This window comes from Streptococcus sp. 20925_1_44 (assembly GCF_041432435.1).
Taxonomy (GTDB): domain Bacteria; phylum Bacillota; class Bacilli; order Lactobacillales; family Streptococcaceae; genus Streptococcus; species Streptococcus infantis.
Genome location: NZ_JAPVZQ010000003.1, coordinates 1 through 115343 on the forward strand (window position 1 = coordinate 1; position 115343 = coordinate 115343).

General features: G+C 40.8%; 102 protein-coding genes, 1 tRNA gene, 1 other RNA gene, 3 pseudogenes and 1 riboswitch (1 of these 108 running past the window's edge). Of the genes and pseudogenes, 89 read left to right on the forward strand and 18 right to left on the reverse strand.

What is annotated here, in order from left to right; translation table 11 throughout:
• Window positions 1-3: 3 nt before the first annotated feature.
• From O3643_RS04345 to O3643_RS04415, 15 genes and pseudogenes are all read left to right on the forward strand, one after another.
• Window positions 4-77 (forward strand) — tRNA-Asn (locus O3643_RS04345).
• A gap of 199 nt (window positions 78-276) precedes the next feature.
• A complete protein-coding gene (gene comW / locus O3643_RS04350) occupies window positions 277-510 on the forward strand; it encodes a sigma(X)-activator ComW (protein ID WP_025170381.1) in 234 nt (77 codons plus the stop codon).
• 243 nt (window positions 511-753) lie between these two features.
• Window positions 754-2040 carry an adenylosuccinate synthase gene (locus O3643_RS04355; RefSeq protein WP_004250345.1) on the forward strand — a complete coding sequence of 429 codons (1287 nt, stop codon included), beginning with the start codon at window positions 754-756 and terminating at the stop codon, window positions 2038-2040.
• A gap of 199 nt (window positions 2041-2239) precedes the next feature.
• Window positions 2240-2707, forward strand: a complete 468-nt coding sequence (gene tadA / locus O3643_RS04360) for a tRNA adenosine(34) deaminase TadA (protein ID WP_371500102.1) — start codon at window positions 2240-2242, stop codon at window positions 2705-2707.
• Between the two features lie 32 nt (window positions 2708-2739).
• Window positions 2740-2838: signal recognition particle sRNA small type (ffs, locus tag O3643_RS04365), an RNA gene on the forward strand.
• Window positions 2839-2890: 52 nt separating this feature from the next.
• Window positions 2891-3334 carry a dUTP diphosphatase gene (locus O3643_RS04370; protein WP_371500104.1) on the forward strand — a complete coding sequence of 148 codons (444 nt, stop codon included), beginning with the start codon at window positions 2891-2893 and terminating at the stop codon, window positions 3332-3334.
• Window position 3335: 1 nt separating this feature from the next.
• Window positions 3336-3875 carry a histidine phosphatase family protein gene (locus tag O3643_RS04375; RefSeq protein WP_269798407.1) on the forward strand — a complete coding sequence of 180 codons (540 nt, stop codon included), beginning with the start codon at window positions 3336-3338 and terminating at the stop codon, window positions 3873-3875.
• 10 nt (window positions 3876-3885) lie between these two features.
• A pseudogene (locus O3643_RS04380) lies at window positions 3886-4047 on the forward strand (DNA repair protein RadA); the annotation flags it as partial.
• Window positions 4043-4243 (forward strand): annotated as a pseudogene (locus O3643_RS04385) (isochorismatase family protein); the annotation flags it as partial. The pseudogenes O3643_RS04380 and O3643_RS04385, both read left to right, overlap by 5 nt.
• Window positions 4244-4267: 24 nt before the next feature.
• Window positions 4268-4783: a histidine phosphatase family protein gene (locus tag O3643_RS04390; protein ID WP_371500106.1), complete on the forward strand. Its 516-nt coding sequence runs from the start codon at window positions 4268-4270 to the stop codon at window positions 4781-4783.
• 10 nt (window positions 4784-4793) lie between these two features.
• A complete protein-coding gene (radA, locus tag O3643_RS04395) occupies window positions 4794-6158 on the forward strand; it encodes a DNA repair protein RadA (RefSeq protein WP_080555149.1) in 1365 nt (454 codons plus the stop codon).
• Between the two features lie 71 nt (window positions 6159-6229).
• Window positions 6230-6925, forward strand: a complete 696-nt coding sequence (locus O3643_RS04400; RefSeq protein WP_214262543.1) for a TIGR00266 family protein — start codon at window positions 6230-6232, stop codon at window positions 6923-6925.
• Window positions 6926-7087: 162 nt separating this feature from the next.
• Window positions 7088-7582 carry a carbonic anhydrase gene (locus O3643_RS04405; protein WP_004250355.1) on the forward strand — a complete coding sequence of 165 codons (495 nt, stop codon included), beginning with the start codon at window positions 7088-7090 and terminating at the stop codon, window positions 7580-7582.
• Window positions 7583-7797: 215 nt separating this feature from the next.
• Window positions 7798-8766, forward strand: a complete 969-nt coding sequence (locus O3643_RS04410; RefSeq protein WP_371500108.1) for a ribose-phosphate diphosphokinase — start codon at window positions 7798-7800, stop codon at window positions 8764-8766.
• A gap of 117 nt (window positions 8767-8883) precedes the next feature.
• Window positions 8884-9321, forward strand: coding sequence for a CoA-binding protein (locus O3643_RS04415; RefSeq protein WP_371500110.1), 438 nt, complete (start codon window positions 8884-8886; stop codon window positions 9319-9321).
• Window positions 9322-9493: 172 nt separating this feature from the next.
• Here the strand turns inward: O3643_RS04415 and O3643_RS04420 are convergent, their stop codons facing one another.
• A complete protein-coding gene (locus tag O3643_RS04420; protein WP_314849712.1) occupies window positions 9494-10504 on the reverse strand; it encodes a YeiH family protein in 1011 nt (336 codons plus the stop codon).
• A gap of 154 nt (window positions 10505-10658) precedes the next feature.
• Here O3643_RS04420 and O3643_RS04425 point away from each other — a divergent pair, with 154 nt between their 5' ends.
• The 19 genes from O3643_RS04425 to purB all read left to right on the forward strand — a co-directional run bounded on the left by O3643_RS04425 (window position 10659) and on the right by purB (window position 36129).
• Complete coding sequence (locus O3643_RS04425; protein WP_371500112.1) at window positions 10659-11828, forward strand: pyridoxal phosphate-dependent aminotransferase; 1170 nt, start codon at window positions 10659-10661, stop codon at window positions 11826-11828.
• Entirely contained in the window at window positions 11825-12595 is a 771-nt protein-coding gene (gene recO / locus O3643_RS04430; RefSeq protein WP_006150509.1) for a DNA repair protein RecO, read from the forward strand. The genes O3643_RS04425 and recO overlap by 4 nt, the downstream gene beginning before the upstream one ends.
• Window positions 12592-13584, forward strand: a complete 993-nt coding sequence (gene plsX, locus O3643_RS04435) for a phosphate acyltransferase PlsX (RefSeq protein WP_371500114.1) — start codon at window positions 12592-12594, stop codon at window positions 13582-13584. Before recO ends, plsX begins: the two co-directional genes overlap by 4 nt.
• A 10-nt stretch (window positions 13585-13594) precedes the next feature.
• A complete protein-coding gene (locus tag O3643_RS04440) occupies window positions 13595-13831 on the forward strand; it encodes an acyl carrier protein (RefSeq protein WP_006153141.1) in 237 nt (78 codons plus the stop codon).
• Window positions 13832-14043: 212 nt separating this feature from the next.
• Entirely contained in the window at window positions 14044-16197 is a 2154-nt protein-coding gene (gene comA, locus O3643_RS04445) for a peptide cleavage/export ABC transporter ComA (protein ID WP_371500117.1), read from the forward strand.
• A 12-nt stretch (window positions 16198-16209) separates the two neighbouring features.
• A complete protein-coding gene (locus O3643_RS04450; protein WP_371500119.1) occupies window positions 16210-17127 on the forward strand; it encodes an HlyD family efflux transporter periplasmic adaptor subunit in 918 nt (305 codons plus the stop codon).
• 162 nt (window positions 17128-17289) lie between these two features.
• A complete protein-coding gene (gene purC, locus O3643_RS04455; RefSeq protein ID WP_371500121.1) occupies window positions 17290-17997 on the forward strand; it encodes a phosphoribosylaminoimidazolesuccinocarboxamide synthase in 708 nt (235 codons plus the stop codon).
• Window positions 17998-18197: 200 nt separating this feature from the next.
• Complete coding sequence (locus O3643_RS04460; protein ID WP_371500123.1) at window positions 18198-21923, forward strand: phosphoribosylformylglycinamidine synthase; 3726 nt, start codon at window positions 18198-18200, stop codon at window positions 21921-21923.
• A gap of 168 nt (window positions 21924-22091) precedes the next feature.
• The gene (gene purF / locus O3643_RS04465; protein WP_371500125.1) at window positions 22092-23534 is read left to right on the forward strand and encodes an amidophosphoribosyltransferase; all 1443 of its coding nucleotides are present in this window, start codon (window positions 22092-22094) and stop codon (window positions 23532-23534) included.
• A gap of 38 nt (window positions 23535-23572) precedes the next feature.
• A complete protein-coding gene (purM, locus tag O3643_RS04470) occupies window positions 23573-24595 on the forward strand; it encodes a phosphoribosylformylglycinamidine cyclo-ligase (RefSeq protein WP_371500127.1) in 1023 nt (340 codons plus the stop codon).
• Window positions 24595-25149 carry a phosphoribosylglycinamide formyltransferase gene (purN, locus tag O3643_RS04475; RefSeq protein WP_061863738.1) on the forward strand — a complete coding sequence of 185 codons (555 nt, stop codon included), beginning with the start codon at window positions 24595-24597 and terminating at the stop codon, window positions 25147-25149. Before purM ends, purN begins: the two co-directional genes overlap by 1 nt.
• 75 nt (window positions 25150-25224) lie before the next feature.
• Window positions 25225-26772 carry a bifunctional phosphoribosylaminoimidazolecarboxamide formyltransferase/IMP cyclohydrolase gene (gene purH, locus O3643_RS04480; RefSeq protein ID WP_371500129.1) on the forward strand — a complete coding sequence of 516 codons (1548 nt, stop codon included), beginning with the start codon at window positions 25225-25227 and terminating at the stop codon, window positions 26770-26772.
• A 186-nt stretch (window positions 26773-26958) separates the two neighbouring features.
• On the forward strand, window positions 26959-28770 hold the full coding sequence (locus tag O3643_RS04485) for an AIPR family protein (protein WP_371500131.1): 1812 nt from the start codon (window positions 26959-26961) through the stop codon (window positions 28768-28770).
• Between the two features lie 284 nt (window positions 28771-29054).
• Complete coding sequence (gene purD, locus O3643_RS04490) at window positions 29055-30317, forward strand: phosphoribosylamine--glycine ligase (protein WP_371500132.1); 1263 nt, start codon at window positions 29055-29057, stop codon at window positions 30315-30317.
• 225 nt (window positions 30318-30542) lie between these two features.
• Window positions 30543-31031, forward strand: a complete 489-nt coding sequence (gene purE / locus O3643_RS04495; RefSeq protein ID WP_371500134.1) for a 5-(carboxyamino)imidazole ribonucleotide mutase — start codon at window positions 30543-30545, stop codon at window positions 31029-31031.
• Complete coding sequence (gene purK, locus O3643_RS04500) at window positions 31018-32091, forward strand: 5-(carboxyamino)imidazole ribonucleotide synthase (RefSeq protein ID WP_371500135.1); 1074 nt, start codon at window positions 31018-31020, stop codon at window positions 32089-32091. Before purE ends, purK begins: the two co-directional genes overlap by 14 nt.
• Window positions 32091-33959 (forward strand): RNA-directed DNA polymerase, encoded by a 1869-nt coding sequence (locus tag O3643_RS04505; protein WP_371500137.1) that lies wholly within the window; start codon window positions 32091-32093, stop codon window positions 33957-33959. Before purK ends, O3643_RS04505 begins: the two co-directional genes overlap by 1 nt.
• A 24-nt stretch (window positions 33960-33983) precedes the next feature.
• Window positions 33984-34712 (forward strand): hypothetical protein, encoded by a 729-nt coding sequence (locus O3643_RS04510; RefSeq protein ID WP_371500139.1) that lies wholly within the window; start codon window positions 33984-33986, stop codon window positions 34710-34712.
• Window positions 34713-34830: 118 nt separating this feature from the next.
• A complete protein-coding gene (gene purB, locus O3643_RS04515; RefSeq protein ID WP_371500141.1) occupies window positions 34831-36129 on the forward strand; it encodes an adenylosuccinate lyase in 1299 nt (432 codons plus the stop codon).
• A 60-nt stretch (window positions 36130-36189) separates the two neighbouring features.
• On the opposite strand, the gene strH is transcribed toward purB, so the two are convergent.
• Together strH and O3643_RS04525 are read right to left on the reverse strand one after the other, a co-directional pair.
• Window positions 36190-40065: an LPXTG-anchored beta-N-acetylhexosaminidase StrH gene (strH, locus tag O3643_RS04520; protein ID WP_371500143.1), complete on the reverse strand. Its 3876-nt coding sequence runs from the start codon at window positions 40063-40065 to the stop codon at window positions 36190-36192.
• Between the two features lie 268 nt (window positions 40066-40333).
• The gene (locus tag O3643_RS04525) at window positions 40334-41050 is read right to left on the reverse strand and encodes a GntR family transcriptional regulator (RefSeq protein ID WP_247922097.1); all 717 of its coding nucleotides are present in this window, start codon (window positions 41048-41050) and stop codon (window positions 40334-40336) included.
• Between the two features lie 322 nt (window positions 41051-41372).
• On the opposite strand from O3643_RS04525, the gene O3643_RS04530 reads away from it, so the two are divergent.
• The 7 genes from O3643_RS04530 (at window position 41373) to O3643_RS04560 (ending at window position 48272) form a co-directional block, all read left to right on the forward strand.
• Entirely contained in the window at window positions 41373-43160 is a 1788-nt protein-coding gene (locus tag O3643_RS04530; protein ID WP_371500146.1) for a beta-galactosidase family protein, read from the forward strand.
• Complete coding sequence (locus O3643_RS04535) at window positions 43157-43633, forward strand: PTS system mannose/fructose/N-acetylgalactosamine-transporter subunit IIB (protein WP_004250394.1); 477 nt, start codon at window positions 43157-43159, stop codon at window positions 43631-43633. Before O3643_RS04530 ends, O3643_RS04535 begins: the two co-directional genes overlap by 4 nt.
• A 26-nt stretch (window positions 43634-43659) precedes the next feature.
• The gene (locus tag O3643_RS04540) at window positions 43660-44565 is read left to right on the forward strand and encodes a PTS mannose/fructose/sorbose/N-acetylgalactosamine transporter subunit IIC (RefSeq protein ID WP_371500148.1); all 906 of its coding nucleotides are present in this window, start codon (window positions 43660-43662) and stop codon (window positions 44563-44565) included.
• Window positions 44552-45373, forward strand: coding sequence for a PTS system mannose/fructose/sorbose family transporter subunit IID (locus O3643_RS04545; RefSeq protein ID WP_000185293.1), 822 nt, complete (start codon window positions 44552-44554; stop codon window positions 45371-45373). The genes O3643_RS04540 and O3643_RS04545 overlap by 14 nt, the downstream gene beginning before the upstream one ends.
• A 3-nt stretch (window positions 45374-45376) precedes the next feature.
• The gene (locus O3643_RS04550; protein WP_000167445.1) at window positions 45377-45781 is read left to right on the forward strand and encodes a PTS sugar transporter subunit IIA; all 405 of its coding nucleotides are present in this window, start codon (window positions 45377-45379) and stop codon (window positions 45779-45781) included.
• A gap of 276 nt (window positions 45782-46057) precedes the next feature.
• Window positions 46058-47221, forward strand: coding sequence for an SIS domain-containing protein (locus O3643_RS04555; protein ID WP_371500151.1), 1164 nt, complete (start codon window positions 46058-46060; stop codon window positions 47219-47221).
• Between the two features lie 13 nt (window positions 47222-47234).
• Window positions 47235-48272: an aldose epimerase family protein gene (locus O3643_RS04560; RefSeq protein ID WP_371500153.1), complete on the forward strand. Its 1038-nt coding sequence runs from the start codon at window positions 47235-47237 to the stop codon at window positions 48270-48272.
• 40 nt (window positions 48273-48312) lie between these two features.
• Here O3643_RS04560 and rnjA read toward each other — a convergent pair whose 3' ends face one another.
• Both rnjA and O3643_RS04570 read right to left on the reverse strand, forming a co-directional pair.
• Complete coding sequence (gene rnjA / locus O3643_RS04565) at window positions 48313-49992, reverse strand: ribonuclease J1 (RefSeq protein ID WP_004250408.1); 1680 nt, start codon at window positions 49990-49992, stop codon at window positions 48313-48315.
• A 1-nt stretch (window position 49993) separates the two neighbouring features.
• A complete protein-coding gene (locus tag O3643_RS04570; protein ID WP_006149161.1) occupies window positions 49994-50227 on the reverse strand; it encodes a DNA-dependent RNA polymerase subunit epsilon in 234 nt (77 codons plus the stop codon).
• A 272-nt stretch (window positions 50228-50499) separates the two neighbouring features.
• On the opposite strand from O3643_RS04570, the gene O3643_RS04575 reads away from it, so the two are divergent.
• The 13 genes from O3643_RS04575 to O3643_RS04635 all read left to right on the forward strand — a co-directional run bounded on the left by O3643_RS04575 (window position 50500) and on the right by O3643_RS04635 (window position 62388).
• Window positions 50500-50706, forward strand: a complete 207-nt coding sequence (locus O3643_RS04575; RefSeq protein WP_371500156.1) for a hypothetical protein — start codon at window positions 50500-50502, stop codon at window positions 50704-50706.
• Window positions 50707-50816: 110 nt separating this feature from the next.
• The gene (gene tsaB / locus O3643_RS04580) at window positions 50817-51500 is read left to right on the forward strand and encodes a tRNA (adenosine(37)-N6)-threonylcarbamoyltransferase complex dimerization subunit type 1 TsaB (protein WP_371500158.1); all 684 of its coding nucleotides are present in this window, start codon (window positions 50817-50819) and stop codon (window positions 51498-51500) included.
• A complete protein-coding gene (gene rimI, locus O3643_RS04585) occupies window positions 51497-51934 on the forward strand; it encodes a ribosomal protein S18-alanine N-acetyltransferase (protein ID WP_371500160.1) in 438 nt (145 codons plus the stop codon). Before tsaB ends, rimI begins: the two co-directional genes overlap by 4 nt.
• Window positions 51924-52934, forward strand: coding sequence for a tRNA (adenosine(37)-N6)-threonylcarbamoyltransferase complex transferase subunit TsaD (tsaD, locus tag O3643_RS04590; RefSeq protein ID WP_371500162.1), 1011 nt, complete (start codon window positions 51924-51926; stop codon window positions 52932-52934). Before rimI ends, tsaD begins: the two co-directional genes overlap by 11 nt.
• Before the next feature lie 66 nt (window positions 52935-53000).
• Complete coding sequence (locus O3643_RS04595) at window positions 53001-53603, forward strand: hypothetical protein (RefSeq protein ID WP_371500164.1); 603 nt, start codon at window positions 53001-53003, stop codon at window positions 53601-53603.
• 67 nt (window positions 53604-53670) lie between these two features.
• Entirely contained in the window at window positions 53671-54366 is a 696-nt protein-coding gene (locus tag O3643_RS04600) for an AzlC family ABC transporter permease (RefSeq protein WP_006153005.1), read from the forward strand.
• Window positions 54356-54679, forward strand: coding sequence for an AzlD domain-containing protein (locus O3643_RS04605; RefSeq protein ID WP_006152935.1), 324 nt, complete (start codon window positions 54356-54358; stop codon window positions 54677-54679). The genes O3643_RS04600 and O3643_RS04605 overlap by 11 nt, the downstream gene beginning before the upstream one ends.
• A gap of 102 nt (window positions 54680-54781) precedes the next feature.
• Window positions 54782-55624 (forward strand): amino acid ABC transporter substrate-binding protein, encoded by an 843-nt coding sequence (locus O3643_RS04610; protein ID WP_006149171.1) that lies wholly within the window; start codon window positions 54782-54784, stop codon window positions 55622-55624.
• A 138-nt stretch (window positions 55625-55762) separates the two neighbouring features.
• Window positions 55763-58105 (forward strand): hypothetical protein, encoded by a 2343-nt coding sequence (locus O3643_RS04615; protein WP_371500167.1) that lies wholly within the window; start codon window positions 55763-55765, stop codon window positions 58103-58105.
• A gap of 185 nt (window positions 58106-58290) precedes the next feature.
• Complete coding sequence (locus O3643_RS04620; protein WP_006152924.1) at window positions 58291-59145, forward strand: MetQ/NlpA family ABC transporter substrate-binding protein; 855 nt, start codon at window positions 58291-58293, stop codon at window positions 59143-59145.
• Between the two features lie 121 nt (window positions 59146-59266).
• The gene (locus O3643_RS04625) at window positions 59267-60640 is read left to right on the forward strand and encodes a M20/M25/M40 family metallo-hydrolase (RefSeq protein WP_371500169.1); all 1374 of its coding nucleotides are present in this window, start codon (window positions 59267-59269) and stop codon (window positions 60638-60640) included.
• Window positions 60633-61694 (forward strand): methionine ABC transporter ATP-binding protein, encoded by a 1062-nt coding sequence (locus tag O3643_RS04630; protein WP_320693699.1) that lies wholly within the window; start codon window positions 60633-60635, stop codon window positions 61692-61694. Before O3643_RS04625 ends, O3643_RS04630 begins: the two co-directional genes overlap by 8 nt.
• Before the next feature lies 1 nt (window position 61695).
• Window positions 61696-62388, forward strand: coding sequence for a methionine ABC transporter permease (locus O3643_RS04635; protein ID WP_006153060.1), 693 nt, complete (start codon window positions 61696-61698; stop codon window positions 62386-62388).
• Window positions 62389-62411: 23 nt separating this feature from the next.
• Here the strand turns inward: O3643_RS04635 and O3643_RS04640 are convergent, their stop codons facing one another.
• The gene (locus O3643_RS04640; RefSeq protein ID WP_371500172.1) at window positions 62412-62984 is read right to left on the reverse strand and encodes an MptD family putative ECF transporter S component; all 573 of its coding nucleotides are present in this window, start codon (window positions 62982-62984) and stop codon (window positions 62412-62414) included.
• A 196-nt stretch (window positions 62985-63180) separates the two neighbouring features.
• Between O3643_RS04640 and hisS the strand changes: the two genes are divergently transcribed.
• From hisS to O3643_RS04705, 13 genes are all read left to right on the forward strand, one after another.
• Complete coding sequence (hisS, locus tag O3643_RS04645; RefSeq protein ID WP_371500174.1) at window positions 63181-64461, forward strand: histidine--tRNA ligase; 1281 nt, start codon at window positions 63181-63183, stop codon at window positions 64459-64461.
• 200 nt (window positions 64462-64661) lie between these two features.
• A complete protein-coding gene (locus O3643_RS04650; RefSeq protein WP_371500176.1) occupies window positions 64662-66215 on the forward strand; it encodes an Ig-like domain-containing protein in 1554 nt (517 codons plus the stop codon).
• Window positions 66216-66998: 783 nt separating this feature from the next.
• Window positions 66999-68723 carry an Ig-like domain-containing protein gene (locus O3643_RS04655; protein WP_371500178.1) on the forward strand — a complete coding sequence of 575 codons (1725 nt, stop codon included), beginning with the start codon at window positions 66999-67001 and terminating at the stop codon, window positions 68721-68723.
• 75 nt (window positions 68724-68798) lie between these two features.
• A complete protein-coding gene (locus tag O3643_RS04660; RefSeq protein ID WP_371500180.1) occupies window positions 68799-69758 on the forward strand; it encodes a glycosyltransferase family 2 protein in 960 nt (319 codons plus the stop codon).
• Window positions 69759-69780: 22 nt separating this feature from the next.
• A complete protein-coding gene (locus tag O3643_RS04665) occupies window positions 69781-72744 on the forward strand; it encodes a YfhO family protein (RefSeq protein WP_371500182.1) in 2964 nt (987 codons plus the stop codon).
• Between the two features lie 163 nt (window positions 72745-72907).
• The gene (locus O3643_RS04670) at window positions 72908-73111 is read left to right on the forward strand and encodes a helix-turn-helix transcriptional regulator (RefSeq protein WP_000916944.1); all 204 of its coding nucleotides are present in this window, start codon (window positions 72908-72910) and stop codon (window positions 73109-73111) included.
• Window positions 73111-73314, forward strand: coding sequence for a hypothetical protein (locus O3643_RS04675; RefSeq protein WP_036758187.1), 204 nt, complete (start codon window positions 73111-73113; stop codon window positions 73312-73314). Before O3643_RS04670 ends, O3643_RS04675 begins: the two co-directional genes overlap by 1 nt.
• On the forward strand, window positions 73311-73661 hold the full coding sequence (locus O3643_RS04680) for a PspC domain-containing protein (protein WP_371500185.1): 351 nt from the start codon (window positions 73311-73313) through the stop codon (window positions 73659-73661). The genes O3643_RS04675 and O3643_RS04680 overlap by 4 nt, the downstream gene beginning before the upstream one ends.
• Before the next feature lie 14 nt (window positions 73662-73675).
• Window positions 73676-74377, forward strand: a complete 702-nt coding sequence (locus tag O3643_RS04685) for a DUF3169 family protein (protein WP_371500187.1) — start codon at window positions 73676-73678, stop codon at window positions 74375-74377.
• A gap of 9 nt (window positions 74378-74386) precedes the next feature.
• Complete coding sequence (locus tag O3643_RS04690; RefSeq protein WP_371500189.1) at window positions 74387-75028, forward strand: CPBP family intramembrane glutamic endopeptidase; 642 nt, start codon at window positions 74387-74389, stop codon at window positions 75026-75028.
• Window positions 75029-75046: 18 nt separating this feature from the next.
• Entirely contained in the window at window positions 75047-75262 is a 216-nt protein-coding gene (locus tag O3643_RS04695; protein WP_006149190.1) for a hypothetical protein, read from the forward strand.
• A 137-nt stretch (window positions 75263-75399) separates the two neighbouring features.
• On the forward strand, window positions 75400-77163 hold the full coding sequence (aspS, locus tag O3643_RS04700) for an aspartate--tRNA ligase (protein WP_371500191.1): 1764 nt from the start codon (window positions 75400-75402) through the stop codon (window positions 77161-77163).
• Window positions 77141-78082: a YitT family protein gene (locus O3643_RS04705; protein WP_371500193.1), complete on the forward strand. Its 942-nt coding sequence runs from the start codon at window positions 77141-77143 to the stop codon at window positions 78080-78082. The genes aspS and O3643_RS04705 overlap by 23 nt, the downstream gene beginning before the upstream one ends.
• 53 nt (window positions 78083-78135) lie before the next feature.
• Here the strand turns inward: O3643_RS04705 and O3643_RS04710 are convergent, their stop codons facing one another.
• The 5 genes and pseudogenes from O3643_RS04710 to O3643_RS04730 all read right to left on the reverse strand — a co-directional run bounded on the left by O3643_RS04710 (window position 78136) and on the right by O3643_RS04730 (window position 83668).
• Window positions 78136-79122 carry a LacI family DNA-binding transcriptional regulator gene (locus tag O3643_RS04710; RefSeq protein ID WP_371500195.1) on the reverse strand — a complete coding sequence of 329 codons (987 nt, stop codon included), beginning with the start codon at window positions 79120-79122 and terminating at the stop codon, window positions 78136-78138.
• A 9-nt stretch (window positions 79123-79131) separates the two neighbouring features.
• Window positions 79132-79932 carry a DUF1189 domain-containing protein gene (locus O3643_RS04715; protein ID WP_371500197.1) on the reverse strand — a complete coding sequence of 267 codons (801 nt, stop codon included), beginning with the start codon at window positions 79930-79932 and terminating at the stop codon, window positions 79132-79134.
• A gap of 205 nt (window positions 79933-80137) precedes the next feature.
• Window positions 80138-80980 carry a sugar ABC transporter permease gene (locus O3643_RS04720; protein ID WP_006149195.1) on the reverse strand — a complete coding sequence of 281 codons (843 nt, stop codon included), beginning with the start codon at window positions 80978-80980 and terminating at the stop codon, window positions 80138-80140.
• A 1-nt stretch (window position 80981) separates the two neighbouring features.
• Window positions 80982-82276: pseudogene (locus tag O3643_RS04725) on the reverse strand (ABC transporter permease subunit).
• A 123-nt stretch (window positions 82277-82399) separates the two neighbouring features.
• Window positions 82400-83668, reverse strand: coding sequence for an extracellular solute-binding protein (locus tag O3643_RS04730; RefSeq protein ID WP_070678334.1), 1269 nt, complete (start codon window positions 83666-83668; stop codon window positions 82400-82402).
• Between the two features lie 417 nt (window positions 83669-84085).
• On the opposite strand from O3643_RS04730, the gene malQ reads away from it, so the two are divergent.
• Both malQ and glgP read left to right on the forward strand, forming a co-directional pair.
• Window positions 84086-85603 (forward strand): 4-alpha-glucanotransferase, encoded by a 1518-nt coding sequence (gene malQ / locus O3643_RS04735; protein WP_247913176.1) that lies wholly within the window; start codon window positions 84086-84088, stop codon window positions 85601-85603.
• Between the two features lie 23 nt (window positions 85604-85626).
• Window positions 85627-87885, forward strand: coding sequence for a glycogen/starch/alpha-glucan family phosphorylase (gene glgP, locus O3643_RS04740; protein WP_371500200.1), 2259 nt, complete (start codon window positions 85627-85629; stop codon window positions 87883-87885).
• A gap of 53 nt (window positions 87886-87938) precedes the next feature.
• Here the strand turns inward: glgP and O3643_RS04745 are convergent, their stop codons facing one another.
• Window positions 87939-88787, reverse strand: a complete 849-nt coding sequence (locus O3643_RS04745) for a putative RNA methyltransferase (RefSeq protein WP_371500202.1) — start codon at window positions 88785-88787, stop codon at window positions 87939-87941.
• Between the two features lie 53 nt (window positions 88788-88840).
• Window positions 88841-90097: a tyrosine--tRNA ligase gene (gene tyrS / locus O3643_RS04750; protein WP_036758166.1), complete on the reverse strand. Its 1257-nt coding sequence runs from the start codon at window positions 90095-90097 to the stop codon at window positions 88841-88843.
• A 183-nt stretch (window positions 90098-90280) separates the two neighbouring features.
• Here tyrS and mutL point away from each other — a divergent pair, with 183 nt between their 5' ends.
• From mutL to O3643_RS04770, 4 genes are all read left to right on the forward strand, one after another.
• On the forward strand, window positions 90281-92230 hold the full coding sequence (mutL, locus tag O3643_RS04755) for a DNA mismatch repair endonuclease MutL (RefSeq protein WP_371500204.1): 1950 nt from the start codon (window positions 90281-90283) through the stop codon (window positions 92228-92230).
• 119 nt (window positions 92231-92349) lie between these two features.
• A complete protein-coding gene (gene ruvA, locus O3643_RS04760; RefSeq protein WP_371500206.1) occupies window positions 92350-92943 on the forward strand; it encodes a Holliday junction branch migration protein RuvA in 594 nt (197 codons plus the stop codon).
• Window positions 92943-93512: a hypothetical protein gene (locus tag O3643_RS04765; protein WP_371500208.1), complete on the forward strand. Its 570-nt coding sequence runs from the start codon at window positions 92943-92945 to the stop codon at window positions 93510-93512. Before ruvA ends, O3643_RS04765 begins: the two co-directional genes overlap by 1 nt.
• 1 nt (window position 93513) lies before the next feature.
• Complete coding sequence (locus O3643_RS04770) at window positions 93514-94080, forward strand: DNA-3-methyladenine glycosylase I (protein WP_371500210.1); 567 nt, start codon at window positions 93514-93516, stop codon at window positions 94078-94080.
• A 51-nt stretch (window positions 94081-94131) separates the two neighbouring features.
• On the opposite strand, the gene O3643_RS04775 is transcribed toward O3643_RS04770, so the two are convergent.
• From O3643_RS04775 to O3643_RS04790, 4 genes are all read right to left on the reverse strand, one after another.
• Entirely contained in the window at window positions 94132-95169 is a 1038-nt protein-coding gene (locus O3643_RS04775; protein WP_371500212.1) for a S66 peptidase family protein, read from the reverse strand.
• A gap of 151 nt (window positions 95170-95320) precedes the next feature.
• Entirely contained in the window at window positions 95321-95584 is a 264-nt protein-coding gene (locus O3643_RS04780) for a SemiSWEET family transporter (protein WP_004250486.1), read from the reverse strand.
• Window positions 95585-95782: 198 nt separating this feature from the next.
• Window positions 95783-96457 (reverse strand): DUF1129 domain-containing protein, encoded by a 675-nt coding sequence (locus tag O3643_RS04785; RefSeq protein ID WP_016466360.1) that lies wholly within the window; start codon window positions 96455-96457, stop codon window positions 95783-95785.
• A gap of 12 nt (window positions 96458-96469) precedes the next feature.
• Window positions 96470-97414, reverse strand: coding sequence for a magnesium transporter CorA family protein (locus O3643_RS04790; RefSeq protein ID WP_049508953.1), 945 nt, complete (start codon window positions 97412-97414; stop codon window positions 96470-96472).
• Window positions 97415-97556: 142 nt separating this feature from the next.
• On the opposite strand from O3643_RS04790, the gene uvrA reads away from it, so the two are divergent.
• The 10 genes from uvrA (at window position 97557) to O3643_RS04840 (ending at window position 109106) form a co-directional block, all read left to right on the forward strand.
• Entirely contained in the window at window positions 97557-100388 is a 2832-nt protein-coding gene (gene uvrA / locus O3643_RS04795; RefSeq protein WP_371500215.1) for an excinuclease ABC subunit UvrA, read from the forward strand.
• On the forward strand, window positions 100381-101442 hold the full coding sequence (locus tag O3643_RS04800; protein ID WP_371500217.1) for a M24 family metallopeptidase: 1062 nt from the start codon (window positions 100381-100383) through the stop codon (window positions 101440-101442). Before uvrA ends, O3643_RS04800 begins: the two co-directional genes overlap by 8 nt.
• A 53-nt stretch (window positions 101443-101495) precedes the next feature.
• A riboswitch (M-box (ykoK) riboswitch) is annotated at window positions 101496-101649 on the forward strand.
• 299 nt (window positions 101650-101948) lie between these two features.
• Window positions 101949-104609, forward strand: coding sequence for a magnesium-translocating P-type ATPase (gene mgtA, locus O3643_RS04805; protein WP_281137557.1), 2661 nt, complete (start codon window positions 101949-101951; stop codon window positions 104607-104609).
• A 135-nt stretch (window positions 104610-104744) separates the two neighbouring features.
• Window positions 104745-105143 carry a transcriptional regulator Spx gene (gene spx / locus O3643_RS04810; RefSeq protein WP_000591164.1) on the forward strand — a complete coding sequence of 133 codons (399 nt, stop codon included), beginning with the start codon at window positions 104745-104747 and terminating at the stop codon, window positions 105141-105143.
• A 60-nt stretch (window positions 105144-105203) separates the two neighbouring features.
• Window positions 105204-105776 (forward strand): SP0191 family lipoprotein, encoded by a 573-nt coding sequence (locus tag O3643_RS04815; protein WP_006149217.1) that lies wholly within the window; start codon window positions 105204-105206, stop codon window positions 105774-105776.
• 97 nt (window positions 105777-105873) lie between these two features.
• Window positions 105874-106140, forward strand: coding sequence for an IreB family regulatory phosphoprotein (locus O3643_RS04820; protein WP_004250500.1), 267 nt, complete (start codon window positions 105874-105876; stop codon window positions 106138-106140).
• A 3-nt stretch (window positions 106141-106143) separates the two neighbouring features.
• The gene (ruvX, locus tag O3643_RS04825) at window positions 106144-106563 is read left to right on the forward strand and encodes a Holliday junction resolvase RuvX (protein ID WP_006152930.1); all 420 of its coding nucleotides are present in this window, start codon (window positions 106144-106146) and stop codon (window positions 106561-106563) included.
• A 15-nt stretch (window positions 106564-106578) separates the two neighbouring features.
• A complete protein-coding gene (locus O3643_RS04830) occupies window positions 106579-106884 on the forward strand; it encodes a DUF1292 domain-containing protein (protein WP_000017624.1) in 306 nt (101 codons plus the stop codon).
• Between the two features lie 459 nt (window positions 106885-107343).
• Window positions 107344-108594 carry a folylpolyglutamate synthase/dihydrofolate synthase family protein gene (locus tag O3643_RS04835; protein ID WP_371500221.1) on the forward strand — a complete coding sequence of 417 codons (1251 nt, stop codon included), beginning with the start codon at window positions 107344-107346 and terminating at the stop codon, window positions 108592-108594.
• Between the two features lie 86 nt (window positions 108595-108680).
• Window positions 108681-109106, forward strand: coding sequence for an SP_0198 family lipoprotein (locus tag O3643_RS04840; RefSeq protein WP_371500223.1), 426 nt, complete (start codon window positions 108681-108683; stop codon window positions 109104-109106).
• A 137-nt stretch (window positions 109107-109243) separates the two neighbouring features.
• On the opposite strand, the gene O3643_RS04845 is transcribed toward O3643_RS04840, so the two are convergent.
• Window positions 109244-110056, reverse strand: coding sequence for a Cof-type HAD-IIB family hydrolase (locus O3643_RS04845; RefSeq protein ID WP_371500225.1), 813 nt, complete (start codon window positions 110054-110056; stop codon window positions 109244-109246).
• Between the two features lie 196 nt (window positions 110057-110252).
• Between O3643_RS04845 and O3643_RS04850 the strand changes: the two genes are divergently transcribed.
• The 6 genes from O3643_RS04850 to recA all read left to right on the forward strand — a co-directional run.
• Window positions 110253-111674: an NCS2 family permease gene (locus tag O3643_RS04850; RefSeq protein ID WP_371500227.1), complete on the forward strand. Its 1422-nt coding sequence runs from the start codon at window positions 110253-110255 to the stop codon at window positions 111672-111674.
• Between the two features lie 89 nt (window positions 111675-111763).
• Window positions 111764-112207: a tRNA (adenosine(37)-N6)-threonylcarbamoyltransferase complex ATPase subunit type 1 TsaE gene (gene tsaE / locus O3643_RS04855; RefSeq protein WP_371500229.1), complete on the forward strand. Its 444-nt coding sequence runs from the start codon at window positions 111764-111766 to the stop codon at window positions 112205-112207.
• Entirely contained in the window at window positions 112197-112718 is a 522-nt protein-coding gene (locus O3643_RS04860; protein ID WP_371500231.1) for an N-acetyltransferase family protein, read from the forward strand. Before tsaE ends, O3643_RS04860 begins: the two co-directional genes overlap by 11 nt.
• Before the next feature lie 4 nt (window positions 112719-112722).
• Window positions 112723-113781: an LCP family protein gene (locus tag O3643_RS04865; protein ID WP_371500233.1), complete on the forward strand. Its 1059-nt coding sequence runs from the start codon at window positions 112723-112725 to the stop codon at window positions 113779-113781.
• Window positions 113782-113857: 76 nt separating this feature from the next.
• Entirely contained in the window at window positions 113858-115114 is a 1257-nt protein-coding gene (locus O3643_RS04870; RefSeq protein ID WP_371500235.1) for a competence/damage-inducible protein A, read from the forward strand.
• A 54-nt stretch (window positions 115115-115168) separates the two neighbouring features.
• Window positions 115169-115343 carry the beginning of a recombinase RecA gene (recA, locus tag O3643_RS04875; RefSeq protein WP_006149228.1) on the forward strand. The gene runs 974 nt beyond the window's last position, so only the first 175 of its 1149 coding nucleotides appear in the window; its start codon is at window positions 115169-115171; the stop codon falls past the right edge of the window.

Below are 115343 nucleotides of genomic sequence, written 5' to 3' on the forward strand. Positions count from 1 at the left end.
TTATCCGCCATAGCTCAGTTGGTAGTAGCGCATGACTGTTAATCATGATGTCGTAGGTTCGAGTCCTACTGGCGGAGTAGTTAAACGTTCTAAGGAACGTTTTTTTGTTTTCTTGGCTTTATTTTTCTGGATTTTTCAGAGCTTTTTTCCATCTATTTTTACTTCTTTTCTTTGTTTTAAGTTTGTTCAGCTTAAAATTTTTGTTTTATAGAAATATTTATCTATTTATTTTGCCTTTTTGATAAACTTGTTTTATCAATAAGAAAGGTTTTTTATATGCTTCAAAAATATTATGATCGATCTTTGGTTTTTCTAAAGCAAATCGAAAATGAATATTCAATTTTATTTCAAAGTACTGATGAATGGGAATTACTTCATCTTAAATTTTTACTTTATTATTTAATTCGTTTTAAGATTAAGAATGAGAAGGATTTTCTTCTCTATCATTTTAGGGCTGCTTATCGTATCTATCTTAATCATTTACTTGGACAAACATTCAATTATTGTTAGTAGATACAGTTATTTTCATTTATTACGAACAATAATAAGTAATTTATAAAAAATATTTAGATTATGCTAAATTTTTATATTTTTTTAAATCAAAAGTGAAAGAATTCCCTAATCTTTTCTAGTGTTAATTCTTGATAAAATAGGCTTTTTTTCTTATAATAAATTGTAAGATATTATTGTGGGTGAGAGTCCCACCATGTATATGAGAAAGGACGAGCCTTTTGGCTCAGACGAAAAATTATTATGACTTCAGTTGTTGTTGTAGGTACCCAATGGGGTGATGAAGGTAAAGGGAAAATTACAGATTTTCTTTCAGCTAATGCGGAAGTGATTGCTCGTTACCAAGGCGGAGATAATGCAGGTCACACAATTGTTATTGATGGAAAGAAATTTAAATTGCACTTGATTCCTTCAGGTATTTTCTTCCCTGAAAAAATCTCTGTAATTGGTAATGGGATGGTAGTAAACCCTAAATCTCTTGTCAAAGAATTGTCTTATTTGCATGAAGAAGGTGTTACAACAGATAATCTAAGGATTTCTGATCGTGCGCATGTTATTTTGCCTTATCACATTGAGTTAGACCGTCTTCAAGAAGAAGCTAAGGGTGATAACAAGATTGGGACGACAATTAAAGGAATTGGTCCAGCCTATATGGACAAGGCAGCTCGTGTTGGAATTCGTATTGCGGATCTTTTGGATAAAGAAATCTTCCGTGAACGTTTAGAACGTAATCTTGCTGAGAAAAATCGTCAATTTGTAAAATTGTATGATAGTGAACCTATTTCAATTGATGATATTTTTGAAGAATACTATGAGTATGGCCAACAAATCAAGCAATATGTGACTGATACTTCAGTTATCTTGAACGACGCGCTTGATAATGGTAAACGTGTTCTCTTTGAGGGTGCACAAGGTGTTATGTTAGATATCGACCAAGGTACCTATCCATTTGTTACTTCATCAAACCCAGTGGCTGGTGGTGTGACAATTGGTTCTGGAGTAGGTCCAAGCAAGATTGACAAAGTTGTCGGTGTATGTAAGGCTTATACAAGTCGTGTAGGTGATGGTCCTTTCCCAACTGAGCTATTTGATGAAGTTGGTGATCGTATTCGTGAAGTGGGGCATGAGTATGGGACAACTACTGGGCGTCCTCGCCGTGTAGGTTGGTTCGACTCAGTTGTTATGCGTCATAGCCGTCGTGTTTCTGGCATCACAAATCTCTCTTTGAACTCTATCGATGTTTTGAGTGGCTTGGATACAGTAAAAATCTGTGTGGCTTATGATCTTGATGGTCAACGAATTGATTACTACCCAGCTAGTCTCGAACAATTGAAACGTTGTAAACCAATCTACGAAGAATTGCCTGGTTGGTCTGAAGATATCACTGGAGTACGTAATTTGGAAGACCTTCCTGAAAATGCACGCAACTATGTTCGCCGTGTTAGCGAATTGGTGGGTGTTCGTATTTCAACATTCTCAGTAGGTCCTGGTCGTGAACAGACAAATATTTTAGAAAGTGTTTGGTCATAGGAGATTTTTTAAGATTTGTTTAAGACAGGTTGGATATACTATAGACAGTTACAAGAAGACCTCCTAACTTGTTGTAACAAATTTCCTAAACTTTTCTTTTTCATAATAATCTCCCTATAAAGTCACCGCATTCGGTGGCTTTTTTTGTGTTGAGAAACATGGTATAATGATAGAATTGATAGCTAGGAAGAGAGAAGAGATGAATTACACGCTTGAAGAAAAAGAAGCTTTTATGAGAGAGGCCTTAAAAGAGGCAGAGATTGCTTTAGAGCATGATGAAATCCCGATTGGTTGTGTAATTGTCAAGGACGGAAAAGTCATTGGGAGAGGACACAATGCGCGAGAGGAGTTGCAACGGGCAGTCATGCATGCGGAAATTATGGCCATAGAGAATGCTAATTTGAGCGAAGAGAGTTGGCGTTTGCTCGATTGTACGCTTTTTGTGACCATTGAGCCTTGTGTTATGTGTAGTGGGGCAATTGGTCTTGCACGGATTCCAAACGTGGTCTACGGGGCTAAAAACCAGAAATTTGGCGCTGCTGGGAGCTTGTACGATATTTTAACAGATGAGAGGCTCAATCACCGTGTGGACGTTGAAACAGGTGTTTTAGAGAATAAGTGCGCAGAGATTATGCAAGACTTTTTCCGAAATCGACGTAAAAAATAATTTCTCTTTAAAAATAGAGGAGAATGTGGTATAATAACTAGTGGAGCAACAGTTCTGCGTGAAGCGGGTCAGGGGAGGAATCCAGCAGCCCTAAGCGAGTGTGAATTGTGTGCTCTTTTTTCGTGCTTTTTTCGAATAAATAAGATAAAATAGCCTAGAATAAAAGATTAAAAAGAGGGAAATATGAAAATTCGTGGTTTTGAATTAGTTTCTAGTTTTACAGATGAAACTTTGTTACCTAAACGTGAGACAGCGCATGCAGCTGGCTACGACTTAAAGGTTGCGGTGCGTACGGTTCTCGCTCCAGGAGAGATTGTTCTCGTCCCAACGGGTGTTAAGGCTTATATGCAGCCGACTGAAGTGCTCTATCTTTATGACCGTTCATCAAATCCTCGTAAAAAAGGTTTGGTCTTGATTAACTCTGTCGGTGTCATTGACGGGGACTATTATGGCAATCCAGGGAATGAGGGACATATCTTTGCACAGATGAAGAATATCACAGACCAAGAAGTTGTTCTTGAAGTTGGGGAACGTGTAGTTCAGGCTGTCTTTGCACCATTTTTAATCGCAGATGGAGATGAGGCAGAGGGGGTGCGGACTGGTGGATTTGGATCGACAGGGCACTAAGATGAAGATTATCTTTGTACGTCATGGAGAGCCAGATTATAGTATGCTTGATAAACTTGAAAATCCGCAACTCTATAGTGGTTTTGGTCGTGATTTAGCACCATTGACAGGAAAAGGTCGCAGTCTGGCAAAAGAAGTTGCTAAAACCGCATGTTTTGGAAAGGCAGAGATTATTATTTCATCGTCTGTGACGAGGGCTTTAGAAACAGCACATTATATAGCAGTTGAAACAGGATTGGACTTATTTGTAGAGCCGTTTTTTCATGAGTGGCGTCCAGACTTAGATGGCACTAACTCTGATTTAACTAGTGTATTGGTAGCTCATGAATATTATCTAAAACATCAAGGAGTTTTATCTGAAGATTCTCCTTATCGCTATGAAACTGATCTAGAGATGCGTCATCGTTTTTTAAGAGCTTTGGAAAAATATAAAAATTATAAAACTATTATCATTGTAACTCACGGAATGCTCATGCGCCAATTTGTACCAGACAAGAAGATTGATTTTTGCCAAGTGATTGAATGTGAGATAGAGATATAGAAAGAGGTTTATTATCGCAAAGAAAAAGGCGACATTTGTGTGTCAAAATTGTGAATATAATTCCCCCAAGTATTTAGGGCGCTGTCCAAACTGTGGGTATTGGTCTTCTTTTGTTGAAGAGGTTGAGGTTGCAGAGGTCAAGAATACGCGTGTGTCCTTGACGGGGGAGAAAAGACAGAAAGAAGAAATTTGCGACCGGCTTGCTGCTTGTATCTTCTCGTATCTTTGAGAAGCGTTGGGCTTCTTGCTTTACTAATCCAGATTTAAAAGATTTTTTAGAGGAAAACGGTGCTAAAAGCATAGAGTTTATAGGGGTAGATGGCAATGGCTGTGTTAAGGCTTCCGTTTTGGCAGCTACCAAGGAGAATTAATAGTTTTATGGGGATCTTAATATGAAAATTATTTTTATCCGTCACGGGGAGCCAAATTACCGTGAGTTAGAGGAGCGTTCTTATACGGGATTTGGGATAGACTTGGCCCCTTTATCGGTGAAAGGAAGACAACAAGTTCAGGAACTTTGCAAAAATCCTTTGTTTGGCTCAGCTGATATCCTGGTGTCTTCTGCAGTGACGCGAGCTTTAGAAACGGCTTTTTATGTATCCTGTGCTACTGGCCTTCCTTTGAGGGTAGAGCCATTATTGCATGAATGGCAAGTTTATGAAACAGGTATAGAGAACTTTGAAACAGCTAGATGTCTGTTTTTAGAAAACAAGGGGGAGTTGCTCCCAAATTCTCCTGTTCAATATGAGACAGCTGTAGAGATGAAGTCTCGTTTTCTAGAATGCATGGCTAAGTATCGGGAACATCAAACTGTGGTAGTTGTAGCCCATCGCATGCTCATGCGCCAGTTTGTACCGAATGAAACTATTGATTTTTGCCAAGTGATTGAGTGTGAGATAGAGATTTAGAAAGAGGTTTATTATCGCAAAGAAAAAGGCGACATTTGTGTGTCAAAATTGTGAATATAATTCACCTAAGTATTTAGGGCGCTGTCCAAACTGTGGAGCTTGGTCTTCTTTTGTGGAGGAAGTTGAGGTTGCAGAGGTCAAGAATGCTCGTGTGTCCTTGACAGGTGAGAAAACCAAGCCTATGAAATTGGCTGAAGTAACTTCTATTAATGTCAATCGAACCAAGACTGAGATGGAGGAATTCAACCGTGTACTCGGTGGGGGTGTGGTACCAGGGAGTCTCGTCCTAATTGGTGGAGATCCAGGTATTGGAAAATCAACCCTTCTCTTACAAGTTTCAACCCAGTTGTCTCAAGTAGGAACGGTCCTCTATGTCAGTGGTGAGGAGTCTGCCCAGCAGATCAAACTCCGTGCAGAGCGCTTGGGGGATATTGATAGTGAGTTTTATCTCTATGCAGAGACCAATATGCAGAGCGTGAGAGCTGAGGTGGAGCGAATCCAACCAGACTTTCTTATCATCGATTCGATCCAGACCATTATGTCTCCTGAGATTTCTGGAGTGCAAGGATCGGTTTCTCAAGTACGCGAGGTGACAGCTGAACTCATGCAGCTGGCCAAGACCAATAACATCGCCATCTTTATCGTCGGCCATGTGACCAAGGAAGGAACCTTGGCGGGACCTCGAATGTTGGAACATATGGTGGATACGGTGCTTTACTTTGAAGGGGAACGTCACCATACCTTCCGAATCCTGAGAGCAGTCAAAAACCGTTTTGGCTCGACCAATGAGATTGGCATTTTTGAGATGCAGTCAGGTGGTTTGGTTGAGGTTCTCAATCCAAGTGAGGTATTTCTGGAAGAGCGCTTGGATGGAGCGACTGGTTCGTCCATCGTTGTGACAATGGAAGGAACACGTCCAATTCTTGCGGAAGTGCAGGCCTTGGTGACGCCGACCATGTTTGGAAATGCTAAGCGTACGACGACAGGGCTTGATTTCAATCGCGCTAGCTTGATTATGGCTGTTTTGGAAAAACGGGCTGGTCTCTTGCTTCAAAATCAGGATGCCTATCTCAAATCAGCTGGTGGTGTCAAATTAGATGAGCCTGCTATTGACCTGGCTGTTGCAGTTGCTATTGCTTCTAGCTACAAGGACAAACCAACCAATCCTCAGGAATGTTTTGTAGGAGAGTTGGGTTTGACGGGAGAGATTCGGCGCGTAAATCGTATCGAACAACGGATCAATGAAGCTGCTAAACTTGGATTTACAAAAATCTATGTACCAAAAAATTCCCTAACAGGTATAAAGCCACCTAAGGAAATTCAGGTGATTGGGGTGACGACTATTCAGGAAGTCTTGAAAAAAGTATTCTCCTAATCGTTTTACTCAGGTTTAGATTACTAATTATTTTATTGCTAACATTTATTAAAAGTAAGGAGGAATTTCTGATGAAATTTTCTATGGATAGTCACATGCAGTTTCCTTTGGTAGAGTTGTCGCTCAATCAGGGGGAAACGGTCTTTATTCAGCGCGGTAGCATGGTCTACCACACACCTAATGTAAGTCTCAATACCCAGCTCAATGCAAGCGGTTCTGGTTTGGGACGTTTTGTCAAAGCTGTAGGGCGTTCAATGGTTTCTGGTGAAAGCACCTTTATCACTCAAGCTGTTGCAGAGTCTGACAACGGCAACCTTGCTTTAGCACCAGACACTCCTGGTCAAGTGATTGCTCTTGAGCTAGGCGAAAAGCAATATCGATTGAATGATGGAGCCTTTTTAGCTCTTGATGGTACAGCTTTCTATACAATGGAGCGCCAGTCTATTGGGAAAGCTCTGTTCGGAGGGCAAGGCGGTCTCTTTGTGATGACAACCCAAGGTCAGGGAACTCTTTTGGCCAATGCTTTTGGATCTATTAAGAAAATTGAGTTGCAAAACCAAGAAATAACCATTGACAATGCCCATGTGGTGGCTTGGAGTCAATCTCTGGACTATGATATCCACTTAGAAAATGGCTTCTGGCAGTCTATTGGTACAGGCGAAGGAGTGGTGAATACCTTCCGAGGGACTGGTGAGGTCTATGTACAAAGTCTCAATCTTCAGAGCTTTGCAGGCTCTCTTAATAAGTATATCCAAAAAGGTTCATAATATTAAAAAAACTAGGACAGAAACCCAAGCTAGTTACTGGATGTCTCTGTCCCAGTTTTTTTATATGAAAGTTAACAGCTGACAAGACAAAGAAAAGATGGTAAGATAGGAGATAAATAATTTGGTGTTCAAATTATCTGGCAGACTAGAAAGTGAGTTGTCATGTCCTATTTTGAAAATTTTTTAAAAGCCAATCAAGCTTATGTAGAACTACATGGAGATTTGCATTTATCCATTAAACCCAAGACCAAGGTTGCAATCGTAACTTGTATGGATTCGCGTCTACACGTTGCGCCAGCTCTGGGGTTAGCTCTGGGAGATGCCCATATTTTACGGAATGCGGGTGGTCGAGTGACTGAGGATATGATTCGTTCACTTGTAATTTCCCAACAACAAATGGGGACAAGAGAAATTGTGGTTCTTCATCATACAGACTGCGGGGCTCAAACCTTCAATAACGAGGATTTTCAAGAGCACCTAAAATGTGAATTGGGAGTTGATGTATCTGGACAGGACTTTTTACCGTTTCAAGACATCGATGAGAGTGTTCGAGAGGATATGAAATTGCTGCGAGAATGCCCCTTAATTCCAGATGATGTTATTATTTCAGGAGCTGTTTATGATGTGGATACAGGTAGTATGAGGGAGATATACTAACTTTCTAATTAAAAGCTTCTGGAGTAGCATGAAGTAGGATGAGAAGGTTGACAAGTTTTACCTTTGATATCACTAATATAAGATAGTATAAGATAAGAGTATAAAAGTCTACTCTTGTCTTATTTTTTATTGAAAAATCGAGAAAAAAGCGCTACAATGGTAGATGGAAAAATGTTGTGAAAAACACAAGTGATACATAAATACCGGAGGAAATCATGTCTTTTTCTGATTTAAAGCTGTTTGCCCTTTCTTCAAATAGAGAATTGGCAGAGCGTGTGGCGCAAGAGATTGGGATAGAGTTGGGAAAATCGACTGTTCGTCAATTTTCAGACGGAGAAATTCAAGTTAATATCGAAGAATCGATCCGTGGAAAACACGTCTTTATTCTACAATCAACTAGCTCACCAGTAAATGATAATCTACTTGAGATTTTGATTATGGTTGACGCTTTGAAGCGCGCCAGTGCAGAATCTGTCAACGTTGTTATGCCTTACTATGGTTATGCACGTCAGGATAGAAAGGCAAGAGCGCGTGAGCCAATCACTTCAAAACTCGTTGCAAATATGCTTGAAGTAGCTGGAGTTGATCGTTTGTTGACGATTGATTTGCACGCTGCACAGATTCAAGGGTTCTTTGATATTCCGGTGGATCACTTGATGGGGGCTCCATTGATTGCGGATTACTTTGAGCGTCGTGGCATGGTTGGTTCCGACTATGTCGTTGTCAGCCCGGACCACGGTGGGGTGACTCGTGCTCGTAAATTAGCAGAATTTTTGAAAACACCAATTGCCATTATCGACAAGCGTCGTAGTGTAGACAAGATGAATACTAGTGAAGTTATGAATATCATTGGTAAGGTAGAAGGTAAGACTTGTATCTTGATTGACGATATGATTGATACAGCTGGAACCATTTGTCATGCGGCTGATGCTCTAGCAGAAGCAGGAGCTGTTGAAATTTACGCAAGTTGTACGCACCCAGTTCTTTCAGGACCAGCTATGGATAACATCCAAAAATCAGCCATTAAAAAATTGGTTGTTTTGGACACTATCTATCTTCCAGAAGAACGTTTGATTGATAAGATTGAACAAATTTCTATCGCTCATCTCCTAGGTGATGCTATTGTACGTATCCATGAAAAACGTCCTCTTTCTCCATTATTTAGTATCGAGAAAAAAATCTAAACTTTCACTTGAATAAACGAATTTCCTAGCAGACTTTTCTCTTGCTAGGAAATTTTTTATATCCAATAACTGCAAGCCTTTTCAAAATGTGCTATACTGATGAAAAGGAGGGTTTCTATGACTCAAAAATTTATCAATCCAAGTGATGGAGTGGTCCGTCAGTATCTAGCAACCAGTAAAACTCTAGCTGTAGTAGGCTTATCCGATCGTGAGGAAACAACTAGCAATCGAGTGACTAAAGAAATGCAGGCTCGTGGCTATAAAATTATTCCAGTTAACCCTAAAGCTGCAGGTGGCGAGATTTTGGGAGAAAAGGTTTATGCCAGTCTAGCTAAAATTCCTTTCCCTGTAGATATCGTCAATATCTATCGTCGAAGTGAATTTTTACCTGATGTAGCACGAGACTTTCTCAAGGCGGATGCCAAGATTTTTTGGGCACAACTAGGACTTGAAAGTTTGGAAGCAGAAAAACTCTTGCGTGCTGGGGGATGCGATGACATCGTGATGAATCGTTGCATCAAGAGAGAACATACACGTTTAATTCTTGAACAATAAAAAGGTAGCCTTTAGGCTACCTTTTGTGTTGTACTCAATGAAAATCAAAGAGCAAACTAGCCGCAGATTGCTCAAAACACTGTTTTGAGGTTGCAGATAGAACTGACGAAGTCAGTAACCATACCTACGGCAAGACGACGTTGACGTGGTTTGAAGAGATTTTCGAAGAGTATTAGAAAATACCGATGAGTAATTGCATGCCAAGGCTAGTCAGGATGATAGCGATCCAGCAAAGGGCTCCAAGAAGAATGGATTTTCCACTGGATTTGATCATAGCAATGAGGTTGGTTTTGAGACCAATAGCACTCATAGCCATGATGATGAGGAATTTGGAGAGTTGTTTGAGAGGTGAAAAGAAGCTATTGCTGACACCGAAAGATGTGAGAAGAGTAGTTAGCAGAGAAGCTAGGATGAAGTAGAGAATGAAAACGGGGAAGATTTTTTTAAGCTTTACTCCTTGGTTGTTGCCTTGTTGACGGCTCTGCCAGTAGGAGAGGAAGAGAGTAATAGGGATAATAGCCAGGGTGCGTGTCAGTTTGACAATAGTAGCAGATTCGAGAGTATTGCTTTGGTAAAGACTATCCCAGGCGCTAGCTGTGGCTGTTACAGAGGATGTATCGTTGACTGCAGTACCCGCAAAGAGAGCAAAACCTTCGTTGGAAAGATGGAGCCAAGAACCTAGAGTTGGAAAGATAAGAGCTGCCAAGACATTGAAGAAAAAGATAACAGAAATGGCTTGGGCTACTTCTTTTTCCTTGGCGTGAATAACAGGAGCAGTCGCTGCAATGGCAGAACCGCCACAGATAGAAGATCCAACTCCAATCAAGGTAGCTAGCTTTGTATCAAGGTTAAAAAATCGTTGGAAAAAGAAAGCTATAATCAAAGCGATAGAAATAGTCGAAAGGATAACAGGGAGGGAAGATTTTCCAACTGCGAAAACTTGTGAGATATTGAGTCCAAACCCAAGCAAGATAACAGCATATTGAAGCAGTTTTTTGGAGCTATAAGTCAAGCCGGCATCCAGTTGTTTATAAGAAGTGAGAAAGGGATGGAGAATCATTCCGATAAAAATGGCGAAAACAGGTGCTCCCACAACAGGCAGAAAGCCTCCTAAAACCCAAGAGATGATAGAAATGATTAGACAGACTAGCAGTCCTGCCCAATTTTTTGATAGAAATGACATAAAAACCTCCGAAAATAAATACTACTTATTATAATCTTATCTGTCAGAAAAGTAAAATAGAAAGTAGGAATAAGGTTGTAAATTAACGGAATTTTGCGGTCAGAGAGCTTTTGTAGTATAATAGATATATGTTCTTTGATCAAGGAGGATATATATGGACTTAACCAAACGCTTTAATAAACAATTAGATAAGATACAAGTATCCTTGATTCGTCAATTTGACCAGGCTATTTCAGAGATTCCTGGTGTCCTGCGATTGACCTTGGGAGAACCAGATTTTACAACGCCAGATCATATCAAGGAAGCTGCAAAGCGAGCTATTGACCAAGATCAATCCTACTATACAGGGATGAGTGGTTTGTTGACATTGCGTCAGGCGGCGAGTGATTTTGTAAAAGAGAAATATCAGCTAGACTACAATCCAGAGAATGAAATCTTGGTCACAATTGGTGCGACAGAGGCTCTATCAGCTACTCTGACAGCTATTTTGGAGGAAGGAGACAAGGTTCTCTTGCCAGCTCCTGCCTATCCTGGCTATGAGCCAATAGTTAATCTAGTCGGTGCAGAGATTGTCGAGATTGATACGACTGAAAATGGTTTTGTCTTAACTCCTGAAATGCTAGAAAAGGCAATTTTGGAGCAGGGGGACAAGCTCAAGGCAGTTATTCTCAACTATCCAGCCAACCCTACAGGAATTACTTATAGTCGCGAGCAATTAGAAGCTTTAGCAGCTGTTTTACGTAAGTATGAGATTTTCGTAGTCTGTGATGAAGTCTACTCAGAATTGACCTATACAGGGGAAAATCATGTATCTTTGGGAACTATGTTGAGAGATCAGGCAATTATCATTAACGGTCTTTCTAAATCCCATGCCATGACAGGTTGGCGTTTAGGTTTTATCTTTGCACCAGCAAACTTCACAGCTCAACTCATCAAGAGTCATCAGTATTTGGTAACTGCTGCAAACACCATGGCGCAACATGCTGCGGTGGAAGCATTGACAGCTGGTAAGAACGATGCAGAACCGATGAAGAAGGAATATATCCAACGTCGGGACTACATTATCGACAAGATGACTGACCTTGGCTTCGAGATTATCAAACCAGATGGGGCTTTTTATATCTTTGCTAAGATTCCAGCAGGCTATAATCAAGATTCCTTTGCTTTTCTGAAGGATTTTGCCCAGAAGAAGGCTGTTGCTTTTATCCCTGGTGCTGCCTTTGGACAGTATGGAGAAGGCTATGTTCGCCTATCTTATGCAGCTAGCATGGGAACCATTAGAGAAGCTATGAAACGACTTGAGGAGTACATGAGAGAAGCATGATTCAATCGATTACGAGTCAGGGTTTAGTACTTTACAATCGAAATTTTCGAGAGGATGATAAGCTTGTTAAAATCTTTACAGAACAGGCAGGGAAGCGCATGTTTTTTGTCAAACACGCCGGCCAATCCAAACTAGCTCCTGTCATTCAACCTTTAGTCTTAGCCCATTTTCTCCTAAAAGTTAATGACGATGGACTTAGTTATATAGAAGATTATCATGAGGTGAAGACTTTTCCGAAAATCAATAGTGACCTCTTTGTTATGGCTTATGCGACTTACGTTGCAGCCTTGGCAGATGCGAGTTTGCAGGATAACCAAGAAGATGCTCCCTTATTTGCTTTTTTGCAAAAGACTTTAGAGCTGATGGAAGAGGGTCTGGATTATCAAGTTTTGACCAATATTTTTGAAATTCAAATATTGACACGTTTTGGAATCAGTCTCAACTTTAATGAGTGTACCTTTTGTCATCGTGTGGGGCAAGCCTTTGACTTCTCCTTCAAATACGGGGGTTGTCTTTGTCCCGATCATTACCATGAAGATGAGAAACGATGTCATTTAAATCCCAATATTCCTTATCTGCTCAATCAATTTCAAGCCATTGATTTTGAGACCTTGGAGACTATCTCACTTAAGGCCGAAATCAAGCAGGACTTGCGCAAGTTTATGGACCAAATCTACGAGGAATATGTCGGCATTCATCTGAAATCAAAGAAATTTATTGATTCCCTAGCCGACTGGGGACAACTACTGAAAGAGGAAGACAAATGAAAAAAATCGCAGTTGATGCAATGGGTGGCGATTTCGCACCACAAGCTATTGTAGAGGGAGTTAATCAAGCCCTTGCTGACTTTTCAGATATTGAAGTCCAACTTTATGGAGATGAAAGTAAAATCAAGCAATATCTAACAGCTACAGAGCGCGTCAGCATTATCCATACAGATGAAAAAATAAATTCTGATGATGAGCCTACAAAAGCTATCCGTAAGAAGAAAAATGCCAGTATGGTATTGGCAGCCAAGGCTGTCAAAGATGGAGAGGCAGATGCAGTTCTTTCTGCAGGTAATACAGGTGCCTTGTTGGCAGCGGGATTCTTCATCGTTGGTCGTATCAAAAATATCGATCGACCAGGTCTTATGTCAACCTTGCCAACTATTGATGGGAGAGGCTTTGATATGCTTGACCTTGGTGCCAATGCAGAAAATACAGCCCATCACCTGCATCAATATGCAGTCCTAGGTTCCTTCTATGCTAGAAATGTTCGTGGTATTGAAAAACCTCGTGTAGGTTTGCTTAATAACGGGACAGAGAGCAGCAAGGGAGATCCACTCCGCAAGGAAGCCTATGACCTATTAGTGGCTGACGAGAGTTTGAATTTCGTCGGGAACGTGGAAGCGCGTGATTTGATGGATGGTGTTGCTGATGTAGTCGTAACAGATGGTTTCACGGGAAACGCTGTGCTCAAAGCTATTGAAGGGACTGCTATGGGTATCATGGGCTTGCTCAAAAATGCTATTGTAGGTGGTGGTCTTAGAGCCAAGCTAGGTGCTTTCCTTCTTAAGGATAACCTCAGAGGTTTGAAAAAACAGCTCAACTATTCAGATGTTGGAGGCGCGGTTCTGTTTGGTGTTAAGGCACCAGTAGTTAAGACTCATGGCTCAAGTGATGCCAAGGCTGTCTATAGCACAATACGCCAGATTCGTACCATGCTTGAGACAGATGTAGTTGCTCAAACTGCGCGTGAATTTTCAGAGGAATAAGGAGAACAATATGACAGAACAACAAATTTTTGACCGTATCGTAACCATCATTCAAGAGCGTCAAGGAGAAGACTTTGTCGTAACCGAAAACTTGAGCTTAAAGGATGATTTGGATGCTGATTCAGTAGATTTGATGGAATTTGTCCTAACCATTGAGGATGAATTTGGAATCGAAATCGATGATGAAGAAATTGACAACCTCCAAAGTGTCGCAGACGTATTAGCAATCATTAAAAATAGAATATAAGAAAAAGCAACATGCTGGTCATGTTGCTTTTTTGATTGTGTGGAATATTTATTTTAACGGATTTATCAATCCATATGTTTGCTTAAACTTCTAAAAGTGCTATTTGGGTGTAGATTTTGTTTTTTTAGAAAGAGTTACCTATTTCTTACTTTGTTTGGCTAAAATAATCTTACAGAACTTTTAATTAGATTGTTAAGAAAAAGGATAAGAATATGAAATTTAGGAAAAAACACTACCGCTCACAGATGGATCAGAAGGACTGCGGAGTGGCTTCGTTAGCCATGGTGTTTGGCTATTTTGGAAGCTATTATTCATTAGCACGTCTTCGTGAATTAGCCAAAACGACTACAAATGGGACGACAGCTTTGGGTCTGGTGAAGGCTGCGGAAACATTAGGTTTTGAGCCACAAGCTATTCAAGCAGACATGACTTTATTTGATTCTCCAAATTTAATCTTTCCTTTTGTGGTTCACGTGCTTAAGGACAAAGAATTATTTCATTATTACGTAGTGACAGGAAAGGATAAGCAGAATATCCATATAGCTGATCCAGATCCAGAGGTTAGATTGACAAAACTATCGCGCGAAAGATTTGAAGAAGAATGGACAGGAACAACTATCTTTGTGGCTCCCTCACCAAATTATCAGCCATATAAGGACAAGAATCAGGGTTGGACTTCTTTTCTACCTATTTTGATAAATCAGAAAGGTTTAATCATCAATATCATTTTAGCGACTGCTCTAGTAACCTTGATTAATATCGTTGGTTCGTACTATCTACAATCTATTATTGATACCTATGTACCAAATCAGACATCTTCGACCCTAAGTATTATTTCTATATGTCTTGTTATCGTGTATGCCCTCCAACAGATTTTATCTTTTGCTCAAGATTACCTATTAATTGTCCTTGGACAACGTCTATCGATTGATGTTATTTTATCTTATATCAAACATGTTTTTCATCTACCTGTGTCTTTTTTTGCGACTCGACGGACGGGAGAAATCGTGTCTCGATTTACAGATGCCAATAGTATCATAGATGCCTTAGCTTCAACCATTATTTCAATTTTTTTGGATATATCTACGGTATTGATTATTTCTATAATCTTGTTTTTGCAAAATAGTAGTCTTTTTTTCATAAGTTTATTGGGTCTCCCTATTTATGCTGCAATCATTTTTGCTTTTATGAAACCTTTTGAAAAGATGAACCGGGATACTATGGAAGCAAATGCAACCCTATCATCATCCGTTATAGAGGATATCAATGGGATTGAAACGATTAAATCCTTGGCTAGCGAAAAAACACGCTACCAAAAGATTGATAGGGAATTTGTGGATTATCTGAAAAGATCCTTTACTTATAGTAAAGCAGAAAGTCAGCAAAAAGCTCTTAAAAAACTTGCTCAACTGTCGCTAAATGTCTGCGTATTATGGATAGGGGCTAATTTTGTTATGACTGGGGAAATGAGTTTGGGCCAGTTGATTACGTATAATACACTTCTTTATTATTTTACTAATTCTCTAGAAAACATCATCAACCTTCAGAGTAAGCTTCAAACAGCTCAAGTTGCTAATAGTCGTCTCAACGAGGTGTATCTGGTCAAATCCGAGTTTGAAGAACAGAAAATGGTAGAGGATTTGAGTATGGTTCAAGGAGATATGACTTTCAAGGGAATTCACTACAAGTATGAATATGGTCAAGATATCTTATCAGATATCAATTTGACAATCAAACAGGGCTCTAAAATAGCTCTTGTAGGGATTTCAGGATCAGGAAAGTCGACCCTAGCTAAGATGATGGTTAATTTTTACAGCCCAAATCAGGGAGAAATCAGACTGGGGGATATGAATTTAAATCAGATTGATAAAAAGTCTCTGCGCCAATATATCAACTATTTACCTCAACAACCCTATGTATTCAATGGAACAATTTTAGAAAATCTCCTTCTCGGAGCTAAGGAGGGTACGACTCGGGAGGATATACTGCGTGCAGTTGAGCTAGCAGAAATTCGTGAAGATATTGAGCGTATGCCCTTGAATTACCAGACAGAATTGACTTCTGATGGGACAGGAATTTCTGGTGGCCAACGCCAGAGGATTGCTTTAGCGCGTGCTCTCTTGACAGATGCCCCTATCTTGATTCTGGACGAGGCGACGAGCAGCCTAGATATCTTAACAGAGAAACGGATAGTAGACAATCTCATGAATCTAGATAAGACCTTGATTTTCATTGCTCACCGCTTGACTATTGCTGAACGAGTGGAGAAAGTTGTCGTTTTGGATCGGGGTAAGATTGTAGAGGAGGGGAATCATGCTGACTTACTTGCTCAAAATAGTTTTTATACTCATTTAGTTAACTGTTAGAAAGGAGAAATAATGCACCTTGAATTTTTAGAAAGTGCGGAATTTTATAATCGACGTTATCATAATTTTTCCAGCCGAGTGATTTTTCCTATGTCACTTTTGGTGGTGTTTACGTTTGGATTTGCAATGTTTGCAGAAAAGGAAATTAGTTTATCTTCGAAAGCTACAGTTGAACCTAGTCGTATCATTGCTAATATCCAATCAACTAGTAATAGGCGGATGGTAGTCAATTATCTGGAAGAGAACAAACAAGTGCAACGAGGAGATTTACTTGTTCAGTATCAGGAGGTTGGAGATGTGATCCAGGATGAAGCCAATGTTAATCAGTTGGAGAGTTTTAGAAATCATCAAAGTAAAACAAGTAACCTTAAGAACAGTACTACACAGCCCAATATAGGTCTCTTTTCTCAGAATTCTTCGACTGTACAAGAGCAGATTGCTTTAGAGCAGGATGATTTAGAAAGAGAAATAGGCAAAAAAAATCAAACTAGCTTACTCGAAAAAGGAACAATAAGAGCCCAGGAAGACGGAGTTCTTTATCTCAATCCTGAAAGGAATCAATCTGCGGTAGTTACAGAAGGAACATTACTGGCTAAATTATATCCACTATTAGATAGAGAAGGGAAAACAAAATTGACGGCCTATCTTAGTTCAAAAGATATTGTGAGAATCAAGATTGGAGATTCTGTACGCTTTACCACGACTAATGGTGCTAATGGTCAAGTGAGACTTGTTTCTACTATCACTAGTATTGATACAATTGCAACGAGAACTGACCAAGGAAATTTCTTTAAAATAGAAGCGGAAACAAAAATAACTCAAGAACAAGCTGAAAAGCTTAGGTACGGTTTAGAAGGCCGTTTACAGATAATTACAGGCAAGAAAAGTTATTTACGCTATTATTTGGATGATTTCTTGAATTGGGAATAATGATCACTTTTTCTCAAATAATATTTAAAAACTGTAATCCTAAAAAGATTTACAGTTTTTTATAAAACTCAGGAGGGAATACGTTTACGTTCGTAAAACATTTGATTTCTGCTTGTTTTTGTGTTAGAATGAGGCCAAGTAATACGAAAGGCGAATAATAAAATGTCCAGTAAACTTATTTATACGGGAAAAGCTAAAGATATCTATACTACAGAAGACGAACATGTGATTAGGTCCGTTTATAAGGACCAAGCTACCATGCTAAATGGAGCTCGTAAAGAGACCATCGAAGGCAAAGGTGTGCTCAATAATCATATTTCGTCTCTTATTTTTGAAAAATTGAATGCTGCGGGTGTGGCTACTCACTTTATCGAACGTATCTCTGACACAGAACAACTCAACAAGAAAGTGAAAATCATTCCTTTGGAGGTTGTTCTTCGTAACGTGACTGCGGGTTCTTTTTCTAAACGTTTTGGCGTGGAAGAAGGTTTGAACTTGAAAACTCCTATCGTTGAATTTTACTATAAGAACGATGATTTGGATGATCCATTTATCAATGATGAGCATGTGAAGTTCTTGGATATTGCCAATGATGAACAAATCGCTTATATCAAGGAAGAAACGCGTCGTATCAATGGATTGCTGAAAGATTGGTTTGCGCAAATTGGTCTTCGTTTGATTGATTTTAAATTGGAATTTGGTTTTGATAAGGATGGCAAGATTATCTTGGCAGACGAATTCTCACCAGATAACTGCCGCCTTTGGGATGCTGAAGGGCACCACATGGATAAGGATGTTTTCCGTAGAGATTTGGGCAGTCTAACGGATGTTTATAAGGTTGTGTTAGAGAAGTTGCAGGGATTGAAGTAACCTGTTTGAAACGGAAAACCTTCGTCTCTCAAGTAAAAGGACTCAGGCTGAAAAGGTCTACTAGACCTTTTCACTCCGTCGTGATCTTGGTAGCTTGACAGATGTTTATAAGGTTGTGTTAGAGAAATTGCAGGGATTGAAGTAAAGTTTTACTTGGTCATCACTACAATCTTTAAGTAGAAATAGATAAAGGAACTAAAATGGATAAACGTATTTTCGTTGAGAAAAAAGCTGATTTTCGTGTCAAATCTGACTCTTTGGCAAAAGAATTACAACATAATCTTCAGTTGAAAACTTTGAATGATCTTCGAATTGTTCAGGTTTATGATGTCTTTGATTTGGCAGAGGACTTGTTTGCACGTGCAGAAAAACACATTTTCTCTGAGCAAGTGACCGATACTGTTTTGGATGAAGCTGAAGTGAAGGCTGATCTTGAGAAGGTTGCTTTCTTTGCTATCGAAAGTTTGCCTGGTCAATTTGACCAACGTGCGGCGTCTTCACAAGAAGCTTTGCTTTTGCTTGGTAGTTCAAGTGATGTAACGGTGAATACAGCGCAACTTTACTTGGTTAACAAGGATATTGATGCGAATGAGTTGGAAGCTGTCAAAAATTACCTTTTGAACCCAGTGGATTCTCGTTTCAAAGACATCACTGTTGGTATTGCGAAACAGGATTTCTCTGAGTCTGACAAGACCATTCCAAATTTGGATTTCTTTGAAACATATACAGCAGAAGATTTTGCACAGTATAAGGCTGAGCAAGGCTTGGCCATGGAAGTGGATGACCTTCTCTTCATTCAAGACTATTTCAAGTCCATTGGACGTGTACCAACTGAGACTGAGTTGAAGGTGTTGGATACTTACTGGTCTGACCACTGCCGTCACACAACTTTTGAGACTGAGTTGAAGAATATCGACTTCTCAGCTTCTAAATTCCAAAAACAATTGCAAGCGACTTATGACAAGTATATTGCTATGCGTGATGAGTTGGGACGTACAGAGAAACCTCAAACCTTGATGGATATGGCCACTATTTTCGGCCGTTATGAGCGTGCCAATGGTCGTTTGGACGACATGGAAGTGTCTGATGAAATCAATGCCTGCTCTGTTGAAATTGAAGTGGATGTCAATGGTGTCAAAGAACCATGGCTTCTCATGTTCAAGAACGAAACTCACAACCACCCAACGGAAATCGAACCATTTGGTGGAGCGGCTACCTGTATCGGTGGGGCCATTCGTGACCCATTGTCAGGGCGTTCCTATGTTTACCAAGCCATGCGTATTTCAGGTGCTGGCGATATTACAGCTCCAATTTCAGAAACTCGTGCTGGTAAATTACCACAACAAGTGATTTCTAAAACAGCAGCCCACGGTTATTCTTCATATGGTAACCAAATTGGTCTTGCAACAACCTATGTTCGTGAATACTTCCACCCAGGTTTCGTTGCTAAGCGTATGGAGCTAGGTGCCGTAGTCGGTGCGGCTCCTAAGGAAAATGTTGTCCGTGAAAAACCTGAAGCAGGTGATGTGATTATCTTGCTCGGAGGTAAGACTGGACGTGATGGTGTTGGTGGTGCGACAGGTTCATCTAAAGTTCAAACGGTTGAATCTGTTGAAACAGCTGGTGCTGAGGTTCAAAAAGGGAATGCCATCGAAGAACGGAAGATTCAACGTCTTTTCCGTAATGGGGAAGTGACACGTCTGATTAAGAAATCAAATGACTTTGGTGCTGGTGGTGTCTGTGTGGCTATCGGTGAATTGGCTGATGGTCTTGAAATTGATCTAGACAAAGTGCCATTGAAATACCAAGGCTTGAACGGTACAGAAATTGCTATCTCTGAATCTCAGGAACGGATGGCTGTAGTGGTTCGTCCAAAAGACGTAGACGCCTTCATTGCAGCATGTAACAAAGAAAATATTGACGCTGTTGTCGTTGCGACAGTGACTGAAAAACCAAATCTTGTTATGCACTGGAATGGCGAAACCATCGTTGATTTGGAACGTCGTTTCCTTGATACAAACGGTGTACGTGTAGTTGTGGATGCTAAGGTAGTTGACAAGGATGTCAAGCTTCCAGAAGAACGTCAAACATCTGCTGAAACCCTTGAAGCTGATACTCTTGAAGTCTTGGCTGACCTTAACCATGCAAGTCAAAAAGGGTTGCAAACTATCTTTGATAGTTCAGTTGGACGTTCAACGGTCAATCACCCACTCGGTGGTCGCTACCAAATCACACCAACGGAAGCTTCTGTACAGAAATTGCCAGTCCAACATGGTGTGACACATACGGCATCAGTCATGGCGCAAGGGTTCAACCCTTATGTAGCAGAATGGTCTCCATATCATGGTGCGGCTTATGCGGTCATCGAAGCAACCGCTCGTTTGGTTGCTGCTGGTGCAAACTGGTCTAAGGCTCGTTTCTCTTATCAAGAATACTTCGAGCGTATGGATAAACAAGCAGAGCGTTTTGGTCAACCAGTAGCAGCTCTTCTTGGCTCCATTGAAGCTCAGATTCAACTTGGTTTGCCATCTATCGGTGGTAAAGACTCTATGTCTGGTACATTTGAAGAATTGACAGTACCACCAACCTTGGTTGCTTTTGGTGTCACAACTGCAGATAGCCGTAAGGTCTTTTCTCCAGAATTTAAAGTTGCTGGTGAAAATATCTATTACATCCCAGGTCAAGCTTTGGGACAAGAAATTGACTTTGATCTTATCAAGTCTAACTTTGCTCAGTTTGAAGCCATCCAAGCTGACCACAAAGTGACAGCTGCATCAGCGGTCAAATATGGTGGTATCCTTGAAGCTCTTGCACTTGCAACGTTTGGGAACCATATCGGTGCCACTGTAAGCCTTGAAAATATTGAGACTGCTTTGACAGCTCAATTAGGTGGATTCATCTTCACATCTCCGGAAGAGATTTCAAGTGTTGCCAAGATTGGACAAACAGCAGCTGACTTTACACTTACTGTCAACGATGTAACGCTTGATGGACACAAACTTGACAGTGCCTTCCAAGGTAAATTGGAAGAAGTTTACCCAACGGAATTTGCACAAGCAACTGAGTTGGAAGAAGTTCCTGCTGTGGCATCAGATGCTGTCATCAAAGCTAAAGAAACAGTTGAGACACCAGTGGTTTACATCCCAGTGTTCCCAGGTACTAACTCTGAATACGATTCAGCTAAGGCCTTTGAAAAAGAAGGTGCGAAAGTCAACTTAGTACCATTTGTCACATTGAATGAAGAGGCTATTGTCAAGTCTGTTGACACAATGGTTGACAATATCGGAAAAGCCAACATTATCTTCTTTGCAGGTGGCTTCTCAGCCGCTGACGAACCTGATGGATCAGCTAAATTCATCGTTAATATCTTGCTTAACGAAAAAGTACGTGCAGCTATCGATAGCTTCATCGAAGGTGGTGGTTTGATTATCGGTATCTGTAACGGATTCCAAGCTCTTGTCAAATCTGGTCTTCTTCCATATGGTAACTTTGAAGATGCAAACAGTACTAGTCCAACTCTCTTCTACAATGATGCCAACCAACACGTGGCTAAGATGGTTGAAACACGGATTGCTAACACGAACTCACCATGGCTTGCTGGCGTGAAAGTTGGTGACATCCATGCCATCCCAGTATCACACGGTGAAGGTAAGTTTGTCGTGACAGCTGAGGAATTTGCAGAACTTCGTGACAATGGTCAAATCTTTACCCAATATGTTGACTTCGAAGGCAAACCAAGCATGGACTCTAAATACAATCCAAATGGTTCTGTCAATGCGATTGAAGGTATCACAAGCAAGAACGGTCAAATTATTGGTAAGATGGGTCACTCAGAACGTTTCGAAGACGGTCTTTTCCAAAATATTCCAGGGAATAAAGACCAATATCTCTTTGCATCAGCGGTTAAATACTTTACTGGAAAATAGGCTTTGCAGATTTTCTAATAGATAACCATCAGTAAATGTAAAATCAAGTAGATCTAACTTACGACAATTGCAAATGATTTATTGTTGCGAGTGAAACGAGCTTCTGCCGTATCATTCCGCTCTAGTATCGTTAAGGAATGATACACAAATAAAAATTAGGTATATAAAATGACATACGAAGTAAAATCTCTTAATGAAGAATGTGGTGTTTTTGGTATCTGGGGTCACCCAGACGCTGCCAAATTGACCTATTTTGGACTCCATAGTCTTCAGCACCGTGGTCAGGAGGGGGCAGGAATCCTCTCCAATGACCAAGGGAAATTGAAGCGTCATCGTGATATGGGGCTTTTATCAGAAGTCTTCAAAAATCCTGCGAATTTGGATAAATTGACAGGAACTGGAGCGATTGGGCACGTGCGTTATGCGACTGCGGGAGAAGCTTCTGTAGACAATATCCAACCTTTCCTCTTCCGCTTTCACGATATGCAGTTTGGTTTGGCTCATAATGGGAATCTGACCAATGCAGAATCACTCAAGCAAGAATTGGAACAAAGAGGGGCAATCTTTAGCTCGACTTCTGATTCAGAAATCTTGGCTCACTTGATTCGCCGTAGCCACAATCCAAACCTGATGGGTAAAATCAAGGAAGCACTCAGTCTTGTTAAAGGTGGTTTTGCTTATCTCTTGATGTTTGAAGATAAGTTAATTGCAGCGCTGGATCCAAATGGCTTCCGTCCTCTATCAATCGGGAAAATGGCTAATGGAGCAGTAGTGGTTTCATCTGAAACCTGTGCCTTTGAAGTCATCGGTGCTGAGTGGATTCGCGACGTAAAACCAGGCGAGATTGTCATTATTGATGACAATGGTATCCAGTATGACAGCTATACAAACGATACTCAGTTGGCTATCTGTTCCATGGAGTATATCTACTTCGCACGTCCTGACTCTAACATCCACGGAGTCAATGTCCATACGGCTCGTAAGAGAATGGGAGCTCAACTGGCACGTGAGTTCAAGTATGAAGCTGATATCGTAGTCGGGGTGCCAAACTCCTCTCTTAGCGCAGCTATGGGATTTGCGGAAGAATCAGGTCTACCAAATGAAATGGGACTCATCAAGAATCAATACACGCAGCGGACCTTTATCCAGCCGACTCAAGAATTACGCGAGCAAGGGGTTCGGATGAAACTGTCTGCCGTTTCTGGTGTCGTTAAAGGCAAACGTGTGGTTATGATTGATGACTCTATCGTGCGAGGCACGACATCTCGTCGCATTGTCCAACTTTTGAAAGAAGCGGGGGCATCAGAAGTGCACGTTGCCATCGGGAGTCCTGCTCTTGCCTATCCATGTTTTTATGGGATTGATATCCAGACACGTCAGGAGCTGATTGCGGCCAATCATACGGTCGAAGAGACTCGCCAAATCATTGGTGCGGATAGCCTGACCTATCTTTCGATTGATGGCTTGATTGATTCTATCGGCATCGAAACAGATGCGCCGAATGGTGGTCTCTGTGTCGCTTACTTTGACGGTGACTATCCAACTCCTCTCTATGACTATGAAGAAGAATATCGTAGAAGTTTGGAAGACAAGATCAGTTTTTACAAATAGACGGCTAAAGACTCTCGATTAAAGAAAAGGATTAAAAAATGACAAATAAGAATGCTTACGCAAAATCTGGTGTGGATGTTGAAGCGGGTTATGAAGTTGTTGAACGAATTAAAAAGCACGTTGCACGTACGGAGCGCGCAGGTGTCATGGGAGCTCTTGGTGGTTTTGGTGGTATGTTTGACCTTTCAAAAACAGGTGTCAAAGAACCTGTTTTGATCTCAGGAACAGATGGTGTTGGTACTAAGCTGATGCTTGCTATCAAGTATGACAAACACGATACCATCGGTCAAGACTGTGTGGCTATGTGTGTCAATGATATCATTGCTGCAGGTGCAGAGCCTCTTTACTTCTTGGACTATATCGCAACTGGTAAAAATGAACCAGCTAAACTAGAACAAGTGGTTGCAGGTGTGGCCGAAGGTTGTGTGCAAGCTGGTGCCGCCCTTATCGGTGGGGAAACTGCTGAAATGCCTGGCATGTACGGCGAAGACGACTATGACTTGGCTGGTTTTGCAGTCGGTGTTGCAGAAAAATCTCAAATCATCGACGGTTCAAAAGTAGCAGAAGGCGATGTGATTTTGGGACTTGCTTCAAGCGGTATCCACTCAAATGGCTATTCACTTGTTCGTCGTGTCTTTGCTGATTACACAGGTGAAGAAGTATTGCCTGAGTTGGAAGGTAAGAAACTCAAGGAGGTTCTTCTTGAGCCAACTCGCATCTATGTCAAGGCTGTCTTGCCACTCATTAAAGAGGAATTGGTGAATGGAATTGCCCACATCACAGGTGGTGGTTTCATCGAAAATGTGCCACGTATGTTCTCAGATGACTTGGCCGCTGAAATTGATGAAAGCAACGTCCCAGTTCTTCCAATTTTCAAAGCCCTTGAAAAATATGGCCAAATCAAACACGAAGAAATGTTTGAAATCTTCAACATGGGTATTGGTCTCATGCTTGCGGTGAAACCAGAAAATGTGGAGCGTATCAAAGAACTTCTTGACGAACCTGTTTATGAAATTGGTCGTATTGTGAAGAAAGATGGCGCAAGTGTGGTGATAAAATAATGGCTAAAAAAATTGCTGTTTTTGCCTCTGGCAACGGTTCAAACTTTCAGGTGATTGCAGAACAGTTTCCAGTTGAGTTTGTATTTTCTGATCATCGAGATGCCTACGTCCTTGAGCGTGCAGAAAAGCTAGGGGTTTTATCTTATGCCTTCGAACTTAAAGAGTTTGAGAATAAGGCAGACTATGAAGGAGCCATCGTCGAACTCTTAGATGAGCACCAGATTGACTTGGTTTGTCTCGCAGGCTATATGAAAATCGTTGGCCCGACTTTACTAGCAGCTTATGAAGGCCGTATCATCAATATTCACCCAGCTTTTCTCCCTGAATTTCCAGGTGCTCATGGTATTGAGGATGCTTGGAATGCAGGTGTGGACCAGTCTGGCGTGACTATTCACTGGGTGGACTCTGGTGTTGATACCGGTAAGGTCATCAAACAAGTCCGTGTGCCACGCCTTGAAGGGGATACCCTTGATACTTTCGAGACTCGCATCCACGAAACAGAGTACAAACTCTATCCAGAAGTTTTGGATAGTTTGGGGGCTGCACGAAAATAAGGAAGCTCTCGAGCTGAAAGAAAATTTTCGACTGTAGCAGATGAAGAACTTTTTTAAAAAAGGAAATGAAAGAACATGACTAAACGAGCACTTATTTCAGTCTCAGATAAAGCGGGCATTGTAGAATTTGCCCAAGAACTTAAAAAACTTGGTTGGGACATCATCTCAACTGGTGGTACTAAAGTTGCCCTTGATAATGCTGGTGTTGATACCATTGCCATTGACGATGTGACTGGTTTCCCAGAAATGATGGACGGTCGTGTCAAGACCCTGCACCCAAATATCCATGGCGGTCTCCTCGCTCGTCGTGACTTGGATAGCCACTTGGAAGCGGCTAAAGACAACAAGATTGAGCTCATTGACCTTGTTGTGGTCAACCTTTACCCATTTAAGGAAACTATCCTTAAACCAGACGTGATTTATGCGGATGCCGTTGAAAACATCGATATCGGTGGTCCATCAATGCTTCGTTCAGCAGCTAAAAACCACGCTAGCGTAACCGTTGTTGTAGACCCTGCTGACTATGCTGTTGTTCTTGACGAATTGGTAGCAAACGGCGAAACCTCTTATGAAACTCGCCAACGTTTGGCAGCTAAGGTTTTCCGTCACACTGCGGCTTATGATGCCTTGATTGCAGAATACTTCACAGCTCAAGTGGGTGAAAACAAACCTGAAAAACTCACTCTAACTTATGACCTTAAACAATCAATGCGTTACGGTGAGAACCCTCAACAAGACGCAGACTTCTACCAAAAAGCCTTGCCAACAGACTACTCTATTGCATCTGCTAAACAGCTTAACGGTAAGGAATTATCCTTCAACAATATCCGTGATGCTGATGCTGCTATCCGTATCATCCGTGACTTCAAAGATCGTCCAACCGTTGTGGCTCTCAAACACATGAACCCGTGCGGTATAGGTCAAGCTGATGATATCGAAACTGCTTGGGACTACGCTTATGAGTCTGACCCAGTGTCTATCTTCGGTGGTATTGTCGTTCTCAACCGTGAAGTGGACGCTGCGACAGCTCAAAAAATGCACGGCGTTTTCCTTGAAATCATCATTGCACCAAGCTATTCTGACGAAGCGCTTGAAATCTTGACAACCAAGAAGAAAAACTTGCGCATCCTAGCCTTGCCATTTGACGCACAAGATGCCAGTGAAGCAGAAGCAGAATACACTGGTGTTGTCGGTGGACTTCTCGTTCAAAACCAAGACGTGATCAAAGAAAGCCCAGCTGACTGGCAAGTGGTAACCAAACGCCAACCAACTGAGACAGAAGCAACCGCCCTTGAGTTCGCTTGGAAAGCTATCAAGTATGTCAAATCAAACGGTATCATCGTGACTAATGACCACATGACACTTGGCGTTGGCCCTGGTCAAACCAATCGTGTGGCTTCCGTCCGTATCGCCATTGATCAAGCTAAAGACCGCCTTGATGGTGCTGTACTTGCTTCGGATGCCTTCTTCCCATTTGCGGATAACGTGGAAGAAATCGCTAAAGCAGGTATTAAGGCCATCATCCAACCGGGTGGGTCAGTCCGTGACCAAGAGTCTATCGAAGCTGCTGATAAATACGGCTTGACTATGGTCTTCACAGGCGTGAGACATTTTAGACATTAAGAAAATATTGATTTTCACCAAATTAATTTTATTGTATATCAGTGTTCATGATTAAAAATTGTTGAATATTGTAAAAGCGCTCAAGTCAAAGCAGAGCGCTTTTACAATATTATTAAAATTATATAGTTAATTTCTACAAATTATATAATTGAAATGTTATAATGTATATTGTATGGAGGATTAATTATGTATAAGTACAAAATGTTAGAGCATGTTTTAGATTCTATTTGTTTAGAAGCTCCAGAAAATCTGAAAAGATATAAGGAAGACAGTGATTCTAAGAAACGTCAGGCTAGATCATTAGCTTATATCCATTTACTTTTAAAAGCAAAATTTAATCTTACGTCTTTTGATGAAAGAGAAAGATATATTACTGATGGAGGATACGACGGAGGAATAGATGCGTATTATATTGATAAGGAAAATAAAATAATCTATTTTATTCAATCTAAATATCGCAATACTGAGGAAAATTTCTCAACTAAACCGATAAGTGTAGATGAAATAGTAAAAATGGAAGTCTCTAGAATCACTGATGGAGAGGAGACAGATTCTAAGGGAAATAAATATAATGGTAAGATATTAGGGTTAATTAGAAATCTACAGGAATTGGACCAGATTGCTAGGTATGATTTTAAAATCATTCTATTAGCAAACGTAGATAATGATATTGAAAAAGTATTAGATAAGATATTAGATTTTCCATATGAAATTTATAATTATAAAAGAGCATACGAGGAGTTAGTCTTTCCTATCTTGAGAGGCACTTGTCATAGGGCTACTGATATAACAGTTAATTTAAATCTAACATCTAGAAATTATACAATGGAGTACGAAGTAGAGGACGGGGAATTAAGCACTAATGTTCAGCTCTTTTTCGTACCGACTATAGAAATCGCTAAATTGATGAGTGTACATAAAAATGCCATTTTAGAATATAATCCTAGAAGTTATTTAGGGTTATCAAGAAATCCCGTTAATAAAGCTATCAAGGACCAGATTGTCAATGAGAATAATAATATGTTTTCATTATTCAATAATGGCATTACAATATTATCTGACCAAACAGAGGTAACTTCTAAGACAGGAAGAAAAGGGGTAGGGCAGCTTATTCTAAAAAATCCACAAATTGTGAATGGAGGTCAAACTGCACATACTTTATCAGTTATTTATGAGGATTCTAATTATAGTGAAGACATCTTTAAGAATAAAGAAGTTTTGGTGAAAATTATTACTTTTGATGAAAATTTGAAGGATGAAAGTAGGAAGTTAAGTTTAATTGAACAGTTATCACAAGCTACAAATACTCAAAGCAAGATTGTGGAAGCAGACAGAAGATCAAATTTAGAGATTCAAATTGATCTGCAACGCTATTTATTTAATAAATTTGGCTATTGTTATCATAGAAAAACGGGTGAGTTTAATCAAGGAATAAGTAAAAAGTATCTATCTAATGATCAAATTATTGAGAGAGACATTTTTATTAGAGTTGCCTATGCAGTCAATGGGAGCGTTGCTGAAGCTAGGAGATCTGGTGAAGAACGTTTGTTTAAAAATGAAAATTTTGAAAAATTTTTAAATACTTCAATTGGGGATGAGGGTTATGATAAATTGTTCTATTCTTTTATTGTTCACAAGTATTTATCAAAAATTGAGAAGAATCCTTCAGAAAAAGATGATAAGTATTCTACTAAAAATTATGGTAATGCGATAAGATACGGTAAATTTGCAATTGTATATGTAGTCTCTCAGAAGATAGAAGAATTAATTAATAACAAAGAGATCTCCGAAAAAATTGTCAGAGAGTTAACAGATAAAGTCCTTAATCAATGGAAAGAATTCGAAAATAAACAAATGAGAAAGGATAGCAATAGTCGTTACTTTACTAAGATTATTGACGATAAAGGAGTTACTAATTTTGAAAACAACTTTGCAAACTATTATAAAGGAACTACTATAGATTCTGACCTGTCAAGTTATGAATTTAATTATCGGTAGTAGTATTTTCACTTACAATACTTAAAAAATTTTTTAATTTCCAAAATCTTTCATGAGGCAACCCTAGTTGTTGCCTTTTTATGTGTGAAGTTAGAAGTTCACTTATGCTGATAAATACGGCTTGACTATGGTCTTCACAGGCGTGAGACATTTTAGACATTAAGAAAATAAAAGGGAAGAAAACAGTTTCTTTCCTTTTTTTACTTTAAAAGCGAAACGAAACAAGATTAAAACGAACGTTTATGGTATAATATTAGTAAATAATTCGCAAAAGAGGTTGAAAGATGAAGCTGTTAGTTGTCGGCTCGGGTGGTCGTGAACATGCCATTGCTAAGAAGTTACTTGAGTCAAAAGACGTTGAAAAAGTCTTTGTAGCTACTGGGAATGACGGGATGACTCTGGATGGTCTGGAATTGGTGGATATCTCTATTTCCGAACATTCTAAATTGATTGAGTTTGCAAAAGCCAACGATATTGCTTGGTCCTTCATTGGTCCAGATGACGCCCTTGCGGCTGGGATTGTGGATGAGTTCAATGCAGCTGGTCTCAAAGCCTTTGGTCCGACAAAGGCTGCGGCTGAGCTGGAGTGGTCTAAGGATTTCGCTAAGGAAATCATGGTCAAATACGACGTTCCGACAGCAGCCTATGGGACCTTCTCAGATTTCGAGGAAGCCAAGGCCTATATCGAAGAGAAAGGCGCTCCAATCGTAGTCAAAGCAGATGGTTTGGCCCTTGGGAAAGGTGTCGTCGTTGCGGAGACAGTCGAGCAAGCGGTCGAAGCCGCTCACGAGATGCTATTGGACAATAAATTCGGTGACTCAGGTGCGCGTGTGGTTATCGAGGAGTTTCTTGCAGGAGAGGAATTTTCACTTTTTGCCTTTGTAAATGGTGACAAGTTCTACATCATGCCAACAGCTCAGGACCACAAACGTGCCTACGATGGCGACAAAGGTCCTAACACTGGTGGGATGGGTGCCTATGCGCCAGTTCCACACTTGCCACAAGGTGTGGTTGACACAGCGGTTGACACCATTGTCAAGCCAGTCCTTGAGGGGATGATCCAAGAAGGGCGTCCTTATCTGGGCATCCTTTACGCAGGTCTTATCTTGACAGCAGATGGCCCCAAAGTCATCGAGTTCAACGCTCGTTTTGGAGATCCTGAAACGCAAATCATCTTGCCTCGTTTGACATCTGACTTCGCGAGTAACATTACTGACATTTTGGAAGGCAAGGAGCCAGCTATTACTTGGACGAACAAGGGTGTGACACTAGGCGTGGTTGTAGCTTCAAACGGCTACCCACTTGCTTATGAGAAGGGTGTCAAGCTTCCAGCCAAGACAGAAGGTGACATCATCACTTACTATGCTGGTGCTAAATTCGCTGAAAACGACCAAGACCTCCTCTCAAACGGAGGACGTGTTTACATGTTGGTCACCACAGCTGATACCGTCAAAGACGGCCAAAACATTATCTACAACCAACTTAACAAACAAAACACAGAAGGCCTCTTTTACCGAACAGATATCGGAAGCAAGGCGATTCGATAAAGATATAAGAAAAAGCGACTGAGTCGCCAAACTCGATAATGGTCGTTAAATTTGCGAGCGTTAGCGAGCTAGTATAGGATAATCGTCGCAGTAGTGGAACTCCTAGTAGCTTTGCTACTAGGAGCGGAAAACTGGAGACTCAGGCTCCAGTTTTAGTAATGGAACGCCCTAGGCGGTCGCTTACGTCCGCACTACATTAGACGATTATCAAAAAAAGGAGAAGAAATGAAACCAGTAATTTCCATTATCATGGGCTCAAAATCTGACTGGGCAACCATGCAAAAAACAGCAGAAGTCCTAGACCGCTTTGGTGTAGCCTACGAGAAGAAAGTTGTCTCTGCCCACCGGACACCGGATCTTATGTTCAAACATGCCGAAGAAGCACGTAGCCGTGGGATTAAGGTCATCATCGCAGGTGCTGGTGGTGCCGCGCATTTGCCAGGGATGGTTGCTGCTAAAACAACCCTTCCAGTTATTGGTGTGCCGGTCAAATCACGTGCTCTTAGCGGTGTGGATTCGCTCTATTCCATCGTTCAGATGCCAGGCGGTGTGCCAGTCGCAACTATGGCGATCGGTGAAGCTGGTGCAACCAATGCAGCCCTCTTTGCCCTCCGTCTCCTCTCAGTAGAAGACAAGGCCACTGCGGATGCACTTGCTAACTTTGCTGAAGAACAAGGAAAAATCGCAGAGGAGTCGACGAATGAGCTCATCTAAAACAATCGGAATTATCGGTGGCGGTCAGCTGGGTCAGATGATGGCTATTTCTGCCATTTATATGGGGCACAAGGTTATCGCGCTGGATCCTGCGGCGGATTGCCCAGCCTCTCGCGTGGCGGAAATTATCGTGGCTCCTTATAACGATGTGGATGCTCTTCGTCAGTTGGCTGAACTTTGCGATATTCTGACTTATGAGTTTGAGAATGTCGATGCTGATGGCCTTGACGCCGTTATCAAAGACGGTCAGCTCCCACAAGGAACAGACCTACTTCGCATTTCCCAAAACCGGATTTTTGAGAAGGACTTTCTTTCCAACAAGGCTCAAGTCACTGTGGCCCCATACAAGGTCGTGACTTCAAGCCAAGACTTGGCAGATATTGACCTATCGAAAAACTATGTTCTCAAGACTGCGACTGGTGGCTATGATGGCCATGGACAAAAGGTCATTCGCTCAGAAGCAGATTTAGAAGAAGCTTATGCACTAGCGGATTCAGCAGATTGCGTTTTAGAAGAATTCGTCAATTTCGACCTTGAAATTTCTGTCATTGTGTCAGGAAATGGCAAGGACGTGACAGTTTTCCCGGTTCAGGAAAATATCCACCGCAACAATATTCTATCTAAGACCATTGTGCCAGCTCGAATTTCTGATAGTCTAGCAGATAAGGCCAAAGCCATGGCGGTGCGAATTGCAGAACAACTCAATTTGTCTGGAACCCTTTGCGTGGAAATGTTTGCGACAGCTGACGACATCATTGTTAATGAAATTGCGCCACGCCCACACAATTCTGGCCACTACTCGATTGAAGCCTGTGACTTCTCCCAGTTTGATACCCATATCTTAGGTGTTCTGGGAGCACCATTGCCAGCTATCCACCTGCATGCCCCAGCCGTTATGCTCAATGTCCTTGGCCAGCATGTCGAGGTCGCTGAAAAATATGTCACAGAAAATCCAAGCGCCCACCTCCACATGTATGGTAAAATAGAAGCGAAGCACAACCGCAAGATGGGACATGTGACTTTGTTTAGCGATGTACCGGATGAGGTGGGAGAGTTCTAATGATAAGTGGACAAGATCGATATAATATAGATATACTCATGGATCAGATGGTTTCAAGTAATTTACCTCCGTTTGTAGATAAATATTTTAAAATCCCAGATAGGTTATTTGAAAAAATTAAACTAGGCAAGATTCCAGTTTATCAAACAATTAAAAGTAGTGATTATGTAGAGTTAAATCTAAAGGAAATTTCAAGATCAGAGTACGTTGAGAGATATGGCTCAGAGGCGCTAAAATACTTTGCATTTAAAAATAATGGTTCCAAGAGAATGATGGGAATAGTGAATCCTATATACTTTTTTTCTTTTGTTTATAATGCAGTCCATGCACACAATGATTGGATAATGCAACTATATAATTCAGAAAAAATAGAAGATATCATACAAAAATCTAATTCACCAATATTAGGTTTTGATCATTTTTTAAGAATGGATTATGAAAACCAAGACATACAATTCTATGAAAAATTTAAAAATTATACTAATGAATTAAACAGAAAATTAAATAAAAGTTTTGAAAAAAACGAAGAGAAATCATTCTTAATTGAGGGGAGTGCACCATATTACTTATCTGTTGATCTAGAGAACTATTACTCATCAATTGATGTAAATCTTTTGTTTAAACTTAGTTCATACGCACCATTTAATGATTTTACTAATAGCATAGCTATGTTTTTTAAATTTTTAGGTAGTTATAATAGAGCAATAAATGAAAATCAAACAAATGGGATTATAACTGGACCAATAAGCTCTTTCATTACAGCAGAATTTATAAGTCTTGCTCTTGATGCGAAATTTAAGGATAAAAACATAACCAGATATTATAGATATGTAGATGATTATTCATTTTATTCGTACTCACAATCAGAATTGGAAAAGAATATTGAGATTTTTGATAGATTGATTAAATCATTTTCGTTAACGCGAAAATTTGAAAAAACGGAAACTGGGAGAGGTTTTTCGAAAAATAATAAAGCAAATATAGATGAAGTATATAGTTTATTTCCTTATTTGAACATTTGCTCTAGTCTAGAAACATTAACTCTAGATAAAGATAATTATAAGCAACTTAGGAAATATATAGAAAGTCTGGTTTCCCAGAATTATCTTAGTCAGATAAAAACTGTATTAACTACTTTAAAAAATACAATAAAAGATGATAGAGTGAAAATAGATGATCGTATAGTTTCATATTTCATACCTTTTATACTCAAAGTATCTTATATACAGCCTAGATTGGTTTCGCATGTTTATAAATTAATTGATCAAATTTGTAGCAAGTTAGCTAAGAATGCAGTTCCTAAATTAATAAAACAGATGCTTGTTGATAGAGATTATTTATTAGATTATTATTCGGAATCAGAATTTGAAATTTGGTTCTATTATATTATTACAAAATATGCAGAACCAGAAATTCGTAAACAAGAACTCGACTACTATTTGTCTCAGACAATGAGAGAAAATTTTTCTACAGAGCCTATTATATTAAGCTTTTTTGTAAGAAATGATTTTTCTATTAATAAGAAAATTTTTGATCGGTTAAAAAATGAGTATTGTTTAAATTGCGATCCTTTAAAAAATAATTCACAGGATGAATCACTACCATTGCAAGGAATTGCTATGTCTAGATGGTGGATTTTGCTGTTAGAGCTGTTTATTTATATAAAACGAACAAAGAAAAAGCGTGGACGAAAGCAAAAAGGATTTGATAGTTTTAAAAGAGAAATTGAGCTATATTTTTATAAAGATAAAACTAAAGACAAAGATAAAACTAAAGACAAAGATAAAACTAAAGACAAAGATAAAACTAAAGATAAAGATAAAGAAATTAATTTTAGTGAAATGGGAATATTTTGTGAGTTACTATAATTGAGTGATTATGGGAGGGAAAAGATGATTTGGTTAATTTTAACAATTATTGCATCTATTATTTCTTTTTTTGTAGGTGCTTTTTTGCAATGGATTAGCGATAATAAGAAATATTTAAAGTTATGGATAGATACAAATATCGGAAAAGCTCGAGATAAACAGGTAAGATTCAGCATAGCTTACTTATTTAGAATTAATATTGATGGAAAATATTTATTAGTTAAGAATGAAAAAATAGCGAATCAATACCAACCAGTTGGAGGGGTATATAGGAAGTTTGGCTCTTTTGCAGAGATTGCTAATAAATTAAATGTAACTGGTGAGAAAAAAGAAAATTTTTGGGTTCCTAATGATTTACGAGTATATGTACAAACAAAAAATGTTATAAAATTTTTGGAATGGTTTCAAACAAGACGGAATAGAGAGGTCAATGTAGTAAGAGAATTCATTGAAGAGATTATTGATAAAAATATATTAGAAATTCAAAGTTTAAAGGATGTTGAATTTGAATTTATCAGAACTTATGATAGTGGTTTACATTATACAGAACAATTTGGTTCATATGAAATATTGTTGCATGATATATTTGAGGTAAGACTAAAACCAAATGATGTAGAAAAATTGAAACAATATATTGAGTCGCCATCTGACGATTATCTAATTTTAGCAGGACGAGATGACATTGAACAAAAATCGATTACTATTGATGGTGTTGATTATAAAATTGGAGAGCAGACAAAAAATATTTTATAAATAAAACTTAAAGATATAGACGGCTACTAAACATTCAATATAATTTTAAAAACAAGCTATTTACGTTATATAAAATATTTCTGGTGTATGGAATAATCAGTAAAGAAAGGAAAATACAATGATCGAACGTTACTCTCGCCCTGAGATGGCGAATATTTGGAGTGAAGAAAATAAATACCGTGCTTGGCTTGAGGTGGAAATCTTGGCTGACGAGGCCTGGGCTGAGTTGGGAGAAATCCCTAAGGAAGATGTGGCTTTGATTCGCGAAAAAGCGGACTTTGATATCGACCGTATTTTGGAGATTGAGCAGGAGACTCGCCATGACGTAGTGGCTTTTACGCGTGCGGTTTCTGAGACGCTTGGTGAAGAGCGTAAGTGGGTCCACTATGGTTTGACTTCTACTGACGTGGTGGACACTGCCTATGGTTACCTCTACAAGCAGGCCAACGACATCATCCGTCGTGACCTTGAAAACTTCACCAACATCATCGCTGACAAAGCGAAAGAACACAAGTTCACTATCATGATGGGACGTACCCACGGTGTGCACGCTGAGCCTACAACTTTTGGTCTTAAATTGGCTACTTGGTACAGCGAAATGAAACGGAACATCGAGCGTTTCGAGCATGCGGCTGCTGGTGTGGAAGCTGGTAAGATTTCTGGTGCGGTTGGTAACTTTGCCAACATCCCACCATTCGTTGAAAAATACGTCTGCGACAAATTGGGTATCTGTGCTCAAGAAATCTCTACACAGGTGCTTCCTCGTGACCTTCACGCTGAGTACTTTGCGGTTCTTGCTAGTATCGCAACTTCTATCGAGCGTATGGCGACTGAGATTCGTGGTTTGCAGAAGTCTGAGCAACGCGAAGTGGAAGAGTTCTTTGCTAAAGGTCAAAAAGGTTCTTCAGCAATGCCTCACAAACGTAACCCTATCGGTTCTGAAAACATGACAGGTCTGGCGCGTGTCATCCGTGGGCACATGGTGACAGCTTATGAAAATGTGGCTCTTTGGCACGAACGTGACATCTCTCACTCATCAGCTGAGCGAATCATCACACCAGATACGACTATTTTGATTGACTATATGCTCAACCGTTTTGGAAATATCGTTAAGAACTTGACAGTCTTCCCAGAAAACATGATCCGTAACATGAACTCAACCTTTGGTTTGATCTTCAGCCAACGTGCCATGTTGACCTTGATTGAAAAAGGGATGACTCGTGAACAAGCCTATGATCTAGTGCAACCAAAAACAGCCTACTCTTGGGATAATCAAGTAGACTTTAAACCACTTCTTGAAGCAGATCCAGAGGTAACCTCACGCCTGACTCAAGAAGAAATTGATGAAATCTTCAATCCAACATACTACACCAAACGAGTGGATGAGATCTTCGAACGCATCGGTTTGGGTGACTAATTATAAAACAAAAAAGCGAGATACAATCTCGCTTTTTATTTTGTAATAAAAGATTTCAGTTTAATCTTTTTTCTTGCTAAGGCCATAAGCTGTGAGTGCAGCCATCAAACCTGTAGCAATCAACCATTCTGAACCTTGGCTTCCTGTCTCAGGAAGTTTATTTTCTTTTGCTACAGGAGCTGGTCCTTGAGGGAGAGCTTTGTTTTCCTCGGCAGGAACAGTTGCTGGAGCTGGTTTACTTGGAATCTCTAATTTTGGTTTTTCTTCTGCAACAGGAGCTGGCACATTTGGAATTTCTAATTTTGGTTTTTCTTCCGCAACAGGAGCTAGTCCTTTTTCATCTCCCACATGTGTTACAGGAGTTCCGATTTCGATGATTTGAGTAACTGGTTCTTGAGCGACAACACTAGTAACCAATGTTTTCACTTCGCTTCCGTCAGCAGCAGTAGACACAGAATAGAAATGACTACGACGCCCCTTAATACCTTCAGTTACGACACGAGTTTCTCCCTTAGGTAAGGCATCAGTTTCACGAGTGATAGTTGTAAACGGAATTTCTTCGTCCTCGATGACAACACGTGGTTTGGCATCTGCAACAGGAGCAACTCCTTTTTCGTCTCCTACGTGAGTGACAGGAGTTCCGACCTCAACCACTTGATTGACAGCTTCTTTTGTGACTTTTTCTTCAAGAACTGTTTCAGTTTCCTTGCCATTTTCAGTAGTAACTGAGATATAGATTGTACGTTCACCTTTGGCACCTTCAGTGACAACTTTTTCTTGTCCTGCTGGAAGGTTAGGATTTTCCTTCTTAACAGTCTCAAATGGGATTTCTTCCGTTCTTGTGATAAGCTCTGGTCGGTTTTCAACGTTGGCAGCAACTTCATTTTCATCAAGGCTTCCTGAGTGAGTTGCAGCTGGTTTGAGACCAAGTCTTGCTGTTTTAAGGTTAGCTACAAGTGAATCCAACTCAGCTTGTTTATTACGGTTGAGATTGTAGTTTAGTGCTTCTTTAGCAGCCTTGAGAGCATCGAGACTTTCTGTGCTATATCCTTCTAAGTTTTCAGGGATTTGAGCAAGTTCCTCGCGTAGAGCCTTGTAATCGGCACGGAAGTAGTCTTTGTTGTGATCTGCAAATGCAGTCATGAGCTCAAAGATTTCTTCTTCTTTGTACTCAGCGCTTGGTCTATCTGCCCAGATAGCTACCATACTACCAACAGTAGGTAAATCAACCTCAGGATATTTAGTTGAAGCTAGCTGGTTAAATGGAGTTTTTTCAGTGTTTTCGATAGCTTTCTTGAGGAAGCCGCCACCATCTTCTGGTTTTTGACCGAGGATATAGTACCAATCTCCATTAGTGTTAAGGAATTTATAACCTTTGCTTGCTAGATATTGAGGAGATGCAAGGTTATAACCCCACCAACCTTTAGACCAGTAAGAGATGATAACATCTTTATCAAACTCAACATCGTCCTTATCTTCATAGTAGAAACCATCGTTAAAGGCCATTGGTTGTAGACCTTTTTCTTTAGCCATGGCAGCTAGACTATTAGCATAATCTGCAAACTTACCATAGAGTCCATACCACTTGAGGTAGTACCAACCTTGAGCGTTAGTAGCATCGTTGGCATACTCGTCTGTACCATAGTTAAAGATCTTAGTCTTGCCTGCAAAGAAGTCCATGTATTTGCCGATAAGGGCTTTTGTAAAGTTCATTGCTTCTTCGTTTTCAAGGTCCATGGTTGTTTTTGAAACCTTGTCAAAGTTAGCTTGAGGGTTTGCAATGCCCAATTTTTCCATAGCGACAAGCATAGCATCCATGTGGCCAGGACTGTTGATAGCAGGGATGATTCCAATGCCTCTATCCTTAGCATATTGAATAAGCTCAGTGATTTCAGCTTGGTTCAAAGTTGTTCCATTTGGATCGTCGTAGTAAGATTTTGTTCCTTCAATGATGGCATTTTTTACATCGTCACTTGCATAGGTCTTGCCGTTTGCAGTGATTGTCATGTCATCCAAGAGGAAGCGAAGTCCGTCATTTCCAAGGAGGAGATGAAGGTCAGAGTAACCAAGTTCGCTGGCTTTATCTACGATACGTTTGAGTTGGTCTAGAGTGAAGTATTTACGTCCAGCATCGATTGAGATAACCTTGTTTTTGGCAAGTTTTTCAACTTCACGTTTGGCATCTTCTTCTTTTTGAGCTTCTGGTGTGAAGGTTAAGTTGCTAACAGCTTCTTGGAGTTTTGCAATTGCTTGGTCAATGCTATCTTGTTCAGCGCGACTAAGGTTGCTATCAAGAGAGCGAATGGCTTTTTCAGCTTCTTTAACGGCAGCAATACTTTCTGCAGTATAGCGACTAAGGTCAGTTGGGACTTCTTTAAGAGCTTGTTCAGCAGACTCGTAGTCAGCGGCGAAATATTCAGCATTTGAGTTTGCGAATTGACGCATGAGTTTGAAGAGGCGAGATGGAGAGTAGCGGGCAGATGGAGTATCGGCCCAAGCAGCTACCATACCACCGATGATAGGGATATCGGCACCTTCAGTTTTTGGAACAGAAGTAATCGGTGTGCTCTTAATACCGTTCAAACCTTGGTCTAGGTTATACCAACCCTGTCCATCAGCATTACGGCCGAGAACGTAGTACCAAGCATCATTAGTGTTGAGGATTTCATGCCCTTTTTCAACTAGTAGTTTAGAAGAAGCGACATCGTAACCGCCCCAACCACCAGTCCACATAGACACGATGATGTCTTTGTCAAAGGTACCAAAAGTAGTATCGCTATTATAATAGATACCGTCATTGAAGGCCATTGGTTTAAGACCGTGAGATTTGACGATACGAGCTAGGTCATTAGCATAGGCGATGAATTTATCATAACCCTTGTCTGGGAAACCATCTTCTGGATACCATTTATAGGCTTGCAGAACACTCCATCCTTTGGCATTAGTAGCATCATTAGCATACTCATCCAAACCGATGTTAAAGATTTCAGACTTGCCAGCAAAGTAAGCAGCGTATTTATCAATCAAAGCTTTTGTAAAGGCAACTGCTTTTTCGTTGTCAAGGTCTACTGTACGTTCTGATTCTTTACCAAAGTAGTTGAAGTTAGGTTTTTCAATGCCCAATTCTTTCATGGCATTAAGGATAGCATCCATGTGACCAGGGCTGTTGACTGTTGGGATAAGCCCAATACCTTTATTCTTAGCATAACCAATCAAGTCGGTCATTTCACTTTCAGTTAGATGATTACCGTTTGGATCATTGTAGTAGGCATTGGTTCCATTTTCAACAGCACGTTTGACATCATCGCTTGCGTAAGTTTTGTCACCTACAGTTAGAGACATATCATCAAGCATGAAGCGCAAGCCATCATTTCCGACTAAAAGGTGAAGATCAGTATAGCCATAGTGTTTGGCTTTGTCGATGATTTCTTTCAGTTGGTCTGGAGAGAAGTATTTACGTCCAGCATCGATAGAAACAATTTTCTTTTTAGCCAGTTTTTCATTCACTTGAGCTGCTCGTTCTGTAGCGACTGCGGGTGCTTCGACCTTAGCAACTTCTTTGTTTTCTTCTTTTTCTTTTTCAGATTCTGTCTTCTTAACTTCTTCAGTAATTTCTGCCTTAGCTGGAGTTTCTTCTGCTGTGACTGGTTCTGCTACGGCAGGTGCAGGAGCAACTTCAACTTTTGGAGCTTCAGTATTTGCTACTGGAGCAGCTGGAGTAGCATTTTCTGTTGTTGGAGCAGTCTCGAGTTTTTCTTCACTCGTTGGTGGAGTGACTTCTCCAGTGGTTTGGACAGCAGGCTGATTTTCAGTTGGAGCAGGTACGACTCCGTCAGCAGCAACGGCCTGCGCCTGAAAGGCAAAGCCGATCAATACAGAAGCGGCTCCGATTGCATATTTACGAATAGAGAAGCGCTGTTTATTTTCTGGTTTCATTAAAAAACCTCCCTTTTGAATTTTTGATAGCGTTTTCACATACTAATCCTATTTTATGTTCTAACTAAAATAAAGTCAAGTTTTTGAGGAAATTACTATAAAAAATAGAATAATTTATAAATTAAGATATATTTTTCTAATTTTGACTATTTTTTAGTAAAAAGGTTACTAATTATAGAATTGCTTGAAATGCTATTCTCAGGGAAGGGAGCTGATGCTATAATGGGTATATAAAAACCCTGAGACAGTTGCCTCAGGATTTTTAAAATTAGTGATCACGGTCACAAGAGATGAATTTAATTTTGTAGAAATCAGAACGTTTATAAGTTTCGATGTATTCCAAAACTTGACCATTTGCTTCAAGCTGAGTTGTCTTAGTTTGGAAAACAGTTGGGAATTTAGTGTCGATTCCTAGGATAGAAGCGGCATGTTTTGGCGTCGGAAATACAATTTCGTTAATTTCTTCAAAATGCTCGTCATTCATGTGAATGTGGTAGTCCAATTTGAAACGAGTATAGATAGAACTATAGTATTCAAGATTTGGATAGTTGGCATTGATGTATTGTTCAGGAATATATGAACTGTGATAGATATAGGTAACACCATTTGTTTCACGAACACGTTCAATCTTATAATAGAATTGATCGCCGCGTAGGCCGAGTTTTTCTAAGTATTTAAGATCGTTCCCGCGTTCGATAGAAAGAACAGTTACTTTATCATCTTTAGTTTCGAAGATTTCTACATCAGAAAATTCAACGAGTTTATGTTTACGTGCACGAGCTACGAAAGTTCCTTTACCTTGTTGGCGGACAATATATCCATCTTTGGCAAGGTCGTTCAAGGCACGAACGACTGTGATTGAACTAACATCATACATGGAAATCAATTCTGCTTCAGTGTAGAACTTATCTCCACTAGCAAATTGACCAGAAATGATCTTATTTTTCAATTCATCTTTAATGTATTGATACTTTGGAATTGCCATATTTTTACCTCATTTTTTTCCTTCTTCACTTATCATTTTAACATAAATTCTTAAAAATAGCTGAAAAGCACTTAAAAAAATTAAAATATCAGAATAAGAAATTAGAATAGATATAAATAATTTGTGTTTTGCCTTGTATTTCTGCTCTTGAGTCAGAATGTTGATTTTATAGGATTTGATAAGATTTTTAGAAAAGATTCAGTAAAAAAATAGAAAAATTTTAAAGAAAATTTCAAAAAGTATTGACATTAATCCCCGATTAGTTTATAGTTGATATAACAATACATGAAAGCGCAAACTTTTCGCTTTTAGGGGAGGAAGAATGGCAAGATTTGAAATTAAAGATGATTTCTATCTGGATGGGAAACCATTCAAGATTTTGTCTGGCGCCATTCACTATTTTAGAGTTCCTGCGGAAGATTGGCATCATTCACTGTATAACCTCAAGGCACTAGGTTTCAATACGGTTGAGACTTATGTTGCTTGGAACATGCATGAACCTGATGAAGGTAACTTTAACTTTGAAGGCAATCTTGATTTAGAGAGATTTCTTCAAACTGCACAAGACTTGGGCTTATATGCAATTGTACGTCCTTCTCCATTTATCTGTGCAGAATGGGAATTCGGTGGTTTACCAGCATGGCTCTTGACCAAGGATATGAGAATTCGGTCATCTGACCCAGCTTTCATTGACATGGTTGGTCGCTACTATGATCAGTTGCTTCCACGTCTAGTTCCGAGATTATTGGAAAACGGTGGAAACATTCTCATGATGCAAGTCGAAAATGAGTACGGATCCTATGGCGAGGACAAGACCTACTTGAGGGAAATTCGACGTTTGATGGAAGAACGTGCAGTTACTTGTCCGCTTTTCACATCAGATGGACCATGGCGAGCAACTCTTAAGGCTGGAACCTTAATTGAGGATGATCTCTTTGTGACAGGGAACTTTGGTTCCAAGGCTGCTTATAATTTCTCACAGATGCAAGAATTCTTTGATGAGCACGGCAAGAAATGGCCGCTCATGTGTATGGAATTTTGGGATGGCTGGTTCAATCGATGGGAAGAACCAATCATTAAGCGTGAACCTGAGGAATTAGCAGAAGCTGTCCACGAGGTTTTAGAGCAAGGCTCTATTAACCTTTACATGTTCCACGGTGGAACCAACTTTGGTTTTATGAATGGTTGTTCAGCTCGAGGAACCATTGATTTACCACAAGTAACATCTTATGATTATGACGCTCTTCTTGATGAAGCTGGAAACCCAACTGCTAAATATTTCGCAGTGAAAGAAATGATGGCGACTTACTATCCTGAGTATCCGCAATCTGAACCGCTTTACAAAGAGAGTATGGAAGTAGAAAACATTCCACTGGTCGAGAAAGTTTCCTTGTTTGAAACCTTGGATAGCCTATCCAGTCCGATTGAAAGTCTCTACCCTAAGAAAATGGAAGAGCTAGGACAAGGTTACGGCTACCTACTCTATCGTACGGAAGCAAGTTGGGATGCAGATGAAGAACGCATTCGAATTATTGACGGACGGGATAGAGCTCAGCTCTTTATCGATGGTAAATGGGTGGCAACACAGTACCAAACAGAAATCGGTGAAGATATCTTTTATCAAGGTAAAAAGAAAACGCTATCCAATATTGATATACTCATTGAAAATATGGGGCGTGTCAACTATGGACACAAATTCTTAGCAGATACGCAGCGAAAAGGAATTCGCACAGGTGTTTGTAAAGATTTGCATTTCTTGCTCAACTGGAAGCAATATCCACTGCCTCTTGATAACCCAGAGAATATTGATTTCTCTAAGGGATGGACAGAAGGGCAACCTGCCTTTTACGCTTATGACTTTGAAGTTGAGGCGCCAAAGGATACCTACTTAGACTTATCTGAGTTTGGTAAAGGGATTGCTTATATCAACGGACATCATCTAGGTCGTTTCTGGAATGTCGGTCCAACCTTATCTCTTTATATTCCACATAGCTATCTCAAAGAAGGTGCCAACCGCATCATTATCTTTGAAACAGAAGGGGAGTATAAGGAACACATACATTTAACTTGTAAACCTACACTAAAACTTATAAAGGGGGAAAACTTATGACAATTGTAGGATGCCGTATCGATGGGCGCTTAATTCACGGACAAGTAGCAAACCTTTGGTCTGCTAAACTTAATGTTTCACGTATCATGGTCGTTGACAATGATGTTGTGAACAACGACGTTGAAAAAAGCGGCTTGAAACTTGCAACACCACCAGGTGTAAAACTTAGTATTTTGCCAGTTGATAAAGCAGCAGCGAATATCCTTGCTGGTAAATACGATAGCCAACGTCTTTTGATTGTAGCACGCAAACCTGACCGTTTCCTCGGTTTGGTAGAAGCAGGTGTGCCACTTGAAACTGTCAATGTCGGCAACATGTCTCAAACACCAGAAACACGTGCGATCACACGTTCAATCAACGTTGTAGATAAAGACGTAGAAGATTTCCACAAATTGGCGGAAAAAGGTGTTAAACTTACTGCTCAAATGGTTCCAAATGATCCAGTTTCAGACTTTTTGAGCTTATTAAAATAGGAAAAAATTTTTAGGAGGTCATTGTTATGATACAATGGTGGCAAATTTTACTTCTCACTTTGTACTCAGCTTATCAAATCTGTGATGAGTTGACGATCGTTTCTTCTGCAGGTTCCCCTGTATTCGCTGGTTTCATTACTGGTTTAGTCATGGGAGATTTGACAACTGGTTTGTTTATCGGTGGTAGCTTGCAGTTATTCGTACTTGGGGTAGGTACCTTCGGTGGTGCTTCTCGTATCGACGCAACTTCTGGTGCGGTTCTTGCGACAGCTTTCTCAGTTGCACAAGGTATTGAAACAGACCTTGCGATCACTACAATCGCTGTACCAGTAGCGGCACTCTTGACTTACTTCGACGTACTTGGTCGTATGACTACAACATTCTTCGCTCACCGTATTGATGCTGCGATCGAACGCTTTGACTATAAAGGAATCGAACGCAACTACCTTCTTGGTGCGCTTCCATGGGCTCTATCTCGTGCCCTTCCAGTATTCTTCGCCCTTGCTTTCGGTGGAGAATTCGTTACAGGTGTTGTAAATCTTGTTAAAGAATACCAATGGGTTGCAGACGGTTTGACTCTTGCAGGTCGTATGCTTCCAGGTCTTGGATTCGCTATCTTGCTTCGTTACCTTCCAGTTAAACGTAACCTTCACTACCTTGCTATGGGATTCGGTTTGACAGCTATGTTGACTGTTCTTTACTCAAACGTAACAAGTCTTGGTGGAGCAGTTGCTGGAATCATTGGCACTCTTCCTGCTGAAGTTGCTGAAAAAATTGGCTTTGTTAACAACTTCAAAGGATTGTCTATGATCGGTATCTCTATCGTAGGTATCTTCCTTGCGGTTGTTCACTTCAAGAACAGCCAAAAAGTTGCTGTAGCAGCACCTTCTACACCATCAGAAAGTGGGGAAATTGAAGATGACGAATTCTAATTACAAATTAACAAAAGAAGATTTTAATCAAATTAACAAACGTAGCTTGTTCACTTTCCAATTGGGATGGAACTACGAACGTATGCAAGCATCAGGTTACCTTTACATGATCTTGCCACAATTGCGTAAAATGTATGGAGATGGAACTCCTGAGTTGAAAGAAATGATGAAAGTTCATACTCAATTCTTCAACACTTCACCATTCTTCCACACAATTATCGCTGGTTTTGACCTTGCTATGGAAGAAAAAGATGGCGTTGGTTCAAAAGATGCGGTTAACGGTATCAAGACAGGTTTGATGGGACCATTCGCTCCTCTTGGAGATACTATCTTTGGTTCACTTGTACCTGCTATCATGGGATCTATCGCTGCAACAATGGCTATTGCTGGTCAACCTTGGGGTATCTTCCTTTGGATTGCAGTTGCAGTAGCGTATGACATCTTCCGTTGGAAACAGTTGGAATTTGCATACAAAGAAGGGGTTAACCTTATCAACAACATGCAAAGTACTTTGACAGCTTTGATTGAAGCTGCATCTGTACTTGGTGTATTCATGATGGGTGCTCTTGTAGCAACAATGATCAACTTTGAAATTTCATACAAATTACCAATCGGTGAAAAGATGATTGACTTCCAAGACATCTTGAACTCAATCTTCCCACGTTTGCTTCCAGCAATCTTCACTGCCTTTATCTTCTGGTTGCTTGGTAAGAAAGGTATGAACTCTACTAAAGCGATCGGTATCATTATCGTGCTTGCCTTGGCTCTTTCTGCCTTTGGTAAATTTGCACTTGGAATGGGCGCATAATTTATGACTAAATCATTGATTTTAGTGAGCCACGGTCGTTTCTGTGAAGAACTTAAAGGTAGCACAGAGATGATTATGGGACCACAAGACAACATTCATGCGGTTGCTCTTCTTCCAGAAGATGGACCAGAAGAATTTACTGCAAAATTTGAAGCTGCTGTTGAAGGATTGGATGATTTCCTAGTCTTTGCGGATCTTCTTGGCGGAACTCCATGTAACGTGGTGAGTCGTTTGATTATGGAAGGTCGCGACATTGAACTTTATGCAGGAATGAACCTTCCGATGGTCATTGAATTTATCAATGCAAGTCTAACTGGAATGGATGCGGACTATAAGAGTCGTGCTTCAGAAAGCATTGTGAAAGTTAATGATTTATTGGCAAGCTTCGACGACGATGAAGATGAATAATACTCTTCAAAAATCAAATTCAAACCACGTCAGCTTCGCCTTGCCGTATATATGTTACTGACTTCGTCAGTCTTATCCGGCAACCTCAAAGCAGTGCTTTGAGCAACCTGCGGCTAGCTTCCTAGTTTGCTCTTTGATTTTCATTGAGTATAAGATGTGATTGCGTTAAAACGTTAAATCATCTTATAGAAAATATACATGGGAATGGGAGCGACTCCCATTCCCATGTTTTCAATCATGAAACAATATTAGATTAGATTAGATTAGAGGTTTTCAATGCTAGATTATACAAAAGAAGATTTGCTTGAGTTGGGAGCAGAGATCACCACACGCGAAATTTACCAACAACCAGATGTTTGGAAGGAAGCTTTTGAATCTTACCAAGCACGCCGTGATGAAATTGCAGCCTTTTTGCAAGGAATTGCAGATAAACATGACTACATCAAGGTTATCCTGACTGGTGCTGGGACTTCAGCTTATGTAGGCGACACCTTAGTTCCATACTTCAAGGAAGTCTATGACGAACGTAAATGGAATTTCAATGCTATTGCGACAACAGATATCGTTGCCAACCCACAAACGTATTTGAAAAAAGACGTGGTAACTGTTTTGGTATCATTTGCACGTAGTGGAAACTCACCTGAGAGTGTAGCAACCGTTGACTTAGCAAAAGCCTTAGTTGACGAGCTTTATCAAGTAACAATCACTTGTGCGGCTGAAGGGAAATTAGCACTTCAAGCCCACGGTGACGATCGCAACCTCTTGCTCTTGCAACCGGTGGCTTCTAACGATGCTGGCTTTGCTATGACATCAAGCTTTACGTCGATGATGTTAACAGCTCTCTTAGTCTTTGATCCAACCGAATTTGCTGTTAAAGCTGAACGATTTGAAGTGCTTTCTAGTCTTTCTCGTAAAGTTCTTGACAATGTGGCAGATGTGAAAGAGTTGGTTGACTTGGACTTTAACCGTGTGATTTACTTAGGTGCAGGTCCATTCTTCGGACTTGCTCATGAGGCACAACTGAAAATTTTGGAATTGACTGCTGGTCAGGTTGCGACAATGTATGAAAGTCCAGTCGGCTTCCGTCACGGTCCAAAATCTCTTATCAATGAAGATACTGTAGTTTTAGTCTTTGGTACTACAACAGACTATACTCGTAAGTATGACTTAGACTTGGTTCGTGAAGTTGCAGGGGACCAAATCGCTCGTCGCGTTGTTCTCTTGAGTGATCGAGCCTTTGGTCTTGAAAACGTTAAGGAAGTAGCACTTGGCTGTGGCGGTGTCTTGAATGACGTTTACCGTGTATTCCCTTATATTGTTTATGGTCAATTATTTGCTCTCTTGACTTCGCTTAAGGTTGGCAACAGACCTGATACACCATCACCTACAGGTACAGTAAACCGCGTCGTTCAAGGTGTTATTATTCACGAATTCAAATAATAAGGAGAAAAGGATGAAAACATACACAGAACGTGTATTTGGGAAAGTTGATGACAAGGATGTTGTCGCTTATCGCTTTGAAACAGAAGCAGGCTACCAACTAGAAATCATGACCTATGGTGCAACGATTCTACGCTATGTAACTCCTGATAAGGCTGGTAATTTTGCCAATGTTATCCTAGGCTTTGATGATTTTGACAGCTATGTAGGTAACAGTCCTAAACATGGAGCGAGTGTAGGTCCAGTTGCAGGTCGTATCGCAGGTGCGACATTCGAATTGAATGGGAAAACCTATGAACTCGAAGTCAATAACGCAAGCAACTGTAACCACAGCGGATCAACAGGTTGGGATTCTAGTCTGTTTGAACTAGTTGAGGTGAGCGACCATGGCTTAACTCTTTACACAGAAAGAACAGACGGGACAGGAGGTTTCCCTGGAAACCTTAAAATCTGGATTAGCTACCACTTGGAAGAAACTGGTGCCTACGAAGTTAGCTACAAGGTGACGACGGATCAGGATACCTTGGTCAATCCAACCAACCATAGCTACTTTAACTTGTCTGGTGATTTCACTCAGACTGTTGACCGCCATGTTTTCCAACTGAATACAGAAGGTATTTATCCAATCGCTCCTGACGGTGTCCCAGCTAAAGCTCCAGATGCCGATCGTGATGTGGTCAAACATATCTACAATGGCGCCTTGTTGAAAGATATCTTTGCAGAAAAAGATGAGCAAATTCAGCTCGTATCTGGTTTGGACCACCCATTTGCTCTGCCTGCAGGACATGACAATGCTGGTTTCTTGTATGACCAAAATTCAGGTCGTTTCTTACTCTTTAAGACAGAAGCACCTTGCTTTGTAGTTTACACCGCAAACTTTGTGGATGAGAGTGTCATCATCGCTGGTCAACCAATGACGCAGCACAATGGGATTGCTCTTGAAGCACAGGCTTTACCAGATGCTATTCACAGTGACCTGAAAGATCAAGTCATTCTAAAAGCAGGTGAGACTTTCACTAGCAAAACTCGTTACGAAATTGTCGTTAAATAAAAAAAATTCTCTGAAGTCATAGGATTTCAGAGAATTTTTTTTATTCTTCATCTGGTGTGAGAATCATTGGAATGATGATTGGTTCACGTTCAGTGTTTTCGTAAAGGAATGGTCGAATGGCGTTTACGATAGCACCATTGACAGATTGGACGCTGGCATCCTTGTTTTTCAAAGCGATACGAATAGCATTGAAAAGGATGCGTTGGCTTTGACGGATTAAGTCGCCAGATTCGCGCATGTAGACGAAACCACGACTAAGGATATCTGGTCCAGAAATAATCATCTGAGACTCAAAGTCTACCGTTGCGACGGCAAGTACGACACCATCTTCGGATAGGTCTCGGCGGTCTTTTAGGACTGCCGCACCGATTTCGCCGATACGATTTCCATCGACGTAGATATCTTGAGCATTGAAGTGACCTGCGATACGAGCAGAGTTTGCAGTAAGGGCAAGGACATCACCATTGCTCATGATAAAGATATTGTCTTTTTCAACTCCAGTATCTACGGCAAGTCCAGCGTGGACTTTTTGCATGCGATATTCACCGTGAACAGGCATGAAGTATTTTGGTTTGATGAGGCGAAGCATGAGTTTTTGCTCTTGTTGACCACCGTGTCCAGATGTATGGATGTTGTTAATCTTACCATGGATGACTTCAACACCAGCTTCAGAAATGATGTTAATCAGCTTGTTAACGCTAGTGGTGTTTCCTGGGATTGGACTAGATGAGAAGATAACCGTATCGCCAGGTTGGAGTTGCACTTGACGGTGGGTTCCGTTAGCAATACGAGAGAGGGCTGCCATAGGTTCGCCCTGGCTACCTGTACAAAGGATAAGAATCTCACCTGCAGGGTAATCTTTGATTTCATTTGGCTCGATAAAGGTTCCCTTTGGCGCTTTGATATAGCCAAGTTCGATTCCGTTAACAATAGCCTTTTCCATAGAGCGTCCAAAGACAGCAATCTTGCGTCCAGTCTTAACAGCAGCATCTGTTGCTTGTTGGAGACGGAAGATGTTTGAGGCAAAGGATGCAAAGATGATACGTCCCTCGATACCTTGGATAATCTTCATAATAGACTGACCAACGACCTTTTCAGAGTTTGTAAAGGTTGGCACTTCAGCATTTGTTGAGTCTGAGAGTAAGCAAAGTACTCCGTCTTCACCTAGGGCTGCCATACGATGCAAGTCTGCAGGTTCACCAACTGGTGTAAAGTCAAACTTGAAGTCACCGGTACAGACGATTTTTCCTTGAGGTGTGTGGATAACAATTCCCAAAGGTTCTGGGATTGAGTGAGTTGTTCTAAAGAAAGTTGCTTTAAGATTTTTAAAGGTCAACTCAGTGTTGTGGTTGATTTCGTGAAGTGTAGCATTGCGCAAAAGGCCATGTTCTTCGAGTTTTCCACGGATCAAAGCGAGGGCTAGTGGACCTGCATAGATAGGGATATTTGCTTGCTTGAGCAAGAAAGGAATCCCACCAATATGGTCCTCGTGTCCGTGTGTAATCAAGAGAGCCTTGACGCGGTCGATATTTTCGACAATGTAAGAGTAATCAGGGATAACGTAGTCGATACCAAGTAAGTCATCCTCGGGGAATTTAATCCCTGCATCAACGATGATGATTTCGTCTTGGTATTCGATTCCGTATGTATTTTTACCGATTTCTCCTAGACCACCAATGGCAAAAACGCCCACTTCTTCTGGTTTAAGAGTATAGGCCATATTAGAACTCCGTAATTTCGAATGCGCCAGTTTCTTTTTCGTAGTCTAGCAATTTGTCTGACAAGAGCTCGATATATTCAACATTGAATTCTGGACGGTTTTTTTCAACAAGTTCACGGGCAATGATACGTCCCTCAAGTTCTGAGCTGGCATCAATGTCTAAGTAAAGTGAGCGTGTTGTTTCACGACGTGGGCTACGGTCTTTTGTTTCTTGATAAAAAACTTTGTAAATCATGTGTTTCCTTTCTGTTTTCAGGTCAGCTGTATTCAAAAAATTACCAGCTTGAAGCTGTTTGTTTCTATTTCATTTTCTGCCTGTATTGACCTTGATTCGTTACAATTATCTCAATTATAACATAAAAAGGGGAATTAGTAAAAGCAGGAAACATGAAAGTAAGGAGCTTGAAATGTGTTTCATTTTGCCCGATACAAGTATTTGAAGACTTTGGAATCACGTGCTATAATAAAGTTAGAAAAGAGGTTTTTCCTTATGAAGGAGGGCAGAATATGTTTCAACTAGCTATTATCATTCGTCTTCTGGCCTTTGCGGCATTTGTTGCCTGTGTTTACGGAGGAAATGTTTTGTATACTCGGCTAGAGTATCGGAAAGCCAAGCTCATTTGGAAGATTAGCTTCGTGACTCTGTATTCATTTTTCCTTCTCCTAGTGACCTATGTGGTCTGGTTCGTATTTTACTTTGGTTTGAATTCTTGAGTGCTTGTCCTGTCTGTTTGGCAGGGCATTCTTGTTTGGAAACAAAGAAAATTCCCATGTGTCAGCTTTTGTAGTATAATAGTAAACAGACAAAAAGATAGGAATGTGTTATGAAAGTATTAGCTTTTGATACGTCCAGCAAGGCTTTTTCTCTAGCTATTTTAGAGGACAAGCAGCTTCTTGCTGAGACCACGATTAATATCAAGAAAAATCACAGTATTACCCTCATGCCTGCTATTGATTTTTTGATGGCCAGTCTAGATTTGACACCAAAGGATTTGGATCGAATCGTCGTGGCAGAGGGACCGGGTAGCTATACAGGTTTACGAATCGCAGTAGCAACTGCCAAGACCTTGGCTCATACCTTAAACATTGAGTTAGTAGGGATGTCTAGCCTTTTAGCCCTGGTACCGAATCAACAGGAAGGTCTGGTTGTTCCCTTGATGGATGCACGCCGTAACAATGTATACGCAGGATTTTATGAACATGCTCAACCTGTCTTTCCCGAAGCTCACCTGTCTTTCGAGGAAGTCCTTGAGCAAGTCAAGGATGCTGAACAGGTGACCTTTGTTGGAGAAGTGGGTCCCTTTGTGGAGCAGATCCAAGAACAATTACCACAGGCTAACTATCAAGAAACCTTGCCAAATGCAGCTAATCTTGCTCTTTGGGCATGGGATAAGGAAGCAGACTCCTTGCACGATTTTGTGCCGAATTACCTCAAGCGTGTCGAAGCTGAGGAAAATTGGCTCAAGAACCATACGGAGTCTGGCGAGTCTTACATTAAACGCCTATGATTGAAATCAAACGAATCCAACAACAGCCTGACTTGGCACAAGCTATCTACGAAGTGATGACGGATGTTTACCCCGTCAGTCCTTGGACGTTGGAACAAATCCAAGCAGACCTGTCTCAAGACCAGACTTGGTATGCTCTAGCTTATGATGAGGAAGAAGTGATAGGTTTTCTAGCAATTCAGGAGAATCTTTTTGAAGCAGAAGTCCTGCAAATTGCTGTCAAAAAAGCCTATCAAGGTCAGGGGATAGCCCCAGCCTTGTTTGCAACATTGCCGACAGACAAGGAGATTTTTCTCGAAGTCAGAAAGTCCAATCAAAGAGCGCAAGCATTTTACAAGAAAGAAAAAATGGCAGTCATCGCTGAGAGAAAGGCCTATTACCATAATCCAGTCGAGGACGCTATTATCATGAAGAGAGAAATAGATGAAGGATAGATATATTTTAGCATTTGAGACATCCTGTGATGAGACCAGTGTCGCCGTCCTGAAAAACGACGACGAGCTCTTGTCCAATGTCATTGCTAGTCAAATTGAGAGTCATAAACGTTTTGGTGGCGTAGTGCCAGAAGTGGCTAGCCGCCACCATGTTGAAGTCATTACAGCCTGTATCGAGGAGGCGCTAGCAGAAGCAGGAATTACTGAAAACGATGTGACAGCTGTTGCGGTTACCTACGGACCAGGCTTGGTCGGAGCCTTGCTTGTTGGTTTGTCAGTTGCTAAGGCCTTTGCTTGGGCACATGAACTACCTCTAATTCCCGTTAATCACATGGCTGGTCACCTCATGGCAGCTCAAAGTGTCGAACCTTTGGAGTTCCCCTTGCTAGCCCTCTTGGTTAGCGGCGGACACACAGAGTTGGTCTATGTTTCCGAGGCTGGTGATTATAAGATTGTTGGGGAAACACGTGATGATGCGGTTGGTGAGGCCTATGATAAGGTCGGCCGTGTCATGGGCTTGACCTATCCAGCAGGTCGTGAGATTGATGAGTTAGCTCATAAAGGTCAGGATGTGTATGATTTCCCTCGTGCCATGATTAAGGAAGACAATCTGGAGTTTTCATTCTCAGGTTTGAAGTCTGCCTTTATCAATCTCCACCACAATGCCGAGCAAAAGGGAGAAAACTTGTCCACAGAGGATTTGTGCGCTTCCTTCCAAGCAGCAGTTATGGATATTCTCATGGCAAAAACCAAGAAAGCCTTGGAGAAATATCCTGTTAAAACTCTAGTTGTGGCTGGTGGTGTGGCGGCCAATAAAGGTCTTAGAGAACGTTTGGTGGCTGAAATCACCGACGTCAAGGTTATCATTCCACCTCTGCGACTTTGCGGAGACAATGCGGGTATGATTGCCTATGCTAGCGTTAGTGAGTGGAATAAAGAAAACTTTGCAGACTTGGAACTAAATGCCAAACCTAGCCTCGCTTTTGATACTATGGAATAAAGAGTTAGCTCAGCGTTAACTCTTTTATCTTGGACAAATGCGCGAGTTTTTTAGTATAGTAGAAATATGAGATTTAAAAAAATAATTAGTGTAGCACTTGCCCTAGTGGTATTGTTGCTGTCTCTGCTGGCTTTTCAGATGTTTCAAAAGACGCAATTGGTCATGTTTGAAACTATTTCATTTAACATGCCCCTCGAATCCTTTGAAAAAGTGTTTGGAAAACCTAATGAAATAGTAGAAGAAACAGAAACTGGTTATCATGATACTTGGCATGCAAGAGATCCCTATCTCTATAAAACAGGGCGCCTTTTCTACCACTACGAAAACTTTAAATGGAAAAGTTACAGCGGTCGTGTGACCTTTACTTTTTCAGAATCACATCGTTTACAAGGGGCGTCGGTTTATTTCCCTGTGGCTTCCAAAGCTCAACAGAAAGAAATCTTTTATCAAATGACCCAAGACATGAAAGCAGAAATCGAAGCTCTACCCAATTTTCAGTCTTTGAAAGTTGATGCCTTGGTCGGGGATGATGGTGGTTATCGGTTTAAGGTCAAACTGAAAGGGCAACTGAGAGAACCCTGGATCGATGTTTATCCTACAAAATATGAGGATGATGACAATCCTGAGATTAACCAATATAATATTCGCATCGATCAATCTCAGTGGTAGTCGCCCTAGGGTTCTTGTTTTGAACGCTTGGCAGTCGAATGATATATTTGTAAGAATGAGGAGGTTTATGAAAGAAAAAGGATTTTGGGAGGGGGCACAGGCTGCAGTGCCGACCGCTTTAGGCTATGTCAGCATCGGACTTGCTTGTGGGATTATCGGGGCTCCATATGTAACCCCTGTAGAGATGGGCTTGATGAGTCTCTTTGTTTATGCTGGAAGTGCCCAGTTTGCCATGCTGGCCTTAATTGCAGTCCAAGCGCCTGTGGCTGCTATTGCCATGACGGTCTTTTTGATCAATCTACGGCTCTTTTTATTGAGTTTACATGCATCGACCTATTTCCGTCATACTAGTCTCTGGCATAATATCGGAATGTCTAGCCTCTTGACGGATGAGACATACGGGGTCTTGATGGGCGAGCTGGTCCATACGGAAAAGGTTAATCCTATGTGGATGCACGGAAACAACCTTAACAGCTATCTAGCTTGGTTTGTCGGAACTGTTGTCGGGACTGCTCTAGGTGGACTTTTGCCAAATCCGGAAGTTATTGGTCTAGATTTTGCCCTAGTGGGGATGTTTATCGGGATTTTTACTTCCCAGTTTCAAATTATGCAAAAACGGATTCCCTTGCGCAACCTCTTCATCATTTTAGGAGTTGTTGCCCTTTCCTTCTTTATGCTTTTGACAGTGGTGTCTCAGTCACTAGCTGTTCTGTTTGCGACCTTGCTAGGTTGTACCATGGGGGTGGTCTTGGATGGTCAGTAAGTATATTTTAATGGCAATTATCTTCTCTGGCTTGGTGACCTGGATTCCAAGAATGATTCCTTTCATACTTGCTAAGTACAAAGGATTACCAGTAATCGTAGAGCGTTTTTTGAAATTTTTACCTGTATCTATTATCTTCGCCTTGATTCTTTCAAGTGTAGTGACAGGAAAAATCGGAAGCTTCCCACAGATAAAATGGTTAGACTTGATAGCAGTCTTTCCAACAGCCTTAGTCGCCTTTCGTTACCGCAATCTGGTGGGGACGGTTCTCTTTGGAGTGGTCTTGATAGCAGTCCTACGCTTGGTTTTTTAATCAGCCATAAAGAAAACCTATGGCAAATATAGAAATCATATAATGGCGCAATTGCTTTTTTTCTGTTAAGATAAGACTGTATCTTATTTTGGAGGAAATATCATGAAAAAAATCGTTAAATATTCATCACTTGCTGCCCTAGGGCTTGTTGCCGCAGGTGTATTAGCAGCTTGCTCAGGTGGTGAGAAGAAAGATGCTGCATCTGGTGAAGCAACATCTGGTAAGAAAGAAATCGTTGTAGCAACTAATGGATCGCCAAAACCATTTATCTATGAAGAAAATGGTGAATTGACAGGTTACGAGATTGAGCTTGTTCGTGCTATCTTTAAAGACTCAGACAAGTATACTGTCAAGTTTGAAAAGACAGAGTGGTCAGGGATTTTCCCAGGACTTGATAGCGATCGTTACCAAATGGCCGTTAACAACCTTAGTTATACCAAAGAACGTGCAGAGAAATACCTCTACGCAGCGCCAACTGCTAAAAATCCTAACGTTCTTGTTGTGAAGAAGGACGACACTAGCATCAAGTCTCTTGATGATATCGGTGGAAAATCCACTGAAGTCGTTCAAGGAACAACCTCAGCTAAACAATTGGAAGCATACAACACAGAACATGCGGACAATCCAACTATCCTTAATTATACTAAGGCAGATTTCCAACAAATCATGTCTCGTTTGAGCGATGGACAATTTGACTATAAGATTTTTGACAAGATCGGTGTAGAGACAGTTATCAAAAACCAAGGTTTGGATAATTTGAAAGTCATCGAACTCCCAAGTGACCAACAACCTTATGTTTACCCACTTCTTGCCAAAGGTCAAGATGAGTTGAAGGCTTTTGTGGACAAACGCATCCAAGAACTCTATAAAGATGGAACGCTTGAAAAACTATCTCAACAGTTCTTTGGTGGCTCTTACCTGCCAGCAGAAGCTGATATTAAATAGTTAAAAATTACCTCTGTTAGTGACAGGGGTATTTTTATGTAAGCACATTCAAAAAAGTGACTGGATTGCCTCATATTCTTTGACAGAGGCCCTTTAAAGGTGTTATAATAGCATATAATACCTTTAAAGGAGTTTGTCATGAAATACAAAAAATTTCTATCCTCATTTACTTTAGCTACTGCTTTGTTAGCAGCGAGTGCCATAAATCAAGAGGTTCAAGCTAATGAAAAGCCAGTAGATGGCAAGGAAAAAGCTGTTGCACCATCATCATCTGAAAAACAAATTACAGATGCGCAAAAAGAAGTTAAGAAAGCACAAGCATCCGTAGATGAAAAAGCTTCAAAAGAAGCGGAGGCTAAAAAGGACTTAGCCAAGGCTGATAAAAAGGTTGCTGAGACCAAAGAAGCTATCAATATCGCTAAAAATGCTGATGCTATCATCGAAGAAGAATCAAAAGTAGCATCTGAGAAGAGTGCTGAAAAATCTGAAGCTGACAAAGCTTTGGCAAATGCAGAATCTACAGCAACAACAGCAAAATCTGAAGAAACTGCAGCTAAAGAAGCTAGCCAATCTGCCAATGAAAAGCGTGATGCTAAAGCAGCAGAGGTAAAGGCGAAACAAGCTGAACTCGATGGCATGACTGATGAAAGTCTTAAAAATCAAATCTCTAATACAGAAAACGATATTAAAAAGGCAGATCAGTCTATTCAAGAACAAACTAAAGCAGCAAGTGAAGTAGCGAATAAGATAGCAGATAAACAAAAGGAACTTGACAATTACAAACCAACAGTTTTGAAAAAAGTCTTGAATCCAGAAGAACAAGGTCATAAAGCTCCAGCATCTGAGGATGGTTATGACTATAACAAGCAACATCGCCCTAAAGACGCCTCAGGTAATCCTTTGATGGAGAATGTTGACTTCCAAGGTGTTCGTGAAGTTGAAGTGGAAGCGACTGAAGAAATGAAACGCTTCACTAAGGCTATGGCTGATTACAATGCAAATCCATCCAAATATAAAACAAGACCAGTCTTTAAGTTTGTTGTGGATAATCGCAAATTGACAGAAGCTTTCATTGAGGTAGCAAATGAACTCCGTCGCGCTAATGGTGTTACACAAGATTTAGCTCTAGACGAAGCCTACATCAAACATGCAGAAGAACGTTCAAATGAAATGGCTACTACTGGTATCCTAAGCCATGATACCAAGTTATCACACCCAGATGGAGAAGATGTTCGTGTAGAAAATATCGGAATGGATTATGCAATTCCTGGAACAGATGGTGGACCAAACTTTGTGGAAGTTAAAAATGGTCAAACGATTTATAATTACGATAAGATTATGAGTTATAAACAGTATGCTTATAAAATCCTTTTAGCTTGGTATGCAGACTTTAATAATATAAAAGGAATCGACTACGGACACCGCAGAGCCCTTCTTACACCGGTTGGAGGGAAAGTAGGAGTTGCCCAAGGAACGATTGAAGGAAAAAATCCTAATAACATTTATTATACATATACAAGTAATGCCTATTCACCTGAAACAGTGAAGGAATACACGTCTAATTTCTATGCCTTTAAGGACGATGATAAATTGCATCCGACTTTCTATGGTAAACGCATGAAGTTCTTGCCTGAGCATCACTTTGTATACGTTGAAAAAACAGTTATTGACAAATCTGCTGACCTTAAGGCTGAACTTGCATCATTGAAAGCAGAAAAAGCTGACAAAGATGCGAAAAAAGTAGCTGCTGAAACTAAAAAAGCTGACTTGTTAGTAGCTTTGGATAAATTAAATAAACAAGCCAATAATTTATCAAGTTCACGTGAACAAGTTAAAAAAGACTTGGAACAAGCGAAATCTGATTTGGCAACCTTGACTGCAGATGCGAAAGCAAAAGCTGACTTAGTTGCTACGAAATCACAAGAAGCAACTAAAGCAAGTCAAAATCTAAAAGCCTTGCAAGCCAAGGTAGCAGAATTGGCTACAGCTATTAAAAATGCAGAAGAAAAACGCGATAAAGCAATGACCTTGAAAGGTCAAGCATCAGCCTTGGAAACAACCTTGAAGCAAGCAGAAACTGATAAAGCAAATGCACAGAAAGTTAGTGATCAAGCAGAAGCTGAGTTGAAATTGGCTCAAACAGCTCTTGCAGAAGCAAAAGCGAAGCTACAAGCTTTATTAGATGTACTTGAAGCAGAAAATATGCTGAAAGTGGCAGAAAAAGACGGAATGATTATTGGGCTACCAAAAAATGCACCAATTCAAGACCCACTTCCAGAATTTGATCTTCGTAAACTTGCTGATAAACCTCAAGGTGCAGAAGCTAATAAACCTGGAGAAAAAGCTTCTACTAAAGCATTGCCAAATACAGGAACAAACTCAGGTGTAGATGGACAAACGACTCTGTTCGGAGTTTACGGTTTACTTGCGAGTATCGGCTTAGCAGGCATCGTAACACGACGCAGAAGACAAGGTGAATAAATCTTAAAAGCTATCTAGCAATCAGCTAGATGGCTTTTTTGTAGAATGATAGATCCGAAGATAGGTCTAATATCAGCTTAATATGTATAGTTTCAAACTATATGTCTACTTATCTAATAACAATTTGCTAAATCAAATAAAGTATGAGATACTATTACGGTATTATTTTTAAAGGAGAAAGAATCATGAAAATCAAAAAATGGTTAGGCGTAGCAGCTATCGCTACAGTAGCAGGCCTTACACTTGCAGCTTGCGGAAATTCAGACAAGAAAGCGGACAATACAACTACAGTTAAAATTGCGACTGTTAACCGTAGTGGTTCAGAAGAAGCACGTTGGGACAAAGTCCAAGAATTGGTTGAAAAAGACGGAATTAAATTGGAATTCACAGAGTTTACAGACTACTCACAACCAAACAAAGCAACTGCTGATGGTGAAGTAGACTTGAACGCTTTCCAACACTACAACTTCTTAAACAACTGGAACAAAGAAAACGGGAAAGACCTTGTAGCGATTGCAGATACTTACATCTCACCAATCCGCCTTTACTCAGGTTTAAACGGAAGTGAAAACAAGTACACTAAAGTGGAAGAAATCCCAGATAACGGTGAAATCGCAGTACCTAACGATGCTACAAACGAAAGCCGTGCTCTTTACTTGCTTCAATCAGCTGGTTTGATTAAATTGGATGTTTCAGGAACTGCACTTGCGACAATCGCAAACATCACAGAAAATCCAAAGAACTTGAAAATCACTGAATTGGACGCTAGCCAAACAGCTCGTTCATTGTCATCCGTTGATGCAGCTGTTGTAAACAACACTTTTGTTACAGAAGCAAAATTGGACTACAAGAAAGCACTCTTTAAAGAGCAAGCTGACGAAAACTCAAAACAATGGTATAACATCATCGTTGCGAAAAAAGATTGGGAATCATCACCTAAAGCTGATGCAATCAAGAAAATTATCGCAGCTTACCACACTGACGAAGTGAAAAAAGTCATCGAAGAAACTTCAGACGGCTTGGATCAACCAGTTTGGTAATAAACACAGGGAGGTGGGAGAGATTTTTTCCACCTCTTGCTTTTATATAGAGCCTCAAGCAAATGAAATCCACTTGTATTGATTCTAAAGGTACAAGTCCTAGTAGAAAGGTAGAGAGAAAATGGTTTTCCCTAGCCAAGAAGAACAAATTGAAAAGTTTGAAAAGGATCATGTAGCGCAACATTATTTTGAAGTTTTGCGTACCTTGATTTCTAAAAAATCAGTCTTTGCCCAACAAGTCGGCCTGAAAGAGGTGGCTCGTTATCTAGGTGAGATTTTTAAACGTGTTGGTGCAGAAGTTGAGATTGACGAGAGCTATACAGCGCCTTTTGTCATGGCACATTTCAAAAGTTCACGACGAAATGCCAAGACTATCATTTTCTACAACCACTATGACACAGTACCAGCAGATGGTGATCAAGTTTGGACCGAGGATCCTTTTACACTCTCTGTGCGTGATGGCATTATGTATGGACGCGGGGTTGACGATGACAAAGGGCATATCACTGCTCGCTTGAGCGCTCTGAGAAAATACATGCAAAATCACGATGATCTTCCGGTCAATATCAGCTTCATCATGGAAGGGGCAGAGGAATCGGCCTCTATGGATTTGGATAAATATTTAGAAAAACATGCGGACAAACTCCGAGGCGCAGATTTATTAGTCTGGGAACAAGGAACAAAGAATGCCTTAGAACAGTTAGAAATCTCTGGTGGAAACAAGGGGATTGTGACCTTTGATGCCAAGGTCAAGAGTGCAGACGTCGATATCCATTCTAGCTATGGTGGAGTCATCGAATCAGCTCCATGGTATCTCATTCAAGCTTTGACAAGTCTTCGCGCTGCCGACGGCCGTATCTTGGTAGAAGGTTTGTACGATGATGTGCAGGAACCAAACGAACGTGAGTTAGCCTTGGTTGAAACCTATGCCCAACGCAATCCAGAGGAAATCAGCCAGATTTATGGCTTGGAATTGCCACTTTTACAAGAGGAACGTACAGCCTTTCTAAAACGCTTCTTTTTTGAGCCAGCGCTCAATATCGAAGGAATTCAGTCAGGCTATCAAGGTCAAGGAGTTAAAACGATTCTACCAGCAGAAGCTAGCGCTAAGCTAGAAGTCCGCTTGGTTCCTGGCTTAGACCCACATGATGTTTTGGAGAAAATTCGGAAACAACTAGACAAAAACGGTTTTGATAAGGTAGAATTGTACTATACTTTGGGTGAGATGAGCTATCGAAGTGACATGAGTGCGCCGGCCATTCTCAATGTCATTGAGCTGGCCAAGAAATTCTATCCACAGGGCGTATCTGTCTTGCCGACAACAGCTGGTACAGGTCCTATGCATACGGTATTTGATGCCTTAGAAGTACCTATGGTTGCCTTTGGTCTAGGAAATGCCAATAGCCGAGACCACGGTGGAGATGAAAATGTGCGAATCGCCGATTATTACACCCATATTGAATTAGTAGAGGAGCTGATTAGAAGTTATGAGTAGAGACATTATCAAATTAGACCAGATTGATGTGACTTTCCACCAAAAGAAAAGAACCATCACAGCGGTCAAGGATGTGACCATTCACATTCAAGAAGGGGATATCTACGGGATTGTAGGATATTCTGGAGCAGGGAAATCAACCCTGGTTCGTGTTATTAATCTTTTACAAAAACCATCTGCAGGTCGAATTACTGTAGATGATGATGTGATTTTCGATGGTAAAGAAACCTTAACTGCCGGGCAATTACGTCGTAAGCGTCAAGATATTGGGATGATTTTCCAACACTTTAACCTGATGAGTCAGAAGACAGCAGAGGAAAACGTAGCTTTTGCCCTCAAACACTCTGGACTCAGTGAGAAAGATAAGAAGGCTAAAGTGGCTGAATTATTAGACTTGGTCGGATTGGCTGACCGTGCTGAAAACTATCCTTCACAACTTTCTGGTGGACAAAAACAGCGTGTAGCCATTGCGCGTGCCTTGGCCAATAATCCAAAAATCTTGATTTCGGATGAGTCGACTTCAGCTCTTGATCCAAAGACGACCAAACAAATCTTGTCACTCTTGCAAGAATTGAACCGTAAACTAGGTTTGACCATTGTCTTAATTACACATGAGATGCAAATTGTCAAAGACATTGCTAATCGTGTAGCAGTCATGCAGGATGGCCGCTTGATTGAAGAAGGTAGCGTTCTTGAAATCTTCTCAGATCCTAAGCAACCATTGACCCAGGACTTTATCTCAACGGCTACTGGTATCGATGAAGCTATGGTCAAGATTGAAAAGCAAGAAATCGTGGAGCACTTATCTGAAAATAGCATTTTGGTACAACTCAAGTATGCAGGTGCTTCTACAGATGAGCCACTTTTGAATGAATTGTACAAACACTACCAAGTAACAGCAAATATTCTCTATGGAAACATCGAAATTTTGGATGGTACTCCTGTGGGTGAGCTTGTGGTTGTTTTGTCTGGAGAAAAAGAAGCACTGGCAAAAGCTCAAGAGGCTATCCATCAGGCTGGTGTGCAACTAAAAGTATTGAAGGGAGGACAGTAAGATGGCAGACTTGATCCAAACATATTTACCAAATGTCTATAAGATGGGCTGGTTAGGCCAAGCAGGCTGGGGAACAGCAATTTACTTAACGCTTTATATGACAGTTCTTTCCTTTATCATTGGAGGATTCCTAGGACTAGTTGCAGGACTTTTCCTCGTCTTAACTGGACCGGGTGGCGTCTTAGAAGATAAAGTTGTTTTTTGGGTTTTGGATAAGATTACCTCAATCTTCCGTGCAGTTCCATTTATTATTCTCTTGGCAGTCTTGTCACCCTTCTCTCATTTGATCGTAGGGACAAGTATCGGTCCAAATGCGGCTATCGTACCTCTATCTTTTGCAGTTTTTGCCTTCTTTGCTCGTCAGGTTCAAGTAGTTTTATCAGAGCTTGATGGCGGTGTCATTGAAGCGGCTCAAGCAAGTGGAGCGACATTCTGGGATATTGTGGGTGTTTACCTATCAGAAGGACTTCCAGACTTGATCCGCGTGACGACTGTAACCTTGATTTCACTAGTCGGTGAAACAGCTATGGCGGGAGCAGTTGGGGCTGGAGGTATCGGTAACGTAGCTATCGCTTATGGTTTTAACCGTTACAATCACGATGTGACTATTCTTGCAACCCTCATCATTATCTTGATTATCTTTTCTATCCAATTTTTGGGCGATTTCTTGACCAAGAAATTAAGTCATAAATAAAAAAAGAGCCACCTGGCTCTTTTTTATGATGTTTTATGTGCTAATTTCTTACTAAGTGTTTGTCCAATCAGGGCACCAAGTAGAGCGCCGATGAGAATACTTGTGATAAAGAGGAGGATATTAGTAGGATTCGGTGCAACCATAATGCGATCGATATAGTCCTGAGATTTTCCACGAGCGACTAGAGCTGCCATATAGGCTTGAGGGGTCAACCACATGAGTAGGATGGGACCAGTAGTACCAAAGGCAAAAACTAGGAAGGAAAGAAGGTTCTTGACCTTATCTTTGTAGTGGCCTAGGTGAGCGATGCCATCTGCTGCAAGACCGCAGATAATTCCTGGCAGAAAGGCTCCAGCACCATGCTTGCTCCCGAGGAAAAATAGAGAAATCACAAGTCCAATCGTAGTAATCGCTCCAAAACGAGGCACTTTTGCTAAAAGGATCATATAGACGCTACCACCCACAAGAGCAGAAAAGGCAGGGGCGTAAAACATATTTCCAGTGTGGTCGACAAGGTTCCCTAGTAGAACACCCACTCCGATACAGAGAAAGTAGACAAGAGCGGCTACAAGGGTTGTCAAGATATTCTTTTTCATAAGTTCTCCTTCGTATATCTGATGTTATTCATTGTATCATGCATGGCTCTGATTGTAAATGCTGGTCGACATTTGCTATTTGTCCAGAGACTAGATGAAAGAGGAATAGACTAAAGTTATTTCTTTACTTCTCCGACTGTCCCAATCCCTTTATTTATGGTAAAATAGGACTATTAAGTTAGAAAGAGGATTCTCTATGAAATTACAAAAACCAAAAGGAACGCAGGATATTTTACCTGCTGAGTCTGCCAAGTGGCAGTACGTTGAAGGCTTTGCGCGTGAAATTTTCAAACGCTACAACTACGCAGAAGTACGTACCCCTATTTTCGAGCATTATGAAGTCATCAGTCGTTCTGTTGGAGACACAACTGATATCGTAACCAAGGAAATGTATGATTTTTATGACAAGGGAGACCGTCATATTACCCTCCGTCCAGAAGGAACTGCTCCAGTCGTTCGTTCTTATGTGGAAAACAAACTCTTTGCACCAGAAGTTCAAAAACCAAGTAAGTTCTACTACATGGGGCCAATGTTCCGCTATGAGCGCCCACAAGCAGGTCGTTTACGCCAATTCCACCAGATTGGTGTGGAGTGCTTTGGCTCTAGCAATCCAGCTACCGATGTAGAAACAATCGCTATGGCAGCCCACTTCTTGAAAGCAATCGGTGTTCAAGGTGTCAAACTACACCTCAACACTCTTGGAAATCCTGAAAGTCGTGCGGCCTATCGTCAAGCCTTGATTGACTACTTAACACCGCTCAAAGATAGCTTGTCTAAGGATAGCCAGCGTCGTTTGGAGGAAAACCCTCTCCGTGTCTTGGACTCGAAGGAAAAAGAAGACAAGGTGGCAGTGGAGAATGCACCATCTATCTTGGATTACCTGGATGCAGAAAGCCAAGCTCACTTTGATGCTGTTCGTCAGATGTTGGAGAATCTAGGAGTAGACTATATCATCGATACCAATATGGTGCGTGGTCTGGACTATTACAACCACACCATCTTTGAGTTTATCACAGAGATTGATGGCAATGACTTGACAGTTTGTGCAGGTGGTCGCTACGATGGCTTGGTTGCTTACTTTGGCGGTCCTGAAACTGCTGGCTTTGGCTTTGGACTTGGTATAGAGCGTCTTCTTTTAGTCCTTGAAAAGCAAGGTGTGGCCCTACCTATCGAAAACGCCCTAGATGTTTATATTGCTGTCCTTGGTGAAGAGGCTAATCTGAAGGCCTTGGAGTTGGTACAAGCTCTTCGCCAACAAGGCTTCAAAGCAGAGCGTGATTACCTCAATCGTAAACTTAAAGCTCAGTTTAAGTCAGCCGATGTTTTTGGAGCTAAGACCCTTATCACCCTGGGAGAGAGCGAAGTCGAAAGTGGACAAGTCAAGGTTAAGAACAACCAAACTCGAGAAGAGGTAGAAGTTTCGCTTGAAACTATTAGCAAAAACTTCTCAGAAGTATTTGAAAAATTAGGATTTTAATAGTCAAGTAATGAACCAGGGATTTTCCCTGGTCTTTTTACTTAGTAATAAAAAAGACGACCGTTAAAATCAAATTTTACAAAAAAGGTCTCAGAAAAACTGAACATTTAATAGAATAAAATGCTAAAAAATAAGAAAAACTCTTGTAAACGAATTCAAAAAATGCTATGATATATCTGATTAATAAAGAGGAGTCAATCATGAATCATTTTAAAAAGAACGCGATGCGGATGTTTGCATTTTTAGGGATAATCGTGTTATCTTTGACAGTACTGACAACAGTATTTGCGGCTGATGTTACAGACTATACCAATAAAACAACAATCACTGTTGATGGTCAACCATTGACATCGGAAACTCAAATCAGCACAGGTAAAGTGTTGGAAGCAACCAATACCATTTCTTTCCCTGATACTCAACAAATTAAGGAAGGCGATGTACTGGTACTTGATCTTCCTAAAGAATTAGGCTTGATTACTAAACTAGAATTTCCAATTACCCATAGCAGTGGTGAAATAGTTGGGAATGCAGTAACAGACCCAAGTACTCAAAAAGTAACGATTACCTTTACCGATTATTTCTCTAAGAATTACAAAGATAAGGTAATGTCTTTGAAATATTCAGTGCGTCCAAATGTAACCAACTTACCAGAATCGGGTAAATATACTTTCCAATTCGGGACAGAAAATTATACCCTTAATTATGATAAAACAGACGGTGAAGCTGGTGACTATGAAATGAAATATGGTTACCAAGATTCAGAAAATCCTAAACGCATCAAGTGGCGTGTTGTTTTGAACGCAGTTCAAGATAAATTAAACAACATGGTTATCAAGGATGACTTTAGTGATAGTGGACAAGTCTTGGTAGAAAGCTCTTTCCGTGCCGTTCGTTATGCAACTCAACCAGAGAAGATTCCAAATGAAGCAGCTCTTCTTAAATTGGAACCAATCGATAACTTTAGCAAAAAAGCTGAATTCACTCGAAATGCGGATGGTAAAATCACAGGGTTCACCATTAACTTTGGTGACAACTGGAACTGGGCAATGTACATTGAGTACACAACAGAATTAACTTCAGAACTTCCAAAAGGTACTAAAGTTGCCAATGTTTTGGAATGGTCAGCAAGTAACTTCCAAAAATCTCGTTCAGTCAGTGCATTGACTCGTTTAGAAACAGGTTCAGGTGAGGGTAGTGGAGATAAGACTACTACTACAACTACGACCACAACAACCACGACTACAACAACCACAACGACAGAAGAACCAACGACAACTTCAACAACCACAACGACAGAAGAACCAGCGACCACTTCTACAACAACCACGACAGAAGAACCAGCGTCAACTTCAACAACAACCACGACAGAAGAACCAGCGACAACTTCAACAACTACAACGACAGAAGAACCAGCGACAACTTCAACAACTACAACGACAGAAGAACCAACGACAACTACAACAACCACGACAAAAGAGCCAACGACAACTTCTACAACAACAACGACAGAAGGTCCAGCGTCAACTTCAACAACCACAACAACAGAAGAACCAACGACAACTTCTACAACAACAGAAGAATCAACAACAACGACTACGACAACCTCAAAACCAGACGTTCCTGGGACAACTACTACGGAGGAGAAACCAAAACTTCCTCAAACTGGCGAATCAGTAGGAACTGGTTTGGTGTTTGCGGGAATCGTCATCTTATCAAGTACAGTTGTATTGAAACGTAAATATTCTAACAAGTAATAGTTTCGTTTCTTAAAAAAGGAGAGAACAAGATTCTCTCCTTTTAATATTATAAGAATTCATGTATAAAAAATCCGAACAAAGTATTCACTGTTGACAGTTGGAATTTTAACTACCTTCCAATTAGGTCAAGGGTATGTCAAAACTGATACAATTGATTTTTCAAATAATACGGTTATTCAAAATCAGGCTAAGAAAGCTCCTTCATTAAATAAGAATACAATTAAAATAGTGAAACTACTACTAATATAAAAAAAGAGGTGGTAACAGATGAGGAAAAGTCTGCAGTTTTAATACTGGAAGATTCTACTTCTACAATGGAGGTAGCAGAAAAATAAACAGGCAAGTTTCGTTATGATAAGGAAGTTGCTGAAGAAAATCCATCAAACGAATAACTTGCCTGAGAAAAACTAGTCACTGAGTAGCAAAAGCACAACAAGATAAGGTTCCCCCCGATAGCTCTACCACCTAAGCAGGACGCAGGACGAAAAAGTCGTTAGTAGGCACAACTCAAGAACTCAGGAAACTGCTATATGTCAAGATAAGATATTATCAGAAACAGGAGAACAATCATAGTTAGGTCTACTTGGAAGCTTGATGTCATTCTTGACATTTATCGATATTATAGATAAAAAACACGACCATTAAAAACTGTTTTTATCCAAAAATGAATAAAAAAACGAAATATTTTTAAAAAAGCAAGAAAAAACGTAAAAAAATCTTGTAAATGCCTATAAAAAATGCTATGATACAACTGAATAATTTTAAAAAGGAGATTATGTGATGAAGAAATCACAGCTTAGCGTAACGCGTATTTTAGCGTTCGTAAGTATTTTGGTTCTTTCTTTGGCAACACTTACGACCGTATTTGCTACTGATGTTACCAACTATACTTTGAAAACAGAAGTTAAGGTTGATGGGAAACCATTAACTGCAGATACTAAGATCACGACTGGTCGTGTCTTAGACGCAACAAATTCACTTACTTTCCCAGACTCACAAAATATCAATGCTGGGGATACACTGACTTTGGATCTTCCAAAAGAATTGGAATTAACTACTAAACTTGAATTTCCAATCCTTCATAGTAGCGGCCAAGTGGTCGGAAATGCTGTAACTGATCCGGCTACAGGGAAAGTAAACATTACTTTTACTGACTACTTCTCTAAGAATCCCCAAAACAAAGTTATGTCTTTGAGATACTCAGTTCGTCCAAATGCAAACACTTGGAAAGATTCTGGTAAGTATACATTTAAGTTTGGGAATGAAACTTACCAAGTAACCTATGAGAAATTTGTAGGTGTTCCAGGTGACTACGAATACAAAGTCGGTTACCAAGACAAAGCAAATCCTAAACGTATCAAATGGCGTGTCCTTTTGAATGGTATTCAAGATAAATTGGATAACTTGGTTATCACTGATGACTTCAGCGATCATGGACAAGTGCTTGTAGAAAGTACATTCCGTGCTGTACGTTACCCAACTCAACCAAGCAAAATCCTAAATGTAGACGAATTGTACAAGTTAAAACCAACTGAAATCCTCACTGAGAAAGCAGTGTTCACAAGAAATGCGGCAGGTCAAATTACAGGATTTAGCTTTAACCTTGGGAATGTTAACAAAGAGTCAGTATGGATTGAATACTCAACTGAACTTACTCAAGACCTTCCTGCAAAAACTAAAGTAGACAACATATTGAAGTGGAAAGCTACTAATTTCCCTGAAGAGCGTACTCTTACTGAACATGCTCGTTTAGAAACTGCTTCAGGTGATGGTGGTGGTGATAAGACTTCTATAACCACAACTACAACTACAACAACTACGACCACAACTACAACTACTACAACTACAACAACGGAAGAGCCGACGACTACTTCAACGACAACAACAACGGAAGAGCCGACGACTACTTCAACGACAACAACGACTGAAGAGCCAACGACTACTTCAACGACAACAACAACAGAAGAGCCAACGACTACTTCGACTACGACAACAGAAGAGCCGACGACTACTTCAACGACAACAACGACTGAAGAGCCAACGACTACTTCGACGACAACAACAACGGAAGAGCCGACGACTACTTCAACGACAACAACAGAAGAGCCGACGACTACTACAACGACAACAACGACTGAAGAGCCGACGACTACTTCAACGACAACAACGACTGAAGAGCCAACGACTACTTCAACGACAACAACGGAAGAGCCGACGACTACTTCGACCACAACAACAACGGAAGAGCCGACGACTACTTCGACCACAACAACAACGGAAGAGCCGACGACTACTTCGACGACAACAACAACAATGGAAGATCCAACAACCACTTCAACAACGACTACGACAACCTCAAAACCAGATGTTCCAGGAACAACGACTACAGAGGAAAAACCAGAACTTCCTAAAACTGGGGAAGCTATGGGGACTGGATTGGTATTTTCAGGAATCGTTATCTTATCAAGTACCGTTGTATTGAAACGTAGATATTCTAACAAGTAATAGTTTAGTTTCTTTAAAGAGGAGAGAGCATGGTTCTCTCCTTTTTTAAAAGTGAATAGTATATGGAGCATTTAGATGAAACTATCAATTCTTATCACTCTTTTAAATGAAGAATTAGTTCTAGCTCAAACGCATAAAGCCATTTCTGAGCAGTTAGAGAGTATGATTTTATCGGAAGAACTGTCTGATTATGAAATTCTTTATGTAGATGACGGGAGCAGCGATAGCACTCTAGAGCTAATCGATGCTATTGCGAATGAACATCCACGGGTCAAGTATATCAGCTTTAGTAGAAACTTTGGTCGCGAGAGTGGAATTCTTGCTGGTTTTAAGTATGCAACCGGTGATGCAGTTATGGTGATGGATGGAGATTTGCAACATCCGCCTTACCTAATTCCTCTTTTTGTAGAAGCGTATAAGGAGGGATACGATATCGTCAGTGGTCAGAGAAGTCGAGAAGGGGAGTCATTTGTAGGGAGCTTCTTTGCTCGTAGTTTCTATAAATTCTCGAACCATTCCATGGATGTCAAGTTAACAGACGGGAAATCTGAATTACGACTCCTCAGCAAGAGAGCTGTGGATGTGTTTGTTTCGCTGCCTGAGTACAATCGATTTAATAAAGGGCTCTATGAGTGGATTGGTTTTAAAGAGAAGGTTATCCCTTATAAAAACGAAGTTCGTAAAGCAGGAAAAAGCAAATTCGGCTTTAAGAAGTCTATGAACTATGCTTTCCAGGGGATTATCTCATTTAATGATCGTCCTCTTAGAATTTGTATCCAATTTGGATTTGTCAGCATGGCTCTGTCTCTTCTCTACATTGTTTATGAGTTTTGTAAATTTATCTTTTCTTCCGACTATACGAGTGGATATTTCACCACAATAGCAGCCATTATCTTGTTTAGCAGTGTGCAGCTGATCTTCATCGGTGTGCTTGGAGAGTATATCGGAAAGATTTATTACGAGGTGAAGCAACGTCCTCACTTTATCGTCGCGAAAAGCAATATTGACCAAGCTGAAAAAGATAAGATTGGTTAAGAAGACATAGGAGAAAACAAACATGGATAAGTGGTTAACGCGTTGGCAAGAGTTAAAAGGGAAACACCCTAAAGCCTTGCTTTATACGATAAGTGCCTTACTACCGATGACCATCATGCTGGTTGTTTGGTTCTTCATGGGTAGCTATCCCTTTGGGAATAAAAGTCTGATGGCAGTTGACTTTGGTCAGCAGTATATCAGCTTTTTTGGCTTACTTAAACATGCGGTACTTACGGGTGATTTGAGTAGCCTGACTTACTCTTTTACTAAATCTCTCGGTGGAGACATGATAGGGGTTTTGGGCTATTACTTGATGAGTCCCTTTAATATTTTTTATATTATTATCCCCTTCAAACACTATGGTTTAGCAGTTTTCCTGACTATTTGGCTCAGATATGGAGCAATCGGCCTTTCTTTCTCTTACTTCCTGATTAAGCGCTATAAGGGAGCAGAATCTCGTGTGTGGTTGGTGCCTCTGTTTGCAACAGCCTATGCTCTTTCAGGCATGCTCGTTTCCTATCAGATGAACGTCATTTTCTATGATGCCATGATCATGCTACCGCTCGTTATCGTTTATCTGGAAGAGCTCTTGGATGGAGGAAGACCCTATCGTTATGCCTTTATTTTAGGGTTAACAGTCTTTCTGCAGTTCTATATGGGCTATATGATTTCGATTTTTATCGTCCTATACTCTTGTTATTATGTTTCACCACGCCTCTCTATCCAGGGAACTTTGAAGCAGAAGCTGAAACACTTCTTGAGTCCTTTGGTAAAAACATTTGCCTTCTCTGTCATTGGGGTTGCTACGGCATCGGTATTGATTGTGCCAGTTTTCTATAATCTCCTTGAGAGTAAGGGGCAAGTTGGAGATGCCATGAAGTTCTCCTTCGCTTTTCAGATCAATCCTGTGGATATCCTGTCTAAACTGGCTATCGGTGGTTTTGATACTGCCTCAGGCTGGTCGGCTGGACCTAACCTTCCAAATATCTATATCGGTGCTTTAGGATTTATTGGTTTCATCCTTTACTTTACATCCAAGCAAGTAGTTAAGGAAAAACGTTGGGCTGCAGGAGCTGTCACCTTAGTCTTCTTCCTTTCCTTTGTCAATGAGTTTGTAAGTAAAATCTGGCATATGGGACAAAACCCAGCTGGATTCTTCTTCCGTTTTTCATGGTTATTCTCGTTCTTTATGCTTGTTTTAGCCTATCAAGTAGTGAAAGGGCAAGTAGAAATTTCTCGCAGAGGGAAGTTGCTTTCAGTGGTGTTACTGGTTTTATCAGCAATTTATCTCTATACAAAGAAATTCACCTATCTTCCAAAAACTCAACCTGAAGCTTTGACTCAATTTCTATCAAAGAACTTTATTGTATTTTGGATTTTACTATTAGCTATCACTGCAGCTTGCTCTTATCTCTATTGGAGTCGTTCTCGTAAAGCTCCTAAAGTGAAAAAAATGGTGCTATTGATAGCTGGAGCTGTCGTCCTTCTTCTAGGAATTCTTCTCCAAACAGGATATTTCTTATCTCAGGTTGTATTAACCTTGCTAGTCTACTTGGCGGTTATCTTCTTACTGCGCTCAAGAATGACAAGATTAGCCATTCTTGCCTTATCTACCTTAACAATCTTTGAGTTGGGTTACAACGCTTATCTATCTCAAGTGACCTTCGGGTATGCAGATGTAGATAAGTTTGTAGATGCAACGGTATCTGTAAAACAAGTGACAGACGATGTTCAGAAACAAGCAGACCAACCATTCTATCGAATCGCTTCAACCTTTGCCTATTCAAAAACAGTGCCATCGCTTATTTCCTACCCAGGTTTAAGTACCTTCAGTTCAAGCTTAGAGCGTACGACCATGGATCAATTTGCCTTTATGGGTGACCAAGGGATTAATGCGGCGACAGAGTATGAAAATGGAACTCCTCTGACAGATGCCTTATACGGTGTTCGCTACTATATGGATGTCAAGGATTTGGATCCTACTGAGAAAGAAGCTCATCCTGAGAGAATGTATTTCACACGTTTTGCAAGTCGTTTTGACATGAGCCGTTATTTCACGCAGAAGGTCTACGAAGATGAACGTTATATCGTGTACGAAAATCCAAATTCTTTCCCATTAGCCTATGGAACAAATGATTTAGTAAGAAACATCAACTTTGGTAGAAATAACGCTATCCAAAATCAAAATATCATCCTTAACTCTATGGAAGGCGTGAAAAAAGGCGAAGAGAATTATCTCGACTACTTCAAACCCCTAGCTTACGGAGATGCTGAAACAGAAAATCTTACTGAGGAAAATGTCGACAAAGAAAAAGGAACTGCAGTCTACAAGCGGGTGGATTCTTCTAAGGATGCAATCGTTCGCTACCGAATTACTCCTCGAACAAACTTGACCTATTATTTCTTCGTACCAGCAAGTCTAAATTCAGAGAAAGATTACTCCGTCCTTCTGAACGGCAAGTGGTTCACTCATTCTAAGAGAAATACGCAACGTCAACTATGGCAAATCGCTGACAATGCAGAGAATCAAGAGTCTGTACTGGAGTTCCGCTTTAAAACAGATAAGGTTGACCTTTCAAATGCAGGAGTTTACCGCGCAGAAATCAGTCAAATTCAAAGTGCTTTAGAAAAGCGGAAGGAACAAGGTCTACAAGTTGAGAAATTCTCGAATACTCATATCGTCGGTTCAGTGAATATTACTGACGACAGTAAATACATGATGACCTCTATCCCTTATAGTGAGGGTTGGAAGGTGAAAGTAGATGGCAAGGATGTCCCTGTGACAAAAGCATGGAACAGCTTTATTTCATTCCCGATTACTTCTGGACAACACAAAGTAGAATTTGTCTTCTCTCAAAAAGGAAGGGTTACAGGTGCTGTATTGACTCTCATTAGTCTAACAACGCTTTATATCGTCAGAAGAGATTACAAGAAGGATGATAAAAACCAGCTGAAAGAAAATCAAGACGCTCCATCAGCTGAGTAAGCAATCTTTTATCAACTATAAAAAAATACGGTCAGGATACCATCCCTGACCGTTTTCTTTTACAAAATGACAAAAATCTTAAACTTTTTGACAAATATGCTTGTCAAAAATAAAAAGATGTGTTACAATGAAATCAAGATAAAGAACAAAGGAGAAAAAAGGCATGCTAAAAAATCGTCTAAAAGAGCTTCGGGCTCGCGATGGCCTGAATCAAACAGAGCTGGCCAAACTAGCTGGCGTGTCCAGGCAAACCATCAGTTTGCTAGAGCGGGATGAGTACACGCCATCCATCGTCATTGCCCTGAAGATTGCTCAGATATTCCATGAGCCGGTCGAGTCAGTCTTCCGCTTAGAGGAGGATGAGTGATGAACAAGTATAAAGTGATTTATTATCTATCTATAGTCGTGTTTATCGTAAATCTTTTGGCTATGATTGGGAGCCTATTTGGTTGGTTTACGATCGTCGAAAGTAAATACCTCTTCTGGATTAACATAGTGCTACTATTAGTCTTTAGATGGGTAGAGAGAAAGATAAAGTTTAAAGAGATCCTAAAAGGAGAAAAGTTATGAAAGAGTTTTTAGCAGGTTTTCAAGTCGATACAGAGAACAAAGCACTTGCAGGTGTTTGTGCAGGATTAGGAAATTATTTTAACATTCAAGCCAATATCGTTCGTTTGGTGACAGTCTTCTTGTTTCTCTCTTCGACGGAGATTGGTATTTTAACAGTTACAGCCTATGCTTATCTAGCAGGTTGGCTTGGTAATGAACCCTTGGGGGATGGAGCAAAAAAAGCTAGAAACCAAGCTATTCTCTTACTTGCTGTTTGTTTGATTTTGGTATCACTTGGAACAGAAGGCTTGACCGCTATCTTCGAATCAGGTAAAGATTTTGGTCAATGGTTGTCTGGCTTGTTTTAGAAAGAGGTTGAAATATGGAAAAGAAACAAATCATTTTTGCACTGAAGATTTTTCTTGCAAGTGTTTTATTAGCAATATTTGCTGGTTTCCTTGGTGATAATCCTTTAGGTATCAGTCAAGAGCAAGTAGTCGTTGCCTTGTACTCAATCTTTCTTGGTTTAGGGATGCTTACGGTGATTCTAACCTTTTATTTCACTAGAAAAAGCCATCAGGCTTATCAGAATTATCAAAGAGAGGAAGAGGATGAAGGAAATGAGCAAGACTACCTTGCTACGTATCGCTTCTTAGATTATGCTACAGTAGCTTGGAATGTTTGCCAAATTAGTATGCTTTCCTGTCTACTAATAGATTTGGGAGGTTTAGGCCTATCAGCAGCATCCTTACTTTTGATAGTTTTAGGTATCTGGGCGGGTGCTTACTGTCTAAAAATCACCAGCAAGATTCGTAACTACAAACTTTCTATTACGGCGACTCCCAAGGAAGTTTTAGACTACCTTGACACTTATGATGAGGGAGAAAAACAGGCTGAGATGGAAGAAGCTTACTTGATCTTATTCAAGGTCAATCAACTCCTCATTCCTGGTATCTATGTTGTCTTAGTAGTTCTATCTTTAGTATTAGGTCAAGTACAGTTGGTTGCTCTGCTTGTGGCAGTTGTCATCCATTTGTATACAAATGTTGCACAGTTGCGTAAAACAAAACGTTATTTCAAATAGGAGAATCTTATGAAAACACTTAAAAATATCGGCTGGTATAGCCTTGCCTTCTTATCATTTCTTATGGTCTATAGTTTTATTCAGGGCGTAGGTTTAGCCGCCTTGATAATGGGAGCACCTGACTACGTTGCTGTCCCTGTTTATGTCTTATTAGCAGGAATCTTTACCTTCGTTACCTACAAGTGGTATAAGACAGGAACCGTTACGATTGAAAAAACGGTCCTTAACAAATACATCTGGCTGCCTGCCTTGGTATGGGTCCTTGTCATTGTTGTAGAAAACTTTTTACCAAATGATCCATCAGCCAATCAACAGATGGTAGATCAATTGGCTCAAGAACAACCTCTCTTCACTTTCTTCATGGCAGTCGTCTTTGCACCCCTGACAGAAGAATTGACCTTTAGAGGTATGTTGGCTCGCTTTGTCTTCCCTCAACAAGACAACGTCAAGAAGACAGCTCTCTTTCTTCTTGTAAGTACCATCCTTTTTGCACTTGTTCATTTCCCTACTACTCCACAACAATTCCTAGTCTATAGTGCCCTTGGTCTTAGTATGGGCTTGGCTTATATCAATAAGGGTGGTCTGGCTTATAGTATGGGATTGCATGCCTTAAATAATTTAATTTCATTTGTGATGATAATGATGCTATAATAGACTCAGGAGGAAATCATGAAACGAGTACTAATATTAGCAGTCATTCAGGCTATCTTTCTCTTCTTTGTCATCGGCTTACTTGTCTATTTCATTAAGGGGGATTTCTTTTATAACAATCTAGCGGTTATCTTTGCTCCTATCGCAGGAGTGATACGATTTGCGACGGCTTATGTGACAGAAATTGTCCTTCCTAAGAAGACAGAAGAGATTGCTGAAAAGCGTAAAAAATAAAGAAAACTCAAATCCAGTGAATGACTTTGCTGGATTTTTTTATTTATAAGAGGATTCTCTCAACTTTTCTGCTGATTTTCATGAAGAGCCTGCGCTTTTATGGTAAAATAGTAACAGAATACAAGAGGAGAGAAAACATGAAACGTAGTATGTATGCTGGTCGTGTTCGTGAGGAGCACATCGGACAAGAAATTACCTTGAAAGGATGGGTTTCCCGTCGTCGTGACTTGGGTGGATTGATCTTTATCGACCTTCGTGACCGTGAAGGGATTATGCAGTTAGTTATCAACCCTGAGAAAGTTTCTGCGGGAGTGATGGCAATAGCTGAAAGCCTTCGTAGTGAATTTGTCATCGAGGTGACTGGTCAGGTTGCAGCACGTGAGCAGGCCAATGATAAACTGGCAACTGGAGCGGTCGAACTGAATGTAATGGCTCTTACTGTGCTTAACACAGCCAAAACAACACCATTTGAAATCAAGGATGGCATTGAAGCAAACGATGATACGCGTCTACGTTACCGTTACCTTGACCTTCGTCGTCCAGAGATGTTGGAGAACCTTAAACTTCGTGCCAAAGTAACACATTCGATCCGCAACTACTTGGACGAGTTGGAATTTATCGATGTGGAAACACCATTCCTTTCTAAGTCAACACCAGAAGGGGCGCGTGACTATTTGGTGCCATCTCGTGTTAATAAAGGGCATTTTTACGCCCTTCCTCAAAGTCCGCAGATTACAAAACAGTTGTTGATGAATGCGGGATTTGACCGTTACTACCAAATCGTCAAATGTTTCCGTGATGAGGACTTGCGTGGTGACCGTCAGCCTGAATTTACCCAGGTCGACTTGGAAACTTCGTTCCTGACAGAGCAAGAAATCCAAGACATCACAGAAGGCTTGATTGCGCGCGTGATGAAGGAAACAAAAGGAATCGAAGTAACGCTGCCATTCCCTCGTATGAAGTATGATGATGCCATGGCCCTTTATGGATCTGACAAGCCTGATACTCGTTTTGAGATGTTGCTTCAGGATTTGACAGCAGTGGTTAAGGATGTGGACTTCAAGGTCTTCTCAGAAGCTCCTGCGGTAAAAGCAATCGTAGTCAAAGGTGCAGCAGACAACTACTCACGTAAAGACATCGACAAAATGACAGAAGTAGCCAAGCAGTATGGTGCTAAAGGTCTTGCTTGGATCAAGGTTGTTGACGGTGAATTAAACGGACCAGTCGCTAAATTCTTGACTAGCATTCAAGGCGATTTAACAAGTGCGCTTGGTCTTGAAGATAAAGACTTGGTTCTCTTTGTGGCTGATACGCTTGAAGTAGCCAATGCAACACTTGGGGCCCTTCGTGGACGTATTGCCAAAGAGCTTGGCTTGATTGATAACGACAAATTTAACTTCCTCTGGGTAGTTGACTGGCCAATGTTTGAATGGTCTGAAGAAGAAGGTCGTTATATGAGTGCCCACCATCCATTTACGCTTCCTCAAGCAGATACTGCTCATGAACTAGAAGGTGATTTGGCTAAGGTTCGTGCTATTGCCTACGATATCGTCTTGAACGGTTATGAGCTTGGCGGTGGTAGCCTTCGTATCAACCAAAAAGAACTCCAAGAACGCATGTTCAAGGCCCTTGGTTTCTCAGCTGAAGAAGCCAATGACCAGTTTGGATTCCTTTTGGAAGCTATGGACTATGGATTCCCACCACACGGTGGCTTAGCTATCGGGCTTGACCGCTTTGTCATGCTCTTAGCAGGCGAAGATAACATCCGTGAAGTTATTGCCTTTCCTAAGAACAACAAGGCAACTGATCCAATGACGCAAGCACCATCAACAGTAGCTCTTAAACAACTAGAAGAACTCAATCTACAAGTAGAACAAGATGAAACAAACGAAACTAACTAAAAAGTGGCACTATTATCTACGCCGCTTTGCTCATCGGGTGAAGATTTTGCGTGTCTTACAAGGAATTTCTAAAGAAAAATACGATGAAAAAATTTCAGCTTCTCTGGTATATGGTTTTCTATCAGCAGTAGCCGTCAATTTCTTCTTCCAACCAGGGCACGTTTATTCAAGTGGTGCAACAGGTTTGGCTCAGATTATCTCAAGCCTTAGTAACTACTGGTTTAATTTCCACATTCCAATTTCTGTAGCTTTCTATTGTATCAATATACCACTCATGATTTTAGCTTGGCGCCAGATTGGACATAAGTTTACGATATTTACCTTTATCACGGTATCCATGAGCTCGCTCTTTATCCAGTTTGTGCCAGTGGTGGTACTGACAGAGGATCCAATCATCAATGCTCTCTTTGGTGGGGTCGTCATGGGACTTGGAATCGGCTTTGCCTTACGCCATAACATTTCCAGTGGTGGAACGGATATTGTCAGCCTTACTATTCGTAAGAAGACAGGACGAAACGTCGGAAGTATCTCCTTCCTAGTGAACGGTACAATTATGCTAATTGCTGGTTTGACCTTTGGTTGGAAATATGCCCTCTATTCTATGATTACCATCTTTGTCTCAAGTCGTGTAACAGATGCAGTTTTCACCAAACAAAAACGCATGCAGGCTATGATTGTTACTAGTAATCCAGATGCTGTGATTGAGAAAATTCACAATAAATTGCACCGTGGAGCGACCATGATTCACGATGCTGAAGGAACCTATAATCACGAACGTAAGGCAGTATTAATTACGGTTATCACTCGTGCAGAGTTCAATGATTTTAAACAGATTATGAAACAAGTGGATCCAACAGCCTTTGTATCGGTCTCAGAGAATGTTCATATTCTTGGACGATTTGTCGAAGTTGAAAACTAGTTGTTCAGGTAAATAGGATACAAAAAAACCAACTCAAAATAGAGAGTTGGTTTTTATTTTTCAACGATTTCGTGTGCAATTACTTGTCGATAGCAGATTTGACGATTTTCCTTGACATCATTAATGATTTGAAGAATGGTTTCAAATGAAGTTCGACCAAGAGCAAGACTATTGATATCAACATAGGCAGCTAGATTCAATCTTGGATTGACCGAATCAAAGCTGAGAACCGGAACATCAAGCTGGTGTTCGTTGAGGTAATTACAGACACCTTCAGCTAAGAGGCTATCCGTTGTGATAATAGCATCGGTCTGAGGGTCGTATTTAAAGAGTTGTTTACTAAAGTTATAGCCCTTTTCTTCTAGAAACTCGTCTGCAAAAAAAGTACGGTGACTATCAAGAGGCAGATTGTGTTCTTGAAGTGCTTGCTCGTAACCTGTCAGACGGTCCTGGGTAACGAAGAGTTTCTTGGTACCACCAATGAAAGCAATGCGACTACAACCTTTTTTGATGAAATATTCGGTCGCATCAAATCCGGCTTGGATGTTATCATTATCAACAAGCGGAATAAAAGGAGAAAGTGATTTTCCAAGAATGAGGAAGGGGAATTGCTCCTCGACAACTAGTTGCACCAAGGGATCATTTTCTTGAGCATACAAGAAGATAAGCCCATCCACACGTTTTCCGTAGACCATTTGTGAAATGGCGTTTAAACGCTCTTTCTCATCCTTACCAGTCGCAATCTGAATGGCATAGTGGTTTTCCGAGGCAACCTGTGCAATCCCTCTAAGAACAGAAGGGAAGAAAGGATTTTGGTAGAAAACGTCTGAATCATCTGGAAGAACCAAGCCGATAACCTGCGTATAACTACTAACCAGGCTTCGGGCATTGAGGTTAGGATGGTAGTTGAGTTCCTTCATAGCCTTTCGAACTCGTTTTTTTGTTTCGTCACTAATCGTTGATTTGTTTTGAATAACACGGGTTACGGTTGAAGGAGAAACTCCTGCAGCTTTGGCCACGTCTTTTATCGTAACAGGCATAATAATCTCCTACTTTTTGTAGTCTGGATCACGATAATGAGTCTTATAAAAGATAGTGACCAGATATAGAACAAATAAAATGTTTTGAACAGTAATCAAAGTTGCCATATTCTGCCCCAAAAGACCTAGAATCATGGTCAGTAAAGTTGGTAATCCTAAACAGTTCAAAATAAAATGATAGCACTCTTTATAGGTCTTAAATGAGAAGAGACGAGATTTTTTCGTGAAGTAGAGCAGAAGGCTAGCACCTAAAGCTACAATGAAAAAATTAAGTCCAAAGAGAAAACTAGCACCTAAGACCAGGAAGAGGCTGATATAGACGCGATTCTGTTGATACCAGTCTTTTGAAATAGCCTGAGTCAAGCTTTCCTTGCTTTGGAAACTATCAGTTGTAATAGCGTGATAGCGAATGCTGGTTAGTTCTTTTCCTTGCTTACTGATGATGAGTTGCTCGGGTTCAAAGCTAAGAAGTAATTCCTCAGGGAAACTTGAACTAGCAGTAGCCCCGATTTGTACAGAAGCTTGATGAGGAGTCGAACCAGTATAGCTTAGTTTTCCATCTACAATCTGAGCATTGGTAGCTAGATCCTGAACGACTTCGTCCGTCAATGGAGCATAGACATCATCGATGAACGTCTCTAAAGGATAGGTTTCCTGAGAACTGTTCTGGATAGCAATAGGCACCATGGATAAGCTAATCAAGAAAATACTGGTAAAAATCAGTTGAAACCAGTTTAGACCAAAACGATGAGAGAGGGGCTTACGAAATCCCCAAATACTATTAAAATAAGAAAATGGATATGGTAACATAAATCTCTTTCTATAGGCATTTTTCTATACGAGTATTATATAGAGAAATGTTTTTTATTTCAAGCGGGGATAGTAGAATCCTTGGTAAAAGTGAATGTTTGTTATGATTTGTCCACTAACTAACAAGGTAATCTCAGCAAGCTCTTGTTTCTCACCAGACAATCGATGTACAAGTTCAAAAATGAAAAAGGGTGGCGGGGGTATATTACCCCTTGTCGCCACCGCTTGTAAGTCCTGAAACGAAGTTCTTTTGCAAGAAGAAGAAAAGTGTACAGATTGGAAGAGCGATGAGGATAGCACCTGCTGAGAAGTAGGCGATCTTCAAGTTCTTCGCATTGCTGACGAAGGTTTGTAGACCAACGGCAACTGTATAGTATTCTTTTTCACGAAGCAAGAAACTAGAGAGGATATAGTCTCCGAAAGGTCCCATGAAGGCCCAGAGTGCTTGTACAGCAACCATTGGGCGAACAAGAGGGAGAACGATTTGCCAAAAGCGGCGGAAGTGTCCTGCACCATCTAGTTTTGCAGACTCATCAAGAGACATTGGCACGGTGTCAAAGTAACCTTTCATCAACCAAGCATTCATCGGGATACCTCCACCAACGTAGAGGAAGATGAGGAACCAGCTTTGGTTAAGGGCGTTCAACATGAGGGCCATAACGAAGAAGGCAGTCAAAGCGGCCATTGTTGGCACCATTTGGATAATCAAGAAGAAGACCAAACTTTGTTTACGAGCCAAGAAGTTGTAACGGCTATAGGCATAACCAGCAAGTACGATAATACTTGTCTGAACAACCATAGTGATCAAAGCGATGATCAAAGTGTTGAGGTACCATGTGCCGTACAAGGTTTCAGTAAAGAGCCCTTTGAAGTTATCAAGACTGAAATTGACATTGCTGTCGAGCTTGAAGGCCACAACGTTACCGGCCTTAAAGGCTGACATAATCGTGATTAAAAGAGGATAGATAATAACGATTGAAAGTCCAATTAAGTAAAGATAAGTAAGGGTTTGAGTCAGTCTACGTTTGATTCTGATTGAGTTATTCATCTTAGACGTCCTCCATATCAAATGCGTGTAGTTTCTTGAATGCAATCATAGAAATAGAGATGACAATGATTGAAATAATCAAGGTAACTGCAGCTGCCATAGAGTATTGAGGAGCTGTACCAGTTGTCAGACGGTAGATCCATGAGATCAAGATATCGGTTGAACCAGCTCCACCACCGACACTACCAGGACCACCACCATTGAAGAGGTACATGATAGAGAAGTTGTTGAAGTTGAAGGTGTATTGGCTAATCAAAGTAGGCGCCGCAACAGCCAAAATCATTGGGAAAGTGATGTTGCGGAATTTTTGCCAAGCGTTTGCACCGTCGATATAAGCTGCTTCATACAAGTCATTTGGAATAGACTGTAAGATACCGAGAGTCAAGACGTAGATATAAGGGAAACCAAGCCATCCTTGCATCATAATCAAGGCAATTTTAGTCCAAGTTGGATTTGTCTTCCAAGGGATAAGAACGCCATCTAAGAAAGGAAGAACCTTAGCAAAAAGTGGCAAAACTTGAGTATTGATAGCACCAACACTATCGTTGAACATGTTTGAGAATGTCAAGATAGTGATGAAGGCTGGAACCGCCCAAGGTAGAAGGAAGATAACACCAAAGATACGTTTACCCTTGATGAATGGTTGGTTAGCAATAATAGCTGTAAAGATACCGAGTACGATTTGCAAAGTAGATGCAGATAAAGCCCAGATAATAGTCCAAGAAAGAACAGAACCGAAGGCTGAACGGAAGGTACTCAAGCTCCAGATATTTGTGAAGTTAGTCAATCCAACCCAATCCAATCCAATAATTTATTTGGTGGTAAGTGTTGGAAATCGTAGTTAGTAAAGGCAATCATCAAGGTTACAATAACCGGGAAGATGATGGCAAATGTCATGGCAACGTAAGATGGAATGATAAGCAAGTAAGGGAATCCATTTTCATAGATACCTTTAATCATATCCTTAAGTGTCAATGGGACAGGGATGCCATTATTGATACGTTTTGCAATAGTGTGAGCGTCTTTAATATTGAGAATATAAAAGGCTAGATAAACAATTACAAAAATAGAGTGGAATGCACCACGAATCAACATGAAGAGAGAGTTGTCACGGCCAGGTTTTTCACCAAGCGTGATTAAGTTGCTCAATTCAGGTGCTGCAAGTACTATAAAATAGAGGACAAAAGCCACTGTTACAGCAAGGAAGATAAAACCTTTAGCTTTTTGTTTGTTGTAGATTTGTCCCAACCCAGGAATCAATGAAAGCAAGGCTGCTTTTTTTGGTTGTTGTTCCATGAGTGCTCCTTTCATAAGATACGAGCATTGAGCTCGATGCTAATCAGCAAAATTGCTGAAAACATTGTCAATATATCTAAAAATCAAGGGAGATGTTTAAATTATCTCCCTTGAATCAATCAATTAGTTACCAAATTTTTGTTGGATTGTTTCTTTGATCAATGTTACAGCATCATTAGCAGCTGTTTTAGCATCTTTCTTACCACTTACAGCTTCAAAGAGCATTGTTTTAGCTGGATCCCAAACTGTTGACATTTGAGAGATGTTTGGCATTGGTTGTGCGTTCTTGAACTGCTCGATAACAGCTGTAGTCAACTCATCGTTTTTACCTTCAGCGTAAGCACGAGCTTCAGTGTTAGCTGGGATTTCGTTAGTAGCATCGTAGAATGCTTTTTGTTGTTCAGTTGAAACAAGGAAGTCTACAAATTTTTGAGCGCCTTCAAGGTTCTTAGTGCTTGATGGGATGATCCAAGCTTTACCACCACCAAAGGCTGCGTAGTTTTTACCGTTTGGAAGAGTTGGGATAGTTGCAACACCGTAGTTTACTTTAGCATCTTTGAATGCTTGAGCTTTCCAAGGACCATCGATGATAGCAGCTGTTTTACCTTCTTGGAATTGAGTTTGGATCAAGTTTCCAGCACCTTCAGTATCTTGCATACCTTTAGGCCATTTTTCGTACCAAGTTTTAGCGTATTCGATACCTGCGATAGCACCATCGTTAGCAAGACCGATATCTTTAGGATCTTTACCATTGTCACCAAATACGTAAGCTCCGTTACCAGCAAGAAGTCCGTATGCGTAGTAGAAGTTAGTCCAGTCAGCTAGGAAAGCAGTAGTTTTACCTTCTTCACCAGCAAAAGCGTATTTGCTATCTTTAGCAAGGTTTTCTAAGTCAGCAAATGTTTTTGGAGCTTCTTTAATCAAGTCTTTGTTGTAGTATAGAACAAGTGACTCGATAACAGCTGGAGCACCGTAAACTTTACCACCAACAGTTACAAGAGATTTAGTAGTGTCATCAGTTTTAGCACCGTCGCTCAAAGTTACTTCTGAAAGTTGTCCGTCAGTACCAAGGCTACCTACACGGTCGTATGGAGCCATCATAACGTCAGCGGCTTGACCTGATTGGTTGTCAAGTGAAAGTTTGTCAAGTCCACCAAGTTGGTCACCAGATTTGATGTTAACTTTTGTTCCTGATTCTTTTTCATAAGCAGCAGCAACTTTCTCAGCGTAAGCTTTATATTGGTCTTCAACGTAGAAAGTGATTTCTTGGCTTCCTGATGCAGAAGAATCAGCTGCTTTATCAGCAGTTTTGCTTCCGCAAGCTACCAAAAGCAAGCTAGCAAGAGTAGCAGTACCAAGTACAGCAGCGCTCTTCATGAATTTAGTTGACATAGTGTATTCCTCCTAAAGAATAACAAATTTTAATTTCGAGGAAACGCAAACGTTTTCCCTTATGACCTTAGTATAGCACAAACAGAAAACGGTTGCAAGCATTTTTTTGAAAAAATTTTAAAAAGCTTGTGACTGGCTAATTCCTAAAATTGTTTGTATAATAGAAGAGAAATAGGAAATCGTGTAAATTTCAATTCAAAAATAATTGAAGGGAAACGATTGCATAAATAGAAGACGAAACAAAGGGAGGGGGAAAATTAAAATATAGGGAATTTCCGATTTCGGAAATAAAAAGTAGAGAAAAAGTTTTTTTTACAAACGCTTGCATTTATTTTAGAAATGGGGTATACTTGACTTAGCGCAAACGTTTGCGCAAAAATTGAAATAATTAACAATATAAACACTTGAGGTGCTAATATGAAAAAACGTCAAAGCGGTGTGTTGATGCACATCTCATCACTTCCAGGAGCATACGGAATCGGATCATTTGGTCAAAGCGCCTATGATTTCGTTGACTTCTTGGTTCGTACAAAGCAACGTTACTGGCAAATCCTTCCTTTGGGAACAACTAGCTATGGAGATTCTCCATACCAATCATTCTCAGCCTTTGCTGGAAACACTCATTTTATCGACCTTGATATTTTGGTGGAGCAAGGTTTGTTGGAAGCAAGTGATCTTGAAGGTGTGGACTTTGGTAGCAACCCAACTGAAGTTGACTACGCTAAAATCTACTATGCACGTCGTCCGCTTCTAGAGAAAGCTGTCAAACGTTTCCTTGAAGCTGGAGATGTCAAAGACTTCGAAAAATTTGCTCAAGAAAATCAATCATGGCTTGAACTATTTGCAGAGTACATGGCTATCAAGGAGCATTTTGATAATCTTGCTTGGACAGAATGGCCAGATGCAGATGCTCGTGCTCGTAAAGCTTCAACTCTTGAAAGCTACCGTGAGAAATTAGCTGACAAGCTTGTTTACCACCGCGTAACCCAATACCTTTTCTTCCAACAATGGTTGAAATTGAAAGCATACGCTAACGAAAACCACATCGAGATTGTCGGAGATATGCCTATCTATGTAGCGGAAGATTCAAGCGACATGTGGGCAAATCCACATCTCTTTAAAACAGATGAAAACGGGAAAGCAACTTGCATCGCAGGTTGCCCACCAGATGAATTCTCTGCAACTGGTCAACTTTGGGGTAACCCAATCTATGACTGGGAAGCAATGGACAAAGATGGCTACAAATGGTGGATTGAACGCTTGCGTGAAAGCTTTAAAATCTACGATATCGTTCGTATCGACCACTTCCGTGGATTTGAATCTTACTGGGAAATCCCTGCTGGTTCTGAAACAGCAGCACCTGGTAAATGGGTGAAAGGACCTGACTACAAACTCTTTGCAGCGGTTAAAGAGGAACTTGGTGACTTGAACATCATCGCAGAAGACCTTGGATTCATGACTGACGAAGTTATTGAACTACGTGAACGCACTGGCTTCCCAGGAATGAAAGTCCTTCAATTTGCCTTCAACCCAGAGCACGAAAGTATCGACAGCCCACACTTGGCACCAGCCAATTCAGTTATGTACACAGGAACACACGATAACAACACTGTTCTTGGTTGGTATCGCAATGAAATCGACGATCCAACTCGTGAGTACATGGCACGTTACACAAACCGCAAGGAATATGAAACAGTAGTACATGCTATGCTTCGTACAGCCTTCTCATCAGTAAGCTTTATGACTATCGCTACTATGCAAGATTTGCTAGAGTTGGATGGTTCAGCTCGTATGAACTTCCCATCTACTCTTGGTGGAAACTGGTCATGGCGTATGACAGAGGATCAATTGACTCCTGCTGTCGAAGAAACTTTGCTTGACTTGACTACAATTTATCGCCGAATCAATGAAAATTTGGTAGAATTAAAGAAATAAGACATTATCAGGAGACACAAAAAATGTTACCATTAAAAGAATTTGTACAAAATCGATACAATAAATCCATCGCAGAATGTAGCAATGAAGAGCTTTACCTTGCTCTTCTTAACTACAGCAAACTAGCAAGCAGCCAAAAACCAGTCAACACTGGTAAGAAAAAAGTTTACTATATCTCAGCTGAGTTCTTGATTGGTAAACTCTTGTCAAACAACTTGATTAACCTTGGTCTTTATGACGAAGTTAAAAAAGAACTTGCTGATGCAGGTAAAGAGTTGATCGAAATTGAAGAAGTAGAATTGGAACCATCACTTGGTAATGGTGGTTTGGGACGTTTGGCAGCCTGCTTTATCGACTCAATCGCTACACTTGGTTTGAACGGTGACGGTGTTGGTTTGAACTACCACTTTGGTCTTTTCCAACAAGTTCTTAAAAACAACCAACAAGAAACAATTCCTAACGCTTGGTTAACTGACCAAAACTGGTTGGTTCGCTCAAGTCGTAGCTACCAAGTGCCATTTGCACACTTCACATTGACATCTACTCTTTACGATATCGATGTACCTGGTTACAAAACAGCTACTAAAAACCGCTTGCGTTTGTTTGACTTGGATTCAGTTGACTCTTCTATCATCGAAGATGGTATCGACTTTGACAAGACAGACATCGCTCGCAACTTGACTCTTTTCCTTTACCCAGACGATAGCGACAAACAAGGTGAATTGCTCCGTATCTTCCAACAATACTTCATGGTTTCAAACGGTGCTCAATTGATCATCGATGAAGCAATCGAAAAAGGAAGCAACTTGCATGACCTTGCTGACTACGCAGTTGTACAAATCAACGATACTCACCCATCAATGGTGATTCCTGAATTGATCCGTCTGTTGACTGAACGTGGTATCGAACTTGATGAAGCAATTTCTATCGTTCGTAGCATGACTGCTTACACAAACCACACAATCCTTGCTGAAGCCCTTGAAAAATGGCCTCTTGAATTCTTGGAAGAAGTGGTTCCTCACTTGGTACCAATCATCAAAGAATTGGACCGTCGTGTTCGTGCTGAATACAAAGATCCGGCTGTTCAAATCATTGATGAAAACGATCGTGTACACATGGCCCACATGGATATCCACTATGGATACAGCGTAAATGGGGTTGCCGCTCTTCACACAGAAATTTTGAAGAACTCTGAGTTGAAAGCCTTCTACGATCTTTACCCAGAAAAATTCAACAACAAAACAAACGGTATCACTTTCCGTCGTTGGCTCATGCATGCTAACCCAAGCTTGTCTCACTACTTGGATGAGATTCTTGGACGCGAATGGCACCATGAAGCTTCTAAATTGGAAGACCTTCTTGCTTACGAAGACAAGGCTGCTGTCAAAGAAAAATTGGAAAGCATCAAAGCTCACAACAAACGTAAATTGGCTCGTCACTTGAAAGAACACCAAGGTGTGGAAATCAATACAAACTCAATCTTTGATATCCAAATCAAACGTCTTCACGAGTACAAACGTCAACAAATGAACGCTTTGTATGTGATTCACAAATACTTGGACATCAAGGCTGGTAATATCCCTGCTCGTCCAATCACAGTATTCTTTGGTGGTAAAGCAGCTCCTGCCTACACAATCGCTCAAGACATCATCCACTTGATCCTTTGCTTGTCAGAAGTAATCGCTAATGACCCAGCAGTTGCACCACACTTACAAGTGGTTATGGTTGAAAACTACAACGTTACTGCAGCAAGCTTCTTGATTCCAGCGTGTGATATCTCTGAACAAATCTCGCTTGCTTCTAAGGAGGCTTCAGGTACTGGTAACATGAAATTCATGTTGAACGGAGCTTTGACTCTTGGTACTATGGACGGGGCTAACGTGGAAATCGCTGAGTTGGTTGGAGACGAAAACATCTACATCTTTGGTGAAGATTCAGAAACTGTTATCGATCTTTACGCAAAATCAGCTTACAAATCAAGCGAATTCTACGCTCGTAAAGCGATCAAACCATTGGTTGACTTTATCGTGAGCGACGCTGTTCTTGCAGTTGGTAAGAAAGAACGCTTGGAACGTCTTTACAATGAATTGATCAACAAAGACTGGTTCATGACTCTTCTTGACTTGGAAGACTACATCAAAGTGAAAGAGCAAATGCTTGCTGATTACGAAAACCGTGATGCATGGTTGGATAAAGTGATCGTCAACATTGCTAAAGCAGGATTCTTCTCATCTGACCGTACTATCGCTCAGTACAACGAAGATATCTGGCACTTGAACTAAGATTAAACAAAAACGCATCTATTAAAGATGCGTTTTTTAATATTTAAACTAATTTACAGTGCTTTCCCAACCAGAATCTCTGCTTCGATAGTAATCTCAGTCAACTGACTCCAGTCAATCATGCTTTGATCGACGTGAAAGAGTAGGGGCGTCATGCTGAGTAAGGCCTGTCTTTGCTCTGCGGTGATAGGCTTGGTTAGGGAAGCTATCTGACTAGATTGGATGCTGAAATGTTCTTGGAAATGTTCCTTGATATCTTGGTTGGAATAGTCCTTCTTTGTTAGTTGCTCCTGTACCACTTGACGGATTTCCTTGAGATGATTTTCAGTTGGAATGACCTTAATTAAGATACCGTTTTGGGATAAAACGCGGCGAAATTCACCGTAGTTGGCAGGTGAGAAGATATCAAGCAGGATATCCATACTAGCGTCTTTTATAGGAAGGCGAGCCAGGTCGCCAACGAACCAATTGACCGCCCAGTTGGTTTCACTTTTAGCAGCGATTTGGACCGAGTCTTTTGAAATGTCAAAGGCATAGAAGGTTTTATCAGAGTGACTTTCTTGGAGTTTACGAGAGTAGAAGCCTTCGCCACAACCGATGTCCAAGACAGATTTTGCGGATGGTTTGGTTGCTAGTAAGTCCGAGATGCCTTCTAAGATAGCCTGATAAAAGGCAGCTTCTAGGATTTGCTGGCGATTTTGAAAGTTTTCCTTGTCGTAGTTGGCCGATTGCTTGATTTGTGGTGCTAGATTGACATAGCCGAATTTTGCCAGATCAAAAGAATGGCGGTTGCTACACTTGAGGCTAGTCTCAATCAAGGTCAGATTTTCTTGGCAGATAGGACAGGCAAAGGCACTAGCAGAAGCAAAGCGCTGGAGTTTGGGTTTGAGGTTTGTATTCATAGTTTTAGTCTAGCAAAAAAAGGACTGGATAGCAAATGCCTCCAGTCTGTTTTTTAATATGTAAGGACGAAGTATTTTTTCTTACCACGGCGGATAACAGTGAGTTCGTTCTCTAACTTATCTGCGTCACTCAAGACATAGTCAAGGTCTTGGATGCGGTCGCCGTTGACGTAGATAGCACCGTTTTGAACATCTTCACGGGCTTGACGTTTTGAGTTAACCACGCCAGAAGATACGAGAAGTTCAACGATGTTGTGATTTTCGTCTGCTTGTACTTGGTAGTTTGGCACGCCACGAAGTCCTTGTTTGAGTTCTTTGACAGAAAGGTTTTTGATATTTCCTGCAAAGAGTTGTTCAGTGATGTTAAGGGCTTCTTTGTAAGCTTCTTCTCCGTGGACAAGAGTCACAACTTCACGAGCGAGGACTTTTTGAGCCAAGCGTTCGTGTGGCGCCGCTTCAAATTGTTTACGGATGTCTTCAATCTCGTCTAATGACAAGAAAGTAAAAATCTTCAGGAAGCGAACAGCGTCAGCGTCCATGACGTTCATCCAGAATTGGTACATTTCGTATGGAGAAGTCTTTTCAGGGTTGAGCCAAACAGCATTCCCTTCAGATTTACCAAATTTCTTACCAGTTGCATCTGTAATCAGTGGAACAGTAATAACGTGGCCAGTCTTGTCAGCCTTACGACGAAGCAACTCAGTGCCAGCTGTCATGTTTCCCCATTGGTCAGAACCACCGATTTGAAGAGTAACATTGTGCTCTTGGTTAAGAACGAAGAAGTCGTACCCTTGCATGATTTGATAGGCAAACTCAGTGTAAGAAATCCCTGTTTCGATCCGTTTCTTCACAGATTCCTTGCTCATCATGTAGTTGACAGTGAAGTATTTTCCGATATCACGGAGGAAGTCAATGAAGCTGATACTGCCAAACCAGTCGTAGTTGTTGACCATGACAGCTTTATTTTCACCATTTTCAAAGTCAAGAAAGCGAGAAAGTTGTCCTTGGATAGACTTGACCCAGCCATCCACTGTGTCTTTTGTTTGGAGACTACGTTCAGCATCTTTGAAGGACGGATCTCCGATGAGACCTGTAGCACCGCCAACGAGCGCATATGGTTTGTGACCTGCTAACTGCAAGCGACGACTTGTCAAGATTGCAACAAGGTGGCCTAGGTGAAGGCTGTCAGCAGTTGGATCGTAGCCAGTATAATAAGAAACTTGACCTTCTTCTAGGGCTTTACGCAAAGCTTCTTCATCAGTCGTTTGAAAAATCAAACCACGCTCTTTTAGCTCATCAAAAATGTGCATGTGTCTTTTCTCCTTTTTAAAATATTGTTTCTACCTATTGTACCACAAAGTCAGGAAATAGCCTAGTATCTTAGGGGAGAAAGTTGCTGCTTGGACTTTTTTGGAAACGAGTGAAATATGGTATAATAGCACTAGCTTATTTTCAGAGAAATAGATAAAAATCGTTAAGAAAGGGGCTGAAAGATGTCTCATATTATTGAATTGCCAGAAGTATTGGCCAATCAAATCGCAGCAGGAGAGGTCATCGAACGTCCTGCTAGTGTAGTCAAGGAGCTAGTTGAAAACGCCATTGATGCTGGCTCTAGCCAGATTATCGTAGAAGTTGAAGAAGCTGGACTTAAGAAGATCCAAATCACAGATAATGGTCACGGAATCGCCCACGACGAGGTAGAATTGGCTCTCCGCCGTCATGCGACCAGTAAGATTAAGAATCAAGCGGATCTCTTTCGGATTCGGACCCTCGGTTTTCGTGGTGAAGCTCTGCCTTCTATCGCTTCTGTCAGTGTTTTGACTTTGTTGACAGCAGTGGATGGTGCCAGTCACGGGACCAAGTTAGTGGCTCGTGGGGGTCAAGTTGAGGAAATTATTCCTGCGACCAGTCCTGTGGGGACTAAGGTTTGTGTGGAAGACCTCTTTTTCAATACACCGGCTCGGCTCAAGTATATGAAGAGCCAGCAGGCAGAGTTGTCTCATATCATTGATATTGTTAATCGTCTGGGGTTGGCTCATCCTGAGATTTCCTTTAGTTTGATTAGTGATGGCAAGGAAATGACACGAACAGCTGGTACGGGTCAACTGCGTCAAGCCATTGCTGGGATTTATGGTTTAGCCAGTGCTAAAAAGATGGTTGAAATTGAGAATGCTGACCTAGACTTTGAAATTTCAGGCTTTGTCTCATTGCCGGAATTGACACGGGCTAATCGCAACTATATCAGTCTCTTCATCAATGGGCGTTATATCAAAAACTTCCTGCTCAATCGTGCCATTTTAGATGGTTATGGCAGTAAGCTCATGGTGGGGCGTTTTCCGCTGGCTGTCATTCACATCCATATCGATCCTTATCTAGCAGATGTTAATGTGCACCCGACCAAGCAAGAAGTGCGGATTTCCAAGGAAAGAGAACTGATGGCGCTGGTTTCAGAAGCTATTGCAAAGAGTCTCAAGGAACAGACCTTGATTCCAGATGCCTTGGAAAATCTAGCCAAATCTGCGGTTAGAAATCGTGAAAAGGTAGAGCAAACGACTTTGCCACTGAGAGAAAATACGCTCTACTATGAAAAAAACGAACCGACAAGACCGACACAAGCTGAGGTGGCAGACCATCAGGTGAATCTGACGGAAGAAAGACAGGATTTGAACCTGTTTGCCAAGAAAACCTTGGACCAGATGACCAAGCCAGCCAAACTGCATTTTGCAGAGAGAAAGCCTATCAGCTATGACCAACTGGACCATCCAGAGTTAGACCTGACTAGTCTTGATAAGGCTTATGACAAGTTGGAACGGGAAGAATCTTCAAGCTTTCCAGAGTTGGAATTTTTCGGTCAGATGCATGGAACCTATCTCTTTGCCCAAGGTCGAGATGGGCTCTACATCATAGATCAGCACGCGGCTCAGGAACGGGTTAAGTATGAGGAGTATCGTGAGAGCATTGGCAATGTTGACCAGAGTCAGCAGCAACTCCTAGTGCCCTATATCTTTGAATTTCCTGCGGATGATGCCCTTCGTCTCAAGGAAAGAATGTCACTTTTAGAGGAAGTTGGTGTCTTTCTAGCAGAGTATGGAGAAAATCAATTCATCCTTCGAGAACATCCTATTTGGATGGCAGAGGAGGAAATCGAGTCAGGTATCTATGAGATGTGCGACATGCTCCTCTTGACCAAGGAAGTTTCAATCAAGAAATATCGAGCTGAACTAGCCATTATGATGTCCTGCAAGCGGTCCATCAAGGCCAACCATCGTATTGATGACCACTCGGCTAGACAACTCCTCTATCAACTCTCTCAATGTGACAACCCCTATAACTGTCCCCACGGACGTCCGGTTTTGGTTCACTTCACCAAGTCAGACATGGAAAAGATGTTCCGTCGCATTCAGGAAAATCATACTAGCCTACGAGAGCTAGGAAAATACTAATACTCTTCGAAAATCTCTCTAAACTGCGTCAGCTTTACCTTGCCTAACTCAAGTTATGCCTACGGTTAGCTTCCTAGTTTAGATTTGATTTTCATTGAGTATAAATTGAAGGGAAAATTATGTACGAATATCTAAAGGGTATTATTACCAAAATTACTGCTAAATACATCGTTCTAGAAGCTAACGGTATCGGCTACATCCTGCACGTAGCTAACCCTTATGCCTACTCAGGACAAGTCAACCAAGAAGTGCAAATCTATGTGCATCAAGTCATCCGTGAAGATGCTCATCTACTTTACGGTTTTCGCTCGGAAGATGAGAAGAAACTCTTTCTCAGCTTGATCTCTGTGTCGGGCATTGGTCCTGTTTCCGCTCTTGCCATCATCGCAGCTGATGACAATGCAGGCCTCGTTCAAGCTATTGAGACCAAGAACATCACCTACTTGACCAAGTTCCCTAAAATCGGTAAGAAAACAGCCCAACAGATGGTATTGGATCTAGAAGGTAAGGTGGTTGTGGCAGGGGACGACCTCCCTGCTAAGGCTGCAGCTCCATCTAGCAGCGACAACCAAGAATTGGAAGAAGCCATGGAAGCCATGTTAGCCCTGGGCTACAAGGCTACTGAGCTTAAGAAAATCAAAAAATTCTTTGAAGGAACGACTGATACAGCAGAGAATTATATCAAGTCGGCCCTTAAGATGTTGGTGAAATAATGGGGATTGCTCGAATCACTTTAGTTGGAGCAAAGAACAGTAGCAACCATGTCAAGATAAAGTTTAAAAATGGGAAGATTGATAAACTATGGCTACACTGTACCGTTTTTCCATTGTTTTGTAAAAATTGTCAACAGAGCCAAACAGGATTATTCTTGCATAGTGGCTCTCGCTATGGTCAAGTTGGCTCACTTCCTTGTGAATTTTGTGGTGCAAGTATTGCCATAGTGGATAATGACAATATAGTAGATAGTATAAAAGTGAATGATGAACCTTGTTCTTTCGAGAAACTCTACCTGTTAGGTGCAGACTATATTGAATGGTTTGAAGAATGGTATGGGATAACAATGGCTCCAGAAAGCTTATTTGAAGGTTGGACTGATTGGATGTCTGTAGACCAGCTTCGAGAACAGATTGAAACATTAACTGGAATAGAAACAGGTGATGGTGTAAGGTATCAAACGGACGAGAGATTTAACCCTCTGCCAACAGATATTAATCGTTGGATTAATCTATTGGATAAGTCTACTGCTCCCTTGCCTGATTATGTTTCAAAGATAGGAGAATAAGATGTCAAAACGCTGTGGCTGGGTTAGAATGAACAACCCTCTGTATGTAGCTTACCATGATGAAGAGTGGGGCCAACCTCTCCACGATGACCAAGCCCTTTTTGAGTTGCTCTGTATGGAGACTTATCAGGCGGGCCTATCCTGGGAAACGGTGCTCAACAAACATCAAGCCTTCCGAGAAGCCTTTTATGGCTATCAAATTAAAGCAGTCGCAGAGATGACTGACACCGAATTGGAAGCTTTGCTGGATAATCCAGCCATCATCCGAAATAGAGCCAAGATTTTTGCGACACGTGCTAACGCCCAGGCCTTTCTACAAGTGCAGGCAGACTATGGTTCTTTTGATGCCTATCTTTGGTCTTTTGTGGATGGACAAACCATCATCAATGATGTGCCTGACTACAGCCAGGCGCCTGCCAAAACAGCTCTATCTGAGAAATTATCCAAAGATCTCAAAAAACGAGGCTTTAAGTTTACGGGTCCTGTTGCAGTTTTGTCATTTCTACAAGCTGCAGGTTTGGTTGATGACCATGAGAATGATTGTGAATGGAAAAGTGGAAATAAGTGACGTTAGATGACTAGAACATCAGAGAATATAGAAAAAGCTGAGAAATTCATCTCAGCTTTCTTTGTTATAGTAAAAGCGAATGACTTGCTCCGTTGCGTCTACATACGCGTGGACTCCAAAGGGAACAATTGCTCTTGGTGTAGCATGGCCAACGTTTAGATTATAGACAATCGGGATATTGCTATCAATGGTGTCCATTAAAGCCTCCTTATAGTCGTCAAAGAAGGCTTCATCCATAGGTTTTCCGACCAAGAGTCCACTGATGACCGCGAATATGCCCGTGTCCTTTAAAGTCCGCAACATCTTTTTGAAGTCTTCAGGCTTAGGCTTTTCTTCGCTTATTTCTAGCAAGAGGATTTTTCCTTCCCAGTCTGACAAGTCAGGGAAAAGTTTGTATTTTTGGCAGAGGTCTGTGCTATCTGCGTGTAGAGAGTTGTCAAAAATATCATAGAGAGACTCGAGGCAACCACCGAGGATTTCTCCCTCAAACTGAGCATTGCCTTGTAACAAGTCAAAACCAGTATTTGCATGGCTGACACGAGGTGTTCCCAAGGCTTTGGGACTAAAATCAGTCCGTTCCTCGTACCAAACGTTACTAGGGCGGATTTCTGAGATTCTTCCAGTCTCAATCAATTCTTTAAAGTAGTGAAGGCTATATGGCAACATTTCTTTGTCTAACTCACAAATGTCGGCTAAAAAGGATTGGCCGTAAAAAGTCTTGACCCCTAGCTTATGCAACATGAGGTGGTTCATGGTTGTATCCGAGAAACCGAGAAAAATCTTTGGTTTGATAACCTTTTGTAGTTGGTTATTTTCAAAGAGGTAGGGTAGCAAACGATAGGTATCGTCTCCACCAATGGCGCATAGGATTATGTCGATGATATCATCAGAAAAGGCATGAATCAAATCCTCTGCACGTGCCTCAGGATGCTCCTTGATAAAGTCTAATCCTTTTAGTGAATGGGGCAAAAAGATAGGATTGAGTCCCAGGTCCTTGAGACGTTGAATACCCAAGTCCACTTCGTGCTTGACAAAGTCTTCACCGATAATTCCACTAGATAAGCTCACAATACCAATAGTAGAAACCATGTCTTGACCCTCCTGAAAATAGATTAAGCCTATCTTATCACAGGAGATGAGATAAAACAACAAGAATTAGAGCCAGAAGAAGACTTTTAGATCGAGAAAATAGTAAAAAAGCAACCGCTCGATGTGGTTGCTTTTTATAGTAGTTGCATTCTTATAGAGCAGTAAGGAAGGTCAGTCCGCCAAGGATAACCCCAGCCGAGTTTGGAATGATTAGAATCCAGTCTTTCTTAGGCTCTTTTGTCCATCCATAAATGACCCAGATTAAGCAAGAGACTGCTGCTGATAAAGGTTGAAATGGTTGAGCTTTATTTCCTTGTAAATTGGCAAAAATTTGGGGGATGTAGGCTATAAATACAATAATCCCGATAAAGGCACCAATTGAACCAACAATTTGATTAATTCTCTGTTTAGTCATATATATTTCTCCTTATTACTTTATTAGTATAACAGAAAAACAACTTGGATTCAAGGATAAAACCTCGGGATTCCAAGGGAAGACTTTACATTAGAATGTTATTAGAAAATGTGTTTACTTCTTTTGAGAATCGAAAAATGATTTGGAACTACAAAAAAAGTAGTCTGTCTACAAAACACACTACTTTTATTGTTTATCTTAATATCTAGCTGGTCCTGCACTTGCGCTCTTGATGTTGAAACGTTTCTTGAGGTAGAAACGTAGGGCAAGGAGAGCTCCTCCAATCACCAATAAAACAAGTGGTGGGAGGCTGATGTTGATGGCTTGTGGAAGGAAGTTACTCAAGAAGAGGATGAGAACCCAAGCAAACATAGTCGCTAACATAACCAAAAGTGATTTCCAGAATGGAGGGCGTTGGCTACGGTCAGTATCTGGTCCGTAGTAGCGGTAGATGAAGTGGTAGAGAAGGTAAAAGGCAACCCCACCAAAGGCCCCTACACTGATAAGTGTTACCAATCCGTAAGCTACGGGTTGGTTTGAGAAGAAGCTCATCAAGGCGCTAACTACTGCAAATAATCCTGTGATGAAAAGGGCTGAATCCAACATCATCAATTTTGGATCGTCGTTTTCTTTTGGATGTTCTTTTTCGTATTGCTCTTTTTCGCTGAAGCTATGAGCCCAGTGAGTTGGTGCTCCGTAGATAGAACGTGCTGTCACTCCCTTTGGTTGTTCTTCAAGGATATGAGGAATGACTTCTTCAAGGATAGCCTTGATTTCAGCATCTGTTTTTCCGTCCTTGAGAAATTGCTGGGTTGCAATATGGATAAATTCCTGGTTTTTCTTTGTTAATTCTTTTAAATCAATCTGTGACATAATAACTCCTGTTTAGAACCATTTTTTATGGATGAGGTAAAGAGTGAGAGAAACACTCATAGCAAAGGCGATAAAGACGATGAGCCAAAAAGCATGCGGTTCTCCGTTTAAAGGGATTTCATTGTCCTTAAAGTTCATTCCGTAAGCTGAGAAAATCATAGTCGGGATAGACATAACGATGGTCACGAGGGCCAAGGTTTTCATGATATTGTTCTGGTTGTTTGAAATGATAGAGGCAAAGGTCTCTGTCATAGAGTGAAGGACGTTTCCATAGATATCCGCCATCTCGATGGCCTGTTGCGTTTCAATCAAGGTGTCTTCAAGTAAGTCTTCGTCTTCAAGGTATTTCTTAATATTGCTAGTTGCGCTAGTCAGTTTTTTAATCACGCGCTCGTTTGTCTTAAGAGAGGCCTTGAAGTAGACGATGGTCTTTTCCAACTCCATGAGTTCAATCAATTCTTCATTTCGAGTAGACTTGTGAAGTTGGGTTTCGATTTGCTCACTCTTACGTTCAATTGAACGAAGGGCTGTCAGATAAATTTCAGCGTTGCGGTAGAGGATTTGAAAGATAAAGCGTGAACGCATGAAGGTATAGAAATTCCGAAGTCTACGATTGATAAAGACATCAAGAAGTGGGAGAGGCTCCAAGCAAGTAGTAATGATAGCCTCTTCTGTGATGATAATCCCCAAGGGAATAGTCACGTAGTAGGTCTGGTTATTTCTTTCCTCTGTGATTGGGACGTCTACGATGATCAAGGTGTACTCATCTTCGATGGTGATACGAGACATCTCTTCCGCATCGAGCGGTGCACGGAGGTCGGCGATATCAATATCAAAGGCCGAGGCGATTTCCATCGATTCACTTTGGGTAGGATTGACGAGATTGATCCAAGTGCCCGGCTGGAGCGTATCGATCTCTTTAAATTCAGTTGTAGTTGAGAGAAAGACTTGTTTCATATCTCCTATCCTTTCCTAATCTATTCTGTGTTTAAGTGATTTTTAGCACCGTACTATTATACTACAAATTCGGCTTTTTTGGTAATAGAATTTCACTTTTTTTGGTATAATGGAAAGCAACAATGGACTAGAAAGAAGTAACATGCAAGATAAGATTGTCATCCATGGGGCACGCGCCCATAATTTAAAAAATATTGACGTGGAAATTCCACGTGACAAGCTAGTGGTGGTGACGGGGCTGTCGGGTTCGGGCAAGTCGAGTCTTGCCTTTGATACCCTGTATGCAGAAGGGCAACGTCGCTACGTTGAAAGTCTGTCAGCCTATGCTCGTCAGTTTTTAGGCAATATGGAAAAGCCAGATGTGGATTCTATCGATGGTCTCAGCCCTGCCATTTCTATTGACCAGAAAACGACTAGTAAAAACCCTCGCTCAACGGTTGGGACAACGACGGAAATCAACGATTATCTACGTCTCCTCTATGCTCGTGTAGGAACACCCTATTGTATCAATGGGCATGGGGCTATCAAGGCTTCGTCTGTAGAGCAGATTGTCGACAAGGTTTTGGAGTTGCCAGAGCGCCAACGCTTGCAGATTTTGGCTCCTGTTATTCGTAAGAAAAAAGGGCAACATAAGACGCTGATTGAAAAGATTCAAAAGGATGGCTATGTTCGTGTCCGTGTCGATGGGGTTGTCTATGATGTGACCGAAGTTCCTGAACTTGAAAAGAATAAACAACACAACATCGATGTGGTGGTAGACCGTATTATCATCAAGGAAGGTATCCGTAGTCGTCTCTTTGACTCCATCGAAGCAGCCCTTCGTATCGCAGAAGGTTATGTGGTCATCGATACTATGGATGATTCAGAGTTGCTTTTTTCAGAACACTATGCCTGCCCAGTCTGTGGTTTTACAGTTCCGGAACTAGAACCTCGTCTCTTCTCCTTCAATGCTCCGTTTGGTTCTTGTAGTGAGTGTGATGGTTTGGGGATCAAGCTAGAGGTTGATACGGACTTAGTCGTACCAGATGCTAGCAAGACCCTTCGTGAGGGAGCATTAGCACCTTGGAATCCTATCTCTTCTAACTATTATCCAAATATGCTAGAACAAGCCATGACAGCCTTTGGAGTGGACATGGATACGCCTTTTGAGGCCTTGTCAGAGGAGGATAAGAATCTCATTTTCTATGGTTCAGATGGTAAGGAATTCCATTTCCACTATGAAAATGAATTCGGTGGAGTTCGTGATATCGATATTCCATTTGAAGGTGTTATAGGAAATATTAAGCGACGTTACCATGAAACCAATAGCGACTATACCCGCACACAAATGCGTCTTTATATGAATGAGCTAACTTGTGGCACTTGTCACGGTTATCGCCTCAACGATCAGGCCTTATCCGTTCGTGTAGGAGGAGAGAAAGCCCCTCATATTGGAGAAATTTCAGACCTCTCCATCGCAGACCATTTGGAGGTTATTGATCAACTAAGCCTATCTGAAAATGAAGCTATCATCGCTCGTCCGATTCTTAAGGAAATCAAGGACCGCTTGACCTTCCTCAATAATGTCGGACTCAACTATCTGACCCTTTCTCGTTCGGCAGGAACCCTATCGGGTGGAGAAAGCCAACGTATTCGCTTGGCAACTCAGATTGGTTCTAATCTCTCAGGAGTTCTCTATATTTTAGATGAACCGTCAATCGGTCTTCACCAGAGGGACAATGACCGCCTGATTGCCAGTCTGAAAAAGATGCGTGACTTGGGGAACACTTTAATCGTAGTAGAACATGATGAAGACACCATGCGAGAGGCTGATTATTTGATTGACGTTGGCCCTGGTGCAGGTGTCTTTGGTGGAGAAATTGTCGCAGCAGGAACGCCTAAGCAGGTGGCTCGCAACAGTAAATCCATCACAGGACAGTATCTATCAGGAAAACGTGCGATTCCAGTGCCGTCAGAACGCCGTGTAGGAAATGGTCGCTTTATCGAGGTGACTGGAGCGCGTGAAAATAACCTACAAAATATCACTGCTCGTTTCCCACTCGGGAAATTCATTGCGGTGACGGGGGTCTCTGGCTCAGGGAAGTCGACACTTATTAACAGCATTCTCAAAAAAGCCATTGCTCAAAAACTTAATCGCAATTCAGACAAGCCTGGTAAGTTTAAGACGATTACAGGGATTGAGCATATCGACCGTCTGATTGATATTGACCAGAGTCCTATTGGACGAACACCGAGGTCTAATCCTGCTACCTATACAGGTGTTTTCGATGACATCCGAGACCTCTTTGCTCAGACAAATGAAGCCAAAATCCGTGGTTACAAAAAGGGTCGTTTCAGCTTCAATGTTAAGGGTGGTCGCTGTGAGGCCTGCTCTGGTGACGGGATTATCAAGATTGAAATGCACTTCTTGCCAGACGTATACGTAGCTTGTGAAGTCTGCCACGGAACCCGTTATAACAGTGAAACGCTAGAAGTTCACTACAAGGAAAAGAATATCTCGCAAGTCTTGGATATGACCGTCAACGATGCGGTAGAATTTTTCAAACATATTCCGAAAATTCAACGCAAACTCCAGACCATTAAGGATGTAGGTCTAGGCTATGTGACCTTGGGACAACCTGCCACAACTCTTTCTGGTGGAGAAGCGCAACGTATGAAGCTGGCTAGCGAGCTCCATAAACGCTCGACTGGTAAATCCTTCTACATTCTAGATGAACCGACAACTGGTCTTCATACCGAGGATATCGCGCGTCTACTGAAGGTTTTGTCTCGCTTTGTAGACGATGGTAATACAGTTCTCGTGATTGAGCATAATCTAGATGTCATCAAAACAGCAGACCATATCATCGATTTAGGTCCAGAAGGCGGTGTCGGTGGTGGTACCATCATTGCAACAGGAACTCCAGAAGAAGTAGCTGCCAATGAAGCAAGCTATACAGGACAGTATTTGAAAGGAAAGTTACATCATGAATAAACGTGTGCAAGCATTTCTCGATAAAATGCAAGAAAAAGAACTAGATGGAATCATTATCAATAACCTTAAAAATGTCTACTATTTGACAGGATTTTGGGGTTCAAATGGAACAGTCTTTATCAGTCGTGACCGTCAAATTTTGGTGACGGATGCCCGCTATATCATCGCTGCTAAGCAGGAAGTTACTGGTTTTGAGATTTTTGCAGAACGTGACGAGTTGGCTGTTATTGCAAAGATTGCGAAAGACATGGGCCTTTCACGGATTGGTTTTGAAGATGAAATTTCGGTTTCTTATTACCACCGCATGCAAGTCGCTTTTGAAGGTTTGGAATTAATTCCTCAGACACAGTTTGTTGAAGCTCTTCGTATGATAAAGGACGAGACAGAGATTGCGACTATTCGCAAGGCTTGTTCAATATCAGACCAAGCTTTCCACGATGCGCTTGAATTTATCAAGCCAGGGAAGACTGAAATTGAAATTGCCAACTTCCTTGATTTCCGTATGCGTGAGCTGGGAGCGGCAGGTTTGTCTTTTGACACAATCTTAGCGAGTGGCATCAACTCTTCTAAACCCCATGCCCACCCAATGCACAAGCCAGTAGAACTAGGCGAAGCTATCACTATGGACTTTGGGTGTCTTTATGAGTATTATGTGAGTGATATGACTCGTACCATCTACCTAGGCCATGTCAGCGACGAACAAGCAGAAATCTACAACACCGTTTTGAAGGCTAATCAAGCATTGATTGACCAAGCTAAGGCTGGCTTAGGTTTCCGTGACTTTGACAAAATCCCTCGTGATATCATAGTGGAAGCAGGCTATGGACAATACTTTACACACGGTATCGGACACGGTATCGGACTTGATATCCACGAAGAGCCATACTTTAGCCAAACTTCTACAGAAGTTATTAAATCGGGTATGGTCTTGACTGATGAACCCGGTATTTATATCGAAGGTAAATACGGAGTTCGTATTGAAGATGATATCTTGATTACAGATACCGGTTGTGAGTTATTAACCCTTGCTCCAAAAGAATTAATCGTAATCTAAGAAAAATGAGATAAATCGTTGACTTTTACTAGTTAATGGTTTATACTGAAAGGCGAAAACGGTAGGTGAGGCTACCATAGGGATACGGATGACTACCGCAAAGCAGTGGAGACACTACTCGTTGGTCAACAGTCCTGGTCGCGAAGGTCAAGACTAAGCTCATTACATCGCCCTATGGAGTTAAAGCTTGAACGAAAACAGATCATAAGTTTTTTAGTCCTGCCATTTTATGGCAGGATTTTCTGCTGTTTTTAAAACAAAGAAAGGAGATAAACGATGCAAATTGACGATCATCCAGAACCGCACATACACAGCCAATCGCTGATTTGTGTCGTTCTGTCCCTATAAAGTGATTGGTCTCTGTGTATGATACTCTTCGAAAATCAAATTCAAATCACGTCAACGTCGCCTTGCCGTACTCAAGTACAGCCTGTGGCTAGTTTCCTAGTTTGCTCTTTGATTTTCATTGAGTATGAAATCACCATTCATACAGATAGGAGAAACCAATGAAAACTACAAAAGAAAGACTAGCAGTAGCTATTCAAACTCCATTAAAAGATAGTCTAGCTTTTTACCATACAAGTCTAAAAGGCTTAGACCAAGAACAGGTCGAAGAAAACCGTGACCTATATGGTGAAAACACCATTACCAAGGGTCAAGAGGATTCCATCTTTAAAAAGATTTATGAGTCCATTATCAATCCTTTCACAATCATTTTGCTTGTAATTGCCTTTATTTCTCTCGTTACAAACGTCTGGCTTGCCAAACCTGGTCAAGAGGACCCTACGACCTCTATCATTATCGTTGTCTTGGTTTTGATTTCAGGAGGCATTCGTTTTGTACAAGAGTTGCGGAGTGACAAGGCGACAACCAATCTTTCAAAAATGATTGTCAACACTGCAACTGTTATTCGCGATGGTCTTGAACAAGAGTTGCCAATCGATGAGTTGGTTGTGGGAGACCTCGTGAAATTGAGTGCGGGAGATATGATTCCAGCAGATGTTATCTTATTTGAATCCCGTGACTTTTTCGTTCAACAGTCAGGCTTGACTGGAGAAAGTGATGCAGTCGAAAAACTTGCTTTAAATAAAGCCACTGGTCAAAATATAGATAGCCTTTTAGAAGCAGAATCCTTGGCATTCATGGGGACAAACGTTATCTCAGGAAGTGCGACAGCTATGGTCCTAGCAGTTGGGGATGACACCATGATGGGAGCCATCGAACAAACTCTCAACACCTATGATGAGCCAACTTCTTTTGAACGTGAAATGAACAGCATTTCTTGGCTCTTGATCCGCTTGATGCTTGTCATGGTTCCGATTGTGTTTTTTGCAAATGGTTTAACCGATGGAGATTGGCTAGAAGCGGGAGTGTTTGCCTTGAGCGTTGGTGTCGGACTGACACCAGAAATGCTGCCAATGATTATTACAGCCAGCTTAGCAAAAGGTTCCATTATCATGGCCAAGGAAAAGGTAGTCATCAAAAAACTCAATGCTATCCAGGACTTAGGAGCAATCGATATCCTTTGTACGGATAAAACTGGAACTTTAACGCAAGATGAGATTGTCTTAGAATATCCCTTGGATATCCATGGTGATTTGGATATGGCGGTCTTAAGAAGAGCTTATCTAAATTCACATTTTCAAACAGGTTTGAAAAACTTGATGGACCGTGCCATCATCAGTAGAACTGAAAAAGAAGCCAAGGAACACGCTATCCTACAAAATCTAGACACCAGCTTCCAAAAAATCGACGAGCTTCCATTTGACTTTGAGCGCAGACGCATGAGTGTTATCGTCAAAGATGATAGCAATGTTGTTAGTATGGTAACCAAAGGCGCCTTGGAAGAAATGTTGACCATTTCGACACATGTGGAATATCGTGGAGAAATAATCCCTATTACGGAAGGTATTCGTCAAGAAGTGTTGGCGGAAGTTGGTCAATTAAACCGTCAAGGTTTACGTGTATTAGGTGTTGGTTACAAGTCAGGTCTACGTGAAGATTATGCCTATGCTGTGACTGATGAAAGTGACATGATCCTTACGGGTTACCTTGCCTTCTTGGATCCACCAAAACCATCTGCAGCACCAGCTATTCAAGCTTTGCTTGAGCATGGTGTCAAAACAAAAATTTTAACTGGAGATAACGAGAAAGTAACCCAAGCCATCTGTGAAAAGGTTGGATTGGATGTTGAGCATATGCTCTTAGGTGCTGACATTGATCAAATGACAGACCAAGAATTGGCAGAAGTGGTTGAAAAAGTAACAGTCTTTGCTAAATTGTCACCTGACCAAAAAGCCCGCATCATTCTACAGTTAAAGAGAAATGGTCATGCCGTTGGTTATATGGGTGACGGTATTAATGATGCCCCATCTATGAAGGTGGCAGATGTTGGAATTTCCGTTGATACAGCAGTAGATATCGCAAAGGAAACAGCTGATGTTATTTTGCTGGACAAGGATCTCATGGTCCTTGAAACTGGTATCGTTGAAGGTCGGAAGGTCTACGCCAATATGACCAAATATATTAAGATGACAGTTAGTTCAAACTTTGGGAATATCTTCTCACTATTGGTTGCAAGTATCTTCTTGCCATTTTTACCAATGGCTCCTGTTCATCTCATTGTCCTAAACCTAGTCTACGATTTATCTTGTGTGGCATTGCCGTTTGATAATGTGGATCAAGACTTCCTAAAACAACCCCATACATGGGAAGCAAAATCCATCACGCGATTTATGGTTTGGATGGGCCCAATCTCATCTGTCTTTGATATTTTGACCTTTATTTTCCTCTACTTTATTATTGTTCCTTTGATGACAGGCTATCATTATGTTCATGGTTCTGAATCTGCCCTTCAGTTTATTATCTTGTTCCAAACAGGATGGTTCATTGAATCTATGTGGTCTCAAACCATGGTTATCCATATGCTTCGTACGGCAAAAGTTCCTTTTGTACAAAGCAGACCAGCTTGGCTTGTAATCTTGACAACCTTGGTAGCCGCAATTTTCGTAACTAGTCTGCCTTATGGACCGCTAGTAAATATTCTTCATTTAGCTCCATTAGGGCTTCCTTATTTCTTGTTCCTAACCTGTATTATTTTCTTGTACATGTTTAGCGTCACAGTTATTAAGAAATGTTACATTAGGAAGTACAAAGAATGGTTATAGTTCGGTTTTTGTCAAGAAAAAAGATAGAAAACTGGGGAAAAAGTTAAATTTTTTTAAAAATAGGTCGCAAGTCGGATGTTTTTTATGGTATAATAGAATAAACTGATAGTAACATGTAGCGAAAGGGGTAGGTACATGATCAAAATTTATACAGTCTCAAGTTGTACTAGCTGTAAAAAAGCTAAGACCTGGCTCAATGCCCACCAGTTAAGTTATAAAGAACAAAACCTCGGTAAAGAGGGGATTTCTAGAGAAGAATTATTAGATATTCTAACAAAAACAGACAATGGAATTGCGAGCATTGTATCATCAAAGAATCGCTACGCTAAAGCTCTCGGAGTTGATATCGAAGATTTGAGTGTCAATGAAGTGCTTAATTTAATCATGGAAACACCACGCATCCTAAAAAGTCCAATTCTTGTTGACGAGAAACGTTTACAAGTTGGCTATAAAGAAGATGACATTCGTGCCTTCTTGCCACGCTCTGTCCGCAATGTAGAAAATGCAGAAGCACGTTTACGTGCAGCACTATAAAACATAAAGGCTGGGAGTGACTCCTAGCCTTATTTGATAGATAAATAAGGAAAAATAAATATGAAGAAGATAGTTATCGGTACAGTTGCGCTCCTATTTTTGCTAGCTGGCTGTGGACAGAAAAAAGAGTCTGCGGAACCTTCTAAAGATACAACGACAGAAGCTCTTCAATCAACTTTGCCTGTTCTAGAAAATGCCAATAACAATACAGTTGTAACAAAGACGCTTGTTCTACCTGCTGACGAAAATGGGGTTCAACAAACCCAGACCATTACCTATAAGGGCAAACAGTTCTTGACCTTAACGATTCAGCAAAAACGACAAGTTTCAGAAGACCTCAAGAACTTTATTGCAGAGCATGGATTAGAGGAAGCAAAAAAGGCCTTGAAAGAAGGAGAAGACAAGGATGAATCGGTCCAAGAAGCACGGAAAATTCCTGGATTTAACATTGAAACCAATCTTTTAAGTGAAACCGAGATTGAAACAAAAACAAGTTATGATTTTCAAGTTCTAGACGTTAAAAAGGCAAGCGAAAGCGAATATTTAAAAAATGTGGGATTAGAAAATCTACTAAAAAACGAACCAGAAGAATATATTGAAAATCGAGTTGCAAGTGGCGCGACTGTCCAGTAAGGAAGTCACAGAAAATCAGCAAAATCAGGCTATGTCATTTGTAGAATGGCTGTGAATGTGCTATAATAGTACTATTCTAAGGAAAGAGGGTGTTAGAATGGGATTTACTGAAGAAACCGTACGTTTTAAATTGGATGATTCCAATAAAAAAGAAATTAGTGAAACATTGACAGAAGTCTATGCTTCATTGAATGAGAAGGGGTATAACCCTATTAACCAAATTGTGGGCTATGTTCTCAGTGGAGACCCAGCCTACGTTCCTCGTTACAACAACGCAAGAAATCAAATCCGTAAATACGAACGCGATGAGATTGTTGAAGAATTGGTCCGCTACTACCTTAAGGGACAAGGAGTCGATCTATAACCAATGAGAATTATGGGGTTGGACGTTGGTTCCAAAACAGTAGGAGTAGCGATTAGCGATCCGTTAGGGTTTACAGCACAAGGGCTCGAAATCATCCAAATCAATGAAGATCAAGGAGAGTTCGGCTTTGAACGACTCAAGGAATTGGTTGACACCTATAAGGTGGAGCGCTTTGTTGTTGGTTTACCTAAAAATATGAACAATACCAGTGGACCTCGGGTGGAAGCGAGTCAAGCGTATGGAGCAAAACTGGAAGAACTCTTTGGTTTGCCAGTGGAGTACCAGGATGAGCGCCTAACCACGGTTGCTGCTGAGCGCATGTTGATTGAGCAAGCAGACATTAGTCGCAATAAGCGTAAAAAAGTTATTGATAAATTGGCAGCTCAGTTGATTTTGCAAAATTATTTAGATAGAAAATTTTAAGACAGAGGAGAAACTATGTCACACGATCACAACCACGATCACGAAGAACGTGAACTTATTACACTTGTAGATGAGCAAGGAAACGAAACTTTATTTGAAATCCTTTTGACTATTGACGGAAAAGAAGAATTTGGTAAAAACTATGTTCTTCTTGTACCAGTTAATGCAGAAGAAGATGAAAACGGTGAAGTTGAAATCCAAGCATACTCATTCATCGAAAATGAAGATGGAACTGAAGGTGAATTGCAACCAATCCCTGAAGATTCAGAAGATGAATGGAACATGATTGAAGAAGTCTTCAACAGCTTTATGGAGGAGTAAAAATGTTCAGTGAACATTTTTACCCTTGCGATAGAAATGAAGACCGCAAGTCAGTCCAGGGGATGTTTTTAGCCCAACTCCTAGAAACTAGAAAGAGTTGGAACATCCGGGGGACGTTTTTAGCCCTGCGCTAGAAAATAGAAACGCAGGTAGTCTGGGAGACTGTATCAGCCCAGTTCCTTGAAATAAGAGAGAACTGGTAAGTCCAGTGGACGTTTTTAGCCTGACGCTAAAAATAAAATTTAGCTAGGGATTAGCTAATTAGGTAAGAGGTTGGGATAAGAATCCCGGCCTCGCTTTTTATTAGCCATCAAATTTTGACGCGGTAGCTGATTGGACTTTTTGTTCGTCTTTTAGACTACAAAAAGATCCTAATCAGCCTCGCGGGGCTGGGACTACGAAATCGAGACTTCGTCGATCGATTTCTGTCCCACCGCCTTTTTTGTTAAGGAGATAAGCATGATTGAAGTAGAAAAATGGCTTCATAGTCGGATTGGCTTGAATTTTAGATCAGGATTGGGACGGATGCAAAGAGCGGTAGATTTGCTGGGGAATCCTGAGCAAACCTATCCAATTATCCATGTGACAGGGACAAATGGCAAGGGCTCAACTATTGCTTTTATGAGGGAGCTTTTTGTTGCCCATGGGAAAACGGTTGGTACCTTTACTTCGCCCCACATTGTCAGCATCCATGACCGTATCTGTATTAATGGTGAGCCTATATCGGACACAGATTTTATTCGTTTAGCAGATCAAGTCAAAGCAATGGAGCAAAGACTTTTAGAAACCCACGATCAGCTATCTTTTTTTGAGTTGCTGACCTTGATTGCTTTGCTTTATTTTAAAGAGCAAGAAGTAGATTTGGTCCTACTGGAAGTTGGGATAGGTGGACTTCTTGATACCACTAATGTGGTGACAGGAGAAATTGCAATCATCACATCAATCGGCCTCGATCACCAGGAGACTTTGGGCGATAGTTTAACAGCAATTGCAGAGCAGAAAGCAGGAATTTTTAAGCCTGGGAAATCAGCTGTGATTGCAAATCTAGCACCGGAAGCCCAACTCGTTTGTCAAAAAATTGCCACTGATTTGGGTGTAAGTCTCTACCAAGCTAATAAAGATTTTTCTTTCCGAAATGGGAACTTTTCTTCCTCTCTAGCTGACTTTAACCACCTAATATTGGGACTGGAGGGAGCATATCAGGAGGAAAATGCAGCTCTTGCCTTACAGGCTTTTCTACTATTTATGGCACAAAGAAACGAGAAAGTAGATCAAGAAGCAGTACGTGCTGCCTTGCAAGCTACTAAATGGGCTGGAAGGCTAGAAGCTGTCACTGAGCACATCTATTTGGATGGGGCTCACAATTTACCAGCTCTAGAGCGTTTGGTTGAGTTTATCCAAGAAAAAATCCAGCAAGGGTATCAGCCTCAAATCCTATTTGGTGCCCTAAAGCGGAAAGATTATAGTGGAATGCTTACTTATTTAACAGAGCATTTACCTGATGTAGCTCTCTATGTTACGAGTTTTGACTATCAGGGTTCCTTGGAAGAGCAAGACTTTGGAGATTATACAAGCATTGCTTCCTATCGAGATTTTATAGATAATTTTGAAGCTTCTGCACAAGAGAAAGACTTGCTATTTGTGACAGGCTCTCTCTATTTTATATCTGAGGTTCGCGCTTGTCTTATGAAACAAAAGTCATTTGATTGACCCTCCTATCTTTATTTGTTATAGTAAAGGTGTGGTGGCTCAGCAGGGTTATTCTGATTTTAAGCCACTAAAAGAAAGGAGCCATCATGTCACTAAAAAAATTCACACTTTCTCTTGCTTCTTTGGCAAGTCTTAGTCTCTTAGTTGCATGTTCGCCAAAAGAGCAAGCAATTCCTTCAACTCAAGCAAGTACTAGTACGGAAGTAACGACTGCTCAGTCAGCAGAAACGACTGTTTCTAGTTCGACTGCTAGCTCAGTAACCAACATTGATGGGACCTATAAAGGGCAAGATGAGGGAGATAGCATTACTCTCGTAGTTACTGGTAATACTGGAACATGGACAGAAGTAGAACCTGATGGTGATCAGGAGATTAAAAAGGTCACCTTCGAACCAGAAAGTCAGAGAGTCTTTATTGGAGATGATATCAAGGTTTATGTAGCTGATGGCAATCAAATTATTATTGATGATATGGATCGCGAAATTTCTGATCGTATCGTTCTAAAAAAATAGACATCTTTTGTAAGGATTTGAATCTCGTTAACACGGATTCGGGTCCTTTTTTCTTTAATCGATTTTTGGCAAAAAAAAAAATCCATACGATTAAGGTAGCTATTTTCTACCAAAAAAGTATGGAGGGATAGTTTTTATTAAAGGAACTGCTCTTGTAAAAAGTGAGCGACTCCGTCTTCTTCGTTGGTTAGTGGTAATTGCTCGTCTGCGAAAGAGAGTAGAGCGGGATTAGCATTTTTCATGGCATATCCTCTACCTGCAAAGGAGAGCATTTCTTGGTCATTGTGTTCGTCACCAAAGGCAATCAGGTTCTGTCTGTCTATATTCATGACATTGAGGAGGTATTCAAGGGCAAAGGCCTTGTGAACACCTTTTGTAGTACATTCAAGAATGTTCAAGGGACCGCCCCAAGTATTGATATTGAGCTGATGCTTGTAAAAGCTAGTCATCTCTTCTGCTAGTGCATATTTATCGTCTGCCCTAGTTTGTAATAAAATACAGTTAGGCCCCTTAGTCACTAAGTCAGACTTGAATTGATTTTCAGGGCGAAAGTTTTCAACACCAAACAATTTAGGATCTGCAATTTCCTTGTCCGGGGATGTAATGTAAAAATTTTTACGGTATTCACCTGCGATAAAGTCTGCCTCGATATCCTCTTTTCGTTTTACGATATCTAAGAGATATTTTTTGTCCACAGTAAGGCATTTTTCATGTTGCCAAGCCCTACCAGGTAGGTGAGTGAGCGAACCGTTGAAGTTAATCATAGGAGTCTCGAGTTCAAGTTGGTCATAAAAATCTTTGGCCATACGATATGGGCGACCAGTTGCGATAACCACATGGTGGCCTTTCTTAGAAATTTTTTTAATGGTTTCTTTTGTAAAGTCAGAGAGTTTGCTTTCTCCATTAAGTAAGGTACCGTCTAAGTCCACGGCAATTATTTTTTTAGTCATAAAATCCTCCCGAATTTAGTTTCAGATAAGATGTTTCCTATTATATCAAAAAGCTGAAAGAAAAGCTGACTATAAGCAAAAATAAGAAGAATCATATCCTTTAAGAATTTTTAAAAATAGGAAAAACAGCTTGAAAATGTGAATGATTGATGATATAATAGTCATATTGTTCGTAAAATGACAAAGGAGATTAAAAATGGACAAATTATTTAAACTAAAAGAGCACGGGACAGATGTCCGTACAGAGGTGCTTGCTGGTTTAACAACTTTCTTTGCAATGAGTTATATTCTCTTTGTAAACCCTCAAATGCTTTCGCAAACAGGAATGCCTGTTCAGGGTGTATTCTTGGCAACAATCATCGGTTCTGTAGTAGGAACTTTGATGATGGCTTTCTATGCTAATTTGCCATACGCACAAGCTCCAGGTATGGGACTTAATGCTTTCTTTACATTTACGGTTGTATTCGGAATGGGCTATACTTGGAAAGAAGCTCTTGGGATGGTCTTCATCTGTGGGATCATTTCTCTGATTATCACCTTAACCAATGTTCGTAAAATGATCATTGAGTCTATTCCTGCAACTCTTCGTTCAGCAATTTCAGCTGGTATTGGTGTTTTCCTCGCCTATGTTGGTATTAAGAATGCTGGTCTCTTGAAATTCTCAATTGACCCAGGAACTTATACTGTAGCAGGTGAAGGAGCAGATAAGGCTCAAGCAGCGATTACTGCAAATGCAGCAGCTGTTCCAGGATTGGTAGATTTCAATACTCTAGCAGTATTGGTAGCTATTGCAGGTCTTGCCATTACAATCTTCTTTGTTGTCAAAGGTATTAAAGGTGGAATCATCCTTTCTATCTTAACAACGACAGTCCTTGCGATTGCGGTTGGTCTTGTTAATTTGTCAGGAATCGATTTTGCTAGCAACAATCTTTCAGCAGCAGTTAATGACCTAGGAACTTTATTTGGTGCAGCCCTTGGTTCAGAAGGTTTGGGTTCTCTGATTTCAAATACTTCACGTTTACCTGAAACCTTGATGGCCATTCTTGCCTTCTCATTGACTGATATTTTTGATACAATTGGTACTCTTATCGGTACAGGTGAAAAAGTTGGGATCATCGCATCAAGTGGTGAGAACAATGAATCAGCTAAATTGGATAAGGCTCTATATTCTGACTTGGTGGCGACATCAGTTGGTGCCATTGCAGGTACTTCAAACGTTACAACTTATATTGAGTCAGCAGCAGGGATCGGTGCTGGTGGACGTACTGGATTGACAGCCTTAGTTGTTGCTATCTGTTTTGCTCTATCAAGCTTCTTTAGCCCACTTCTTGCCATTGTGCCTTCAGCTGCGACAGCACCAATTTTGATTATCGTCGGAATTATGATGCTCTCTAACTTGAAAAACATTCCTTGGGATGATATGTCAGAAGCTATTCCAGCCTTCTTCACATCTATCTTTATGGGATTCAGTTACTCCATTACACAAGGGATTGCTGTTGGTTTCCTAACTTACACTTTAGCGAAGATTGTTAAAGGTCAAGTTAAGGAAGTACATGTCATGATCTGGATTTTAGACGCTCTGTTCATCTTGAACTACATCAGCATGGCTCTTAACTAATGATAAAAACTTAAAAAAAGAAGGAGGATTCTCCTCTTTTTTTATTACTAGAAATGTCGCAAAAGAAAACTTTTTGGTATAATAATAACATGCACATAAAAAATGAAGATGAACTCATTGCTCTTGGACAAGAGTTAGGTTCTTTACTAGAGAAAAATGATGTATTGATTTTGACTGGTGAATTAGGTGCTGGGAAAACAACACTTACAAAAGGTCTAGCTAAAGGACTAGGGATTCATCAAATGATCAAAAGTCCTACTTATACCATTGTTCGAGAATATGAAGGACGCCTACCCTTATATCACTTGGATGTTTACCGCATCGAAGGGGATGCAGATTCAATCGACCTTGATGAATTTCTTTTTGGTTCAGGTGTGACGGTTATTGAGTGGGGACACCTATTAGGCGAGGCTCTCCCATCAGACTATCTGGAATTAGAAATTCTTAAAGATGGTGAGGGCCGTGAAGTTGTCTTTCATGCTCATGGTCAACGAGCGACAGAACTCTTGCAGAGGTTGACAGATGGAGTATGATTTATTAATTCGTGAAGCAGAAGCCCAAGATGCTACAGAACTTATTGCACTTTTGGATCAGATTGGTCATGAATCTAGTTTTACCAGTCTGGATGAAAATGGAATTGCAATGAGTGAATCTGAGATGCAGCGTTTTATTAACAAGCAGGCCCAGTCGGATAATCAGATTACTTTACTAGCTTATTTGAATGAAGAATTGGCAGGAGTGATCAATATAACGGCTGATCAACGTCCACGAGTTCGGCATATTGGGGATATCTTTTTGGGTATTAAAAAAGCCTATTGGGGAAATGGTCTCGGTAGTATCTTGATGGAAGAAGCTATTGAGTGGGCCCAATCGAGCGGAAGTATTCGCCGCTTACAATTGACAGTTCAAAAACGAAATCTGGCAGCTGTTCATCTATATAAAAAGCTGGACTTCATCATCGAAGGCCAGCAGGAACGCGGCGCTTGTATAGAAGGAGGAGAGTTTCTTGACGTTTACCAAATGGGTCGACTGATAGACAAATAAATATATGGCAAAAAAAATAATCGGAATGTTTTTAGGCTTTGTTCTTGTGACAGTGCTTGGTGTGGGAGCTTATGCCTATACTATCTACCAACAAAGTACACAGACTTTAGCCAAAACTTATAAACAAATCGGAGAAGAAACCAAGGTTATCGAGGCAACTGAACCATTGACAATCCTTCTTATGGGGGTAGATACGGGGAATGTTGAACGTACAGACCCATGGGCAGGAAATAGTGATTCAATGATCTTGGTAACAGTGAATCCGAAAACCAAGAAAGTCGTTATGATGAGTTTGGAACGTGATATTCTGACACAAATCCAACAACCAGATGGTAGTGTTAGAGAAGCTAAACTCAACGCTGCCTATGCTGATGGTGGGGCAGAGCTTGCCATTTCGACCATTCAAAAAATGATGAATATCCACATCGACCGCTATGTGATGGTCAATATGCACGGTCTTCAAAGAATGGTTGATGCTGTCGGAGGTATCACAGTAAACAACACTCTAGGTTTCCCAATCTCTATCCAAGACCAGGAACCATTTAACACGATTTCTATCGGTGTTGGGGAACAAACCCTAAATGGTGACGAGGCGCTAGTATACTCACGCATGCGCTATCAGGATCCAGAGGGAGACTACGGTCGTCAGAAACGTCAGCGCGAAGTCATCCAAAAGATTGTTGAAAAAATTCTTAGTTTGAATAGTGTCAGCCACTACCAAGAAATTTTGAAGGCTCTTAGCGATAACATGCAGACAAATATCGAGATTACGACAACAACGATTCCTCAGTTGATGGGCTATCAAGATTCCTTTAAGAATATTGAGTCTCAGCAATTACGTGGAGAGGATGCAATGATTGACGGAGTATCTTACCAAATCGTGACATCTGAGCATATGTTAGAGATGCAAAATCTTTTACGTCGTTCATTGGATAAGCCAGAAGTGACCGAATTGGAGACAAATGTAGTCTTATATGAAAATATTTATGGGCGTTTACCACAAACAACTGGTTCTGTTGCAGATCAAGAACAACAAGGCCAACAAGTACAACAAGAACAATAAGAAATGAATACTAAAATCGTAGGAATTTTCCTGCGATTTTTTCAAAGAAATCCGAATAGATAGGTAGGAGGAAAAAATGAAAGCGGAAATCATAGCTGTTGGAACAGAGATTCTAACAGGTCAAATTGTCAATACCAATGCTCAGTTTTTATCTGAAAAGTTGGCTGAAATCGGTGTTGATGTCTACTTCCAAACGGCTGTAGGAGATAATGAGGCTCGTCTCTTATCCTTGTTGGAGATTGCTAAGAATCGTAGCAATCTGGTTATCCTAACAGGAGGACTGGGACCGACAGAGGATGACTTGACCAAACAAACCTTGGCACAATTTCTAAGGCGTGATTTAACTTTTGATGCTCAAGCGCAGGCTAAATTAGATAATTTCTTTGCTCATCGACCGGACTATGCCCGAACTCCAAATAATGAACGCCAAGCTCAAATCGTTGAGGGTTCAATCCCGCTACCTAATGAAACAGGACTAGCAGTCGGAGGCATGATTGAGGTGGCTGGCGTGACCTATGTCGTCCTACCAGGTCCGCCAAGTGAACTGAAACCCATGGTTTTAAATGAATTACTGCCAAGATTGACAACTGGAGCTAAGTTGTACTCACGTGTGCTTCGTTTCTTTGGCATTGGCGAGAGCCAGCTAGTAACGATTCTGTCGGATTTGATTGAAGAGCAGACAGATCCAACCTTGGCCCCTTATGCAAAAATAGGAGAAGTGACTCTGCGTTTGTCTACCAAGGCTCGCAGTGAGGGCGAGGCTAGAAAAGCTTTGGATAATCTGGAGGAAAAAATTCTTGCTCGCCAGACTTTTGAAGGTGTTGCTTTAAAGGATATTTGCTATGGTTATGGTGAGGAAGCGAGTCTAGCTAGTGTAGTTGTTGAGGAGTTGAAAAAGCAGCATAAAACCATAACGGCTGCGGAAAGTTTGACAGCAGGGCTTTTTCAAGCAACTTTGGCAGACTTTTCGGGAGTGTCAGCTATCTTTAAAGGTGGTTTTGTCACTTATAGTCTGGAAGAAAAGGCTAAGATGTTAGATATTCCACAAGTAGAGTTGGAAAAACATGGAGTTGTTTCAGCCTTTACGGCGGAAAAAATGGCAAATCAGGCACGGCTTAAAACTCAATCAGACTTTGGAGTTAGCTTGACAGGTGTGGCTGGTCCGGATAGCCTAGAAGGGCATCCAGCAGGGACAGTTTTCATCGGCCTATCTCAAGCATCAGGTACCGAAGTCATTCAAGTCAATATAGCTGGAAGAAGCCGAGTGGATGTTCGTAAGATTGCAGTCATGCATGCTTTTAACTTGGTTCGCAAAGCTTTATTAAGTGACTGACTTTTGATATAATAGAATAAGGTTCTTAGAATCATTAAAATATAGGAGAACAAAATGGCGAAAAAACCAACAAAAAAATTAGATGAAATTGGAAAAAAATTTGGAGCTGATCGTGAAAAAGCTTTGAATGATGCCCTTAAATTGATTGAAAAAGACTTCGGTAAGGGTTCAATCATGCGCTTGGGTGAGCGAGCAGAACAAAAAGTGCAAGTGATGAGTTCAGGCTCTT

Bases quoted from the DNA above. Each gene is read 5' to 3' on its own strand.
- comW (WP_025170381.1), top strand. From the start codon at position 277: ATGCTTCAAAAATATTATGATCGATCTTTGGTTTTTCTAAAGCAAATC.
- O3643_RS04355 (WP_004250345.1), top strand. From the start codon at position 754: ATGACTTCAGTTGTTGTTGTAGGTACCCAATGGGGTGATGAAGGTAAA.
- tadA (WP_371500102.1), top strand. From the start codon at position 2,240: ATGAATTACACGCTTGAAGAAAAAGAAGCTTTTATGAGAGAGGCCTTA.
- O3643_RS04370 (WP_371500104.1), top strand. From the start codon at position 2,891: ATGAAAATTCGTGGTTTTGAATTAGTTTCTAGTTTTACAGATGAAACT.
- O3643_RS04375 (WP_269798407.1), top strand. From the start codon at position 3,336: ATGAAGATTATCTTTGTACGTCATGGAGAGCCAGATTATAGTATGCTT.
- O3643_RS04390 (WP_371500106.1), top strand. From the start codon at position 4,268: ATGAAAATTATTTTTATCCGTCACGGGGAGCCAAATTACCGTGAGTTA.
- O3643_RS04400 (WP_214262543.1), top strand. From the start codon at position 6,230: ATGAAATTTTCTATGGATAGTCACATGCAGTTTCCTTTGGTAGAGTTG.
- O3643_RS04405 (WP_004250355.1), top strand. From the start codon at position 7,088: ATGTCCTATTTTGAAAATTTTTTAAAAGCCAATCAAGCTTATGTAGAA.
- O3643_RS04410 (WP_371500108.1), top strand. From the start codon at position 7,798: ATGTCTTTTTCTGATTTAAAGCTGTTTGCCCTTTCTTCAAATAGAGAA.
- O3643_RS04415 (WP_371500110.1), top strand. From the start codon at position 8,884: ATGACTCAAAAATTTATCAATCCAAGTGATGGAGTGGTCCGTCAGTAT.
- O3643_RS04420 (WP_314849712.1), bottom strand. From the start codon at position 10,504: ATGTCATTTCTATCAAAAAATTGGGCAGGACTGCTAGTCTGTCTAATC.
- O3643_RS04425 (WP_371500112.1), top strand. From the start codon at position 10,659: ATGGACTTAACCAAACGCTTTAATAAACAATTAGATAAGATACAAGTA.
- recO (WP_006150509.1), top strand. From the start codon at position 11,825: ATGATTCAATCGATTACGAGTCAGGGTTTAGTACTTTACAATCGAAAT.
- plsX (WP_371500114.1), top strand. From the start codon at position 12,592: ATGAAAAAAATCGCAGTTGATGCAATGGGTGGCGATTTCGCACCACAA.
- O3643_RS04440 (WP_006153141.1), top strand. From the start codon at position 13,595: ATGACAGAACAACAAATTTTTGACCGTATCGTAACCATCATTCAAGAG.
- comA (WP_371500117.1), top strand. From the start codon at position 14,044: ATGAAATTTAGGAAAAAACACTACCGCTCACAGATGGATCAGAAGGAC.
- O3643_RS04450 (WP_371500119.1), top strand. From the start codon at position 16,210: ATGCACCTTGAATTTTTAGAAAGTGCGGAATTTTATAATCGACGTTAT.
- purC (WP_371500121.1), top strand. From the start codon at position 17,290: ATGTCCAGTAAACTTATTTATACGGGAAAAGCTAAAGATATCTATACT.
- O3643_RS04460 (WP_371500123.1), top strand. From the start codon at position 18,198: ATGGATAAACGTATTTTCGTTGAGAAAAAAGCTGATTTTCGTGTCAAA.
- purF (WP_371500125.1), top strand. From the start codon at position 22,092: ATGACATACGAAGTAAAATCTCTTAATGAAGAATGTGGTGTTTTTGGT.
- purM (WP_371500127.1), top strand. From the start codon at position 23,573: ATGACAAATAAGAATGCTTACGCAAAATCTGGTGTGGATGTTGAAGCG.
- purN (WP_061863738.1), top strand. From the start codon at position 24,595: ATGGCTAAAAAAATTGCTGTTTTTGCCTCTGGCAACGGTTCAAACTTT.
- purH (WP_371500129.1), top strand. From the start codon at position 25,225: ATGACTAAACGAGCACTTATTTCAGTCTCAGATAAAGCGGGCATTGTA.
- O3643_RS04485 (WP_371500131.1), top strand. From the start codon at position 26,959: ATGTATAAGTACAAAATGTTAGAGCATGTTTTAGATTCTATTTGTTTA.
- purD (WP_371500132.1), top strand. From the start codon at position 29,055: ATGAAGCTGTTAGTTGTCGGCTCGGGTGGTCGTGAACATGCCATTGCT.
- purE (WP_371500134.1), top strand. From the start codon at position 30,543: ATGAAACCAGTAATTTCCATTATCATGGGCTCAAAATCTGACTGGGCA.
- purK (WP_371500135.1), top strand. From the start codon at position 31,018: ATGAGCTCATCTAAAACAATCGGAATTATCGGTGGCGGTCAGCTGGGT.
- O3643_RS04505 (WP_371500137.1), top strand. From the start codon at position 32,091: ATGATAAGTGGACAAGATCGATATAATATAGATATACTCATGGATCAG.
- O3643_RS04510 (WP_371500139.1), top strand. From the start codon at position 33,984: ATGATTTGGTTAATTTTAACAATTATTGCATCTATTATTTCTTTTTTT.
- purB (WP_371500141.1), top strand. From the start codon at position 34,831: ATGATCGAACGTTACTCTCGCCCTGAGATGGCGAATATTTGGAGTGAA.
- strH (WP_371500143.1), bottom strand. From the start codon at position 40,065: ATGAAACCAGAAAATAAACAGCGCTTCTCTATTCGTAAATATGCAATC.
- O3643_RS04525 (WP_247922097.1), bottom strand. From the start codon at position 41,050: ATGGCAATTCCAAAGTATCAATACATTAAAGATGAATTGAAAAATAAG.
- O3643_RS04530 (WP_371500146.1), top strand. From the start codon at position 41,373: ATGGCAAGATTTGAAATTAAAGATGATTTCTATCTGGATGGGAAACCA.
- O3643_RS04535 (WP_004250394.1), top strand. From the start codon at position 43,157: ATGACAATTGTAGGATGCCGTATCGATGGGCGCTTAATTCACGGACAA.
- O3643_RS04540 (WP_371500148.1), top strand. From the start codon at position 43,660: ATGATACAATGGTGGCAAATTTTACTTCTCACTTTGTACTCAGCTTAT.
- O3643_RS04545 (WP_000185293.1), top strand. From the start codon at position 44,552: ATGACGAATTCTAATTACAAATTAACAAAAGAAGATTTTAATCAAATT.
- O3643_RS04550 (WP_000167445.1), top strand. From the start codon at position 45,377: ATGACTAAATCATTGATTTTAGTGAGCCACGGTCGTTTCTGTGAAGAA.
- O3643_RS04555 (WP_371500151.1), top strand. From the start codon at position 46,058: ATGCTAGATTATACAAAAGAAGATTTGCTTGAGTTGGGAGCAGAGATC.
- O3643_RS04560 (WP_371500153.1), top strand. From the start codon at position 47,235: ATGAAAACATACACAGAACGTGTATTTGGGAAAGTTGATGACAAGGAT.
- rnjA (WP_004250408.1), bottom strand. From the start codon at position 49,992: ATGGCCTATACTCTTAAACCAGAAGAAGTGGGCGTTTTTGCCATTGGT.
- O3643_RS04570 (WP_006149161.1), bottom strand. From the start codon at position 50,227: ATGATTTACAAAGTTTTTTATCAAGAAACAAAAGACCGTAGCCCACGT.
- O3643_RS04575 (WP_371500156.1), top strand. From the start codon at position 50,500: ATGTTTCAACTAGCTATTATCATTCGTCTTCTGGCCTTTGCGGCATTT.
- tsaB (WP_371500158.1), top strand. From the start codon at position 50,817: ATGAAAGTATTAGCTTTTGATACGTCCAGCAAGGCTTTTTCTCTAGCT.
- rimI (WP_371500160.1), top strand. From the start codon at position 51,497: ATGATTGAAATCAAACGAATCCAACAACAGCCTGACTTGGCACAAGCT.
- tsaD (WP_371500162.1), top strand. From the start codon at position 51,924: ATGAAGGATAGATATATTTTAGCATTTGAGACATCCTGTGATGAGACC.
- O3643_RS04595 (WP_371500164.1), top strand. From the start codon at position 53,001: ATGAGATTTAAAAAAATAATTAGTGTAGCACTTGCCCTAGTGGTATTG.
- O3643_RS04600 (WP_006153005.1), top strand. From the start codon at position 53,671: ATGAAAGAAAAAGGATTTTGGGAGGGGGCACAGGCTGCAGTGCCGACC.
- O3643_RS04605 (WP_006152935.1), top strand. From the start codon at position 54,356: ATGGTCAGTAAGTATATTTTAATGGCAATTATCTTCTCTGGCTTGGTG.
- O3643_RS04610 (WP_006149171.1), top strand. From the start codon at position 54,782: ATGAAAAAAATCGTTAAATATTCATCACTTGCTGCCCTAGGGCTTGTT.
- O3643_RS04615 (WP_371500167.1), top strand. From the start codon at position 55,763: ATGAAATACAAAAAATTTCTATCCTCATTTACTTTAGCTACTGCTTTG.
- O3643_RS04620 (WP_006152924.1), top strand. From the start codon at position 58,291: ATGAAAATCAAAAAATGGTTAGGCGTAGCAGCTATCGCTACAGTAGCA.
- O3643_RS04625 (WP_371500169.1), top strand. From the start codon at position 59,267: ATGGTTTTCCCTAGCCAAGAAGAACAAATTGAAAAGTTTGAAAAGGAT.
- O3643_RS04630 (WP_320693699.1), top strand. From the start codon at position 60,633: ATGAGTAGAGACATTATCAAATTAGACCAGATTGATGTGACTTTCCAC.
- O3643_RS04635 (WP_006153060.1), top strand. From the start codon at position 61,696: ATGGCAGACTTGATCCAAACATATTTACCAAATGTCTATAAGATGGGC.
- O3643_RS04640 (WP_371500172.1), bottom strand. From the start codon at position 62,984: ATGAAAAAGAATATCTTGACAACCCTTGTAGCCGCTCTTGTCTACTTT.
- hisS (WP_371500174.1), top strand. From the start codon at position 63,181: ATGAAATTACAAAAACCAAAAGGAACGCAGGATATTTTACCTGCTGAG.
- O3643_RS04650 (WP_371500176.1), top strand. From the start codon at position 64,662: ATGAATCATTTTAAAAAGAACGCGATGCGGATGTTTGCATTTTTAGGG.
- O3643_RS04655 (WP_371500178.1), top strand. From the start codon at position 66,999: ATGAAGAAATCACAGCTTAGCGTAACGCGTATTTTAGCGTTCGTAAGT.
- O3643_RS04660 (WP_371500180.1), top strand. From the start codon at position 68,799: ATGAAACTATCAATTCTTATCACTCTTTTAAATGAAGAATTAGTTCTA.
- O3643_RS04665 (WP_371500182.1), top strand. From the start codon at position 69,781: ATGGATAAGTGGTTAACGCGTTGGCAAGAGTTAAAAGGGAAACACCCT.
- O3643_RS04670 (WP_000916944.1), top strand. From the start codon at position 72,908: ATGCTAAAAAATCGTCTAAAAGAGCTTCGGGCTCGCGATGGCCTGAAT.
- O3643_RS04675 (WP_036758187.1), top strand. From the start codon at position 73,111: ATGAACAAGTATAAAGTGATTTATTATCTATCTATAGTCGTGTTTATC.
- O3643_RS04680 (WP_371500185.1), top strand. From the start codon at position 73,311: ATGAAAGAGTTTTTAGCAGGTTTTCAAGTCGATACAGAGAACAAAGCA.
- O3643_RS04685 (WP_371500187.1), top strand. From the start codon at position 73,676: ATGGAAAAGAAACAAATCATTTTTGCACTGAAGATTTTTCTTGCAAGT.
- O3643_RS04690 (WP_371500189.1), top strand. From the start codon at position 74,387: ATGAAAACACTTAAAAATATCGGCTGGTATAGCCTTGCCTTCTTATCA.
- O3643_RS04695 (WP_006149190.1), top strand. From the start codon at position 75,047: ATGAAACGAGTACTAATATTAGCAGTCATTCAGGCTATCTTTCTCTTC.
- aspS (WP_371500191.1), top strand. From the start codon at position 75,400: ATGAAACGTAGTATGTATGCTGGTCGTGTTCGTGAGGAGCACATCGGA.
- O3643_RS04705 (WP_371500193.1), top strand. From the start codon at position 77,141: ATGAAACAAACGAAACTAACTAAAAAGTGGCACTATTATCTACGCCGC.
- O3643_RS04710 (WP_371500195.1), bottom strand. From the start codon at position 79,122: ATGCCTGTTACGATAAAAGACGTGGCCAAAGCTGCAGGAGTTTCTCCT.
- O3643_RS04715 (WP_371500197.1), bottom strand. From the start codon at position 79,932: ATGTTACCATATCCATTTTCTTATTTTAATAGTATTTGGGGATTTCGT.
- O3643_RS04720 (WP_006149195.1), bottom strand. From the start codon at position 80,980: ATGAATAACTCAATCAGAATCAAACGTAGACTGACTCAAACCCTTACT.
- O3643_RS04730 (WP_070678334.1), bottom strand. From the start codon at position 83,668: ATGTCAACTAAATTCATGAAGAGCGCTGCTGTACTTGGTACTGCTACT.
- malQ (WP_247913176.1), top strand. From the start codon at position 84,086: ATGAAAAAACGTCAAAGCGGTGTGTTGATGCACATCTCATCACTTCCA.
- glgP (WP_371500200.1), top strand. From the start codon at position 85,627: ATGTTACCATTAAAAGAATTTGTACAAAATCGATACAATAAATCCATC.
- O3643_RS04745 (WP_371500202.1), bottom strand. From the start codon at position 88,787: ATGAATACAAACCTCAAACCCAAACTCCAGCGCTTTGCTTCTGCTAGT.
- tyrS (WP_036758166.1), bottom strand. From the start codon at position 90,097: ATGCACATTTTTGATGAGCTAAAAGAGCGTGGTTTGATTTTTCAAACG.
- mutL (WP_371500204.1), top strand. From the start codon at position 90,281: ATGTCTCATATTATTGAATTGCCAGAAGTATTGGCCAATCAAATCGCA.
- ruvA (WP_371500206.1), top strand. From the start codon at position 92,350: ATGTACGAATATCTAAAGGGTATTATTACCAAAATTACTGCTAAATAC.
- O3643_RS04765 (WP_371500208.1), top strand. From the start codon at position 92,943: ATGGGGATTGCTCGAATCACTTTAGTTGGAGCAAAGAACAGTAGCAAC.
- O3643_RS04770 (WP_371500210.1), top strand. From the start codon at position 93,514: ATGTCAAAACGCTGTGGCTGGGTTAGAATGAACAACCCTCTGTATGTA.
- O3643_RS04775 (WP_371500212.1), bottom strand. From the start codon at position 95,169: ATGGTTTCTACTATTGGTATTGTGAGCTTATCTAGTGGAATTATCGGT.
- O3643_RS04780 (WP_004250486.1), bottom strand. From the start codon at position 95,584: ATGACTAAACAGAGAATTAATCAAATTGTTGGTTCAATTGGTGCCTTT.
- O3643_RS04785 (WP_016466360.1), bottom strand. From the start codon at position 96,457: ATGTCACAGATTGATTTAAAAGAATTAACAAAGAAAAACCAGGAATTT.
- O3643_RS04790 (WP_049508953.1), bottom strand. From the start codon at position 97,414: ATGAAACAAGTCTTTCTCTCAACTACAACTGAATTTAAAGAGATCGAT.
- uvrA (WP_371500215.1), top strand. From the start codon at position 97,557: ATGCAAGATAAGATTGTCATCCATGGGGCACGCGCCCATAATTTAAAA.
- O3643_RS04800 (WP_371500217.1), top strand. From the start codon at position 100,381: ATGAATAAACGTGTGCAAGCATTTCTCGATAAAATGCAAGAAAAAGAA.
- mgtA (WP_281137557.1), top strand. From the start codon at position 101,949: ATGAAAACTACAAAAGAAAGACTAGCAGTAGCTATTCAAACTCCATTA.
- spx (WP_000591164.1), top strand. From the start codon at position 104,745: ATGATCAAAATTTATACAGTCTCAAGTTGTACTAGCTGTAAAAAAGCT.
- O3643_RS04815 (WP_006149217.1), top strand. From the start codon at position 105,204: ATGAAGAAGATAGTTATCGGTACAGTTGCGCTCCTATTTTTGCTAGCT.
- O3643_RS04820 (WP_004250500.1), top strand. From the start codon at position 105,874: ATGGGATTTACTGAAGAAACCGTACGTTTTAAATTGGATGATTCCAAT.
- ruvX (WP_006152930.1), top strand. From the start codon at position 106,144: ATGAGAATTATGGGGTTGGACGTTGGTTCCAAAACAGTAGGAGTAGCG.
- O3643_RS04830 (WP_000017624.1), top strand. From the start codon at position 106,579: ATGTCACACGATCACAACCACGATCACGAAGAACGTGAACTTATTACA.
- O3643_RS04835 (WP_371500221.1), top strand. From the start codon at position 107,344: ATGATTGAAGTAGAAAAATGGCTTCATAGTCGGATTGGCTTGAATTTT.
- O3643_RS04840 (WP_371500223.1), top strand. From the start codon at position 108,681: ATGTCACTAAAAAAATTCACACTTTCTCTTGCTTCTTTGGCAAGTCTT.
- O3643_RS04845 (WP_371500225.1), bottom strand. From the start codon at position 110,056: ATGACTAAAAAAATAATTGCCGTGGACTTAGACGGTACCTTACTTAAT.
- O3643_RS04850 (WP_371500227.1), top strand. From the start codon at position 110,253: ATGGACAAATTATTTAAACTAAAAGAGCACGGGACAGATGTCCGTACA.
- tsaE (WP_371500229.1), top strand. From the start codon at position 111,764: ATGCACATAAAAAATGAAGATGAACTCATTGCTCTTGGACAAGAGTTA.
- O3643_RS04860 (WP_371500231.1), top strand. From the start codon at position 112,197: ATGGAGTATGATTTATTAATTCGTGAAGCAGAAGCCCAAGATGCTACA.
- O3643_RS04865 (WP_371500233.1), top strand. From the start codon at position 112,723: ATGGCAAAAAAAATAATCGGAATGTTTTTAGGCTTTGTTCTTGTGACA.
- O3643_RS04870 (WP_371500235.1), top strand. From the start codon at position 113,858: ATGAAAGCGGAAATCATAGCTGTTGGAACAGAGATTCTAACAGGTCAA.